A 112,941-nucleotide genomic window follows, 5' to 3' on the forward strand; every position below is an offset into this window, starting at 1 on the left:
CGCCGCACTACCAGCGCCTCCAGGGCCTGCTCGGCGCCGGCCTCACCTGCCGGGACGGCCGCTGGCTGGTCCGGCGGGTCCTGCCCGGCGACGCCTCCGACTCCCGGGCCCGCTCCCCGCTGGCCGGCACCGGCATCCGCGAGGGCGCGGCCCTCACCCACGTCGACGGCCGCCCGGTCGACCCGGTGGCGGGACCGTACCCGCTGCTGGCGGGGGCCGCCGCGACGACGGTGGAGCTGACCTTCGCGCCGCCCGGGGGCACCGGTCCCGCCCGGCGGGTCGCCGTCGTCCCGCTGGTCGACGAACGCCCGCTGCGCTACCAGGACTGGGTGGTCCGGCGCCGGGAGGTGGTGCGGGAGCTGAGCGGCGGGCGGTGCGGCTATCTGCACATCCCGGACATGGGCGGCTCGGGCTGGGCGCAGTTCAACCGCGATCTGCGCAGGGAGGTGTCCCGGCCGGCGCTGATCGTGGACGTGCGCGGCAACGCGGGCGGCCACATCAGCGAACTCGTCATCGAGAAGCTGACCCGCACCATCCTCGGCTGGGACCTGACGCGGAACGCCCAGCCGGTGTCGTACACCTCGAACGCGCCGCGCGGGCCGGTGGTGGCGGTCGCGGACGAGGCGACCTCCTCCGACGGCGACATGATCACGGCGGCGTTCAAGCTGCTGGGGCTGGGCCCGGTCGTCGGGCAGCGCACCTGGGGCGGGGTGGTAGGGATGACCGGCCGGCACCGCCTGGGCGACGGCACGGTGATCACGGTGCCGATGAACGCGGCCTGGTTCGACGCCTACGGCTGGTCGGTGGAGAACCGGGGCGTCGACCCCGACGTGCCGGTGCTGCGCACCCCGCTGGACTGGGCCGAGGGCCGCTATCCGGTGCTCGGCGAGGCGGTGCGGCTGGCTCTGGCGGCGCTGGAGAGCGCCCCGCCGGCCACCCCGCCGGACCTGCGCGACGTACCCGACCGCTCCCGCCCGCCGCTGCCGCCCCGGGGGTGAGCGGGAGCGGCGGGGGGCCACTGCCGCCCGGGGCCGGGCAGCGCGGGAGGGGGCCGCTGCCGCCCTGGGGCCGGGCCTCGCGGAAGAGGGCCGCTGCCGCCCTGGGGCCGGGCAGCGCGGAAGAGGGCCGCCGCCGCCCTGGGGCCGAGCAGCGCGGAAGGGGCGCCCCCCGGTCAGGGAGGGCGCCCCTCGTACCGCGTCGGCGGAACGGCGCGTCAGGCGTCGAAGTCGCGGTCGAAGCGGTCCTCCGCCTCGCGGCGCGCCGGCTGGTCCAGGTCGTCGTCGTCACGCCGGCGACGCTCCTGGACCTGCTCCCTGGCCTGGTCGGCCTTCTGCCGGCCCTGCTCCTGCAACCGCTCGGACTTCTCCTGGAACTGGTCCTTGATCCCCATGTGGGTTCACTCCTGGGTGAGTCGGGTCCGGCCGTTCGGATGGCCGGGCCCGATCAGATTCACATGGTCCGTGACCGTCCGCATGTCGATCAGTCACGCACCGTAGTGCGGTGCTGTTCGTCGGCCGAGCCGCCCGCCCCGACCAGCCCGCCGCGCATCCCGTCCAGCCGGTCCGCGAACCGCCGCATCTCCCGCTGCCCCACGGTGCCTATCAGGGCCGGCAGATAGCCGCGCACGCCCTGCATCCCGCGCAGCCACCACTGCCCGTACACATGCGCCGACCGCCGCTCGATGCCCTCCACCAGCCGGTCCACCGCCGGGCCCAGCGGATACGTCTTGTTCGTCGGCCAGGGCAGCCGCTGCCGCAGCTCCCGCATCACCTCGTCCTGGTCGGCGCCGCGCACCATGTCGGTGTCGGTCCAGGACAGGTAGCCGACGCCGACCCGCACGCCCCGGTGCCCGACCTCGGCGCGCAGGCTGTGCGCGTACGCCTCCACGCCCGACTTGGAGGCGCAGTACGCGCTCATCATCGGCGCGGGCGTGAGCGCCGCGAGGGAGGCGACCTGGAGCAGGTAGCCGCGGGTCTCCAGGAGGGCCGGGAGGAAGGCGCGGGCGGTGACCGCGGAGCCGATCAGATTGACCTCTATCACCCGCCGCCACGCCTCGGGGTCGGAGTCGGCGAAGGGCCCGCCGGTGGCGACCCCCGCGTTGGCGACGACGATGTCGACGCGGCCGAACCGTTCCTTCACCTCGGCGGCGACCCTGGTCATCGCGTCCTGGTCGGTGACGTCGGCGTACCAGTGGTCGCTGTCGCTGTGCAGCCTGGCCGCGACCTGCTTCAGCGCGTCCGGCTCCAGCCCGACCAGCGCCAGCTTCACGCCGCGGGCGGACAGCTTGCGGGCCAGCAGCTCCCCGACGCCGCGCGCCGCCCCGGTGACGACGGCGACCCGGCCCTCCAGGCTCACCCTGCTCATGCGCTCTCCTCGGCTCGTACGGCGGTGGACGTGGGTATGTGGGCGGCGGCGAGCGCCCGTATTCGGCCGGTGACCAGCTCCGGCGCCTCCATCGGCGTCATGTGGCCGATGCCGGGCAGTTCGGTCAGGCCCGCGCAGTGCGGCAGCGCGGCGGCCAGGGAGCGGGCGTGCACCGGCGGGGTCAGCCGGTCGGCGGTGCCCACGACGATCTCGACCGGCATCGTCAGCCGCCGTATGCCGTGGTCGAGGTCGAGCAGGTCGAGCACCCGCGACCAGGCGTGCCGGACGGCGCGCGGGCAGGCGTGCACGATCCGGGCGCACGCCTCGACGGTGCCCGGGGCCGAACCGGGGCCCAGCGTCCCGTACTTGAGGACGCGCAGGGTGACGGGCGTGACCGGTCCGAGGGGCGCGCGGGAGCCGAGGACGCGGCGGGTCAGCCAGGTGCGCACCCGGCCCGGCGGCAGCGGTATCACGGTGGACGAGGCGACCAGGCGGGAGGCTCCGGTGCTGCACAGCAGGACGGCGGCCACGTGCTCGCGCACGGCGGGCCGGCCGGCCGCGGCCAGCACGGTCATGCCGCCCATGGAGTGCCCGGCGACCACCGCCCGCTCCCCGGGGGCGAGGGTGGCCTCCAGCACGGCCTCCAGGTCGTCGGCGAGGGCGTCGGTGCCGCAGGCGGGGCTCGCCGGGCTGCGGCCGTGCCCGCGCTGGTCGTAGGCGATGACCCGGTGGCCGTCGGCCAGGGCGCGGATCTGCGCCGCCCAGAAGGCGGTCGAGCAGGTCCAGCCGTGGGCGAGGACGACCGCGGGCGCCCCCTCGGGGCCGTGCACCTCGACGTGCAGCCGGGCGCCGTCGGCGGAGACGGCGGTCAGCTCCCGGTCGGGGACGGGCGGGGCGTACGGGCTCGCGGCGAAAGCGGCCGGCCGGGTCACGCGCCCACCTCCGCGGGCGCCGTGGGCGCGGTCCGCCGGGTGGAGGGGCGCAGGACCGCGTACTCGGCGAGGTCCACGCGCCGGGTCGCGCGCCGGAACTCGGCGGTGGTGCCGGGCCAGACGGTGGTGTTGCGGCCGCTGGCGTCCAGGTACCAGCTCGTGCAGCCGCCGGTGTTCCACACCGTGCGCTCCATCCGCCGCTGCACCCGCTCGTTCCAGGCGGCGACGGCGGCGGGGCGGGCGTCCAGGGCGACCTTGCCGCCCAGCACGCGGAGCTGGCGCAGGTAGTCGGCCAGGTAGTTCAGTTGGGACTCGATCATGAGGATCATGGAGGAGTTCCCCAGGCCGGTGTTGGGCCCGATGATCGACAGCCAGTTGGGGAAGCCGGCCGCCGAGGCGCCGCGCAGCGCCTCCATGCCGCCCTTCCAGGTCTCGGCGAGGGTGCGGCCGTCCGCGCCGACGACCCGCTCGGCGATGGGCATGTCGGTGACGTGGAAGCCGGTGCCGAAGACGATCACGTCGGCCTCGGCCTCGCTGCCGTCGGCGGCGACCAGGGTGGAGCCGCGCACCTCGCTGAGGCCGGAGGCGACGACGTCCACGTTGGGCTGCGCGAGCGCGGGATAGTAGGAGTTGGACAGCAGGATGCGCTTGCAGCCGATGCGGTAGTCGGGGGTGAGCTTGGCGCGCAGCGCCGGGTCCTTGATCGCGCGGGCCATGTTCCGCTTGGCCAACTGCTCGACGAAGCCCAGCTCGCCGGGGTGCTTGGTGAACGCCTGCACCTGCAGTTCCCGGATTCCCCACAGCATGCCCCGGCGGAGCTTGGAGGTGACCGGCAGCGCCCGGTGCAGCGCCCGCTCGGCGCCGCTGATCTCCCGGTCCACCCGGGGCATCACCCAGGCGGGGGTCCGCTGGAACAGGGTCAGCCGGCCGACCTCCGGCTGGATCGACGGCACGATCTGGATCGCGGAGGCGCCGGTGCCGATCATGGCGACGCGTCGGCCCGCGAGGTCGTGGCCGTGGTCCCAGCGGGCCGAGTGGAAGACCTTCCCGGGGAAGGTGTCCAGGCCGGGTATGTCCGGGATCTTGGGGTCGGAGAGCGGGCCGGTGGCGGAGACGACGACGACGGCGGTGAGGGTGCCCCGGGCGGTCTCGATCTCCCACCGGAACTCCTCGGCGTCCCACACCATCCGCTTCACCTCCGAGTCGAAGCGCAGGTGCGGGCGGAGCCCGAAGGTGTCGGCGACCCGCTCCAGGTAGGCGCGGATGTGGGGCTGCCCGGAGAAGGTGCGCGGCCAGTCCGGGTACGGCGCGAAGGAGAAGGAGTACAGGTGCGAGGGCACGTCGCAGGCGCACCCGGGGTAACTGTTGTCCCGCCACGTGCCGCCCACGCTGCCGGCCCGCTCCAGGACGACGAAGTCGGTGATCCCCTCGCGGCGCAGGCGCACCGCGGCACCCAGCCCGCCGAAGCCGGACCCGACCACCGCCACTTTCACATGCTCGTGCTCGGCCATCCCGACGCCTCCACACATCGCCATCGACTCTGCCAGTGAACACTGGCGCAATGGGGAGAGTAAGCGAGTCGGCTACCGATGGGTAGGGGTCGGGCCAAAGAAAGTTACCGGCGGTACGCCGTAGGGTCGGGGCGTGAGCGACAAGCGTGAGTACCGCATGGAGGAACTGGCCCGGCTGGCCGGCATCACGGTGCGCACCCTGCGCTTCTACCGCGAGCGCAAACTGATCCCGCCGCCCCGCCGCGAGGGCCGCATCGCCTGGTACGACGACCACCACCTGGCCCGGCTGCGCACCATCTCGGCGCTGCTGGAACGCGGCCACACCCTCAACGGCATCGCGGAACTCGCCGACGCCTTCGACCACGGCCGGGACGTCGGCGACCTCCTCGGCCTGGGCGTGCCCACCGAGGAGACCCCGGTCCGGCTCACCCCCGAGGAACTCGCCGACCGCTTCCAGGGCCAGGACACCCCCGAGAACCTGGCCGCCGCCCTGGAACTCGGCTACCTGGGCACCGACGGCGAGAACATCGTCCACATAAGCCGCCGCCTGCTGGACGTCTCCACCGCCCTGGTCCGCGAGGGCATCCCGCTGGCCGGCGTCCTGGACGCCGGGCGCCGCGTGCGCGAACACGCCGAGGCCCTCGCCGAGATCTTCGCCGACCTGGTCCTCGCCCACGCCCGCGAGGAGGACCTCCCCCGCCTGCGCCCCCTGGCCCGCGCGGTCGTCGAGGCGGAACTCTCCCTCGCCCTGGACCGCCGCCTGCGCATGCCCTCCGAGCGGGACTGACTAACGGTCGTAGACCACCGTCACCGGCGCGTGGTCCGACCAGCGCTCGTCATGGGTGGCGGCGCGCTCGACGTACCCCTTGACGGCCCTCGCCGCCAGCCCCGGGGTCGCCACCTGGAGGTCGATCCGCCATCCCGCGTCGTTGTCGAAGGCCCGCCCCCGGTACGACCACCACGAGTACGGGCCCTCGGTGTCCGGGTGCAGGGACCGGATCACGTCCACGTAACCGCCCTCCGCGGGGTCGAGGACCCGGCTCAGCCACTGCCGTTCCTCGGGGAGGAAGCCGGAGCTCTTGCGGTTGGCGCGCCAGTTCTTCAGGTCGGCCTCGCGGTGGGCGATGTTCCAGTCGCCGCAGACGAGGACCTCGCGGCCGTCGGCGGCGGCGCGCTCGCGCAGGTCCTTGAGGTGGGCGAGGAACTCGTCCATGAAGCGGACCTTCTCGTCCTGCCGCTCGGTGCCGACCTCGCCGGACGGCAGGTAGAGGGAGGCGATCGTCACACCGGGCAGGTCGGCCTCGACGTACCGCCCGCTGCCGTCGAACTCCGACGAGCCGAAGCCGATCCGTACCCGGTCGGGCTCCCGGCGGGTGTAGAGCGAGACCCCGGCGCGGCCCTTGGCGGCGGCGGGGGCGTGCGTGACGTGCCAGCCCTCGGGCTCGCGGACCTCCCCGGGAAGCTGCCCCGGCTCGGCGCGCACCTCCTGGAGGCAGAGCACATCGGCGCCGGTGGCGGCGAGCCACGGGACGAAACCCTTTTTCGCGGCGGCCCGCAGTCCGTTTACGTTTGCGGTGGTCACGGTGAGCACCAGGGCACCCTACCGGCACACTGGACCATGTCCCGTTCTGGATGGATTCGACGCACGGAAGGCAGCATGGACATACGCCCGGTCCCCTTCGACCACCCCGACGCCGTGAAGCTGAACGACGAGGTGCAGGCCGAGTACGCCCTGCGCTACGGCGACGGCGGCGACGAGACGTACCTGGAGCCCTCCCACTTCGCACCGCCGAACGGCCTGTACCTGATCGCGTACGACGGGGCCGGCGTCCCGGTCGCCACGGGCGGCTGGCGGGCCCAGGAGGCCAACGAGGAGAACTACCGGGACGGCGACGCCGAGCTGAAGCGGATGTTCGTGATCGAGCAGATGCGGGGCCGGGGGCTGGCCCGCCGCATCCTGGCCGCGCTGGAGGAGGACGCCCGCGCGGCGGGCCGGACCCGGATGGTGCTGGAGACCGGCACCAAGCAGCCGGAGGCCGTGGCGCTGTACGTGTCCAGCGGCTACGAGCCGTGCGACAAGTTCGGCTACTACCGCTTCCACGAGAGCAGCCTCTGCTACGCGAAGAGGCTTTAGGCCCTGAGGAAGGCGAGCACCGCCAGGACGCGGCGGTGGGTGTCGTCGGCCGGTGGCAGGTCCAGCTTGGTGAGGATGGACCCGATGTGCTTGCCGACGGCCGCCTCGGACACCACCAGCGCCCGCGCGATCGCGCCGTTGGACTTGCCCTCGGCGACCAGCGCCAGCACCTCCCGCTCGCGCGGGGTCAGCCGGGCCAGCGGGTCGCGGCGCCGGCGCAGCAGTTGCCGTACCACCTCGGGGTCGACGACCGTGCCGCCGGCGGCGACCTCGGCGAGGGCGGTCACGAACTCCTCGACCTGGCCGATCCGGTCCTTGAGCAGATAGCCGACGCCGGTGCCGTCGCCGGAGTCGAGCAGTTCGGCGGCGTAGGCCCGCTGCACGTACTGGCTGAGCACCAGCACCGGCAGCGCGGGCCGCTCCGCCCGCAGTTCCACGGCGGCCCGCAGCCCCTCGTCGTGCAGCCCCGGCGGCATCCGTACGTCCGTCACCACCACGTCGGGATCGTGCCCGGCGACCGCCTTGACCAGGGCGTCCGCGTCGCCGACCGCGGCCACCACCTGGTGGCCGAAGCGGGTGAGCAGACCGATGAGCCCGTCGCGCAGCAGCACGCTGTCCTCGGCGAGGACTATCCGCAGGGGTCGGTCGGCCGGCAAGGGATCTCCACACGCAGCAGGGTCGGTCCGCCCGGCGGGCTGGACAGGGAGAGTCTGCCATCGAGCACCGACACCCGGTCGGCGAGCCCGGTCAGCCCGCTGCCCCCGGCGGGGTCGGCGCCGCCGTGCCCGTCGTCGCCGATCTCCAGCACCAGCCGTCCGTCCGTGTGGCCGCCGCGCACCTGGGCGCGGCGGGCCCCGCTGTGCTTGGCGACGTTGGCGAGGGCCTCGCAGACCACGAAGTACGCGGCGGTCTCGACGGGCCGCGGCAGCCGCCCGGGGACGTCCAGGGCGAGGTCGACGGGGACCGGGCTGCGGTCGGCGGCGTCGGCGACGGCGTCCTGGAGGCCGTAGTCGGCGAGGACCTTGGGGTGGATGCCGTGCAGGAGTTCGCGGAGTTCGGCCAGGGCCCGGTCGGCCTCGCCGTGCGCCTTGGCCAACTGGTCGGCGAGCGGTCCGGGCGGGACGTCGAGCCGGGCCAGGCCGAGGGTCATGCCGAGCGCGACGAGCCGCTGCTGGGCCCCGTCGTGCAGGTCGCGTTCGATGCGCCGCCGCTCGGCCTCGAAGGCGTCGACCAGGCGGACGCGGGAGCGGACGAGTTCGGTGACCCGGTCTCCGTCGTCCTTGGCACCGAGGAGCGCCCGCGCGAGTTCGGCCCGCGCGCCGGCGTACCCGCCCAGGGCGTACGCCCCGGCGGCGAGCAGCAGCAGCCCGAGCGCGGCGACCGCGCAGGCGGCCGGCCAGGACTGGACGGTCCACAGCTTGACGGCCTTAGCCTCGCCGTCGGCGGCGACCAGCGCCGGCACCGCCAGCAGCGACAGCGGTACCCCGGCCGCGCAGGCCACCGCCAGCGCGTCCAGGGGCCACAGCAGCGTGCCGAGCAGCACGGCGTACGCCAGTTCCCGCCAGGTCGCCGCCTCCCGCAGCCGGGTCGCCAGCCATGCCGGGAGGCCGGGCGCGCCGGGCGTCCGGTGCCGCGCGGGGACGGGGCCGATCCCGGTCAGCCGCAGCCGGCGGCGCTCCACGGCGGCCACGGGTATCCCGGCCAGCGCGGTCAGTGCGAGCACCGGCAGCCCGATCACCAGGACGGCGAGCGCGCCCCCGACGACCAGCCCGCCGAGGACCGCCGCCAGGACGACCGCCCCGAACAGCGCCCCGCTCAGCAGGTAGGCGGCCGCCCGCCAGGGCCACGCCGACCTCAGATATCCGCGCCCGCCGAGCGCCCCCCACACCGTCATGCCGGTCACCGTACGGCCGGGCCGGCGGCCCCCACCACCGGCCTGGCCCCCGCTCGGGGGTATGCCTGGCCCTACCCCGGGTTCTCGCCCCTGCCGCAATGATCGGCGGGCCCCTCCCGGGGTTTCGTGGAGCCCTCGACAGCGAGCTGAGGGGCGGGACATGGGAACCGACGCGATCGAACTGCGGTCCGTGCGCAGACGGTACGGAGCGGGGGACGGCGGGGTGACGGCGCTGGACGGCGTCTCGCTCGCCTTCCCCGCCGGTACGTTCACCGCCGTGATGGGCCCGTCCGGGTCGGGCAAGTCGACGCTGCTGCAGTGCGCGGCGGGCCTGGACCGGCCGACCTCGGGGTCGGTGCGGCTCGGCGGGACGGAGCTGACGGGGCTGGGCGAGCGGCGGCTGACGCTGCTGCGCCGGGAGCGGATCGGGTTCGTGTTCCAGTCGTTCAACCTGCTGCCGTCGCTGACCGCCGAGCAGAACGTCGCCCTGCCGCTCCGCCTGGCCGGCCGCCGCCCCCGCCGGGCCGAGGTGCGCCAGGCGCTGCGCCGGGTCGGCCTCGGCGACCGGGCCCGGCACCGGCCCGCGGAGCTGTCCGGGGGGCAGCAGCAACGGGTGGCGCTGGCTCGGGCGCTGATCACCCGCCCGGAGGTCCTCTTCGCCGACGAGCCGACCGGCGCGCTGGACTCGGTGACCGGCCGCCAGGTGCTGGCGCTGCTGCGGGAGATGGTCGACACCGACGGCCGCACGCTGGTCATGGTCACCCACGACCCGGTGGCCGCCGCGTACGCCGACCGGGTCGTGTTCCTGGTCGACGGCCGGGTGCACGGCGAGGTGACGGGGGCGACGGCGGGCGGCATCGCCGCGCGGATGACGGCCCTGGAGACGTCACGGCCGACACCGGACGCGTGGGGGGCGCCGGGTGGGACGGGGGCACCGGGCATGTCCGAGGCGCCGGGCGCGACGGGCATGCCCGAGTGGCCGGGAACGCCGGGCACGTCCGACGGGCCGGGCACGACGAGAACGTCCGACGGGCCGGGCACGACCGAGGCACCGGACACGACCGGAACACCAGCCGCGACCGAAACACCGGGCGCGACGGGAACCCCGGCCGCGACCGAGGCACCGGACTCGCCGGCCGCACCCGCGGCGAAGGCGGCACCGGGCGCGACGGAGGCCCTGTCGTGCTGATCCTCGCCCTGCGCACCCTGCGTACCCGCTGGACCGCCTTCGTCGGCAGCTTCACCGCCCTGGCCCTGGGGGTCGGCCTGCTCACCGTGATGGGGCTCGCCCTGGCCTCCGTCGCCGACGCGCCCGACCGCGCCCCGGAGCGGTTCGCCGCCGCGCCGGTGGTGGTCCGCGGCGAGGACAGCCTGCGCGTGCCGACCCCCATCGGCGTCCGGACCGCGCCGCTGGCCGTGCCGCGCCCGGTGCCGCCGGACACGGTGGCCGCGCTGCGCGCGCTGGGCCGGGTGACCGAGGACCGCTCCTACCCGGTACGGGTCGAGGGCGGCCCGTCCGGCCTGGTGGGCCACCCCTGGTCGACCGCCGCCTTCGCCCCGTACCGCGTGACCGGGGGCCGGGCGCCGCGGGCGGACGGCGAGGTGGTGGTCGCCGGTGCCTGGGCGGCGGTGGGCGAGACGCTGCGCACCGACCGCGGCACGGTCCGGGTGGTGGGCACGGTGACCGGCCGCGCCGCCGAGCGGGCCGTCTTCCACACCGACGCGCGGGCCGCCGGTCTGGCGCCGGTGAGCACCCAGCTCGTCGTCGACGCCGACCCGGCGGCGGTACGCCGGGTGGTGGGCGGCCGGGCCCGGGTGCTGACCGGGGACGCGCGGCGGCTCGCGGACGCCGGCGCGGACCGGGACGGCGAGGCGGTGACCGCGCTGAACGCCCTGTTCGGGACGGCCGGCGGGGTGGCCGGGTTCGTGTCGGTGTTCGTGGTGGCGTCGACGTTCGCGTTCACGGTGGCCCAGCGGCGCCGGGAGTTCGGGCTGCTGCGGTCGGCGGGCGCGACGCCGGGCCAGGTCCGCCGGACGGTGGTCGCGGAGGCGCTGCTGGTCGGCGTGGCCGCGTCGGCGGCGGGCTGCGCGCTGGGCGGGTACGCCGCCCCGCTGCTCGCCGAGCGGGTGGTGGCGGAGGGCCTCGCGCCGGACTGGTTCGTGATCGGCGCGCACTCCTGGCCGTACCACGCGGCGTTCTGGACGGGCCTGATGGTGGCGCTGTGCGGGGTGGTGGCGGCGTCCTGGCGGGCGGGCCGGACCCGGCCGGCGCAGGCGCTGCGCGAGGCGTCGGTGGACACCGGCACCCTCACCCGGGGCCGTCTGCTGTGCGGGGCCGCGCTGCTGCTGACAGCGGCCGGAACGCTCGCCTGGGCACTGCTTTCCGACCCCTCCGACCTGCTGCACCGCAAGACCTACGTCAGCCGGCCCATGCTGCTGATCACGGCGGTGGCGGTGCTGGCCCCGCCGCTGGTGCGCCCGGCGGTCCGCCTGATCACCTGGCTGCCGTCCCGGTTGCCGGGCGCGGGCGGCACGCTGGTCCGGGAGAACGCCGCCGGGGGCGTCCGCCGGGGCGCGGCGGTGGCGGCGCCGGTGCTGGTGACGGTGGCGCTGGCGGGTTCGCTGCTCGGGGCGACGGCGACGCTGGGCGAGGCGGCGGCGGCCGAGGCGCGGGCCCGTACGGCGGCCGACTTCGTGGTCACGGCGGACGGCGGCCCGCTGGACGCGGCGACGGTACGCAGGCTGCGCGCGGTCCCCGGCACGGCGGCGGTGTCGGCGTCCGCGCCGAGCGCGGTGTTCGCGCTGGAGGAGGGCGTGGCCCTGATCCGCTCCGACGCCCGTGCCGTCGAGCCGCGGGCGCTGGCGGCGACGACCCGGCTGCCGGTGGCGGCCGGCCGGATCGGGGATCTGGACGACGGTTCGATCGTGGTGAACGAGGAGTGGGAGCGGCCCGCGGTCGGCCGGCGGGTCGCGGTCTGGCTGGCCGACGGCACCCGCCGTTCGCTGCGGATCGCGGCGGTCCTGCCGGTCGGCACGGGCGGCAACGGCGTGTACGTCACCCCGGCCAACGCGCCGGGTGCCCGGGTGGACCGGGTGGAGGTGACGGTGGCGCCGGGCGCGGACCGGGCCGCCGTCGCGGCGGGGCTGCGGGCGGCCGCGCGGTCCTCGGGCGGGCGGGTGCTGGCGGCCGGGGCGTGGCCGCGGGCGGACGCGCCGGGCGGCGCCGGCACGACCCGCGCGGGCCTGCTGCTGGTGCTGGGCATCGCCCTGGTCTACGCGGGCATCTCCCTGGCCGGTACGCAGGTGATGGCGACGGCCGGGCGGGCCCGGGAGCTGGCCGCGCTGCGGTTGGCCGGCGCGACCCGCGCCCAGGTGCTGCGCCTGGTCGGGTGCGAGGCGCTGGCGGTGGCGGGGGCGGGGGCGCTGCTGGGCCTGCTGGTGGCGGTGCTGAACCTGCTCGGGATGACCGGCGCCCTGGCCCTGCTGTCGGCGCCGGCCCGGCTCGCCCTGCCCTGGCCGGCCCTGGCGGCGACGGCCGGCGCCTGCGCCCTGGTCGCGGTGGCGGCGGCGGTCCTGGCGGCGGCACGGACCCTGCGCCGCACCTGACCTGACACACCGTCAAGTCGGGCCACGAAAAAAATCCCGCCCGATCGAATCCGATCGGGCGGGATTTCCTCAACTGCTTCGCGAGCAGTTGTTGCGGTGGACCTGAGGGGATTTGAACCCCTGGCCCCCTCGATGCGAACGAGGTGCGCTACCGGACTGCGCCACAGGCCCTTGCAACGAGTGAAACTTTAGCACCCCGATCGGCCTGCTCAAAAATCCGTTCCCGGGGGCGGGCGGCGGGCTACTCGTTGGCGGCCCGCGGCCGGTCGCCGTCCTCGTACTGGTCGAACAGCGGGGTGCGGCCGCGCTCCCGGGCCCGGCGCGCGGACGCGGCCCGGCGGGCGCCGCTGCGGACGGGCTCCTCCGGGCGGTCCTCTGCGCCGGCCGGGCCGGCCGCGGGGCCGGGGCCGGCGGGCGCGTCGCCGGCCGGGGTGTCCTCCTGGCCGGGGGGGACGGTGCTGGAGCGGGCCGAGCTCCAGGCGTCGGGGGCGCCGAGGTCCACGCCGGAGGTGGCGCGGGGGGCGACCGGCGCGGTGACGTACGTCGGCAGGGGCACCGGGACCGGGTCCCAGCTCTCGCCCTGCCCGGGGCGCCGCTGCCGCTCGCGCTGCTGGTCGACCCACTCGGCGTGGTCGGTCTGCTCGACCAGGGCCCGCCGGTCGGCGGCGAGCGCGGACAGGCCGGGGTCGGCCGCCGCCTCGGGGGCCTCGTCGGGCTCCTCGGTGTCGGGCTCGCCGCCGGGTCCGCCGCCGGGGCCGGCCTCGGCGGCGCGGCGGCGGCGCTGGCGGTCGCGCAGTTGCCGGGCCGCGTCCTCGGCCCGGCGGCGGTCCATCTGGTAGGCGAAGCGGTGCCGCTCCTGGGACCGCAGATGGGCGATGTACGCGCTGAGCAGCACGGCGGGCACGCCGGGCGCCCACAGGAACGCCAGTCCGCCGACGGCGGCGACGACCGCGCCGAGCGTGAAGGCGAGGAAGAGCACCACCGTGGTACGGCGCCGGCGGGCGAGCACCTTGGAGCGGCGGGCGCGGGCGGCGGCGGCCTCGGCGGCGGCGTCGCGCCGGGCGGCGGGGACCCGCGTGCGGCCGGATTCGGACCGCTGGGCGGCGGGGCGCTGCTCGGCGGGCCGTTCGGCGGCGGGCGGGGCGGCCTGGGGGCGGAGTTCGCGGCGGGTCTTGGACACGGCGAAGGCCCGGACGTCCACCGAGTCGGTGACGGCGTCCGGGTCGGCGTCGAACTCCGCCTCGTCGGCGGAGCGCGCCCGCAGGTCCTTGGCGTACCGGCGCTCCATGCCCGCTCGTCCGGACAGGAGCCGGATGGCGGTGCTGAAGCGTTCCGTCGGACGGGCCTCGTTCAGCTCGTCCTGCCTACGGAGCCACATCGGCACCAAGTAGGCGGCCCAGGCCCCGACGATGACTGCGTAGATGAGGCCGCTGCTGCTCACGCCTCACACGGTAGAGGGATGTGCCCGAGGCGATCCGCCAATTGGGCCGGTGTGTCGCACGATCCGGCTGATAATTCCAGATTTTTTTGCGATGGATGACAATAGCGAGAGTTCTTTCGAACGTTTATTCAATTCCGGAGGTGTCCTGGGCGCGGGTGCGGCGCCAGCGGCGCAGCAGTCCGTCGGGGACCTCCTCGGCGGTCAGGGCGAAGACCAGGTGATCGCGCCAGGCGCCGTCGATATGGAGATAGCGGGGCCTGAGCCCTTCCTCGCGGAATCCCAGTTTCTCCACCACCCGGCGGCTCGGCCCGTTCTCCGGGCGGATGCAGACCTCGACGCGGTGCAGCCCGACGGTGTGGAAACAGTGGTCGACGACGAGCGCCACGGCGGTCGGCATCACCCCGCGTCCGGCCACCGCCTCGTCCACCCAGTAGCCGATGTGCCCGGAGCACATCGAGCCCCAGGTGATCCCGGCGACCGTCAACTGGCCGACCAGTTGCCCCCGGTACTCGACGACGAAGGGCAGCATCCGGCCCGCGTTCGCCTCGGAGCGCAGGTGGCGGACCATCTGGCGGTAGGTCGGACGGTGCGTCGACGGGCCGCCGGGCGTGGGCGGCGGGATGGTGGCCTCCCAGGGCCGCAGCCAGTCGCGGTTGCGGCGGTTGACCTCGCGCCAGGCCCGCTGGTCGCGCAGCTTTATCGGCCTCAGGACGATGTCGCCGTCCGTCAGTTCGACGGGCCACGAGGGGCTGTTCAGCTCGCACCCCCACTGCCGGAGCCGGGATGGTCGCCGCCGCGGATCTGTTCGACCGCGTGCTGGAGCAGGGGTTCGAGGACCGCGAGCCCGTCCTTCACCCCTCCGGTGGAACCGGGCAGGTTGACGATCAGCGTGCCGCCGGCCACGCCCGCCAGTCCCCGGGAGAGCGCCGCGGTCGGCACCTTGTCCCGGCCGTACGCCCGGATGGCCTCGGCGATGCCCGGCACCTCGTAGGCGATCACCGCGCGGGTCGCCTCGGGGGTGCGGTCGGTCGGGGAGAGGCCGGTGCCGCCGGTGGTGACGATCGCGTCGTAGCCCGCCTCGACGCCGGCCCGCAGGGCGGCCTCGACGGGGTCGCCGTCGGGGACCACCCGGGGGCCGTCGACGCTGAAGCCGAGCCGTCCGAGGGCGTCGGCGATCAGGGGGCCGCCCCGGTCCGCGTAGACCCCGGCGGCGGCCCGGTTGGAGGCGGTGACGACCAGCGCGCGGTACGTCATGACCGGCTCCAGTCGCCCGACTTGCCGCCCGTCTTCTCCTCCACCCGCACGTCCGTGATGACCGCTCCCTTGTCGACCGCCTTCACCATGTCGACCACGGTGAGCGCGGCGACGGTGACCGCGGTGAGGGCCTCCATCTCGACGCCCGTGCGGTCCGTCGTCCGCACGGTCGCCGTGATCTCCACGGCGTCGTCCGCGACCGACAGGTCCAGTGTCACACCGGACACCGACAACGGGTGGCAGAGCGGGATCAGGTCGGGGGTGCGCTTGGCGCCCATGATGCCCGCGATCCGCGCGGTGGCCAGCGCGTCGCCCTTGGGCACCCCGGCGCCGCGCAGCAGCTCGACCACGCGGGGCGCGACGAGGACGCGGCCACTGGCGCGGGCGGTGCGCGCGGTCACGTCCTTCTCCGATACGTCGACCATGCGGGCGGCGCCCGACGCGTCGATGTGGGTCAGTCGATCCTGCGTGCTCATGCTGTGCGGCGCTCCCGGTCCGGCCTGTCGTGCGCGACACGGTACCCCCAACCCGGCGGGGCGGTGGGGCCGGGCGGGCCGCTCAGCCGAGCCGGACCACCTCGACCTCGGTGCCGGGCTCGACGGTCTCGGTGTCCTCGGGGACGACGATCAGCGCGTCCGCGCGGGCGAGGGCGGCCACCAGGTGCGAGGAGGCGCCGCCGACCGGGGTGACCGACCCGTCGGCGTACCGGGCGCGCAGGAACTGCCGGCGGCCCTTGGGGGAGGTCAGCGCCTGTTCGGCGGCCAGGCGGGCGGTGGCGCGGGGGCGGTGGACGTCGGGCAGCCCCATGAGGGTGCGGATCGCGGGCCGCACGAACAGTTCGAAGGAGACGTACGAGGAGACCGGGTTGCCCGGCAGGGCCAGCAGCGGGGTGTGGTCGGGGCCGATGGAGCCGAAGCCCTGCGGCTTGCCGGGCTGCATGGCGAGCTTGCGGAACTCCACGCCGCTGCCCGGCTCGTCGGCGTCGGCGACGTGCGCGAGGGCCTCCTTGACCACGTCGTAGGCGCCGACGCTCACCCCGCCGGTGGTGACCATCAGGTCGGCGCGGACGAGCTGGTCCTCGATGGTGGACCGCAGGGTCTCGGGGTCGTCGGCGACGGCGCCCACGCGGTAGGCGATCGCGCCGGCGTCGCGGGCGGCGGCGGTCAGGGCGAAGCTGTTGGAGTCGTAGATCTGACCGTGCGCCAGTCGCTCGTCGGGCTGGACGAGTTCGCTGCCGGTGGAGAGCACCACCACGCGGGGGCGGGGGCGGACCGTGACCCGGCCGCGGCCGATCGCGGCGAGCAGGCCGATCTGGGGCGGACCGAGGAGGGTGCCCGCGGCCAGGGCGCGGTCGCCGGCCCGTACGTCGCTGCCCGCGGCGCGCACATGGGCGCGCGGGCCGGCCGGCCGGTACACCTGGACCTGGCCCCGGGCGCCCTCGGGGGCCTGGCTGCTCGCGCGCATCCGGTCGACCGGGCCGTGGCCGAGGCCGCCGTCGGTCCACTCGACGGGCACGACCGTCTCGGCGCCGGGCGGCAGCGGGGCGCCGGTCATGATGCGGGCGGCCTGGCCGGGGCCGACGTGCGGCGGCTCGGACGCGCCGGCGGCGACGTCCCCGACGACCTCCAGGGCGGCCGGGAACTCCTCGCCGGCGCCCGCGACGTCCGCGACGCGCACCGCGTACCCGTCCATCGAGCTGTTGTCGAACGGTGGCAGGGAGACCGGCACCGTGATGTCCTCGACCAGGACGCAGCCCTGGGCGTCGAGGAGGTTCAGCTCGATGGGCTCCAGGGGGCGGACGGTGGCGAGGATGTCCTCCAGGTGGTCCTCCACCGACCACAGGCGGTCCTCGCCCTGGTCGTGGCCGGTGGCGCGGGGCGCTGCGCTGCTCAACGTGGTTACATCTCCTCGGCTGTGTAACTGCGAAGCCAGGCCCGGAAGTCCGGGCCCAGGTCCTCACGTTCGCATGCGAGTCTGACAATGGCACGCAGATAGTCGCCGCGGTCGCCGGTGTCATAGCGGCGGCCCTTGAAGACGACGCCGTGCACGGGGCCGCCGACCTTCTCGTCGGAGGCCAACTGCTGGAGGGCGTCGGTGAGCTGGATCTCGCCCCCGCGGCCCGGCTCGGTCCGGCGCAGTATGCCGAAGACGTGCGGGTCCAGGACGTAGCGGCCGATGACGGCGTAGTTGGAGGGCGCGTCGGCCGGGTCGGGCTTCTCGACCAGTGCGCTGACCTTGACGACGTCGCCGTCCTCGGTGGTGTCGACGGCGGCGCAGCCGTAGAGGTGGATCTGCTCGGGGGCCACCTCCATGAGGGCGATGACGCTGCCGCCGTACTGCTCCTGGACCTCGATCATGCGCCGGAGCAGCGGGTCGCGGGGGTCGATCAGGTCGTCGCCGAGGAGGACGGCGAAGGGCTCGTCGCCGACGTGCGGGGCGGCGCACAGGACGGCGTGGCCCAGGCCCCTGGGGTCGCCCTGCCGCACGTAGTGGATCATCGCCAGGTCGCTCGACTCCTGGACCTTGGCCAGCCGCTCGGTGTCGCCCTTCTTCTCCAGGGCGGACTCCAGCTCGTAATTGCGGTCGAAGTGGTCCTCCAGGGGGCGCTTGTTGCGGCCCGTCACCATGAGGACGTCGTCGAGGCCCGCCGCGACGGCCTCCTCGACCACGTACTGGATCGCGGGCTTGTCGACCACCGGCAGCATCTCCTTGGGAGTGGCCTTGGTGGCCGGCAGGAACCGGGTACCGAGGCCCGCTGCGGGGATGACAGCCTTGCTGATCCTGGGGTGCGACTGAGTCATGCGGGCCACCATATCCGGTGCCATTGGGCGGAATCTGTGACTCCAGCCGCTTGACGCTCATATGAGCATATGGGAACCGTACGGGAGTGATCATGACGCACAGTGGGGCCGCGGACGAGTCTGGCAAGCGGACGTTGCGGCGGGAACTCCTCGCGGTGAGGAACAGGTTGACGGCAGATGACCTGCGGGAAACCGCCGACGCGCTGGCCGGGCGGGCGCTCGCGCTGCCGGAGCTGGCGCAGGCGCGCACGGTGGCGGCGTACGTCTCCGTGGGCGCCGAGCCGGGCACACGCGCGCTGCTCGACGCGCTGCGCGCACGGGGGACGCGGGTGCTGCTGCCGGTGCTGCTGCCCGACGACGACCTGGACTGGGGCGGCTACGCCGGGGAGGACTCCCTCACGCGCGTGCGGCACGGCGGGCGGATGGCGCTGTGGGAGCCGGCCGGCCGGCGGCTCGGCCCGGACGCGGTGACCGGCGCGGACGCGGTGCTGCTGCCGGGCCTCGCGGTCGACCCGCGCGGTGTGCGGCTGGGACGCGGCGGCGGCTCCTACGACCGGGTGCTGGCGCGCCTGGAGCGGGCGGGGGCACGCCCGGCGCTGCTGGTGCTGCTCTACGACGGCGAGGTGGTCGGCCACCTCCCGCGCGAGCCGCACGACCGGCCGGTGGACGCGGCGGTGACGCCCTCGGGGGTGCGGCGCTTCCGCCGGGGCTGAACACGACGGCGGCCCCCACGCACGCGTGGGGGCCGCCCTGCTGCCGCGTCGCTCAGGGCTTGAGCACGAGCGTGTCGGTGGTGCTGCCCTGGACCGCCTTGCCGGAGAACGACCAGGGCAGCAGCTCGCCCTTGGCCCATTTGCCGGTCTGGTCGGTGTAGTGGGCGCTGTAGGCGTGTCCCGAGGCGCCGCTGAGGTTGATCCAGCGGGACTTGTCGAGGTCGCCGAGGTTGACCACCATCCGCATCGACGGCACCCAGATGACGCCGTAGCCGCCGGCCGCGTTCCAGCCGGTGGCGTTGACCGCCGCCTCGCCGCCGCTGAGCTTCCACGGGCCGCGGTTGAGCGCGTACTTGAGGAAGCCGGGGCCGGAGGTGCCGAGGGTCTGGTTCTTCAGGAACAGGCGGTGCAGCCGGCCCCAGCTCCAGGTGTCGATGTCCTTGCCGAGCTTGGCGGTCAGTTCCCAGCGGGCGTCGACCATGGCGCGCTTGAACAGGTCGTCGCGGTTGTGGTCGGCGCCCTTGCGGGTGCCGCTCGCGGGTGTGGTCCACCAGTCGCTGTCCTGGTCGTCCACCAGGGTGCGGACCACCTCGAACCAGCGGTCGCCGCCGTCCGGCTGCGCCTCGTCGGCGTCGCGCCGGCCGCACTCGCGGACCTTGCGCTCCTCGTCGGCCGGGCCGGTGGTGTCGACCGGGTCGACCCACAGGCACTGGCCCTCGACGCGCAGTTCCTTGGGCAGCTTGTTGCCGAAGGCGAGCTTGAGCATGTTGCGCCAGACGGCGTTGAAGTACGCGGCGGCGGCCGAGTCGGCGTCCTGGGTGTAGTCCCAGCCCTCCAGGAGTTTCTGCGCCTGGCGGACGTCCTTGTCACCGACGTCGATCTTGAGCAGCGCGGGCACCAGCTTCCGGGCGATCTCGTTGCTGTTGTCGAGCTGCATCTGCCGCATGTCGTCGGTGGAGATCTTGCCGCCGTCCTCGATCTTCTGCTCGATCAGCTCGCCGATCCGCTGGCTGCGGGTGCCGTAGCCCCAGTCGGTGGTGAGCGTGTAGGGGTAGTCGTCCTGGTCGACGACGGCCTGGTTGGCGGTGACGATGTAGCCGCGCTCCGGGTCGTACTCGTAGGGCAGTTCGTCGTCCTCGATGTACTTGCCGGTCCAGCGGTAGTCGGGGTCCCAGCCCGGTGCCGGGAGGGAGCCGTCGTGGTTCTCGGCGCGGATCGGGATCTGCCCGGGGAGGGTGTAGCCGATGTGGTCGTCGGTGTCGGCGTAGACGAGGTTCTGCGAGGGCACGTCGAACAGGGCGGCGCCCTCACGGAACTCCTGCCAGTTCTCGGCGCGGTCGATCGCGAAGACGGCGTCCATGCTGGTGCCGGGCTCCAGGGCGGTCCAGCGCAGGACGACGCCGTAGCCGTCGCCGCGGTCGGGGGCGGCGGCGTCGACAGCGGCCTTCCTGCCGACCTTGACGAGTTCGTCGTCGCGGTCGGACAGCAACGGCCCGTTGTTGGTGGAGCGGACCACGATCTTCTTGGACTTGCCGCCGGCGACCTGGATGGTCTCCTCGCGGGTCTCGAAGGGGACCACCTTGCCGTCGTACTGGTAGCCGTCGGCGGTGAGCTTCTCCAGGTAGAGGTCGGTGACGTCGGCGCCGGAGTTGGTCAGGCCCCAGGCGATCTTCTGGTTGTGGCCGATGACGACGCCTGGCATGCCCGCGAAGGTGTAGCCGGTGACGTCGTACTGGCACTTCGCCGAGACGCTGCGGCAGTGCAGGCCCATCTGGTACCAGACGGAGGGCAGCGACGGGGACAGGTGCGGGTCGTTGGCGAGCAGCGGCTTGCCGGTGATGGTGTGCTTGCCGGACACCACCCAGGAGTTGGAGCCGATCCCGTTGCCGTTCACGCCGACGGCCGTGGGCAGGTCCTCCAGGACGCTCTGCAAGCCCGAGAGCTGGCTCTGGAGGGCGGAGGCGCCGGGCGTCGAGGTGCCGGTGCCGGTGGTGCCGGTGCCCGTGGTGCCGGTGCCCGTCGTGCCCGAGGTGCCCGTCGTGCCGGTGACGCCCGAGGCGCCCGCCGTGCCCGTGCCGGTCGTGCCGCCGTCGCCGCCCTCGAAGGTCCCCGTCAGCTCGTTGTACTGCCCCTCCTGGACGATCGCCTTGTTCCGGTCGTAGGGGTACTCCGGGTAGAGGTCGGCGATCTGCTTGGGGCCCAGGCGGCTGGTCATCAGGGCGCGGTCGATCTCGTCCTGCATGTTGCCGCGCAGGTCCCAGGCCATCGCCTTCAGCCAGGAGACCGAGTCGACCGGCGTCCACTTCCGCGGCGCGTAGTCGTTGGTGAAGCCCAGCGCGGCGTACTCCAGGGAGATGTCCGCGCCGTCCTTGCCCGCGAGGTAGGCGTTGACCCCCTTGGCGTACGCCTGGAGGTACTTCTTCGTGGAGTCGGAGAGCTTCTCGTCGTACTCCTGCTTCGCCACCCGGTCCCAGCCGAGGGTGCGCAGGAACTCGTCGTTCTTGACCTGGCTCTTGCCGAACATCTCCGACAGGCGCCCGGAGGTCATGTGCCGGCGCACGTCCATCTCGTAGAACCGGTCCTGCGCCTGGACGAAGCCCTGCGCCATGAAGAGGTCCTCGTCGGAGGAGGCGTAGATCTGCGGGATGCCGTAGCCGTCGCGCTTGACGTCGACCGGGCCCGACAGGCCGTCCAGGGTGAGGGAGCCCTTGGTCTGCGGGAAGGAGGCGCGGACGGTACTGATCGACCAGTACGCCCCGTAGGCCAGGCCGCCGATGATGGCCAGGACCAGCACGAGGACGATCAGTCGGGCTTTGCGCCCCTTTTTCCTGCGCGACTTGGCGGGCTGCTGACCCGAAGAGGCGGTGTTGGTGGGGGGCATCGCTGTCCTTGCTGTCCTAACACGAGCGGCAGGGGCGGGCTGTGCTTTCTGCTGAGCGTCTCTTGAGCGCTGGAGCAACCATAGGCGCAGGGCCCGGCGCGCCTTGACGCGGAGTCGGGAAGCAGCGGGCACGGGCGTTCGATCTTGCCAAGGGCCGCGTCAAGAAATCGTCAAGAGTTAGGTAAGGTAACGAACTAGTTGTGTCTTTTCCAGCCAACTAGTTGTGTCTCTTCTGTCGGGAAGGAACGGCCGCTGACTGTTCACCACCTCAACCAGCTCCTGCTCGTCTGCTCGCTCGTCCTGCTCGTCGCGGTGGCCGCGGTCCGGATCTCCTCGCGCAGCGGGCTCCCCAGCCTGCTCGTCTACCTCGCCATCGGCGTCGCCATGGGCCAGGACGGCATCGGCGACATCCACTTCGACAGCGCCGAACTCACCCAGGTCATCGGATACGCCGCCCTGGTCGTGATCCTCGCCGAGGGCGGCCTCGGCACGAAGTGGACGGAGATCAGGCCCGTCCTGCCCGCCGCCTCCGCCCTGGCCCTGGCCGGGGTCGCCGTCAGCGTCGGCGTCACCGCGGCAGGCGCCCACTACCTGACCGGACTGGAGTGGCGGCAGGCATTGATCATCGGGGCGGTGGTGTCCTCCACGGACGCGGCGGCCGTCTTCTCCGTGCTGCGCCGCATCCCGCTGCCCGCGCGGATAACGGGCACCCTGGAGGCCGAGTCCGGCTTCAACGACGCCCCCGTCGTCATCCTGGTGGTCGCCTTCTCCACGGCCGGCCCGATGGAGCACTGGTACGTACTGCTGGGCGAGATCCTGCTGGAGCTGGCCATCGGCGCGGCCATCGGCCTCGCGGTGGGCTGGCTGGGCTCCTGGGGCCTCAGGCACGTGGCGCTGCCCGCGTCCGGCCTCTACCCCATCGCCGTCATGGCGATCGCCGTCACGGCCTACGCCGCCGGTGCCATGGCCCACGGCAGCGGCTTCCTCGCCGTCTACCTGGCCGCCATGGTGATGGGCAACGCCCGGCTGCCGCACTGGCCGGCCACCCGCGGGTTCGCCGACGGGCTCGGCTGGATCGCCCAGATCGGCATGTTCGTCCTGCTCGGCCTGCTGGTCACCCCGCACGAACTGGGCGACGACATCCTGCCCGCCCTCCTCATCGGCCTGGTGCTGACCATGGTGGCCCGCCCGCTGAGCGTGGTGCTGTGCCTGCTGCCGTTCCGGGTGCCCTGGCAGGAGCAGGCCCTGATGTCCTGGGCGGGACTGCGCGGCGCGGTCCCCATCATCCTGGCGACCATCCCCATGGTCGAGGGTGTCCAGGGCAGCCAGCGCATCTTCAACATCGTCTTCGTCCTGGTCGTCGTCTACACCCTCGTCCAGGGCCCCACCCTGCCCTGGCTGGGCCGCAAGCTGCGCCTGGGCGACGACTCGGAGGCCGCCGACCTCGGCATCGAGTCCGCCCCCCTGGAACGGCTGCGCGGGCACCTGCTGTCGGTCGCCATCCCCGAGGGCTCCCGGATGCACGGCGTCGAGGTCGCCGAACTGCGGCTGCCCGCCGGGTCCGCCGTCACCCTCGTCGTCCGCGACGGCACCTCCTTCGTACCGGCGCCCACCACCGTGCTGCGGCGCGGCGACGAACTCCTGGTGGTCGCCACCGACCCGGTCCGCGACGCCGCCGAGGAACGGCTGCGCGCGGTCGGCCGCGGCGGCAAGCTCGCGAGCTGGCTGGGCACCGGAGGCACCCACGAACGGCACGGCTCCGCGTGAACGTCCCTGTACGATGAAGGGGTCACCTGATCGAACCAACTCTGCCTGACGCAGAGCTGGCGCGACCGTATGGCGGCCGGATCGCCCCGTGACGCGTCCTTCGTACGCGTCCCCCTTTCCGAGGGCGGGTCCCGGTATCTACCGCAGTCCGCGCAAGAGGACAGCTCTCGGCGCGCGCCCTGACCGGCGACCGCGCTACCAGGCGGCGGAAAGGCACGGACCGTGGCAGCCACGGTCACCCCGGCGAAGAGGACCCGCCCCGGATACGGACAGTTGCTGCGCACCCGCGGCGCCTGGACGTTCCTGCTCCCCGGCTTCGCGGCCCGCCAGCCGTTCGCGATGCTGACGATCTCCATCGTCCTCCTCGTCCAGCACACCACCGGCTCCTACGGCGCGGCCGGCGCCGCCGCCGCCGTCACCGGCGTCTCCATGGCAGTGTTCGCCCCCTACAGCGGACGGCTCGCCGACCGCTACGGGCAGCGCGCCGTCCTGGCCCCCGGCGTCCTGGCGCACGTCCTGTCCGGGCTGGCGCTGACCGGCCTGGCGCTCGCGGACGCGCCCCTGTGGGCGCTGTTCGCGGCGGCCGTACCCACCGGCGCCTCGGTGCCGCAGGTCGGGCCCATGGTGCGCGCCCGCTGGGGCGTGGCGCTCAAGGACTCGCCCCTGATGTCCACCGCGGCGGCCTTCGAGTCCGTCACCGACGAGCTGACCTTCGTCGTCGGCCCGCTGCTGGCCACCGCCCTGTGCACGGCCGTCGACCCCGCCGCCGGACTGGTCACCGAGGCCGCGCTCACCCTGCTGGGCGGCCTGCTGTTCGCCGCGCAGAAACGCACCCAGCCGTCCGTCGGCCGCACCGGCTCCGACGGCGGGCAGGCGCGCGTGCGGCCCGTCCCGGCGCTGCGCGTCCCCGGCGTCCGCGTACTGGTCGTGGCCTTCCTCGGCATCGGCTCGGTCTTCGGCGGCATGCAGGTGTCGCTGGCCGCGTTCACCGAGTCGATCGGCGAGCCCGGCCTGAACGGCGTCCTCTACGGCGTCTTCGCCGCGGGAAACATGCTCTCCGGCGTCGCCTGCGGCGCCATCGCCTGGAAGATCGCCCCGCACCGCCGCCTGCTGGCCGGCTACACCGCCCTGGCGGTCACCGCGTCCGGCCTGTGGGCCGCGCACTCGGTGCTGCTGCTGGCCGGCCTCGGCCTGCTCGTCGGCATGTGCATCGCGCCCGCCCTGGTCACCGGCTACACCCTGGTGGAGACCCTGGTCCCGGCCGGGGCCCGCACCGAGGCGTTCACCTGGCTGACCGGCGCGGTCGCCCTCGGCCAGGCGGTCGCCGTGACGGCCGCGGGCCAGGCGGAGGACCGCCTGTGGGACGGCGCCGGTTTCCTGGTGCCGATGGCGGGCACGGTGCTCGCCCTGGGCACGCTGCTCGCCCTGCGCTCCCACCTGACGGGACGGTCCGGCGGACGGACCGTGGCACGTGGCGTGGATCACCGCTCGCCCGTCGCAGTGGACTGACGCCGAGGAATACGTCACTATGGACCGTCGTTAGCACTCATTGAGTGAGAGTGCCAGGAGGAAGACAGTGCCGACCTACCAGTACCAGTGCACCGAGTGCGGCGAGGGCCTCGAGGCGGTGCAGAAGTTCACCGATGACGCCCTGACCGAGTGCCCCAACTGCGGGGGCCGCCTGAAGAAGGTCTTCTCGGCCGTCGGCATCGTCTTCAAGGGCTCCGGCTTCTACCGCAACGACAGCCGCGGCTCCTCGTCGAGCAGCTCGCCGGCGTCGTCCAAGCCGTCGTCGTCCTCGTCGACGTCCTCGACGTCCTCGTCGTCCTCCTCGGACTCCGGGTCGTCGTCGGGCTCGGCCAGCGCCGCCTGAGCCGACCGCGCGAGCATTCTCTTCCCCGGGACCCTGTCGTCGTCCGACGACGGGGTCTCGGGCGTTCTCCGGTCCGGAGCCGACGGCTAGGGTGCGGGCATGGCGAACAAGGCGAACGCCGAGATCGGCGTGATCGGCGGCTCCGGTTTCTACTCGTTCCTCGACGACGTGACCGAGGTCGCGGTGGACACCCCCTACGGGGCTCCCAGCGACTCCCTCTTCCTCGGCGAGGTCGCCGGCCGGCGGGTCGCCTTCCTGCCCCGGCACGGCCGCGGCCACCATCTGCCGCCGCACCGCATCAACTACCGGGCCAACCTCTGGGCACTCCGGTCGGCCGGCGTCCGCCAGGTCCTCGGCCCGTGCGCGGTCGGCGGGCTGCGCCCCGAGTACGGACCCGGCACGCTGCTGGTGCCCGACCAGTTCGTGGACCGCACCAAGTCCCGCGCCACGACGTACTTCGACGGACTGCCCCGGCCCGACGGCACGGTGCCGAACGTGGTGCACGTGTCGCTGGCCGACCCGTACTGCCCGGCCGGACGGGCCGCCGCGCTGAAGGCGGCGCGGGGCCGGGACTGGGAAGCGGTGGACGGCGGCACCCTGGTCGTGGTCGAGGGGCCGCGCTTCTCCACCCGTGCCGAATCGTTGTGGCACCAGGCGCAGGGCTGGTCCGTGGTGGGCATGACCGGCCACCCGGAAGCGGCCCTCGCCCGGGAACTGGAGCTGTGCTACACGTCACTGACCCTCGTCACCGACCTCGACGCGGGCGCCGAGAGCGGCGAGGGCGTCTCGCACGAGGAAGTGCTGCGGGTGTTCGCGGCGAACGTGGACCGGCTGCGCGGGGTGCTCTTCGACGCGGTGGCCGCACTGCCGGCCGCGACGGAACGCGACTGCGGATGCGCGGCGGCCCTGGGCGGAATGGACCCGGGCTTCCCGCTGCCGTGACGGTCGGTCGCGGGTTTCCGCTGCCGTGACGGTCGATCGCGGGTTTCCGCTGCCGTGACGGCTCCGGCTCCGGCTCCGGACGTGGTCACGAGGGTTCCCAGGTGGTGGACGAGGGCTTCCTGGGTGGGGGACGCAGACGTCCCGGGCGTGGAACGCCCCCTTCGGGTGAGCGGGTTGTCCACAACCGGCCGGTAGCCCACGGGCTCCGGCGGCCGGCGGCGCACGGCCTCATCGTGGTGAGCGCAAGCCGGTCCCTCGTCGCAGGTGGTGGTCACCATGTCCTACGCCCCGCTCCCCCCGCCGTCCCCGCACGCCGCCCTGCCCCGCCCGCTGGGCACCGACGCCCCGCCCACCCGCGAGGTGCCGCACTTCGGGCCGGTACGGGTGCGCGGCGGACGCGACCAGACGCACCGGCTGGCACGGCACCGGCGGCGCGCGGCGGCCGCCGGACTGGCGGTCACCGCGGCGGCACTGCTGGCGCTGGGCCCGCCGACAGGCGCCGACCAGCGGGACGAGCGGCGGGCCAGAGGGCATCCGGCGGCCGGCCGGGCCCCGCAGCGCCCTGCCGCGAAACCGGTGGCGGCACCGGTGCGGATCGCCGACGCGGAGACCGTACGACTGCTCCGGCCCGGGGACCGGGTCGACGTGGTGGCGGCCGAGGCGGGCGGCGGCACCTCCGTGCTGGCGCGAGGGGCGCGGGTCACCGAGGTCCCGGAGACCGCCGACCCGGGTGGGTCTGGCGGGCCTGGCGGGGCGCTGGTGGTGCTGTCGGTGCCGCGCGGCACGGCGGCGAAACTGGTCGGCGCGGGAGCCCTGGCACGGCTGGCGGTGACACTGTGCTGACCCAGGCCCCGGCGTCCGCCCCCTCGGTGCGGGGGCCGGACTGGACAGGGCGGCCCGACACTGACGTAGGTTGCGGAGCGTTTTGTTCCACAAGCTGTTCATGCGAGGAGATCCACCGAGGTGAGCGAGAAGAAGCCGAGCGTCCTGGAGGGCTTCAAGGCCTTCCTGATGCGCGGGAACGTCATCGACCTGGCCGTGGCGGTCGTCATCGGCGCCGCCTTCACCAACATCGTGAACTCGGTGGTGAAGGGGATCATCAACCCCCTGGTCGGAGCCTTCGGCACCAAGAGCCTGGACCACTACAGCTCCTGTCTGAAGGCACCCTGCGAGGTCGCGAAGGACGGCACGGTCACCAAGGGCATCCCCATCATGTGGGGTTCCGTCCTCGGCGCCACGCTCACCTTCCTGATCACGGCGGCCGTCGTCTACTTCCTGATGGTCCTGCCCATGTCGAAGTACCTGGCCCGGCAGGAGGCCCGCCGCAGGGCCAAGGAGGGCACGAAGGAGATCGTGGAGGTGAGCGAGCTGGAGGTGCTCAAGGAGATCCGGGACGCGCTCGTCGCCCAGCGCGGCTCGGGCCACGACCGCCCCTAGCTCAGGGAACCCGTCAGAGGTGGTGCGGCGGCTTCTCGTCGAGGAAGCGCTTGAGATCGGCCGCCGCGCCCCCGTCGCCGCCCGGCCGCTCGCCCCACCCGCGGTCCGTGTCGTCCGAGGACTGCTGGTCCAGCGGATCGTCGAAGATCAACGCGGGCTTGGGCGCACGCGGCTCGGGCTCGGGGACATCGCTCATGCCTCCAGGGTACGGCGGCCCGGACCCGCCGCGTCGGCCCCGGGGGCGCCGGCGCCTGGACGACACTGGCGGCATGACTGCTGACGCGTTGACGGACGTCACCGGGGTGCGGGTCGGCCACGCGACCCGCGCCGGCGGCGGATGGCTCACCGGCACGACGGTCGTGCTGGCCCCGGAAGGCGGTGCGGTCGCCGCGGTGGACGTGCGCGGCGGCGGACCCGGCACCAAGGAGACCGACGCCCTGGACCCGCGCAACGTCGTCCAGAAGGTCGAGGCGATCGTCCTGACCGGCGGCAGCGCCTACGGGCTGGACGCGGCGTCCGGGGTGATGGCCTGGCTGGAGGAACGGGGCCGCGGCGTGCGGGTCGGACCTGACCCGGCCCACGTCGTCCCGGTCGTGCCCGCCGCCTGCGTCTTCGACCTGGGCCGCGGCGGCGACTTCCGGGCCCGCCCGGACGCGGCCACCGGACGGGCCGCCGTCGAGGCCGCCGCCGCGAGCGCCCCGGGAGCCCCCGTGCCCGAGGGATGCGTGGGCGCCGGTACGGGGGCCGTGATCGGCCTGCTGAAAGGCGGCGTGGGCACCGCGAGCACCGTCCTGGACACGGGGGTGACGGTCGCCGCCCTGGTGGTGGCCAACGCGGCGGGATCGGCACTGGATACGGAAACGGGGGTGCTGTACGGGCAGTTGTGGGAGGGACGGCGCCCGGCCTGCCCCGAGGCGGACGTACGGGAGACCGCCCGGCGGCGCCTCGCCGAGGTCGCGGCCCGCAACGCCCCTCCCCCGCTCAACACCACGCTCGCCGTCGTCGCCACCGACGCCGGCCTGACCAGGGCCCAGGCCCAGAAGCTGGCCGGCACGTCCCACGACGGCATCGCCCGAGCCGTCCGCCCGGTCCACCTCCTGAGCGACGGCGACACGGTCTTCGCCCTGGCCACCGGCGCCCGCCCGCTCGACGCCGGCCGGCCGCTGGCCCTGAACGACATCCTGGCGGCCGGCGCCGACATGGTGACCCGCGCGATCACCCGGGCCGTGCTGGCGGCGGAGGGGACGGACGGGCCGGTGGGCGGGGCGGGCGGCGGCTGGCCTTCGTATCGGGAGCTGTACGGGGTGGGGTGAGGGTGAGGGTGAGGGGGAGGGGGAGGGGAGGGGGAGGGGAGGGGGAGGGGAGGGGGCAACGGGCGCGACGGCTGGAACCTGCCGTGGAGCGAGTGGATCGCCTCAAGTGCCGTCTGAGCAGCGGATTTTGAGGGACGGTCGGGCCGCGCGGGAATTCTTTCCGCGGCCCGCGCGTTTTTCCCCCAGACGTTTTCTCGGTTCCGGGGCACGATGTCCGACCGAGGGGCTACGGTATGCACCCACAAGGTGACATGCAGCAACGCCGGGAGAAACCTTGAGCGTTCCGTACGAGACCGCAGCGTACGAACCACCCGAGTCGCCCGAGTCTCCGGAGGAGCATCTCGCGCGGCTGCTCGGCCGCGCCATCAATTCGTTCGAGTTGCCCGACGAGACGCTCCGCCGACTGGACTGCGCGCTGGCGCACGACGGTTCGCTGCACTCCGCGCACCACAGCGCGGGGCTGCACCGGGAGACGTACCGGCACACCTGGCTGCTCGCCGACGGTTCGGCGCTCACGCTGTGGGAGCTGGTGCACAACACCTCGCCGGGCAGTGAGCCGCAGCACGAGGTGTACGTGGACGAGGAGGAGCTGCGGGCCGCCACCGGGAAGCTGCCGCTGCCCGCGGACACGCCGGACTTCGAGCTGCCGGTGCTGGTGCAGTTGTCGCCGATCCCGGCGCCGCGCCACACGTATGTGCCGGACGGTTCGGCGGACCACGCGCGCCGTCTGCTGCGCCGCGCGGAGAACGCGGACCGGCCCGGCGCGGAGACCGCCGCGCTGCTGGCCACGGCGTCCGCGCATCAGATCACGCAGGCGTTCGGCCGTCCGGCACGGGCCGGGCGCGCGGGGTTGTCGTTCTCGCTGTACGAGCACGCGTTCCTGCTGCGGGACGGCGAGGAGGTCTCCCTGTGGGAGGTCGAGCACACGGCGACGCCGGACGGCCGCCACATGTGCGAGGTGTACGTCAGTGAGGACGACGCCCGCCGGGCGATGGAGCGGCGGGCGGCCCAGGTCTCCTGACCCGGCCGTCCATCCGCCCCGCTCCCCTGCCCGACGGCGCCCGGACGGAAGCGCCGGGCCCCCTGCGGGACCCGGCGCGTTCGGCGGCGTCGCACGGCTTGTTGCGGCGCACGGTGGTGGCCAGGGCCGTGGCCACGGCCGGCGGCGGGACCCCGGGTCTTTACCGGCCGCCTCGGACCCGAGCCGCCTCAGGCCACCAGCTCCCGCTCCCGTGCCCCCTCCTCCTCCGGCTCCCCGGCCCCCTCCACATGCTGGGCCGGGCGCTTCGGCAGTGCGGTCATCAGCAGGAAGATGACCCCCATCACCGCGGCCACCCAGCCCATCGCGTACTGGAAGGCGTCGACGTACTCCGGGCCGATCCGGGCCGGGCCCACGTGGTCGTCGATCACACCGAAGAAGACGACGGAGACCAGGGCGAGGCCGAGCGCGTTGCCCATCTGCTGCACGGTGTTGATCAGCCCCGATGCCGCCCCGGCGTGTTCCCGCGGCACCCCGGAGAGCACCGCGTCGGTCAGCGGGGCGACGATCAGGCCCATGCCCGCGCCCATGACGACCAGGGGCGCGGCCATCTGCCAGGGGGTGATGGACAGGCCGTACCGGCCGGCCTCCCAGAGGTAGAGCAGTACGCCGGCCGCCATCACCAGCGCGCCCGCCCGGAGCACCTTGCGGCCGAAGCGCGGGACGAGTTTCTGCACGGACATCCCGGCCGCCGTCGACACCGCGAGCGAGAACGGCACGCCGGTCAGCCCCGCGCGCAGCGCGCTCCAGCCGAGGCCGATCTGCATGTAGAGCGTCCAGATCAGGAAGAACACGCCGAGGGCCACGCCGAAGACGGTCTGGACGGCGATGCCCGCCGCGAAGCTCTTGACCTTGAACAGGGACAGTTCGATCAGCGGTGAGCCGTCCCGGGCCGCCTTGCGCCGCTCGTACGCCACCAGCGCCGCGAAGACGACCAGCGCGCCGCCCATCGATCCGTATCCCCACAGCGGCCAGCCCAGCTCGCGGCCCCGGGTGAGCGGGTAGACCAGCATCAGCAGGCCGGCGGTGACCAGGGCGACGCCGACCAGGTCGAGCCGGAGCGCGCGGGGCGCCCTGGACTCGGTGATGAAGCGGCTGCCGAGGAGCAGGCCGGCGATGCCGACGGGCAGGTTGATGAGGAAGATCGGCCGCCATCCCAGGCCGAACAGGTCGCCCTCGGTGAGCAGCGCGCCCAGCAGGGGTCCGGAGACCGCGCCGAGGCCGACGATCGCGCCGAACAGGCCGAAGACCTTGCCGCGTTCGTGCGCGGGGAAGGTGGCGTGCACGATCGACAGGACCTGCGGGACCATCAGCGCGGCCATCGCGCCCTGGAGGACGCGGGAGGCGACCAGCATCTCCGGGTTCGCGGCGAGTCCGCAGAGCGCGGAGGCGAGGGTGAAGCCGCCGATGCCGATGAGGAAGACCCGTTTGCGGCCGTGGATGTCGCCGAGCCGGCCGCCGGTGATCAGTCCGGCGGCGAAGGCGAGGGCGTAGCCGGCGGTGATCCACTGGATCTGGCTGAAGGTGGCGCCCTCGTCCCGCTGGATCGACGGGATCGCGATGTTGACGATCGTGACGTCTACGAGGTCCATGAAGGCGGCGGTCATCACGATCGCGAGGGCGAACCAGCGGCGGCGGTCGGCCGCGCCGGGCGGTGCGGTGTCCGGGGTCTGCGTGAAGGTCATGTCCGAAAGCTAGATCGGCAGTAGGACGGATCGTGTCCTAGTGGTGAGGCATTCTCGGACGCATGACGACGGACACCCCGGCCCGGCTGCTGACGCTCCTCTCACTCCTCCAGACGCCCCGCGAATGGCCCGGCGGTGAGCTGGCCGAGCGGCTCGGGGTGTCCCGGCGCACGGTCCGGCGGGACATCGACCGGCTGCGCGAACTGGGCTATCCGGTGCGGGCGTCCATGGGTGCCGACGGCGGGTACCGGCTGGTCGCGGGCAAGGCGATGCCGCCGCTGGTGCTGGACGACGAGGAGGCGGTGGCGATCGCGGTGGGGCTGCGGGCCGGGGCCGGGCACGCGGTCGCGGGCGTGGACGAGGCGTCGGTGCGGGCGCTGGCCAAGCTGGAGCAGGTGCTGCCGTCCCGGCTGCGGCACCGCGTCGCCACCCTTCAGGCGGCGACCACCCCGCTGACCAGCGGGGACGGTCCGAGTATCGCCCCCGAGACGCTCACCGTGATGGCCTCGACGGTGGCCGGCCGCGAGCGGCTCCGATTCGCCTACCGGGCCGGCGACGGCACCGGGTCCCGGCGGGTGACCGAGCCGTACCGGCTGGTGTCGACCGGGCGGCGCTGGTACCTCGTCGCCTACGACCTCGGCCGGGACGACTGGCGGACCTTCCGCGTCGACCGGGTCAGCGACCCGTTCCCCACCGGCGCCCGGTTCACGCCCCGCGAGCTGCCCACCGGGAGCGCGGCGGAGTATCTGCGCCGGTCCATGCAGCGGCGCGGCGACTCCTACGAGGCGGTCGTCGTCTTCGCCGCGCCGGCCCCGGTCGTCGCGGCCCGGCTACCGGCCTGGCTCGGTTCCCCGGAGCCCACGGCCGACGGCACCTCGTGCGTGCTGCGGGCGACCGTCACCGACTCGCCGGAGTGGCTGGCGGTCCGCCTGGCGATGCTCGGATTCGACTTCCGCGTCCGGGAACCGGCGGCGCTGGTGGCGTGCGTACGGGAGCTGGGGGCCCGGCTGAGCCGGGCGGCCGGGGACGGACGGTGACCCTGTGACCAGGGCCCTTTCGGGCGGGCACCCGGGTGGGCGGGGGGCGGACAGCACCCCCCGACCAGGCCCCGGCCCCCCTCACCCAGGCACCCGCGTGATCGTCTCCCACGGCAGGGCGTGCAGCGTCGCCAGGTTGGCGAGGGCCACGTCGAGGGGGCCCTGGCCGGCGCGGGCCGGGCGGTCGTCGTCGGCCCAGTGTTCGACGGCGATGCGGACGGCGGCGCCCGCGGTGGCGGCGGCGAAGCGCAGGTACGGGGAGGCCGCGAGGCGCCCGGCAACGTTGTCGTCGCCGTCGGCCGCGCGGGCGGCGAGCACCTCGGTGAGCGTGCGTTCCGAGGCGTGGCACTCCTGCGCCCAGACCTTGCGCAGGGCCGGGCTGGTCCCGGAGAGCCGGACCAGGGTGCGCACCCACTCCCAGGAGGCCGCCGACACCCCGGCGCCGGGCGTCAGGGTGTGCCGTACCGCGTGGGCGAGGGCCTCGGGCGGGGAGAGGGCGGCGGGGGCGTCGCGGACGGCCTCGGCCCAGCGCTGGGCGCCGGCCGCGTAGAGGGGCGCGACGGCCTCCTCCTTGGCGGCGAAGTACCGGTAGAAGGTGCGGGGGGCGATCCCGGCGGCCTGGGCGATGTCCTCGGCGCGGGTGGCCCGCAGGCCCTGGTGGACGAAGAGGCGGGCGGCGGCGCGGGCGATCTCCATCCGCGTCTCGGCCTTGCGCCGCTCGGTCAGGGAGGGCCCGGGAGAGGGCGGGGCGGATCGCGTGGGCCGATCTGGCTGAGAGGTGGTGCTGCTCACCGTCGGCAATCTATGCCCCTGTGGCAGAATCTGCCATCTGGCGGGCCACCCCGGGGTTCAGGTTCGGGGTGCCCCGCCCCCCAAGCCTGGAGATGCCCCGGCGCGTGGAAGCGGGGGGGTGAGCCGGACCCGGCGTCCGGGGGGAGAACGCCGAGTCCGGCTCGGGGAAAGTCCCGGCACCGGGGGGAGTGCGACGGGACGTGGTCTTCGGGGGCCGGGGGTGACCCGAGGCCCGAACACGTGGGCCCTGAATGCTTGTTCCCTGGACCCCGTGGGTTGAAGCAGCGTTCCACGGCCATGTTCGCGCCGACCCGCGCCCGGCGCACGCCGGTTCCCACGGGGGACCGGGCGCCGGCCGCGCGCCGGAGTCCGCATGGACGTACGTTACGCCGCCGCTTCGAAGCCGGTGTCACGGGCCAGCTTCTTCAGCTCCAGCAGCGCGTGCTTCTCGATCTGGCGGATGCGCTCGCGGGTCAGGCCGTGCTCCTTGCCGACCTCGGTCAGCGTACGCTCCCGGCCGTCCTCGATGCCGTACCGCATCTTGATGATGGAGGCCGTGCGCGGGTCGAGGCGGCCGATCAGGTCGTCCAGCTCCTCGCTGCGCAGCAGCGTCATCACGGACTGCTCGGGCGAGACGGCGGAGGAGTCCTCCAGCAGGTCGCCGAACTGGGTCTCGCCCTCGTCGTCCACCGGCATGTTCAGCGAGACCGGGTCGCGGGCCCAGTCGAGCACGTCGGTGACGCGCTCGGGCGTGGAGCCCAGCTCGGCGGCGATCTCGGCGTGCTCCGGGTCGCGGCCGTGCTCGCGGTTGAACTCGCGCTGCACGCGGCGGATGCGGCCCAGTTCCTCCACCAGGTGGACGGGGAGCCGGATGGTGCGGGACTGGTCGGCGATCGACCGGGTGATGGCCTGCCTGATCCACCAGGTCGCGTACGTGGAGAACTTGAAGCCCTTGCGGTAGTCGAACTTCTCGACCGCGCGGACCAGGCCCGCGTTGCCCTCCTGGATCAGGTCCAGCAGGGGCAGGCCGCTGCGGGGGTAGCGGCGGGCGACGGCCACGACGAGGCGGAGGTTGGACCGGATGAAGACGTCCTTGGCGCGCTCGCCCTCGTCGACGAGGGCCTGCAGCTCCTCCCGGCTGGCGTCCGCCCCGGTGTCCTCGTACCCTTCAAGGACCTGCCGTGCGAACACACCCGCCTCGATGATCTGGGACAGCTCGACCTCCTTGGCGGCGTCGAGCAGCGGTGTACGCGCGATCTCGTCGAGGTACATGCCGACCAGATCGCGGTCGGCGAGCTCGCCGCCGTTGGCGCGGACGCTGGTTGCCGCGTCGGCCGTCTCGCCGGTGGCGGACTGACGACGGGCGACGGCACGGGTTGCCATGCGTGCTCCCTTGCGATGGTGGGGTCAGCGGGTGGTGCTGTGGAATCTGGGTGCCTCCCGAGTGCTCCGAACCGATCCGGACTCACCGGGTGCCCTGCATCCGATGGAAACAACGACTGGAATCCGGACAGAATTCCCAACCAGCCCCCCGGATTTTCTGATCATGCAGTACCCTGTGCCGCCACACGAGGAGGCGGGATGCGGTCGGAGCATGCGGAGGTCCAGGTCAGGCCCGGTACCGAGGGAGACCTCGAAGCCCTCACGGACCTCTACAACCACTATGTGAGTGAGACGCCCATCACGTTCGACACCCGTCCCTTCACCCCTCAGGAGCGCCGCCCGTGGCTGCTCTCCCACCCGGAAGACGGACCGCACCGGCTGATGGTTGCCGCGGACGCGGACTCACAGCGGATTCTGGGGTACGCCACCTCCAGCCCGTACCGCCCCAAGCCGGCGTACTCCACCTCCGTGGAGGCGACGGTGTACGTGGCCCCGGACGCGGGGCGCCGCGGGATCGGCACGCTGCTCTACAAGGCGCTCTTCGCGGCCCTGGCGGGCGAGGACGTGCACCGCGCCTACGCGGGGATCGCGCAGCCCAACGAGGCGTCCGTACGGCTGCACGAACGCTTCGGCTTCCGGCACGCCGGTACGTACACGGAGGTGGGCCGCAAGTTCGGCCGGTACTGGGACGTGGCCTGGTACGAGAAGGAGTTGTGACCGCCGCCGTCGCCGCGCCGCCCGGCGGCCTCCCGCCCCTCAGCCGAACTGCACCGAGCGCTTGGCCAGCCCCAGCCAGAACCCGTCGATCACCGACCGCTGGGTGCCCAGCTCACCGGCCGCGTCCGCCGCGCCCAGCGTGACGAAGAGCGGAGCGAAGTGCTCGGTGCGGGGGTGGGCGAGCCGCCCCGCCGGGGACTTGTGGCCGAAGTCGAGCAGGGCGTCCACGTCGCCGGCGGCCAGCGCGCGCCGGCCCCAGTCGTCGAACTCGGCGGACCAGGCGGGGGTGCCGTCCTGCCGCAGCGCGGCGAGGTTGTGGGTGAAGAAGCCGGAGCCGACGATCAGGACGCCCTCGTCGCGCAGGGGCGCCAGCTTCCGGCCGATCTCCATCAGCCGGACCGGGTCGAGGGTCGGCATGGAGACCTGGAGGACGGGGATGCGCGCGTCCGGGTACATCTCGACGAGCGGCACGTAGGCACCGTGGTCGAGGCCGCGGTCCGGGACGTCCTGCACGGGTGTGCCGGGGGCGCGCAGCAGCTTGCGGACGGACTCGGCGAGCGCGGGCGCGCCCGGGGCGTCGTAGCGCACGCGGTAGTAGTGCTCGGGGAAGCCCCAGAAGTCGTGAACGAGCGGGACGGTCCCGGTGGCGCCGAGCGCGAGCGGGGCCTCCTCCCAGTGGGCGGAGACGACGAGGATCGCGGTGGGGCGCGGGAGGGCGGCGGACCAGGCGGCGAGCTGGCCGGGCCAGACGGGGTCGTCGGCCAGCGGCGGGGCGCCGTGGCTGAGGTAGAGCGCGGGCATGCGTTCCTGGGTGGCGGCGGACATGGCGGCGCTCCCTCCTCGACAGGTACTTGAAACATCAAGCTCGTACCGGGAAGGCTACGCCGACTTTGTTTAACCTTCAAGAAGCCAGCTCGTACAGTGGTTACATGAACACGGCACCGACCCCCGCGTCCGGCGACGACGAGCCCCGCTGGCTCACCCCCGAGGAACAGCACGTCTGGCGCTCGTACATCGAGGCCGCCACCCTGCTGGAGGACCACCTCGACCGCCAGCTCCAGCGGGACGCGGGGATGCCGCACGTGTACTACGGCCTGCTGGTCAAGCTGAGCGAGGCGCCCCGGCGGCGGCTGCGGATGACCGAGCTGGCCCGCAGCGCGAAGATCACCCGGTCCCGGCTCTCGCACGCCGTCGCGCGGCTGGAGAAGAACGGCTGGGTGCGGCGCGAGGACTGCCCGTCCGACAAGCGCGGCCAGTTCGCGGTGCTGACCGACGAGGGCCGGGACGTCCTGCGGCGGACCGCGCCGGGCCATGTGGCGGCCGTCCGGCAGGCGGTCTTCGACCGGCTCTCCCCCGGACAGCAGGAGGCCCTCGGCGAGATCATGCGGATCGTCGCCGAGGGCCTCCAGCCCGGTGAAGCGGGCGCGGACCTGCCCTGGCTGCGCTGAGCGCGCGGCCGGAGCAGGTCCGCCGGGACCGTACGTGCGGGGCGTCCCCTCCCCGTACGTACGGGTGGAACAGGGTGGTGCCCGAAGGGGTACGGCGTCAGTGGGCGATGACCGGGATCGGCAGTTCGTCCTCGGCGCCCTCGCCTGCGGCGTCGGTGGCGGGACCGCCCGGACGGCCGACGTTGATCAGCGTCAGCGCGATCGCGGAGGCCGCGACCAGGATGCCGACCGCGAACCAGATGGCGCTGGTGTAGCCCTGCACCTGGCCCTGGATCTGGACCAACTGCTGCTGGGTGCGGCTGTTGGCGCCCCCGATGTGGTCGGTGATGTACGACGCGGTGGCCGAGGCGGCGATGGTGTTCAGCAGCGCCGTGCCGATCGCGCCGCCCACCTGCTGCGAGGTGTTGACCATCGCGGAGGCGACACCGGCGTCCTGCGGACGGACCCCCTGGGTGGCCATGGACATGGCCGGCATGAACGCCGTACCCATGCCGAGGCCGAGCAGCACCATGCCGGGCAGCAGCACGCCCGCGTAGGACGTGTCGATCTCCAACTGGGTCAGCAGCAGCATGCCGACGGCGGCGACCAGGAAGCCGGGGCCCATCAGCAGCCGCGGCGGGACGCGGGTCAGCAGGCGGGTGCCGATCTGGGTGGAGCCGGTGATCATGCCCGCGACCATCGGCAGGAAGGCGAAACCGGTCTTGACCGGCGAGTAGCCCTTCACGATCTGAAGGTAGTAGGTCAGGAAGAGGAACAGGCCGAACATCGCGATGATCGCCAGGCCGAGCGAGAGGTAGACACCGCCGCGGTTGCGGTCGGTGACCACGCGCAGCGGCAGCAGCGGGGCCTTGACCCGGGACTCGACCAGCACGAAGGCGATCAGCAGCACGGCGGAGGCGACGAACATGCCGACCGTCACGCTCTCGCCCCAGCCCTCGGACTCGGCGCGGGTGAAGCCGTAGACCAGCGCGACCAGGCCCAGGGTGGACAGGAAGACACCGGGGACGTCGAGCGCGGAGCGGTTGCGGCTGCCCTCGGGCTCACGGATGACGTACCAGGCACCGGCCGCCGCGATCACGGCGAACGGGATGTTGACGAAGAACGTCCAGCGCCAGTCCAGGTACTCGGTGAGGAAACCGCCGAGGATCAGGCCGACGGCGGCACCGCCACCGGCGATCGCGCCGTAGATGCCGAACGCCTTGGCGCGCTCCTTGGCGTCGGTGAACGTCACCGCCAGCAGCGACAGCGCGGCGGGCGCGAGCATGGCGCCGAACGCGCCCTGGAGGGCACGGGCGCCGAACATCATGGCCTCGTTGGTGGCCGCGCCGCCCAGCGCGGAGGCGAGCGCGAAGCCGGCCAGGCCGACGACGAAGGCGCGCTTGCGGCCCCACAGGTCGGCTATCCGGCCGCCGAACAGCAGCAGGCCGCCGAAGGCGAGGGCGTAGGCCGTGACGACCCACTGCCGGTTGCCGTCGGAGATGCCGAGGTCCTGCTGCGCGGAGGGGAGGGCGATGTTCACGATGGTCGAGTCGAGGACGACCATCAACTGGGCGAGCGCGATGAAGACGAGCGCTTTCCAGCGGCCGGCGTCGGGGACGCCGGGTGCCTTGACGGCGGTTTCGGACATGGGAGTACCCACTTCGGGACGTGACGGAAAAACGAATCGAACTTTTGAACGAATAACTGATCGGACCGCGACCCGGCTACGGCGCTGTAGCGACGAGACGATCCGCAGAAGTACGGAAGACGAAGGTGAGGGAGACGAGAGGGGGTCGGCAGGAAGGAGGTGCGGTGCGTGGAACGGGCGGGCGGTGCCGCTCGGTCGCGGAACAGGCGGGCGGTGCTGGTCAGTCGCAGGGCCGGCGCAAGTCCTCCATGGTCACGGCCGCTCCCGGCAGGACCGAGGGCGCCGGAGCCCGCAGCCCGTCCAGGAACAGTTGCAGATGACGGTGGACGAACCGGTCGCCGCGCAGGCACTCCGTACCGGCCGGGGGCCGGCTGAGCTGGGCGACGGCCACCATCAGGTCGCCGACACCCACGTCGGAACGGAGCTGTCCGGCGGCCCTGGCCCGGTCCATGACCTCGCCGACGAGCCGCTCGACCCGCTCGCGCGCCGCCACCAGGTCCGGGTGGTTCTGGTCGAACGTGACGGACACCATCGGGCACAGCGCGCTGACCCGCTCGTCGGCGGAGACGTGCACGAAGCGCTCCAGCGCCTCGAAGGCGTCCCCGTTCTCCGCGAGCGCGGTCTCGGCCGCCCGTGCCATCCGGTCCATCACCGAGCAGACGACCTCGCGGACGAGGGCGTCGCGGTCGGGGAAGTTGCGGTACACCGTGGCGTTGCCGACGCCGGCCCGGCGGGCGACCTCGTCGAGCGGCACCTCGGGGCCGTGCTCGACGAACATCTCCTGGGCGGCGGTGACGATCCGCTCCCGGTTGCGCAGGGCGTCGGCGCGCGGCCGGGTCACCTTGCGCTGCACGGGGGTCGCGGTCTTCACGGCGTACTCCTGAGGTGGACTGTGTGAACACGAAGCGGGGATCGACTCCCCGTTTCGCTCGGACACAGGTCTAAACGGGGAAACGATCCCCGGTTATTTCCCGCTCCCGGATTTCCTTCCTGTGACCTGGGACACACCACCCGTCCGGCCCCTACTCGCCGGAAACCCACGATCGGTCTTCTCCAGCGGGCGTCCGCGCCCCCCTCGGCACAGGGTGATCGGGAAGGGTGCAGCCGGAGACCGGTGGCTGCCGTGGCCCGGGAGGTCTGCATGCAGCCACAGCGCCGTCGGATACGTCCCCGCCGCGTGGCCGCACTCGGTTCCGTCACCGCGCTGACCCTCGCGGTGAGCACCTCCGCCACCGGCCACCTCACGCCGGGCGCCACCGCGGCCGGCCCCGGCCCCGCCGCCCTGTCCAGCTCCGCCGCGCACGGGCCCTGCATGATCAGCGGCGGCGCCGAGATCCAGATGTCCGAGGGCGTCCCCACCTCCGAGGGCTACGCCCGCTCCACCGGCACCGTCCGCGCCCTCACCCTGATGGTCGACTTCGCCGACGCCCCCGGCGAGGGCGAGGCCCTGGACCGCTACGCCGAGTTCTTCCCGCAGACCCAGCAGTGGTTCCGCACCGCCTCCTACGGCCGGCTCGACTACCGCCCCGAGGCCCCGGTCCGGGACTGGCTGCGGATGCCCAAGCCGTTCCAGGAGTACGGCATAGAACGCGGCGCCCCCTTCGACCCCGCCTACCGCGACCTGGTCGAGGACCTCGTGGCCACCGCCGACCCGAAGGTGGACTTCCGCTCCTACGACCTGCTCAACGTCCTGATCACCCCCAACGCCGGCCCCTCCGCCCTGGACACCGTCCTGTCCGTGACCTTCGCCGGCAACACCGAGGCCCCCGTCGCCGACGGCGTCCCCGTCGCCAACGCCTCCTTCGTCTACTCCCGCCAGGACGACGGCTCCGGCACCTACGACCGCACCGGCTACCGCGTCCTGCCGCACGAGAACGGCCACGTCTTCGGCCTGCCCGACCTCTACACCCAGGAGGGCGGGGGCGCGGCCGGGCACTGGGACATCATGAGCGAGGACTGGGGCGCCAACAACGACCTCCTCGGCTGGCACAAGTGGAAGCTCGGCTGGCTCGACGCCGACCAGGTGCACTGCGCCGCCGCGCCCGGCACCAGGGAGTACACGCTCACCCCGCTGGCCCGCGCGGGCGGCGACAAGGTGGTCGTCATACCCCTGGACGGCCGCTCCGGATACGCCGTCGAACTGCGCACCCGGGCCGGCAACGACGAGACGGTGTGCCGCCCCGGCATCCTCATATACAAGGTCGACGCCGAGGTCGACACCGGAATGGGCCCGGTCACCGTCTACGACTCCCACCGCGACAGCGGCGGCTGCACCCGCAGCCCCAACGTCCACGCCGAACTCTCCGACGCGACGTTCAGACGGGGCGAGGTGTTCAAGGACCCGGGGCGGAGGGTGACGGTGCGGGTGGTGGGGGCGGACGGGGAGGGGGGGTGGCGGGTGCGGGTCCATCGGGGGTAGTGGAGCGGGCGTCTCCGGGGGGAGCGGAACGGGCGCCTTTGGGGATTGCGGCAACCGTGCCCTTGGGGGCTTACGGTGACCGTGCCTTCCGGGGCTTACCGTGACCGCGCCTCCCAGGGCTTACGGCAACCGTGCCTTCCGGGCTTACGGTAACCATGCCGCCACCGCCGTACCGGAGAGCAGATGCCCGCGCCCGACCCCACGATGACCACCGCCGCTGGCGCCTCGGGCACTCCTGGTGCCGCCGATGCCGCCGGCGCCGCCAGTGCTCCCGGTGCACCTGGCGCCCTTGGTGCCCTTGGGGCGAGGGGCGCTGTTGTTGCCCCCGTTGCCGACATACCGGCCGAGGCGGTCGCCCCGCTGCTGCGCGGGATCACCGTGCTGCGGAAGCTGACGGAGGCGGACGGCACGCTCAGCCTCAGCGCCCTGGAGAAGTCGACGGGCCTGGCCCGCTCCACGGTCGACCGCATCACCGCCACCCTCGCCCGCATGGGATACGTCCGCCTGGACGGCCGCGACGTGACCTTGGCACCCCGCCTGATGGAACTGGGCAACGCCTACCTGGCCGCACTGCGCCTGCCGGCGCTGCTGTCCGCGCGGGCCGACGCCCTGGCCGACGAACTGGACGAGTCGGTGTCCCTGGCCGTCGCCGACCGCGACGGCATCCGCTTCATCCACCAGGCCACCCGGCGCCGCGCGATGTCCCTCAGCTTCCGCATCGGCGACCTGCTCCCGGCCGAACGCACCGCGCCGGGCCCGCTGTTCGCGACGGAGTGGACCGACACCGACTGGCACCGCTGGCGCACCCGCCGCGCGGCGGACCCGCGGGACGAGGGGTTCCCCGCCATCCCCCCGAACGACCGCCCCACCCCCGACGAGGACTTCGTCCACCGTACGACCCGGGCGGCGGCGGACGGCTGGTGTCTGGACGACCAGTTGATCGAACCGGGCCTGGTGGCGGTCTCGGCCCCGGTACGCGACCCCCGCACGGGCAGACCGGCCTGCGTGGCCAGCGTCGTCAGCCACACCAGCCGCCACACGGCAGCGCAACTGCGCGACACCCTCCTCCCGCCCCTGCTCAGGACGGTCGCCGCGATGGAGCACGACCTGCGCACCGCCCCGCCCCCCGCCCCCGGCCCGCCCCCCGCGGGCCTGGCCACCTGGACCGGCGCGTCGAAACAGGAACTGGGCCGGGAGTTCGTGGAATCCCTGGCCCGCGGCCTGACCGTACTGACCGCGTTCGGCGAGGGCCGCCCCGCCCTGACCCTGACGGAGGTGGCGAAGGCGACGGGCCTGTCGAGGGCAACGGCCCGCCGCGCCCTGATCACCCACGAGCACGCGGGCCTGCTGGTCCCGTCCCCCGACCGCACCTTCACCCTCATCCCCGAAGTCCTCTCCCTGGGCTTCCCCCCGCTCTCCCGCCTCTCCCTCCCCCAGATCGCCCAGCCCCACCTGGACGCGCTGGCGTCCCGCGTCCACGAGTCGACCTCGCTGGCCGTCCTCTCGGACTCGGGCACGGAGATCCAGTACACGGCCCGAGCGGCGGCCGGCCGCGTGATGAGCGCCGACATCACCGTCGGCACCCGGCACCCGGCCCGGTCGACCTCCCTCGGCCGCGTCCTGCTGGCCGACGCCCCCGAGGGCTACGCCCTGACCGACGAGGAACTCGAAGCGGGCCTGCGCACCCTCGCCGTCCCGGTACGCGACCGCACCGGCACGACGGTCGCCGCCGCCAACATCGCCCTCCACGCCGCCCGCCGCACCCCCGAGTCCTGCGTACGGGACCTCCTGCCACCCCTGCGCACCACCGCCGCCGCCATCGAGGCCGACCTCCGCACAGCGGGCCACTTCCGCAGAGTCCCCCTGACCTGACCCGCTACACTGACGGCGGCAACACGCCACGCCTTCGTAGCTCAGGGGATAGAGCACCGCTCTCCTAAAGCGGGTGTCGCAGGTTCGAATCCTGCCGGGGGCACAGAGAAAGACCAGTTCAGGAGCCTTTCCGTCCAGTGGACGGGGAGGCTCCGGCGCTTTCAGCACACCTATGGCCCCGGGCAGAGAGCGGGGAGCTGTGCGGCGCCCGCACGCTGTCCGCCCCCGCCAAATCCCCCGCCCGAACGTCGCCACTCGCCTTCCGCGTTTCCCGAGCGCCCGGTGAACCGTCCGCAATGGAGCCTCGGCGAGGCAGGGTAGGTGCCACCATGAGCGTAGGTATCAGGAGGTAGGTGGAGGCATGAGTGTCGCGTACGACCATGTGGGCCCGTGGACCCAGGACGATGTCCTCGCCCTCGGTGAAGACACGCATCAGCGGGTCGAACTCGTCGGAGGGGCGCTGCTGATGTCTCCCGCCCCGAGCGTGCCTCATCAGCGGGCCTCACGTCGGCTCGCCGCCCTCCTGGAGCGGGCCGCTGACGAGGCCGGTGCAGACGTCGAGGTACTGGAAGCCGTGAACATCAGCGTGCCCGACGGTCTGCTCATCCCCGACCTCGTCGTCGCGGACGCCGAAGCAGCCGCCGAGGCGGGCGTCGTTCTCGACAACGGGGCCGTACTCCTCGTCGTCGAGATCGCCTCTCCGGCCACACGGCTCACGGACCGTAAGCTCAAACCCGCCCTCTATGCGGCAGCCGGCATCGAGCACTACTGGCGCGTCGACCTGGAGCCTGCCCCCACTCTCCACACCTCCGTCCGCAGCGGCTCCGGCTACCAGGACGCCACAACCGTCCTGCCCGGCCAGACCGTCCAGCTCGACGAGCCGTTCCCCCTCACCATCGACCCCGCCACCCTGGCCCGGTAGCTGGACCGAAGCAGCCGGCCCCCTTATGACAGCTACACGGATTCCGTGGCCGGGCAAGCCGGAGCGTTGCGTGCGTGCCGTGCCTACCGCTAAGTCTTGTTCAACTGGTCGCCGTCACGCAGGTGATCGGGTTCGTTCGCCAGGCCCACCTATACGTCCGTCCATGGGGCAGCGCGGACACGCTCATACCTCGGGCTCCATGTTCAGGAAGTGCTGTGCAGCGGCGATCAACCGGGCGACCGTCAGCGGAGTACACAGCACCACGGCCGGGTCCATCGGCACCGACCAGTACGATGCGAGCGCGTGTTCTCGGCTCACAACATCCACCCGCGGCACTCCTAGGTAGCTGCCGCTGCCGAGGCAGTCCACCTCCAGCGCGCGCCACACTTCGGCCATCTGGTGCAGCGTCGCCGGCATGGTCGCGGGTACCAGCGCGTAGTACCGCGAGGTGCGCGGGTCACAGATGACCGGCCCGCCGTCAAGGGCCTCCGCCAGGAACCCGTCCAAGCAGCGCCCGTCCCCGGTAGTGGCACGCAAGGCGGTCAGCAGGCGCTCTGGAATCCGCACGGCGGAGAAGAGTTCACCGAGCGGCAGGATCGCCACCCGATGCTGCCGCCATTCCCACTGGGCCCGGTCCCGGAGCGCGTCCGGCAGGGTTTCCAGGAGCCAGTGCTCCGTCGCCAGCCGGCGGCCTGTGGTGGGGCGAACGAGCGCCCCTGGATCGTCGGGCTCTTTCTTCGTCGGAAGCAGAACGCTGAGTGCCGCTGAGGTCTCCCTCGGTCGGTTACCTGCTGGCATATCGGCGTCCACGGTTGCACCTTCCCTATACGCTCAGTTGTCGAGTCACTACTCAATGAACGGTAGAAAACGCCGATCACCGCCTGAAGTGACTGGCGGTACAGATACGGATGGGGTCCACACGGGGACAGGGGGTCGAGGTGCCGTCAAGCCCAGGACGAACCCTGACCGGGGGTCGGGGAAGGCACGCCCGACCCCGGATCGGAGTCATCTCCGGATACGTGTTCCGCGTCGTCCGGGAACAGCTCGGCCAGACGCAAGACGATGTGGCCGAACGATTGGAGGTCTCGCCGGACACGATCGCCGGCTGGGAGTCCGGGCGCCGTCCCCTGCCCTCGTTGCCCGTCGGGCAAATGCTCATACACCGGCGCCGGCTCATGCGGATGGGCACCTCTCCCGCCCTGCTACAGATTCTGGAGAGAGCGGTAGAGGCCGACATGCTTCTGGCCGGCGCCCTCGACGAGCAGACACCCGTCGACGAGAGTGCGCTCGGGACGTGGGTCATGCAACGCGACCTGGTCGAGGTCCTCGCCTGGCCGCTCACCCGAGTACCGCCACAGCCGGTTCGCGACCTGCCCGCACCCCGACGACCTCGCCGAGGACCCGTACCGTCAGCACCCGAGCTACCTGACACCGAACGGCGCCGGTTCTTCGCTCGGATGCGGGACACGGCAGAAAAGGCGCGGCGTGCGGATCAGTTCCTGCTGCGCCGTCAGGCGCTGTACCTGTCCGGGTACGACGGTCAGGCCGACACCTCGGAGTGGCTCGCCCATCAGCAGGCCACCGAGCGGCCCGGAGGTTGGCTCACCGACTGGCTGAACGCCCGCTCGGTGGCGGCCGTCGGCGCGCGGCAGGGCGACCGTGAACGAATGGCCCATTTCATCGACACCGTCCTGCTCGATGACGATCGCGGCGAGAACGCGAACCTGAACTACTGGGCGTACTGGGTGGGTGAGAGCCGCCACCTGGAACTGTCCGACGACTTCATCGCTTCCCAGCGGCCCGGACTCTGGCCCGGGGACAAACTGCTCGCCCACCTCGTGAACGGGCTGGTCCCTCACCACGGGTACGTCGAACTGAACGTCCACTCCCTGTGGTCCCTGCTCGCCATCCGGCCGACCTTCGTGACGTCCGGCGCAGCGGCCCGAGCCCTGCGCGACCGACTGCCGGTGATGTTGGATAGCCAGGGGTTGTCGGCTCGCGCTCGCCGAGAGCTGGACAGCATCAGGTATGCGATCCGCCTTGCCGAGGCGTGAGAGGAGACTCCACCGTGAGCGAAGATCTGACCCAAGTGGCGCGGTTCTTGTATGAAGCCGGGACGCTCAAGCAGTCGAAGCGCACCGGGTGGTGGATGGCCGGGGTGCGCGACCCGGAGAGCGTCGCCGAGCACGCCTGGCGTACCTCTTTGATCGCATCGATCATCGCCGAACTCGAAGGGGCCGACCCTGCCCGTGCCGCGTTCCTGGCTGTGTGGCACGACTCGCAGGAGACCAGGACCGGGGACGTCAATCACTTGGCCAAGAAATACGGCACCGGTGAAGTCGACCCGGAGGTGGTTACCGCTGACCAGATGGCAGGCATGCCCGTGGCACTCGCGTCGACTGTGCGCGAATTGATCGGCGAGTACGAGGCCAGGGAGTCCCCCGAGGCGATCTGCGCACGGGACGCGGACAAGCTGGAATGCATGCTGCAGGGCATCGAGTACAAGGCCCAGGGTTACCAGCACGCACAGCGGTGGATCGACAACAGCCGCGGCCGCCTCGTCACGAAGACAGCGAACGAACTGGCCGACCGACTCCTGGCCACCGACCCCCTGGACTGGCTGCGCAGCACACTGGGCGAACTGGGCTGACCCTTCCTGCGACTCGCTCACCGACGACCACTGACCTGCCGCCCGGGGCCTGCTCCAGCCTCCCAGCTATGTCGGCGGCAGGGGAAAGGGGGCAATAGGTACGGTCATGGTCCGGTGTCCGGCCGCTCCGCCGAACCGGTACCCGCACGTGGTGGAGCCCCCGCTACCTGGCGCTGTCGGCTCAGGCCCGCTTGCACCGCGCTCGCCAGCACCCGTGCGGCGACTCCGACGAGCAGCAGTCCTCCCGTCATCTGCGCCATCGTGAGGACCCGCCCGGTGCGGGAGCGTGCCGTGATGTCTCCGAAGCCGACGGTGGTGAACGTGGTCAGCGTGAAGTACAGCGCGTCCGTCCTGTCGAGCGGTTCGCTGAAGGAGCCGGGCGCGGAGCGGTCCAGTACGTAGTAGGAGCTGGCGAAGAGGACCAGGAACAGCACCACCGTGGCGGCCAGGCCCTCGATCGCTCTCAGGCGCGGGTGGGGGGAACGCGCGATGGCCCGCACCTCCCAGCAGAACACGAGGAGGACCGCGAGCAGGCCGCACACCAGCAGCAGCGACGTGCCGGCCGTGAGCCGCTCGTCCAGGGGGAGCAAGGAGTAGGCGGTGACGAGACCGACGGTGAGGAAGAGGGCACGCGCGACAGCGACGAGGGGGGCGCGCCGGCCGGTGGGGAACCGGCTGCGTGATGCCTGTCCGGCAGCGGCCCCGTCCCTGCCGCCTGAGGGCGTATCGCTCATCTCACGTCTCTTCGTCTCGTCCGGTCCCAGTGGGCCGATCGTTCCCGGAACCGGCCGCACCGCCCCGGCGGTAAGACGCGATCACTCCTGACGGGTGACCCCGTCCTCGGTGACGGCTCCGGCCCTGGAACGGATACGCGGGTGCGCTCCGGCGCTCATCGACCGGCCCGGGGCCCCGCCGGGCCCGTCTCGCCGGCCGGCCGGTTCCATCCGCGTCACGCCGGGACGGGCATGGCGCCTCCTCGTCGGGCGGCCCGTCGCGTACGCCGACCCCGTCGACCCCGGTTTGTGATGAAGCCGTCGTGCGGGAGCCGAGCGCGAGGGTGGGTCCTGGGCGCATACTGGGGGCAATGACTAAGCCTGCTGCACTGAAGCGTCATTTGCCCACCAGCCCCTTCAAAGCCCCGGTCGCGCCCGCTCCGAAGCATTTCGCGGTGGGTGACCAAGTGACGCACGACGTGTACGGCCTCGGCCGGGTGGTCGGCGTCGAAAGCGGGGTCGCGGTGCTCGTGGACTTCGGCTCGGCCCAAGAGCGGATCTTGAGCCCTTACTCCAAGATGACCAAGCTTTGAGGGGACCTCTCATCGAACTGACCTCGCTGTTCTCCGCCCCGGAAGGGGCGACCCACAGCACCGCCACCGCATCGCCGCCTCCCGCGACGGACCCCTTCCAGGCCCCGGACTTCGGGGAGGACGAGGCCGCCGGGTTCCACGAGGAGGACGGGACAGGGTTTTTCCCGGTCGGGTGATCGGCCCGGCCAGGGCAGCGGCGCCGGGCGCCGTCATGGCCCGCGTGGGCATCCGGCTCCCGCCCGTATCGTCTTCCCCATGGTGACTGCGGTCGTTCGTGAGTGGAGTGACGAGGAAGGGTGGGGGGTGCTCGACTCGGTGGAGACTCCGGGGGGTTGTTTCGGGCACTTCTCCGACATCCAGATGGCCGGCTTCCGCACGCTGTCGCCCGGCCAGGAGGTCGACCTCATCTGGGAAGCGCCCGGCTTCAAGCAGGACGGGTACGACTACCGCGCGGTGAGCATCGTGCCCCGGGCCGGCTGACGGCTCTCTCCATCAGGCTCCGAATCCGTTCAGGGTTCGGGGCCTTTTTGCTGCTCCGAAAGTTTCGTAAGCGTTCAGGTGGAGGGGATCTCTCCGGGTCGCTTTATTATGTTCGGTAGGTCGTCAGGGGTGGTGGTTGGCCTCTGACGTGCGGATATGCCTGGGTGATCATCCGCTTCAGTCTTCGAATGTTTCGAAGTCGGTGCCGAAAGTATTGACACCTGGCAGGGGCATATCAAAACTGTGTCCTCCCATCGGCCCCCTGAGGACTGAGGACGAGGAGGACGCACGCGCATGAACCTCGCACCCGCATACCGCACCCGCGCAGACCGGAGACACGGCCGGTTCCGGCTGTTTCTCACCAGTGTCTGTACGACCGTGATGGCCGCCGTCGTGGCGCTGACCATGCCCGGCACCGCGCACGCCGACACGGTGATCAACTCGAACCAGACCGGCACCGACAACGGGTACTACTACTCGTTCTGGACGGACTCGCCGGGCACCGTCTCCATGACGCTCGGCTCGGGCGGGAACTACCGCACCTCGTGGAGCAACACCGGCAACTTCGTCGCCGGCAAGGGCTGGGCCAACGGCGGGCGCCGGGCCGTGACGTACTCGGGGTCGTTCAACCCGTCCGGCAACGCCTACCTCGCGCTGTACGGATGGACGTCGAACCCGCTGGTCGAGTACTACATCGTCGACAACTGGGGCACGTTCCGGCCCACGGGCACGTTCATGGGGACGGTCACCAGTGACGGCGGCACGTACGACATCTACAAGACGACGCGGTACAACGCCCCGTCCGTGGAGGGGACCAAGACCTTCGACCAGTACTGGAGCGTCCGCCAGTCGAAGCGGACGGGTGGCACCATCACCACCGGCAACCACTTCGACGCGTGGGCCCGCGCCGGGATGCGGCTGGGCAGCTTCAACTACTACATGATCATGGCGACCGAGGGCTACCAGAGCAGCGGCAGCTCCAACATCACCGTCGGGGACGGCGGTTCCGGCGGTGGCGGCGGTGGCGGCGGCGGTACCGGTGGGTGTTCCGCCACGCTCTCCGCGGGCCAGCAGTGGAGCGACCGGTACAACCTCAACGTCGCCGTCAGCGGGTCCAGCAACTGGACGGTCACGATGAACGTGCCCTCCCCGGCCAAGGTGCTCTCCACCTGGAACGTCAGCGCCAGCTTCCCCAGCGCCCAGACGCTGGTCGGGAAACCCAACGGCAGCGGGAACAACTGGGGCGTCACCATCCAGCACAACGGGAACTACACCTGGCCCTCGGTCTCCTGTACCGCGAGTTGATCCCCGTACCGCCGAGGCTGGAGGAGCACCCCGTATGAGAACAGGAATCCGTCTCCCCACGCGTGCCCTGGTCACCATGTCGGCCGCCGTCTCGCTGGCCGCCGCCGGCACCGCCGTCGCCGACGCCGCGCCGGAGCGGGCCGCCGCCTGCAACGGGTACGTCGGGCTCACCTTCGACGACGGCCCGTCGAGCACCACGTCGACGCTGCTCAACGCCCTGAAGCAGAACGGGCTGCGGGCCACGATGTTCAACCAGGGCCAGAACGCGGCCGCCAACCCGGGCCTGGTCAAGGCCCAGGTCGACGCCGGTATGTGGGTCGCCAACCACAGCTATACGCATCCGCACCTGACGCAGCTCGGTCAGGCGCAGATCGACTCGGAGATCTCCCGGACCCAGCAGGCCATCGCCAACGCGGGCGGCGGCACGCCCAAGCTGTTCCGTCCGCCGTACGGCGAGACCAACTCGACGGTACGGGCGGTCGAGGCCAAGTACGGGCTGACCGAGGTGATCTGGGACGTCGACTCGCAGGACTGGAACAACGCGAGCACCGACGCGATCGTGCAGGCCGCCGGGCGGCTCACCAACGGGCAGGTCATCCTGATGCACGACTGGCCCGCCAACACGATCGCCGCGATCCCGCGGATCGCCCAGGGGCTGGCGAGCCGCGGGCTGTGCGCCGGGATGATCTCGCCCACCACCGGCCGTGCCGTCGCCCCCGACGGTGGCGGCGGGGGTGGCGGGGGCGGTGGCGGTACCGGCGGGTGCACCGCCACGCTCTCCGCGGGTCAGCAGTGGAGCGACCGGTACAACCTCAACGTCGCCGTCACCGGGTCCAGCAACTGGACCGTCACCATGAACATCCCCTCCCCCGCGAAGGTCCTGTCCACCTGGAACGCCAGCACCAGCTATCCGAGTTCCCAGACCCTGGTCGCCAAGCCGAACGGCAGCGGCAACACCTGGGGCGTCACCATCCAGCACAACGGCAACTGGACCTGGCCCACGGTCTCCTGCACCACGGGCTGATCCACGGCCACCGGTGGCGCGACGGTCCCGGCCGTCGCGCCATCGGCGTGCCCGGACCCGTACGGGTGGGGCGGCGGGCGCCGGGGCCGGGCCGGCAGGATCTAGCATCCGTGGCATGACATCTGACGCGACCCAGTCGGCCACGCCCTCCCCGTCCCCCCTCGACATCCCGATCGGCGCCCTCCAGGGCGGCGCCGCGGATCTCGGACAGTACGCCGGGAAGGCCGTGCTCGTCGTGAACGTGGCCTCCAAGTGCGGGCTGACCCCGCAGTACGCCGGCCTGGAGCGCCTCCAGGCGACGTACGCCGAGCGGGGGTTCACCGTGCTCGGCGTGCCGTGCAACCAGTTCATGGGGCAGGAGCCGGGCAGTGCCGAGGAGATCGCCGAGTTCTGCTCGGCCACCTACGGGGTGACCTTCCCGATGACCGAGAAGGTCGAGGTGAACGGGGAAGGCCGGCACCCGCTGTACCAGCGGCTGGTCGGCTTCGCGGACGCCGAGGGGCACAGCGGGGACATCCGCTGGAACTTCGAGAAGTTCCTGATCGGCCGCGACGGCCAGGTCGTGGCCCGGTTCGCGCCGGCGACCGAACCGGAGGCCCCGGAGGTGGTCGCGGCCGTCGAGGGACAGTTGGCGTAGGCCGCGGGAAAGAGCCGAGCCCTCTCGGCTAGGACGGCGGGCTGGTCGAGAGGGCTCGGCGGGCGGTGCCTACTGCCGTGCCGCCGCGGTCAGGACTTGACCGAGGTGACGAACGCGGTCCAGGCGTCGGTCGGGAAGGCCAGGCTGGGGCCCTCGGGGACCTTGGAGTCGCGTACGGACAGCTCCCGCACGGCCGGGGACCTGACCTCGACGCACGCGCCGTTGCCGCCGGAGTAGGAGGACTTGACCCATGCGTCGGTGACGCCCTGGAGAATCGCCATTTCTGTGCTCCTGTCGCGAGTTGCCGAGTGTGCACGCCACTGTCGGTGACCGTTGGCGCGATCGACGCTACTCGCTGCCTGCGCCGTTCGGAGGAGGCATTCACCCGACCGGATGGCATATTCCAGGCGAGTCTTCCAGGATCGTGTGACAGGGGTGTAGCATCCCGCGACCCGTCAGCGGGCGTACTCCTTGGCGACGTCCTCGATGCGCTGCCGCGACTGCTCGACGTTGAGCGCCTGGGCCCGCAGGTGCTCGTACATCACCGTGTACTTCTGCACATCGTGCGCCTTCTCCAGGTACAGGTCGCTGGTCACGCCCTCGATGTAGACCACGCTGGAGTCGGCCGTGTCGGAGAACTCCAGGATCGAGTACTGGCCGTTGATCCCGGGGTGCGCCCCGACGTCGAACGGCAGCACCTGCACGGTGATGTGCGGGAGCTGCGACATCTCGGCGACGTACTCCAACTGCTCGCGCATGATCTGCTTGTTGCCCACGATCCGGCGCAGCGCGGCCTCGTCCAGCACCACCCACAGCCGCAGGGGGTTGTGCTCGGCGGTGACCCGTTCCTGTCGCCGTATCCGGACCTGGACCCGCTTCTCGATGTCGGCGACCGAGGTCTCCGGCAGCGCACCCTGGATCAGGGCCTCGGCGTACCGGCGGGTCTGGAGCAGGCCGGTGATGATCTGCGGTTCGTACGTGCGCAGCGACTCCGCGTCGGTCTCCAGGCCGATGTAGACGCTGTACGGGATGTCCCCGAACGCGTGCCACCAGCCCTGCTGGCGGGAGTCCTTGGCCATTTGCATCAGCGAGTCGACGATCCGCTGGTCCTCGACCTCGTACACCCCGCACAGGTCGCGGACGTCACGCTGGCTGATGCTGCGCCGGCCGTTCTCCAGGCGGCTGATCTTCGACTGGGACACCAGGAGTCGCTCCGCCACCTCCTCGGCCGTCATGCCCTTGAGCTCGCGGAGCCGGCGCAGCTCCTGGCCCAGTCGGCGCCGCCGGACGGTGGGATTGACATTGGACGCCACGGGACGTGCACCTCCGGCTGCGTGCCTCGAACTGCTTGCAACTATGCGTATCTGCTGTTGAGCAGACTGCCATCAAGGTGCTTTCTACCGCTGGGGAATGGTCGATATGCGCCGCGTACGCGCCAGTTCGGGGCGCCGCCCCCGGACATGAAGATGCGGCCGCGCGGGGCGGCGGACCGTGTCGTCGTCCGGACGGACGGTCCTGTCGCCCCGCGCGGCCGGCGGCTCCCGTACCGGGTCTCGGGGGACTGTGCGGTGCGGCGGCGGTGCGGGTGTGCTGGGCGGTCCCGGTCTCAGTGGGCCGGGACGCGCGCCATGGTTCCGTGGCGCGGTTGTGACGGGACACCGCGAGCGGGTTCCGGCACCGGCCTGGAACCGGCGGTGGCCTGGCGGCCTGCCGGGGCCGGGGCCGGGTTGCGGCGCGGCTGGGCCGCCACGCCGTTCTGGACGTCCATCACGGCGTGCGCCACGAGGCCGCCCATGGGGTCGTGCCTGATCAGATCCCGGAGGCGGGAGCGGGAGGACCGCCCCTCGTTCCCCGGGTAGAGGTGCTTGCCGAGACCGACCGCGTGGGCCAGCGCGGCGAGCGCGGCGGTCCGCGGGTCCGGCGGTACGCCGGTGCGGATCGCCGAATCCAGCCGGGACCTGATCTCCCGGCTGATCGCCGTGTCCGTCGCCTGGTAGCGAGTCGTCGGCAGCACCCCGCACATCTGGCCGGCCACGGCATGCACCATGCCGCACCGCTCCAGATGCGAGAGGTAGGTCTGGCGGAGCCCCAGCCGGGGTCCGCCGATCCAGTGGACGGCCCGTACCGGGGCGCCGCGCCTTCGCAGCAGCTCCAACGCGCAGTCCAGTGTCGGATCTCCAGTCGGCCGTGGCACCACCACGGCGATACGATCCCCGTCTGGGGCTATCCGTCCGGCCAACGCCAGCTCGACGAGCTGCGCTCCGGCCAGGCCGAGGTCGAGCGACTGCGGCTGCGCGGTGGTACCCGTGGTCGGGTCCAACGCCAGCAGCAGAAGCTCCTCCGGAAGTGTTCTGCGGCTCCTGCCCATCCATGCCTCCCCGCGTGGATGAATGACAGGGTGACCCCTCTCACATTGGTCTGTCGAGGGTGCGTGACCTGTTTGTAAGGGAACCGGCAGGTATGTCGTTCTCGTCTACCGCATAGGTCCAGGCCGTACACAGGACACTGGTACATGGTTCGGACAACGCCGCGAGCGGTGTCCCGGGCGGCGGTTCACGGTTCGGTAATCGAGGAGGCATCGGTGGCGGGCGAGTCCCCCGACAGGTCGAAGCAGCGCGAGTCGTCGGCAGAACCGACGTCGGGGAGTGCGGGTCCGGTTCCCGAGGCCCGGACGGAGTCGGAGTCCGGGCCGGGCGGACAGCGCGATCCGCGGCTGGCGGTGGCACGGGAGTCCACGGGCCGCCCGGCCCGCTCGGCGGGCGGGGCGGTGGATACGGCGACGCGGGTGTTGTCGGTGTCCGGCTCCGGTACGTCCGGGAAGTCTGCGACGTCCGGTGAATCCGGTACGTCCGACTCCGGTACGTCCGACTCCGGTACGTCCGACTCCGGTACGTCCGACTCCGGTACGTCCGGGGCGGCGGAGGACGCCGATGAGGCCGGTGAGTCCCGCGAGGCCGGTGATACGCGGCTGAAGGCTGCGGTGGCGGCTTGGGTGCGGCCCGGAGACGGCGACGGTGGCGCCGTCGGCGCGAAGAGTGCGGGCGGGGCCGGGGACGAGGGCTCCGAGGGGCCGAGGGACGCCCAGAAGGCCGCACAGGGGGCTTCCGGGGCCGCCGGCGGCGTGGAGGTGCCCGAGGGGGCCTCCGGCGCGCAGAAGGGCGCCCAGGGGCGCGAGGGCGCCCCGGACGCGCCCGCCGACGGTGCGGACGGCGACACGGACGCCGGTGCGGACGCGGATGCGGGCGGCGATGCGGCTGCGGACGGCGCTGCGGACGCGGACGCCGATGCGCGCGCCGATGTGGGCGCCGCTGCGGACGCGGATGCGGATGCGGGCGGCGCTGCGGACGGCGACGCGGACGCGGACGGCGACGCGGGTGACGCTCCCGCCGCCGGCCGGAGCGGCGACGAGGACGACGCCGAGGACGAGGCTCCCGCCGTCGCCGACGCCACCGACGCCACCGACGCCGAGAAGCCCGACGTCGAGGTCGACAAGACCGACGCGGCTGGCAAGGTCGACAAGGGCGGTGCGGCCGTCAAGGGAGACAAGGGTGGCGAGTCCGGCAAGGCGGACGAGGCCGACGCCGAGTCCGACAAGCCCACCCCCGGCGCAGACGCAGACGCGGACGCGGACGACAAGCCCACCCCCCGGACCACCCAGCCCCTCGATCAGCCCACCACCGCCTTCCGGGCCGTGCGCCCCACCGCCCCCGCCGTCGACCAGCCGACGACCATGCTCAAGCTCGGGGACGCCAAGCCCCCGGCAGAGGACGAGTCCCCCGCCGAGCGCACCAGCAAGTTCGTCGCGCTGAAGCCGCTGGACGACTCCCCGTCCCGCAAGCCGCCGGCGGCGGAAGGCACCGCCGTCGTACCGCAGGTGGGGCCGGAGCGGACCACCCAGCAGCCGCTGCCGCCGAAGCCGCCGCTGGATCTGCTGGCGGAGCTGACCAACACCCCGCCGCCCCCGCCGACGCCGCTGCGCACGCTGGCCCGCCGGGTGAAGATCTGGACGCCGCTGGCCATCCTGCTGGTGATCGTCTTTGCGGTCGTACAGGCCGTGCGGCCGCTGCCGACGCCCACCCTGCGGCTCACCGCGCAGGAGACCGTGTCGTTCGAGGGCGGCAAGCCCTCCGTGCCCTGGCCCGGTCAGGGCCAGGCGGCGATGGACGTCAACGGCGTCGGCACGTTCGGCACGTCCGGTACGCAGAAGCCGGTGCCGATCGCGAGTATCGCCAAGGTCATGACGGTGTACGTGATCCTGCGCGACCACCCGCTGAAGCCGGGCGACAAGGGCCCGAAGATCAAGGTCGACGCGGCGGCGCAGAAGCACTACGAGACCGGCAAGGCCGAGAACGAGTCGGTGGTGAAGGTCACCGAGGGCCAGCAGATCACCGAGTACGAGGCGCTCCAGGCGGTCATGCTGCCGTCCGCCAACAACGTCGCCAAGCTGCTGGCCCGCTGGGACTCCGGCAGCGGCTCCGAGGACGCGTTCGTCGAGAAGATGAACAAGACCGCCGAGGAGCTGGGGATGAAGAACACCACGTACACGGACCCCAGCGGGCTGGACAAGACGACCGTCTCCACCGCCGACGACCTGGTGAAGCTGGGCCGTGCCGCGATGGAGAACCCGGTGTTCGAGGAGATCTCCAAGCAGCCCAGCTACATCGACCTCAACGGCGACCAGCAGAACAACTTCTTCGGGCTGGTGCCGACCGTGGCCATCGGCATCAAGACCGGCACCACCACCGCGGCCGGCGGCAACATCCTGTTCGCCGCGGAGAAGACCGTCGGCGGCAAGACCCAGACGATCATCGGCGCCGCCCTCGGCCAGTACGGGCGCGACGGCACCGCCAACATCGACGAGGTCACCGCCGTCGTGCGGAGGCTGATCGAGGCCGGGCAGGACGCGCTCACCGCGAAGACGGTCGTGAAGAAGGGCGACGTCGTCGGGCAGGTCGACGACGGCCTGGGCGGCACCACCCCGGTCGTCGCCACGAAGAACGTCACCGCCGTCGGCTGGTCGGGCCTGACCGTGAAGCTGGAACTGGACGGGCCGGGCGACGGCTCGATCCCGCACACCGCGAAGGCCGGCACGGAGGTCGGCACGCTCAGCGTCGGCGACGGTTCCGGCGGCAGCACGATCGAGGTGCCGGTGGCCCTCGGACGGGAGCTGGCCGAGCCCGGCTTCACGGAGAAGCTGACCCGCGTGGCCTGACCGTCCGCGCGTCCCCGTCCGTCACGCACCCCGCCCGGCAGTGGCCCGGCGGGGTGCGTGCTAGCGTCACGAAACGGGCAAGGTGGCCGGTCGCGACGGCGCGGGCGTGGACCGCACGGGTCGGGACGCGGCCGAGAGCGAGAACTGGGACACGGGGAGTGCCTTCAGGTGGCCACTGCGGAGCCGACACGGGCCGACGACGCCGATCCCGGGCCGGGCAGCGGCCCCCGGGAGCCGGGCGGCGGCCTTCGAATACCCGCCTCCACGGCCGGGGCGTCCGGTGCGCCGGAGCGGTCCGCCGGACGGTTCGGCGGGCTGCGTGAGCGGGTCCGGCGGCATCCGGTGCTCTTCGTCACGGTCCTGTCCGGGGTGCTGCACGTCGTCTGGTTCTTCACCTTCGCGAACAGTGGCGGGGATCTCGCCGCGCAGGACGCGTGGGCCGAGTTCGTCGGCCGGCACCCGGCCTCGGCGTACAACCTCGCCTGGTACGGCGGGATGCACCCGGTGTCGTACAGCGTGGTGTCGCCGTATCTGATGTCGGTGCTCGGGGTGCGGACCACGATGATGATCGCGGGGACCGTGTCGGCCGGGCTGCTGACCCTGGTCCTGCTGCGCAGCCGGGCGGTGCCGAACGCGCTGTGGGCGGCGCTCGCGGGGCTGTTCGGGCTGCTGTGCAACGCGGCGTCGGGGCGGGTGACGTTCGGGCTCGGCACGATGTTCGCGCTGGGCGCGGTGGCCGTGGTGTTCTGCTGGCCGCGCCGGTGGCGGTTCAAGCGCTGGGCGAAGGCGCTGTGCGCGGCGCCGCTGGCCGCGCTGGCGACCATGGCCTCGCCGGTGGCGGGGCTGTTCGTGGGCCTGGTCGCGGTGGCGCTGTTCCTCCAGAAGCGGCGGCCGGGCGCGTGGGCGCTGGGGCTCGCGCCGGCCGTGGTGGTGGCGCTGTCGGCGTGGCTGTTCCCGTTCTCGGGGACGCAGCCGATGTCGTTCGGGTCGGCGAGTCTGCCGATGCTGTACGCGGTGTTCGTGTTCCTGGCGGTGCCGCGCGGGTGGGTCACCGTGCGGATCACGGCGGCGGTGTACTTCCTGGCCGTGCTGCTGGTGTGGCTGATCAGCTCGCAGATCGGCTCGAACATCACGCGGCTGGCGATGCTGTTCGCGGGGGTGGCGCTGGTGGCGGCGCTGCCGTTCGCGGTGCCGAGGTCGCGCAAGTGGTACGCCCTCGTGATCGCCGTCTCAGGGTTCGCGGTGTGGATCGGCTACAAGTCGGTGGACGACGTGGTGCACACCACGCCCGCCGCGTCCTGGGCGCGGGAGCTGGCGCCGCTGGTCAACGAGTTGCAGGAGGTCGGCGCCGAGCGGGGCCGGGTGGAGGTCGTGCCGGCCCGCTCGCACCGGGAGGCGTCGGCGCTGGCGCCGTACGTGAATCTGGCGCGGGGCTGGAACCGGCAGGCCGACATGGAGCGCAACCCGCTGTTCTACGACGACACGCTGAACTCGGCGAACTACCACGAGTGGCTCGGGCGCTGGGCCGTGCACTTCGTGGTGGTGCCGAAGGACGAGCCGGACGGGGACGGCGGTGAGCGGGAGCGGGAGCTGGTGCAGCGGGGGCTGCCGTATCTGAAGCAGGTGTGGGGGGACGCCAACTGGCAGTTGTTCGAGGTGGTCGAGCCGACGCCGCTGGCCGAGCCGAACGCGGTGGTGGAGCGGGCCGAGCAGGGCGAGTGGACGCTCCAGGTTCGGCGGGCGGGCCGGGTGCTGGTCCGCATCCCGTACTCGCCGTGGCTGAGCATCGTGGACGCCGAGGGCCGGAGTCTGGAGCCGCCGCGGGAGACGGAAGCCTCGAAGAACCGGCCGGAGGGCGAGGCGAAGTCGTACGAGAACGTGAACGGCTGCCTGATGGAGACGGCCCAGGACGCGGACGGCGACCGGTGGACGGTGCTGCTGGCGCCGAAGCCGGGTACGTACCGGCTGGCGGCGCCGTACCAGTTCCCGCGGGGGACGCCGTGTCCGGAGGAGTGGCGCGAGGAGCGCTGACACCCCCGCGTCAGCGTTCACGTAGCTGAACCGCGATCAGCACACCGAACTTTTTTACTTCCTCTTGACCTCCCCCTTCCTTGTCGTGCCTGTGTCACCGCACTCACGATGAGCGGGCCGTTCACAAGGCGGACCCTGGAAGGGGGCACATGAACAGTCTCGACTGGGCCGTGCTCATCGGCTACTTCGCCGTGATGGTCGCCATCGGCGTCTGGTCGCACAAGCGAGTGGACAACGTCAGCGACTTCTTCACGGCCGGCGGCAAGATGCCCTGGTGGCTCTCCGGCATCTCGCACCACATGTCGGGCTACAGCGCGGTGATGTTCACCGGATACGCGGGCATCGCCTACACATATGGCGTCACATCCTTCGTGACGTGGTCTTTCCCCATCGCGCTCGGCATCGCCATCGGGTCGAAGCTGTTCGCGCCCCGGATCAACCGGCTGCGGTCGAGGCTGCACGTGGCCTCGCCGCTGGAGTATCTGAAGAACCGGTACAACCTCCCGACCCAGCAGGCCCTGGCCTGGTCGGGCATGCTGCTGAAGATCGTGGACGTCGGCGCGAAGTGGGCGGCCATCGCCACGCTGCTGTCGGTGTTCACCGGGATCTCGCTCAATCAGGGCATCCTGATCACCGGTGTGATCACCGGTGTCTACTGCACGATCGGCGGCCTCTGGGCGGACGCGCTGACCGAACTCGGCCAGTTCATCATCCAGTTGCTCGCCGGGGTCGCGATGTTCGTGGCCGTGCTGGCCGAACTCGGCGACTACGGCGGCTTCTTCGGCGTCTGGGACGAGCCGGCCCTCCAAGGCCACGGGAAACCGCTGGTCGGGCCGTACGGCACGGTGTTCCTGCTGGCGTTCTTGTTCATCAAGCTGTTCGAGTACAACGGCGGGATGCTCAACCAGGCCCAGCGGTACATGGCCACCTCCTCGCCGAAGCAGGCCGAGCGGTCGGCCCGGCTGTCGGCGGTGCTGTGGCTGGTGTGGCCGCTGGTGCTGTTCTTCCCGATGTGGATGTCGCCGCTGCTGGTGGACGCCCAGAAGCCGGACGGCTCCGACTCCTACGGCCTGATGACCGAGCAGCTTCTGCCGCACGGTCTGCTGGGCCTGGTCATCGTCGGCTTCTTCTCGCACACCATGGCCATGTGCTCCTCGGACGCCAACGCGATCGCGGCGGTGTTCACCCGGGACGTGGCGCCGGTGCTGTCGGCGCGGGCGCGGGCGTGGAACGAGCGCAGCGGGCTGGTCGCGGCCCGGCTGACCACGGTGATCTTCCTCGCCCTGTCGATGGCGGTGGCCACCCAGGTCAACTCGCCGACGTTCAAGGACATCATCACCGTGGTGATCAAGTGGGTGGCGGGGCTGATGGGACCGATCGCCATCCCGATGATGCTCGGTCTGCTGCGGCCCTTCCGCCGCTCGGGGCCGACGGCGGCGCTCACCAGTTGGGCGACCGGTCTGCTCGCCTTCTGGCTGGTCAACTACCCGATCAACTGGAGCGTGGACGGCGGTGTGCCGCTGGAGTACCAGGTGTCCATCCCGCTGGCCGTCTCCCTCGTCCTCTACATCCTGATCGGCTTCCTCAAGCCGGAGGACACCCCGGAGCGGCTCGCGGTCATCGAGCGGGTGAACACGGACGGGGACGGTGCCGCCGGTGCCGCCGCGGCGGTCCCGCGGCCGGTGGACGGGACGGAGGACCCGGTCGTGACGCGGGTCAAGGACTGAGCCGTCCGCGTACGTACGGCGAGGGCCCCGCTGCCCCGGTCTCCGGGGTAGCGGGGCCCTCGCCGTGGCCGCCGTGGCCGGGCGGGTCAGCCGCGCAGCACGCGGCCCTGCTTGTCGGTGCGGTCCTTGCTGGTGAGGAAGAGGATGCCGTCGACCAGCGCCCAGATGCCGAGGCCGCCGCAGGTGAGAAGCTGGGCGATGCCCACGCCGACGGAACCGACGTAGAAACGCCCGATGCCGAGGCCGCCGAGGAAGATCTGGAGAAGCCCCGCCACGATCTTGGACTTGTCCGAGTACGGGCGGCCGAGCGGGTCGACGCCGTAAGGGGCCTCGGGGGTGGGGACGGTCATGAGTACTGCTCCTGATGGTTTTACGTGAAACACCGGAACGGGATGTCCAGGTGGCAGGTGGCAGGAGGTACGTACGTCATGCGTCGACGCCTGGGCACGCCTGAAGCGCGGCACCCGGCTGTTCCCCCCTGTGAGGGGTGAGCATAGGGAGGCCAGGGGGGCCGGAGGGATACCGGTGGAGAGATCGTGCCAGTACCGTGATCAAACCCCTCGGCTCAGGGGCCGACGAGATTGCGGGCCACCGTCCAGAGGACGGCGGTCGTGAGGATCGCGAGCTGGGTACGGCGGCCGAACCGGGGGCTCCAGCGGCGCCCGCGCAGCCCCTCCCAGCTCCAGCGGGCCAGCAGCGCGAGGGCGAACGGGGCGGCGAGCAGCAGGAGTCGGTTGTCCGCCCACGCCTGGGCGAGGTGACCGTGCATCAGGTCGTACACCATGCGGGTGCCGCCGCAGGCCGGGCAGAGCAGGCCCGTCACGAAGTGGAACGGGCACGCGGGCAGGAGGTGTCCGGGCTCGTGCGGGTCGGTGGTGTAGAGGTACGCGGCGCCGGCCGCCCCCGCCGTGAGCACGGCGAGGGGTGCGGCCGCCGTCGCGTCAGCCACCGCGCAGCACCCGGCCGTTGGAGTCGGTGGTCTCGTTGCCGGTGACCAGGATGATGCCGTCGATCAGGGCCCAGATGCCGAGGCCGCCGCAGGTGAACAACTGGGCGAGGCCGATGCCGACGTGGCCTATGTAGAAGCGTCCGACGCCGAAGGTGCCGAGCACGAACTGGAGGACACCGGCGACGATCTTGGACTTCTCGGAGTAGGGGCGGCCGAGGGGGTCGTAGCCGTAGGGCGCGTAGGGGTCGCCGGTGTACGTGCCGGGCGGGACGGCGCCCGGGTATCCGCCGCCGGGGTAGCCGCCGGGCGGCGGGGGCGGGTAGCCCTGGTATCCGTAGCCGGGCTGCTGGTAGCCGCCGCCCGGCTGCTGGTAGCCGCCCGGCTGGGGTCCGGGCGGGGGCCCGCCCTGGGGACCGCCCGGGTACGGGCCGCCCGGGTGGGGCCCGCCGGGGTAGCCGTATCCGGGCTGGGGCGGCTGCTGGGGCTGGTGGGGCGGTTGCTGCGGCTGGTCCTGCTCGGACACCTGGTTCTCCCCCGGTGGGACGCGTGCGTGATCAGGTCATCTTGGAGCAGACGCCGAGCCGGTGGAAAGCCGGTCAGGCCCTCGGGTACCGCGCCAGCCAGCCCGGGGCGGAACCGGTCGGGCCGTGCAGGGCCGGGCCCTGGGTCATCTCCATGGCGAAGTCGTCGGCCAGCTCCAGGATCGTGGGGCGGCCCTCCAGTTCCGTCAGCCAGGCCGGCGGCAGGGCCGTCTCGCCGTGCAGCGCGCCGAGCAGTCCGCCGGTCAGGGCGCCGGTCGCGGCGGCGGGCCCGCCGTGGTTGACGGCCAGGCGCAGCCCGTGCCGGACGTCCTCGCCGACCAGGGCGCAGTACACGGCGGCGGCGACCAGGCCCTCGGCGGTGCCCTGCCCGGCCAGTTCGGCGACCCGCTCCGGGGTGGGCAGGCCCTGGCGCACGGCGCCGAGGGCGCGCTGGAGGGCGTCGGTGACCGGGGGGTGGCCGGGGCGGGCGGCGAGCAGGCCGAGCGCCCGCCGCACGGCGGCGTCCAGGCCCTCGCCGCGGGCGAGTCCGTGCACGGCGAGGGCGTACGCGCCCGCCGCGAGGCAGGCGGTGGGGTGGCCGTGGGTCTGCGCCGCGCACTCGACGGCCAACTGGGCGACGAGCTGCGGCTCCCAGCCGACGAGCAGGCCGAACGGGGCGGACCGGGCGGCGGCCTCGGGGCCCCGCTCCCCCGGGTTCTTCGGCGCCTCGGGCGTGCCCATGGTGTCGTCGCCGAGCCCGAGCAGCAGGGCGCGGGTCGGAGCGCGCCGCGCGTAGAGCCACTCCTCCCGCGCCAGCCAGCCGTCCTCCTTGCGGCGCTCGTCCGGGCCCCAGTCGCGCTGGGTCGCCGCCCACCGCAGATACGCCCGGTGCAGATCGGTCGGCGGATGCCAGGCGCCGGTGTCCCGGCGGACCTGGGCGCGGATCAGCCCGTCGACGGAGAACAGGGTGAGCTGGGTGAAGTGGGTGACGGCACCGCGCCGGCCGTACGCGACGGCCAGGTCGACGACGCCGTCCGCGCCGTGCGCCGCGCGGATCTCCTCCGGTGCCATGCCGTCGACGGGGGCGCCGAGCGCGTCCCCGACGGCCACGCCGAGGAGGGTGCCGCGCACCCGGCTGCGGAAGTCCTGCTGCTCGGCACGGCCCCAGACGGCACCGGCAGTCGCACCCACCTCGACCTCCCCGGCCACCGTCCGTACGTATGCCGTCCAGCACTGTAATCGAACGGGGTCGGTCGGTTCAGGACAAGCCGGATGCCGGTGGCGTGAGGAAGGGGTGTGGATCTACGGCGGTCCGTTCACGTTCCGGGGAGAACGGTCAGCCGTACCAGGTCACGTTGCAGACGTAGACGCATTCGTGGCGTGGCACGGGCAGGAAGCTGAGAAATCCGCGACCCCCGAAGATGTCGAACTCCCGCAGCCCGCCCTCGCGGTCGAAGGGTCTGCCGACCCGCACCGAGTCGTGACCGAGGACGGCCAGCTCGGCAGCGAGCCGCTCCACTTCGGCCACCACCTCGGGTGGCAGGCCGTCGGTGATGTAGTCCGCACTCGGGTTGTAGTCCCAGGACCAGTCCGTCACAGTCCTGCCTCTGCCTCCGCGGCCTCCCGGATCGCCTGGATCTCGGTGATGGCTGCGGACGGGTCCGCTTCCCCGGCGTCCACGATGCGTTCCAGTTCTCGCAGGCGGTCGGCGCGGGCCGGATGGCGTTCGATGGCGACGAAGACGGCCCAGGAGTGCACGAACGCGCGCAGCGGGGCCAGGCTCCGGGTCTGCTGGGCGTTGGTCGTGGCTTCGAAGAGATGCTGGGTGAGTGCCGGGAGACGGCTCGGAGCGATGCGCGCGACCGCCCGCCGCAGGGCCTCGGGAGTCAGCTCAGGCATCGGGATCAGCGGTCCGTACGGGCCGTCGCTCTGAGCGCTCATCGTGACCTCCGGTGCTGGTGGTTCGCTCCTCGTACGGTACCGGCGGAGGTGTCGGTACGCGGCCTGGATCGGTTCTCTGGTCTTCGGCGTCGTACCCACCGGCTCACAGGCTCGCACGGTCCGGTACCACCTCCGCCCACACCGTCTTCACCGGGCCCACGCGCTCCACGCCCCAGCGGTCCGCGTACGCGTCCACGATCAGCAGGCCCCGGCCGCCCTCCGCCAACGTCGGGTCCTTCAGGCACGGGACGCGGTCGCCCCGGGCGTCGGTCACCTCGATACGGACCGTCCCGGTGTCGATCCACCGCAGCGACAGCCGGAAGTCGCGGCCCGGCACGCGGCCGTGCAGGACGGCGTTGGACGCCAGCTCGGCCGCGATGTGCGCGGCCTCGGCCGACGGCACCTTCCAGTCGTTGAGCTGCCGTTCCGTCAGCAGACGGGCGAGTCGCGCGCCCCTTCGGGTCGCGGACAACAGGATCGTCATTTCGGGGGCGGAATCACCGGTCATGTCACCCAGCGTGGCGTCCCTTCCCTACCGTGAACACCCTTGGCCACAGTACCCAGCGTCACTGTCCGGGTGCTGTTCGTGGCCGTACGGTTCGTACAGCGGGAGGTCAGAGGTGGAAGACGAAGAGGCGGCGGCCGTCCTCAAGGCGGTCGGCCGGCAGATCAAGCTCTGGCGCGAGGCGGCGGGGATGCTGCAGGCCGAACTCGGCGTGGCCATCGGCTACAGCGAGGAAATGGTCTCCTCGGTGGAACGCGGCCGCCGCGTCCCCAAGCCGGATTTCCTCGACAAGACGGACGAGGTCCTCGGCGCGAACGGCAAGATCTCCGGCATGAAGGAGGACGTGGAACGGGCTCGGTACCCCAAGAACGTACGGGACTTGGCGAAGCTGGAGGCGGAGGCCGTCGACCTCGGGGCGTATGCGGGGCTGCACATTCACGGACTGTTGCAGACGGCCGAGTATGCCCGCGCGCTGTACGCGATGCGGCGGCCCGCGTTCACGGAGGAGGAGATCGAGCGGTACGTCGAGGCGCGCATGGCCCGCAAGTCCGTCTTCGAGCGCATCCCCCGGCCCATGCTCACCTTCGTCCAGGAGGAGGCGACTCTGCGCAGGCCGCTCGGGGGCAAAATGGTGTTGCGGCAACAGCTAGAACACCTGCTGGAGATCGGGAAGTTGCGGCACGTCGTCATCCAGGTGATGCCGACGGACCGGGACGATCACGCGGGTATGGCCGGTTCGCTGCGGCTGCTGAAGCTTCCGGACGGCAAGACCCTCGGTCACTCGGAAGGGCAGTTGCACAGTCGCCTCATCAGTGATCCACGAAACGTCCAGATCCTCGAAATGCGCTATGGAATGATCCGGGCGCAGGCTCTCACGCCCCGTGAGTCGCTGGCGTTCATCGAAAAAGTCATGGGAGAAGAGACATGACCCCCGAGCTGGATTGGTTCAAGAGCAGCTACAGCAGCAACGACGGTCCTGACTGCGTCGAAGTCGCCATAACCGCCCCCACCGTGTACGTCCGTGACTCCAAGGACACCGCCCTCCCCCACCTCACCTTCGACGCCGACCCCTGGGCGGAGTTCCTCGCGTTCGCCGGTCGGGGCTGAGGGGCAAGGAGAGGGCATGGTCACTTCAACTCAGGCTCGTGCCCTCGGACTTGCCGCCACCCTGCTCACCGGGACCGTCGCGCTGTACATGACGCTCGTCGCCTTCGGGAACATCACCGACTTCGGGACGAACCAGCAGTTCGTGCGGCATGTGCTCGCCATGGACACCACGTTCAAGGACGACGATCTGATGTGGCGGGCGATCACCACCGAGTGGATACAGGACGCCGCGTACGTACTGATCATCGTCTGGGAGACGGTCTCCGCGCTGGTGCTGCTGTACGGGACCTGGCTGTGGGCCCGGCGGGACCACGCCGGGGCCCGGCGGATCTCCACGTACGGGCTGCTGATGGTGATGCTGCTGTTCGGGGCCGGGTTCATCGGGATCGGCGGTGAGTGGTTCGCCATGTGGCAGTCCGGGGACTGGAACGGGCTGGACGCCGCCACCCGGATATTCCTGCTCAGCGGTGTCGTCCTGATCGTCGACCACCTGGCGGACGGCGACGCTACCCGATCACGCTGACCGTCGTACCCGCCGTCGCGAACGCCCAGAGCGCCTCGCCGTCCGCCTTGTGCAGGCGGATGCCGCCCGTCTTCACGCCGGAGGCGGGCGGTGGCGGCGAGGAGCCGTCGACCGCGTTGGAGAAGCCCACCGAGATGCCGTCGGCCAGGGCGAAGTACACGATGTGCTCGACCGCGACCCCGTCCGACCCGGTCGTCGCCTCGGTGCGGGTGCCGACCGTGTAGCTGCCGGGGTCGGGGCCGACCGTGCCCGGCCACACCGTGAAACTGCGCCGCGTGGCGTCACTGGCGTCGACCAGCCAGACCCGCTTGTCCCGGAGCGCGTACACGATCCGCCGCCCGGTGCCGGAGCCGTCCGGCACCGCGGGCGTCGCGGACTGCCTGGGCGTGGGCTTGGCGTCGGCCGTCGCCGAGACGGAGGGCCGGGGCGACACCGCGGCCGTGGGTTGCGGGCCCTGGTCCGCCTGCACGGCCAGCGCGGTCACCACCACGACCGCGCCCGCGGTCAGACCGGTGACCCAGGCCCACGAAGGAAGTCGGGCAGGCACGGGCACGCATCTCCTCAGCTACGACAATCCTCCGATCATCGTACTGTGAGTGGCCTGAGCGGCGTCACGGCCCGCGGTCGGCGGACCGGCCAGGTCCGGCAGCCGCAGCCCCCGGTGCACGACGGAGAAGGAGAGGTCGGTGACCACGTCGTCGCCCGCCGGTACCGGGGCCGGGCCTCAGTCCAGTACCGGCAGCAGCTCGGGCAGGTGCCCGTCGGAGGCCGCCGCCGCGCGCCGCCGCTCCTCGGGGACCTCGCCGTACAGGGTGGTACGGGGCTTCGCGGGCCGCCCGGCCGCGTCCGCGACCGCGACCAGGTCCTGCACCGACTTGTACGAACCGTAGGACGAGCCCGCCATCCGGGAGATGGTCTCCTCCATCAGCGTGCCGCCCAGGTCGTTCGCCCCGGACCGCAGCATCTCGGCCGCGCCCTCCGTGCCCAGCTTGACCCAGCTCGTCTGGATGTTGGGGATGTACGGGTGCAGCAGCAGCCGGGCCATCGCCGTGACCGCCCGGTTGTCCCGCGTAGACGGCCCCGGGCGGGCGATGCCGGCCAGATAGACCGGCGCGTTGGTGTGGATGAACGGCAGCGTCACGAACTCCGTGAAGCCGCCCGTGCGCTGCTGGATGCCGGCCAGCGTGCGCAGGTGCCCGAGCCAGTGCCGGGGCTGGTCGACATGGCCGTACATCATGGTGGACGAGGAGCGGATGCCCAGCTCGTGGGCGATCTCGACGACCTCGATCCAGGTGGCCGCGGGGAGTTTGCCCTTGGTGAGAACCCAGCGGACCTCGTCGTCGAGGATCTCCGCGGCCGTGCCCGGGATCGAGTCCAGGCCGGCCTCCTTCGCCGCCGTCAGCCACTCGCGGATCGACAGGCCGGTCCGGGTGGCACCGTTGACGACCTCCATCGGCGAGAAGGCGTGCACATGCATGCCGGGGACGCGCGCCTTGACCGCCCTGGCGATGTCGAAGTACGCCGTGCCGGGCAGGTCGGGGTGGATGCCGCCCTGCATGCAGACCTCGACCGCGCCGACCTCCCACGCCTGCTGGGCGCGGTCGGCGACCTGGTCCAGGGAGAGGGTGTAGGCGTCGGCGTCGGTGCGGCGCTGGGCGAAGGCGCAGAACCGGCAGCCGGTGTAGCAGACGTTGGTGAAGTTGATGTTCCGGGTGACGATGTACGTCACCTCGTCGCCGACGGCCGACCTGCGCACGTCGTCGGCCACCTTGCACAGGGCGTCCAGGGCGGGCCCGTCGGCGTGCAGCAGGGCGAGGGCCTCGGCGTCGGTCAGCTTCGTCGGGTCGTCGGCGGCGGTGGCGAGGGCGGCGCGGACGTCGGTGTCGATGCGCTCGGGGGCCATGCCGGGGGCGGCGGCCTCGCGCAGGGCGGCCCAGTCGCCGTACACCTCGTCGAAGTCGTCGCGGCGGTCGGATGTGCGGCCCTCGGTGTCGATGGTGGCGTGCAGGTCGGTGCGGCCCGAGGCGGTGAACACCTCGTCCGGCTCCTGCCACGGGCGGCCCTCCACCACGGCGTCCTCGCGGGCGAGGCCGGTGGCCGGGTCGGCGAGCGCGGCGACGTGCGGACGGAGCCGGGGGTCGAGCCAGGGCTCGCCGCGCCGCACGAACTCCGGGTAGACACACAGGCGTTCGCGCAGTTCGAAACCGGCGGCGCGGGACTTCTCGGCCAGTTCCTCGATCTTCGGCCAGGGACGCTCGGGGTTGACGTGGTCGATGGTGAGCGGGGAGACGCCGCCCCAGTCGTCGACGCCGGCGCCGATGAGCCGTCCGTACTCGCTGTCCACCAGGTTGGGCGGGGCCTGGATGTTGGCGGCCGGGCCCATGATGTGCCGGGCGACGGCGACGGTGGCGACCAGCTCGTCCAGTTCCGCGTCGGGCATGCCGCGCATCGCTGTGTCCGGCTTGGCGCGGAAGTTCTGGATGATCAGTTCCTGGATGCCGTGGTAGGCGCGGGCGGTCCTGCGCAGCGCGAACAGGGACTCGGCGCGCTCCTCGTAGGTCTCGCCGATGCCGATGAGCAGGCCGGAGGTGAAGGGGACGGAGGAACGCCCGGCGTCCTCCAGGACCCGCAGCCGGACGGCCGGTTCCTTGTCCGGGGAGCCGTAGTGCGGGCCGCCGGGCTCGGACCACAGCCGGGTCGCGGTCGTCTCCAGCATCATGCCCATGCTGGGCGCGACCGGCTTCAGCCGCTGGAAGTCGGTCCAGGTGAGCACGCCCGGGTTGAGGTGCGGGAGCAGGCCCGTCTCCTCCAGGACGCGGATCGAGATGGCGCGGACGTAGGCGATCGTGTCGTCGTACCCGTGCGCGTCGAGCCACTCGCGCGCCTCGGGCCAGCGGTCCTCGGGCTTGTCGCCGAGGGTGATCAGGGCTTCCTTGCAGCCGAGGGCGGCGCCCTTGCGGGCGATGTCCAGCACCTCGTCCGGGGACATGAACATGCCGTGGCCGTCGCGGCGGAGCCTGCCGGGGACGGTGACGAAGGTGCAGTAGTGGCACTTGTCGCGGCACAGCCTGGTCAGGGGGATGAAGACGCTCTTGGAATACGTGATGACACCGGGCCGGCCCGCCGCGTCGAGGCCGGCGTCGCGGACGCGGGCGGCGGAGGCGGTGAGGTCGGCCAGGTGCTCGCCGCGGGCCTGGAGGAGGACCGCGGCCTCGGAGACGTCCAGGGTGACGCCGTCTCGGGCGCGTTTGAGGGCGCGACGCAGGGAGTTCTCGGTGGGGCCGGGTCCGGGGGTCGCGGAGGTCGTCATCCTTCGAGGATACGAGCGGCGTGATCAAGGGGGCGGGCGTGATCTGCCGGGTGCGGGTGCGTCATGGCTTGTCGCGCAGCTCCCCGCGCCCCTAGGTTGGCTTGCTCTCCGGCGATCGATCGCCTTGCCGTTCCGCTCGGTTCACGAGCGGGGAGGAGCGTTGGGCCCATGGGTGAAGACATCGGCAGACGTGCCATGGTCGTGACGGGGGCCGCCGCCGCGCTTACGTTGGGAAGCGTGAGCTTCGCTTCGGGCGCCGAGGGGCCGCAGAGCAGGACGATCCGGGGGACCCTGCCCACCGGGTCGCCGGACTTCGTGTACGTGCCGGTCGAGGTGCCGCCGGGGGTGCGCGAGCTGCGGGTCTCCTACGGCTACGACCGGCCGGCCGTGCCCGCCGGGACCGCGGGCAACGCGCTGGACATCGGCGTGTTCGACGAGCGCGGCACCGACCTGGGCGGCCGGGGGTTCCGGGGCTGGTCGGGCGGGGCCCGCACCGAGTTCTTCATCCGCGCCGACGAGGCCACGCCGGGCTACCTGCCGGGGCCGGTGCGCGCGGGGACCTGGCACCTCGTGCTCGGCCCGTACACGGTGGCCCCGCAGGGGCTGTCGTACGAGATCACGGTGACGCTGACGTACGGCGAACCGGGCGAGAGCGTGCGGCCGGTGTATCCGCCGGAGCGGGCCGGGGGGCGGGGGCGGGCCTGGTACCGGGGGGACTGCCATCTGCACTCCTGGCACTCCGACGGACGCCGCACCCCCGCCGAGATCGGGGCGCTGGCGCGGGCGGCGGGGCTGGACTTCATCAACTCCTCCGAGCACAACACGCACTCCGCGCACGCCCACTGGGCCGAGGTGGCCGGGGACGACCTGCTGGTGATGGTCGGCGAGGAGGTGACGACCCGCAACGGGCACGTGGTGGCGCTCGGCACCGACCCGGGGACCTTCGTGGACTGGCGCTACCGGGCGCGGGACAACCGCTTCGGGCGGTTCGCCCGGCAGATCCGCCGGGCCGGCGGACTGGTCGTGCCCGCCCATCCGCACGCCACCTGCATCGGCTGCAACTGGAAGTTCGGGTTCGGCGAGGCGGACGCCGTCGAGGTGTGGAACGGGCCGTACACGCCCGACGACGAGGTGGCGCTCGCCGACTGGGACTCGATGCTGGTGGCGTCCGTGCGCGAGGGCCGGGAGTGGCTTCCGGCGATGGGCAGCAGCGACTCCCACCGCGACCCGGACGTGATCGGGCTGCCGCAGACGGTGGTCCTCGCCGACGACCTGACCCGGCGGGCCATCCAGGACGGCATCCGGGCCGGACGGTCGTACATCGCCGAGTCGGCCGGGCTGACGCTGGCGTTCACCGCGTCCGGCGGGCGCGGGGAGCACGCCGGGATCGGGGAGCGGCTGCGGGTGGACCCGGAGACGCCGGTCACCGTGCGCCTGGCGGTGACCGGCGCCCCGCGCTGCACGGTCCGGTTCGTCACCGACCAGGGGGTGCTGCACACCAGCGCGCCGCTGCCGGTGTCCGGCGAGGGCGCCGTGGAGTGGCGGACCACCGCCGCGTACGCCGCCTACGTACGGGCCGAGGTGCGGCACGAGGCCGCGGCGGGGCCGGTGCCGGGGGCGCTCGCCGCGTTCACCAACCCGGTGTTCCTGGGCCGCCGCTGAGGTCGGCGACGACCGCCGCGTGGTCGGAGGGCCAGACGCCGTCCACGGGGCCGTCGCCCGCCCGCCGGACCGCCCGGACGGCGGTGCCGGGGCCGGGCGGGCCGACGTGGATGTGGTCGACGCGGGCCGCCTCCTCGCCGGTGATGTACGGGTTGGCGGGGTCCCAGGTGGCGGACGGGGCGTCCGGGCCGGCGTACTCCCACAGGTCCCGGAAGCCGTGCGCGGCCAGCGGGCGGACCTCGGCGGAGTCCGGTTCGGCGTTGAAGTCGCCGGTGAGGACGGGCGGGTGGCCGGCGCCCCGGCTGTGCTCGGCGACGAAGCCGGCCAGGGCGGTGACCTGTTCGGCGCGGACCGCCGAGGCGTGCGAGGCGGAGGTCAGGTGGACGGTGCAGAACGGGAGCCGCCCGCCGGGGGTGTCCAGCCCGGCGTACAGGGCGAGCCGTCCGTCGTCCAGGTCCTCGGGGGCGGGCAGCCTCAGCACCGCCCGGTCCGCCACCGGCCAGCGGCTGAGCACCGCGTTGCCGACGCCGACCTCGTCCGCCCCGTCGTCGAGGAGCCGCCGCTGCCAGCGCTCCGGCGCGTCGGAGGGCGCCCACGCCCAGTGCAGGCCGAGTTCGGCGGCCAGCCACCCGGCGAGGTTCTCGCCGTCGGCCTCCCACACCTCCTGGAGGCCCACCACGTCCGGGCGCAGCTCCCGCAGGACGGCGAGGATCGCCTTCTGCCGTTCGGCCCAGGGCCCGAACCGCCACCACAGGTTCCAGGTCACGATCCGCACGTCCGCACCGCCCGTCTCTCGCCGTTCTCCCGTCCCCTTGAGCTTTTCCGGGGACCATCGAAGAACACGGGACCACCGTGGGACGGTCACGAGACGGGAAACCGAAGGACAGATGACATCCGACCCCGCGAAGAAGTACCGGGCCGTGCGGCCCGTCCAGCGCCGGCTCAACGCGCTGCTGCGCAGGCTGCCGTCGCAGACCCTGCTGGAGACCACCGGCCGGGTCTCCGGCCTGCCGCGCCGCACCCCGGTCGGCGGGCGCCGGGTGGGCGGCTCCTTCTGGCTGGTGTCGGAGTTCGGCGACCGCTCGCAGTACGTCCGCAACATCCGGGCCGACCCGCGGGTCCGCGTCCGGCTGCGCGGCCGCTGGTACCCGGCCACCGCGCATCTGCTGCCCGACGACGACCCGGTGGCCCGGCTGCGCGCGCTGCCCCGGTTCAACAGCGCGGCCGTGCGCGCCTTCGGCGCCGAGCTGCTGACCATCAGGGTGGACCTGGACGAGCGGCCGTGGTCCCGGGAGTGGTGAAGAGGTGGTGACGGTACCGCGCGAACGCCTGTGATCGGCGTCTCCCCCGGCTGACGAGGTCGGCACGCACAAGGCAGACTGGCAGGGTTGCTCAGGACGTCTAGGGGGACGACATGGACGGTGTGCCGCGCGTGCCGAAGCCTCGGCGGTCCGGTTCCGCGGCGGAACCGGCGCCCCTGCGCTTCGCCGTGCTCGGTCCGGTGCGCGCCTGGCGCGGCGAGGAACCGCTGGCCACCGGCTCCCCCCAGCAACGCGCCCTGCTCGCCGCCCTGCTGCTGCGCGAGGGCCGCACCGCCGTCCCGGCCGAGCTGATCGACGCCCTGTGGGGCGAGGACCCGCCCTCCCAGGCGCTGGCGGCGATACGGACGTACGCGTCCCGGCTGCGCAAGGTCCTCGGCGCCGGAGTGCTGGTCAGCGAGTCCGGCGGCTACGCCGTGCGGGGTCTGGCCGACGGGGCGCTGGACCTCGCCGACGCCCGGCGGCTGGCCGGGGAGGCGGACCGGGCGCGGGCCGGCGGGCACCTGGGCCGGGCCGGGGACCTGCTGCGGCGGGCGCTGGCCCGGTGGGACGGCGAGGTGCTGGCCGGGGTGCCGGGGCCGTACGCGCAGGCCCAGCGGGCCCGCCTGGAGGAGTGGCGGCTGCAACTCCTGGAGTGCCGCCTAGATCTGGACCTGGAGCAGGGCCGGCACGCCGAGGCGGTCTCCGAACTGACCGCGCTCACCGCCGCCCACCCGCTGCGCGAGAGGCTGCGCGAGCTGCTGATGCTCGCCCTGTACCGCGGCGGACGGCAGGCCGAGGCCCTCGCCGTGTACGCCGACACCCGGCGGCTGCTGGCCGAGGAACTCGGCGTGGACCCGCGCCCCGGCCTGGGCGAGCTGCAGCAGCGCATCCTGCGCGCGGACCCGGCCCTCGCCGAACCGTCCGCGCCCCCGGCGGAACCGGCGCCGGTGCCGGTGCGCCCCGCCCAGCTCCCGGCCACCGTGCCCGACTTCACCGGGCGGGCCGGGTTCGTGCGGGAGCTGAGCGCCGCCCTGGCGCAGGCGGACGGCCGGGTGATGGCCGTCTCCGCGCTGGCCGGCATCGGGGGCGTCGGCAAGACCACCCTCGCCGTGCACCTCGCCCACCAGGCCCGCGCCGCCTTCCCCGACGGCCAGCTCTACGTCGACCTCCAGGGCGCCGGGCCCCGGGCGGCCGAACCGGAGGCGGTGCTCGGGTCCTTCCTGCGCGCCCTGGGCACCGACGAGGCGGCCGTGCCGGACACCCTGGAGGAGCGGGCCGCGCTGTACCGGTCCGTGCTGGACGGCCGCCGGGTCCTGGTGCTGCTGGACAACGCCCGCGACGCCGCCCAGGTACGGCCGCTGCTGCCGGGCACGGCGGGCTGCGCGGCGCTGGTGACCTCCCGGGTGCGGATGGTGGGCCTGGCCGGGGCCCGTCTCGTCGACCTGGACGTGATGTCCCCGGAGGAGGCCCTCGCCCTGTTCACCCGGATCGTCGGCGCCGAACGGGTCGCCGCGGAACGGGAGGCCACCCTCGACGTCGTCGCCGCCTGCGGGTTCCTGCCGCTGGCGATCAGGATCGCGGCGTCCCGGCTGGCGGCCCGCCGCACCTGGACCGTGTCGGTGCTGGCGGCCAAGCTCGCCGACGAAAGACGCCGGCTGGACGAGCTCCAGGCCGGGGACCTGGCGGTGGCGGCCACCTTCGAGCTGGGGTACGGGCAACTGGAGCCCGCCCAGGCACGGGCGTTCCGGCTGCTGGGCCTCGCGGACGGCCCGGACGTCTCCCTGTCGGCGGCGGCGGCGGTGCTGGACCTGACGGCGGAGGCGACCGAGGACCTGCTGGAGTCGCTGGTCGACACGTCCCTGCTGGAGTCGGCGGCGCCCGGCCGCTACCGCTTCCACGACCTGGTACGGCTCTACGCGCGTGCCTGCGCGGAACGCGACGAGCCGGCCGGGGAGCGGTCGGCCGCGCTCTCCCGGGTGCTGGACTTCTACCTCGCCACCGCCGCCGGGGTCTACGCGCTGGAGCGGCCCGGGGACCGGCTGGTGGACCACCTGGAGGCCACCGTCCACCCGGGGCTGCGGTTCACCGAGGGCACGGCCGCGCTGGACTGGCTGTACTCGGAGGCCGCCGCGCTGCTGGCCTGCGTACGGCAGGCGGCCGGCACCGACCGGCTGCGCCGGGCCGTCGACCTGCTGTGGGCGGCCAAGGACCTGACGGAGTCGGGGGCCAACTCCCGCGAGTACGAGACCACCGCCCGCGCGCTGTGCGACGCCACCCGGGACGCGGGGGACGTCCGCGCCGAGGGCCGGGCGCGCACCACCCTCACCAACGTCCTGCTGGTCTCGGGGCGTATCAAGCACGCCGCCGAACAGGCCCGGCTCGCCATGGACCTGGCCGCCCTGGCCGGGGACGCCATGGCGGTGAGCTGGGCCGCCAACGACCGGGGGCTGACCTGTCTGCACCAGGGCCGCTCCGCCGAGGGCAAGACCTTCTTCGAGCGGTCCATCGAGGGGTACGGGGCGATCGGCAACCGCCCGCTGGAGGCGCTCAGCCTGTGCAACCTCTCCCGGGCCCACCTGGGCCTGGGCAATGTCACCGAGGCGGTGGAGATCGCCCAGCGGGCGCTGCTCGCCTACCGGGCGATCGGGCGGACCCTGCGCCTGGGCAACGGCCACTTCACGCTGGGCATCGCGCTGACCCACGCGGGCCGGTACGGCGAGGCGCTCGCGGAGTTCACCGAGGCGCTGGAGGTGTTCGGCGCCCACCGGCAGCGGCTGTGGGAGGGGACGACCCACTTCCGGATGGCCGAGGCGCATCTCGCGGCGGGCCGGCCGGCGCAGGCCGCGTGCTCCGCCGAACAGGCCCTGGCGCTGGGCTGCATCGGCGGGGACCGGATGCGGGGGACCGTGCTCACCCTGCTCGGCCGGGCGCTGGTGCTGCTCGGCCAGGTGGACCGGGCCACCGCCTGCTGGCAGGAGGCGCTCGGCCTGCTGGAGGAGAACGGCAGCCTGCCCGAGGCGGAGCAGGTCCGGGCGCTGCTCTCGCCGGCCACCAGCGCGGCCTGAGGCGGGCGGCCGGGGCGGCGTTCAGCGTTTGTTTATCGGCACCCGGCACTCTCTGTCCCACGGACCGTCGCGTCGGGGGGCAGGCGGTCCGCCCAGGAGCCCGACCGGCTAAGGTGCGGCTCCGAACGCCCGTCCGGCAGCCCTCGGGGGAGCTACCGGACGGGCGTTCCTCACTCGGCACCTCGCCACCACAGCTAAGGACGCAGCGCATGAGCGACGAGAAGATCGTGGACGCCACCACCCAGGACAACGGCATGCCCACCCCGGCCGCCAAGGAGCCCGAGGCCGCCACGCAGGACAACGGCATGCCCAGCGAGCCCGTGAACACCTCCGGCATCACCACCATGGACAACGGGATGCCCGCGCCGCCCGCCCTGGACCTGGACGGGCGCAAGTAGCCATCTCCTGACGGGGACCGGCCGCGGCGGCGCGGAGGGGGGCCGCCGCGGCCGAGGCATGTCCGGGCACGGGCGGGCGGCCCCGGGCCGGGCCGTCAGGCCGTGCGGGCCGGGCCGTCAGGCCGTGCGGGCCGTGCCGGTGCCCTTCTCCGCGTCCAGCGCGTACACGCAGCGGTCCTTGCTGCACGCGTACACGATGCCGTCCCGCACCACCGGCGACCCGGTGATCTCGCCGCCGGTCGCCAGCTTCCAGCGCAGCCGGCCGTCGTCGGCCTTGAGCGTGTAGAGCAGGTGGTCGGTGGAGCCGAAGTGCACCCGGCCCTCGGCGACCGCGGGCGCGCCCACGATGTCCCCGCCCGCCTGGAAACGCCACTTGGGCGTACCGGTGACCGCGTCCAGCGTGTAGAGGCCCTTGCCGCTGCCGACGTGCACGTGGCCCCCGGCGACCAGCACCGGGTCGGTGGCGGCGCGGGCCTCGGTGGCGATCCGCCAGCGGTCGCGGCCGTCGGCGGCGTCGAGGGCGTAGACCGTGCCCAGGTAGTCGGCGAGGTAGACACCGCCGCCGGTGACGGCCGGGCCGGGCACGAAGACCGGCGGGCACAGGAAGACCGCCGGGGCCTCGAAGTGCCAGCGCACGTGCCCGCTCGCCACGTCCAGCGCCAGGACGCGGGTACCGGCGCTGACGTACACGTAACCGTCCGGCGCCTGGGCCACCCGGACCGGCACGCCGCCGCAGGAGGCCGCGTCGCCGATCGGGTACGACCAGCGCTCGTCGCCGCTGCGGGCGTCCAGGGCGCGCAGCCGGGCGTCCTGCCAGACGTACACCGTGCCGTCGTGCAGGACGGCGCCCGCCTCGGGGGACTCGAAGTCGGTCTGGCAGCCCGTGATCTCCCACAGCTTCCGGCCGCCGCCCGCCTCCCACGCCTGGACGCCGCCGCCCCGGGTGCCGGTGACGACCGTGCCCCGGTCGGCCTGGAGCGAGTACACCCAGGCGTCCGTCGGGGACCGCCACAGGTCGGCGCCCGACCGGGCGTCCAGGGCGAACAGGGTCGGCCCGTCGGAGGCGTGGATACGGCCGTCCGCGACCGCCATCGACCAGGCCACGTCCCGGGTCTTGAAGCGGCGCCGCCCGGTGGCCACGTCCAGGGCGTGCACCTCGAAGGAGGTGACGTAGACCAGGTCGCCGGCGACGGAGGGGGTGCCCCACAGGTCGTTGGACATCCGGAACCGCCAGGGCCGCCAGGTGCCCGGCGCGGCGTCCGGGGGCGCGGCGGGGGCGGGCGGCACGGCGGGCACGGCGGGGTCGGCGCCGTTGACGCCGGGGCGGGGCTTGGACCAGGAGGCGGCGAGGGCGGCCTCCGGGGGCGGCGCCTTGACGGCGGTGGCCCGGGTGTCGGCGACCCGGGGGCCGGGGCCGATGGGCACCGCCGCGCCGGCCAGCCTGACCGGCCCGGTGCCGGGGGCGCCGGCCTGCGCGGGCACCGGCGGGGCGGTGGCGGGCGGCGGCGGGACGACGGGGTCGTGCGCGGGCGGCGGCGGCACGGCCGGGGCGCGGCCGGCGCTGCGGCCGGCGGCGGGTCCCGGCTTGGCCGGGGGACGGCCGCCCCGGCGGGACTCGATCAGGCTCACCGCCCGCTCGGGCAGCCACGCCGACGCCGTACCGCTGTCGTCGGAGCCGGAGCCGAACAGGTGCGGGGCGAGCTGCGCCTGGAGGTCGGCGGGGCTCGGGCGGGCCGCGGCCTCCATCTGCATGCAGGACTCGATCAGCGGGCGCAGCTCCTCGGGCAGCCCGTCCAGGTCGGGGCCCTCGCGCAGCAGCATGAACACCGTCTCGACCGGGTTGGCGCCGTGGAAGGGGGCGTGCCCGGTGGCGGCGAAGACCAGGGTCGAGCCGAGGGAGAAGACGTCGCTGGCGCCGGTGACGCTGCGGGAGTCCTTGGCCTGCTCCGGGGACATGTAGGCGGGGGTGCCGACGGCGACGTTGGTCATCGTCAGACGGGTGTTCGACACGCCGGAGGCGATGCCGAAGTCGATCACCCGGGGGCCGTCCTCGACGACGAGGACGTTGGACGGCTTGAGGTCGCGGTGGACCAGCCCGGCGCCGTGGATGGACTGGAGCGCCTCGGCGACGCCCGCCGCCAGCCAGCGCACCGCCTGGGCCGGCAGCGGCCCGCACTCGTTCACTATCTCTTCCAGCGAGGGAGCGGGCACATAGGCGGTGGCCAGCCACGGCACGGCCGCGCGGGGGTCGGCGTCGACCACGGCCGCCGTGTAGAAGCCGGAGACCGCGCGGGCCGCCTCGACCTCGCGGGTGAACCGGACGCGGAAGAGCTGGTCCTCCGCCAGTTCCGTGCGCACCGTCTTGATCGCCACCCGCCGCCCGGACGCCGAGCGCGCGAGGTAGACCAGCCCCATGCCGCCGGCCCCGAGCCGCCCCAGCACCTCGAACGGCCCGATCCGTCGCGGATCGTGCTGCGTAAGCTGATCCACTTGCCTGCCACCTCCCCGTACGAGCCGCGCCACCCACATATGTCCGCGGCCGAAGTGCAGCGTCTCACCACCGCTACGCCGTGGCGGCACGCACCCCGATTCTTCCTGTCCGGACCGCCGGTTGCGAACCTGGTGACAATCAGGGTGTCTCGTGTCATTAGCGGTCGAAGGCGTTCATAGGTCAACGTTGCAGCAGCCCGAACGAGGCGCCCTGGTCGTCCGTGACCACCGCGATCCGCCCGTACGACGCCTCGAAGGGCGGCACCTGGACCCGCCCGCCGAGCCGCGCCACCCGCTCCAGCGCCGCCGCGCAGTCGGCGACCCGGAAGTGGACCAGGAAGTGCGGCGGCATCTCGGCGGGGAAGACCTCGGTGACCGCCGCCCGGCCGAAGTCGGGCCGGGCGCCGGGGCCGAACAGGGCGGCGTGGAACAGGTCGCCGTAGAACGCGTCGGCGGCCTCGGTGTCCCGGGTGTACAGCTCCGCCCACGCGAACCCGCCCGGCTCCCGCCGCCCGCCGAACCCGGCCCCGTCCGCCGACTGCCGGAGCCCGAAGACGGCACCCTGCGGATCGGCGGCCAGCGCGGCCAGGCCGGAGCCCGCGGCGGGGTGCGGGGCCATGACGAGCTGTCCGCCCCGCGCCTCGATCCGCGCGGCCAGCGCCCCGGCGTCGGCGGTGGCGAAGTACACCGTCCACACCGTCGGCATCCGGCCGTCCGTCTTGGGGACGAGCGCGGCGACCGGCTCCCCGCCGAGGCGGGCCAGGACCGCGCCCGAGGGGTCCGCCGGGGCGTCGAAGGCCCACCCGAAGAGGCCGCCGTAGAAGCGTCGGCCCGCCGCCACGTCGGGGAGTTGCGCGTCCACCCAGCAGGGGACGCCCTCTGCATCCGCGGATGCCCTGTTTTCGGCCATGCCGTCAACGTAACCGGCTCCCGCGCACCGCGCAGACCAGGCACAGCGGCCTCTTCGCACCCTCGCGACCCATTTGCAGTCGGCCGAATAGCGCTCCCCTCACCCGTCGGTAAGCTGACGGCATGACAGGACAAGTGCGCACCGTCGACGGCCGCGTGGCCGGCCGGCGAGGGCAGGCGACCCGGCAGAAACTGCTCGACTGCCTCAGCGAGATGCTCAGCTCCTCCCCGTACCGCGACGTCAAGGTCATCGATGTCGCCCGCCGGGCGGGCACCTCACCCGCGACCTTCTACCAGTACTTTCCGGACGTGGAGGGCGCCGTCCTGGAGATCGCCGAGCGCATGGCCGCCGACGGCGCCGGACTGGCCGCGCTGGTCGAGGGCCGCTCCTGGGCGGGCAAGGCCGGCTGGCAGACCGCGCAGGAACTGGTCGAGGGCTTCCTGGAGTTCTACAAGCGCAACGAAGCGATCCTGCGGGTCGTCGACCTCGGCGCCGCCGAGGGCGACAAGCGGTTCGCCAAGATCCGCGCGAAGATCCTCAACTCGGTGAACGGCTCCCTGGCGGACTCCGTGGCCGAACTCCAGTCCAAGGGACGGGTCGACAAGGACCTCAACCCGGCGGCCGTCGCCGGTTCCCTGGTCGCGATGCTCGCGGCCGTGGCCTCGCACCAGAAGGGCGTCTCGTCCTGGGGCGTCAAGCAGGCCGAACTCAGGCCCAGTCTCGCCGTGCTGGTGCACCTCGGCATCACCGGGAGGAAGCCCACGAGGTAACTCCCCGGAGGGCGCGCGGCCCTCGCTTTCCTCCGCGCCAAGTCCTGTCTGGCAGGCGGCGGTTCACCCGGGTGGACCGCCGCCTGTCGCGTTCGCGCGGGAACACTTCACCGACCGTCCCCGTTGCGCCCGATGACGTGACGCCCGTACCGCAGGAGGAGACCACGATGGCCCTGACCCGCGAAGAGCGTGAACAGTTCCTGGCCGAGCCCCATGTAGCCGCCCTCGCGGTGGACGCCGGCGCCGGCCGCGCCCCGCTGACCGTGCCGATCTGGTACCAGTACACGGCCGGCGAGGACACCCTGTGGCTCATGACCGGGGCCACCTCGCGCAAGTACGAGCTGATCAAGGCGGCGGGCCGGTTCTCGCTGCTGGTCGACCGGCTGGAGCCCACGATCCGGTACGTGTCCGTGGAGGGCCCCGTCGTCGAGACCGTCCCCGCCACCCGGGAGCGGCTCCACGAGGTCTCCGCCCGGTACCTCCCGCCCGAGAAGGTCGACGGCTACGTCGACTTCGCCTGGCAGAACCACGGCGACCAGGTGGTCGTCCGGATGCGGCCCGAACGGTGGGTCTCCTCCGACCTCGGGACGGTGTGAGCGGCCCCCGTCACCGACAATCGGGGCATGGAACCCGGTCTTGACGCACTGCTGAGATCGCTGCGGGTCTGGGACCCGGAGACGACCGAACTGCCGCCCTTCGACCCGGCCGCCGCGCCCGCCGAGCCGCTGGAGCTGTTCACGCGCTGGTTCGGCGAGGTGGTGGCGGCCGGGCAGCGCGAGCCGCACACCGTCTCGCTGGCCACGGCCGGCGCCGACGGGCTGCCGGACGCCCGGATCGTGATGCTGCACGGCGCGGACGCCGACGGCTGGTCCTTCGCCACCCACGCGGGCAGCCGCAAGGGCCGCCACCTCGCCGCCCGCCCGTACGCGGCCCTGGTCTTCCACTGGCCGGTCCTCGGCCGCCAGGTGCGGGTGCGCGGGCCGGTCGCCGCCGCCCCGCCCGAGGCGGCGCGGGCCGACCTGCGGGCGCGCTCGACGGGGGCGCTGGCCGCCGCGCTCACCGGCCGGCAGAGCGAGCCCCTCGGCTCCCCGGCGGAGCTGGCCCGCGCCTCGGCGGCGGCCTGGGACCGCGCCGCCGCCGACCCGGACGCCCCGGCGCCGACCTGGACGCTGTACCGGCTGCGCCCGGACGAGGTGGAGTTCTTCCAGGGCGAGCCCCGGCGCCGGCACGTCCGCCTGGTCTACCGGCGGTCCGGGGACGGCGGGTGGCGCACGGGGCTGCTGTGGCCGTGAGCGGTCAGTGCGCGGGCTCCGCGTCCGTCGCCAGCCGGGCGTGGAGGTGGACGTCGCGGAACCGGTCCCGGCGGCCCGCCTCGAACATCGCGCCGCGCAGGGTGCCCTCATAGGCGAAGCCGCAGCGCTCGGCGACGCGGCAGGAGGCACCGTGGCCGAGGGCGTGGCCCAGCTCCACGCGGTGCAGGCGCAGTTCGTCGAAGGCCCAGCGCGCGGCGAGCAGCAGGGCGCGGCGGGCGACGCCCCGGCCACGGGCCTCGGGGAGCACCCAGTAGCCGACGCGGGCCAGCCCGAGCGACTGGTTGATCTCGTGGAACCCGATGTGCCCCAGCGTCGTGCCCGTCTCCGCGTCGGTGATCCGGAAGGACACGGTCCGGCCCGCCGCCTCGTCCCGGGCCCGGACCCGCAGCGCCTCCTTGACGCCGTCCAGGTCGGTGACCGGCTTCAGCGGGGTGTTCCAGCGCCGGAAGTCCGGGTCGAGGACCCCGCGCAGCCAGATCCCGGCGTGGGCGTCGGACCCGGCGTCCCAGGAACACAGGCGCAGCCCGTGGCCGTACGGGCGGGAGGGGCCGGCGGGGAGGTGCTCACTGGTGTGGGACATGGGCCCATTGAAACCCGTGTACGAACCATCGGGTCCCGGTGGGCCACCCGTGGACCCCCGCACCCCCCGTGACCGGCACCTGATGCCGGGTCAGCGGCGCCGCCGGGGCCCCCTGAGCGGGCCTCCGGGGCCGCGGAACCCCGCGCGTGACCGATCCGCAACCGATTCCGGTCGCGACCGAGACCCACCGGCGGCAGGCGTGATTACGCTCGCCGCATGGCCGACTCCCCCACGCCCGCCGGCACGTCCGGCACCCTGCCCGTGTACGTCGTCGGCGGCGGTCCGGGCGGGCTCTCCGTCGCGTACGCCCTGCGCGCCAAGGGCATCCGCGCCGTCGTCCTGGAGCGCTCCGACCGGGTCGGCGCGTCCTGGCGGCGGCACTACGACCGGCTGCGGCTGCACACCACCCGCAAGCTGTCCGCGCTGCCCGGCCTGCCGATGCCGCGCCGCTTCGGCCGCTGGCCGGCCCGGGACGACGTGGTGCGGTACCTGGAGAAGTACGCCGAGCACCACCGTCTGGAGGTGGTCACCGGCGTCGAGGTCTTCCGGATCGAGCGCGCCCCGGACGGCGTCAACTGGCTGCTGCGGGCCTCCGGGGGGCGGGAGCTGACCGGCGCCGCGGTGGTGGTCGCCACCGGCCACAACCACACCCCGCGCGTCCCGGACTGGCCCGGCCGGGACACCTACACCGGCGAGTTCCTGCACGCCTCGGCGTACCGGCACGCCGGGCCGTTCGCCGGCCGGGACGTCCTGGTCGTCGGCGTCGGCAACACGGGCGCGGAGATCGCCGTGGACCTGGTGGCGGGCGGGGCCGCCCGGGTCCGGCTCTCGGTGCGGACGCCGCCGCACATCGTGCGCCGCTCCACGGCCGGGTGGGCCGCCCAGTACACCGGCGTCCTGGTCCGCAGGCTGCCGGTGCGGCTCGTGGACCGGCTGGCCCGGCCGGTGGCCCGGCTCAGCGTGCCCGACCTGTCCGCCCACGGGCTGCCCCGGCCGGGCACGGGCCTCTACAGCCGGGTCGGCGAGGGCGCCATACCGGTGCAGGACGTGGGCCTGATCGACGCGGTGCGCGGGGGGCGGGTCGAGGTCGTCGCCGCCGTGGACGGCTTCGAGGACGGCAAGGTGGTCCTCGCCGACGGCGACCGGATCGCCCCGGACGCGGTGATCGCGGCCACCGGGTACGTCCGCCACCTTGAGTGCCTCGTCGGCCACCTCGGCGTGCTGGACGCACGCGGCCGGCCGGCGGTGCACGGCCCCCGGACCGCCCCGGGCGCGCCCGGACTGTACTTCACCGGCTTCACCAACCCCATCAGCGGCATGCTCCGCGAACTCGCCCGGGACGCGCCCCGGATCGCCGGGGCCGTCGCCCGGTGGGGCCGGGGGCGGGTGTCCCGGGTCGTCAACTGACCGGGCGGGGCGCCCGGTTCGGTTCTCAGGCGAGGGCCGCCGCGGCGGGGGCGGGGCGCCGGCGGATCACCAGGGCCATCAGGGCCGCCGCCGCGCACAGGGCGCCGGAGGCGTACCAGACGACGTCGTAGCTGCCGAAGGCGTCGCGGGCCAGGCCGCCGAGGAAGGCGATGAGCGCGGCGCCGACCTGGTGGGAGGCGAGCACCCAGCCGAAGACGATCGCGCTGTCCTCGCCGTAGTGCTCGCGGCACAGGGCGAGGGTGGGCGGGACGGTGGCGACCCAGTCCAGGCCGTAGAAGACGATGAAGAAGATCATCGGCGGGTGGACGGCGGGCGCCAGGAGCAGCGGGAGGAAGAGGAGCGAGACGCCGCGCAGGGCGTAGTAGACGGCGAGCAGCCGGCGGGCCTCGAAGCGGTCGGTGAACCAGCCGGAGGCGACCGTGCCGACCACGTCGAACACGCCGATGACGGCGAGCAGCGAGGCGGCGGCCGTGATCGGCATGCCGTGGTCGTGGGCGGCGGGCACGAAGTGGGTCTGGACCAGGCCGTTGGTGGAGGCGCCGCAGATGGCGAAGGTGCCGGCCAGCAGCCAGAACGGGCCGGTGCGCGCGGCGGAGAACAGCACGCCCAGGGTCCGCCTGGCGGCGCCGCGCACGGGGGCCGGCTTGGGGACGAACTCCTCGGCGCCGTACGGCTTCTGGCCGAGGTCGGCCGGGTGGTCGTGGAGCAGCAGCCAGACGAAGGGGACGACCGCGAGGGCGGCGAGGGCGACGGTGACGGCGGCCGGACGCCAGTCGTGGTGCTCGACGATCCAGGACAGCACCGGCAGGAAGATCAGTTGCCCGGACGCGGAGGCGGCCGTGAGGATGCCGCTGACCAGGCCGCGCCGGGTGGTGAACCAGCGGTTGGTGACGGTGGCGGCGAAGGCCAGGGCCATCGAGCCGGAGCCGAGGCCGACCAGCAGGCCCCAGCAGAGCAGCAGTTGCCAGGCGGAGTCCATCCACACCGTCAGGCCCGAGCCGAGCGCGATCACGGTCAGGGCGACGGCGACCACCCGCCGGATGCCGAAGCGGTCCATCAGGGCCGCGGCGAAGGGCGCGGTGAGCCCGTACAGCGCGAGGTTGACGGAGACCGCGGCGCCGATCGTGCCGCGCGACCAGCCGAACTCCTGGTGCAGCGGGTCGATGAGGAGGCCGGGCACGGAACGGAAGGCGGCGGCGCCGATGATCGTCACGAAGGTGACGGCGGCGACGAACCAGGCGCGGTGCACCTTGCGGCGGGACCGGCCGGGCGCGGGCTGCTGTACGGCGGCTGCGGCGTCGGTTGTCTGGGTCACGTCATGAATCCTCGGTGACCGGGTTCCCGCGAACGAGTGGCCCGAAGGACATGGTTCACTAGGATCGGGCCATGACGCCCGACCGGAGACACCGTGTCGTCGTACTCGCCCTCGACGGCCTGCTCCCTTTCGAACTGGGCATCCCCCAGCGCATCTTCGGCCTCGCCCGCACCCCCGAGCGCCGCCGCCTGTACGAGGTGGTGACCTGCTCGGTCCGGCCGCCCGGCCCGGTCCGCGCGGACGCCGACTTCGACATCCTGGTGCCGCACGGCCCCGAGGCCCTCGCCACCGCCGACACCGTCGTCGTGCCCGCCTCCTACGAACTCGGGCCCGTCTACGACCAGGGCGTCCTGACCGAGGAGTTGAAGGCCGCCTTCGCGCTGATCCGGCCCGGCACCCGGCTGGTCGCCATCTGCACCGGCGCCTACGTCCTCGCCGCCGCCGGGCGCCTGGACGGCCGCCCGGCGACCACGCACTGGGCGCACGCCGAGCACTTCCAACGGCTGTTCCCACAGGTCGCGTTGGACCCGGACGTGCTCTTCGTCGACGACGGCGACGTGCTGACCTCGGCCGGGGTGGCGGCCGGGATCGACCTGTGCGTCCACCTGGTGCGCCGGGACCACGGCACGGCGGTCGCCAACGAGGTGGCCCGGCTGACCGTGGTGCCGCCGCACCGGGACGGCGGGCAGGCGCAGTACATCGAGCGTCCGGTGCCCGACCCGCAGCAGGCGTCGACCGGCCGGGCCCGCGCGTGGGCGCTGGACCATCTGCACGAGCCGCTCCGACTGCGGGACATGGCCGAGCGGGAGGCGATGTCGGTGCGCACCTTCACCCGGCGGTTCCGCGAGGAGGTCGGCGTCAGCCCCGGGCAGTGGCTCACCCGGCAGCGGGTGGAGCGGGCCCGGCACCTGCTGGAGTCCAGCGACCTGAGCATCGACCGGGTGGCCCGCGACGCGGGTTTCGGCACCGCCCAGTCGATGCGGCAGCACCTCCAGGCGACGCTCGGGGTGACGCCCACGGCGTACCGGCGGACGTTCCGCGACGGCGGGGCGGGGGCCGGGCGACGCCTCAGCCGTTTTCCGGATCTCTGTCCACAGCCTGTGGACAGAGAATCGGCCGGCTGAGGACATCGCCGCCGTGCCGCGACCCGCGCTCGCCGAGGACCCCGAACCGGACCCCTCGCCGTCCCCTCACGGCGAATCGCAGAATCTCAGCGTGATCAACTGAACACGCTGGGTCAACACGCTTCGAGTGAATTGCCCGGATATGGCCGATTGGCCGGAGAAGCGCATGGAGGCACGGACCGGCGCATGCGCCCCTTTCCCGCCGCACGGCCGGTCCTTGGCGCCCCGCCCGGCCGCTGCCCTACACCACCTCGTAGGCGAGCCCGCCGAAGGCCGGCGTCCGGTCGCACGGTGGCCCGGCCGCGTCCGGGGCACGGCGGTCGAGTTCGCACCAGACGCTCTTGCCGGTGCCCTCCCGGCTCCAGCCCCAGCGGTCGGCGAGCCCGTCCACCAGGGTCAGGCCGCGCCCGTCCGTGGCGTCGGCCGCCGCGCAGCGGGGTACTGGGGCCCGGCCCCCGGCGTCGGCCACCTCCAGCCGGACGGTGGTCTCCGGGGCCGGCGCACCGGGCAGCGAGAGCCGGACCACGGCGGAACGGCCGGTGTGCAGCACGGCGTTGGTGACCAGCTCGGAGACGAGCAGGACCAGCGTCTGGGCGAGCGGCTCGTCGGCCGCCATGCCGGAGCCGGCGAGCACCGAACGGGCCCATCTCCGGGCCCGCCCCACCTCGGCGGGGTCCGGCCGGATCTCCAACTGCACCTGAAGCACCTGCACCGCTCACACCATCCGAACCGGCGGACACATAGGCTCGCGCCTCACGAGGGCCACGACCGGGGACATCCGCTGCCCCCTGGTGGGACAGCATGATTGACGTACAGTCACGCCAACAAGCGCTTCGGGCATATTCCCGCGCGAAGGAGTACCGGTGCGGCATACTGTGCGACCCCCGCCGGAACGGGTCGAACAGGCGGCGGCGCGCACGCCGGTTCTCGGCCGCCGGGGGGACGGCACCGGCCGGTTCCACGCCCGTGACCACGCGCGTCCCGCCCACGGTACCGGCGCCGGGCGGCGCCTCCCGGGCCCGCCGGGTGGGCCCGGGGCGCCGCCCGGCGCCGACTCCGCGTGACCGGGGACGCCACGCTCCGCGCCACGGACGGGCCGACCGCCCGGTCACCGTGCGTGCCCGCCGGCCGCTCCGGCACCGGCCAACTCCGGCACCGGCCGCTCGGGCTCCGGTTACTCCGGCACCGTGAAGTAGCGGGCGAAGGCCGGGACGACGTCGCCCTCCTGGACCGTGCCGTCGCCGTCCGCGTCGAGCAGCGCGGCGGCTTCGCCGGCGGCCCCGGCGGGCACGCCGAGGGCGGTGAGCGCGCGCTCGGTGTCCTCGACCGTCACCGCCCCGTCGTCGTCGGTGTCGGCGACGGCCAGGGCGGCGTGCAGGAACGGCCGGGCGATCTCGGCGAACCGGTCCGGGTTGTCCCGCAGGCGCTTGAGCGCGCCGGTGACGAACTCCGCACGCGTGATCCGCTGGTCGCCGTCGCGGTCCGCGATGCCGGCCATGCCCTGCCAGAACGCCTCGGCACCGCCGTACAGCGCCTGTCCCTTGTCGGACCGGGCCGCGATGCCGAACTCCGCGAGCAGCGCCTTGGCCGCCCCGCTGAAGTCCAGCCGGTCGATGTAGCCGTTGCCGTCCTGGTCGAAGGTGGCGAACCGGGCCGCGATCCTGCGCTCGTACTCGCTGCTGACCATGTCTTTCAGGCCGCCTTACGTCGGATGGGGGGGTACGTGTCGCACGGAGCGTACGTCGCCGGGCGCGCCCATGAGGCCGGAAGGCCACGCCCGCGCCAATACCAGGAGAATTCCGGGACGGCCTTGTGACACGGCCGCCCTCACGCGGACAGCGGGCGGGGCTCGTCCCCGGTCGCCGAGGCCACGTCGGGATGGCAGTCGAACAGCCGGCGCACCCCCAGCGCCGCGAGGACCCGGTTGACGTGCGAGCCGTCGACCGCGCCCCGGGCCGGCAGGATCAGCCGCAGCGTGCCCTGGCAGGAGCGGATCAGACGCCGGGCGCCGACCAGCACGCCGACGCCGCTGGAATCGCAGAACAGCACGTCGGAGAGGTCCAGGACGATGCTGTGCCGTCCCTCCGCGATCGCGTCGTGCACCCGCTGGCGCAGTACCGGCGACGTCACCAGATCCAGCTCGCCCGTCACCTGGAGCACGGCCCACGCCCCCCGCTGGTCCCCGGCCACGTTGAACGCCACCACCATGCCCCTCACTCGCCGGGCCGCCCGCGAAGAAACGGACGGCATCCTTACGTTTCCTGGGCGCGCGCCTGCCCACCGGCCATGCCCGCAAACTCCCCGCCGGAAACGGATCGCGGGCGGCGACCCCACACGGGCCCCTACCACCAAGGGCCCATCGGGGGCGCGCAAAGGCACAAAGGGGCGTACGCCGTCATAGGTGCCGACTACATTCGAGGAGACGAGGACCACAGGCCGGGCAGGGCAGGAGGTGGGACCGCATGGCGACGAAGGACGCGCCGCTGCGCCGGGACCGCACGACACAGCAGCGACTGGCCCGGGGCGAGGCCGCCGCCCTCGGCGAGGTGTACGACCGGTACGCCTCGCTGGTGCACGGCCTGGCGTACCGGGTCCTCGGCGACGAGCAGGCCGCGGACACCGTCACCCGCGAGGTGTTCGCCCAGGTCTGGGAGCAGCCGGAGCGCTACGACCCGAAGCGGGGCCCGCTGCGCACCTGGATCGCCGAGCTGACCCGTCATCTGGCCGTGCGGACGCTGCGCGAGACCGGGACGGCCGCCCTCACCGGCGGCGGTCCCGGCAGCGCGGAGGAACTGGAGCACCAGGTGCGCCGCGCCTCGGTCGCCGCCCGCGCCGACTACATCGCGCAGTCCATGCCCGTCCCGCTGCGGCTCGCCCTGGAGCGGGCGTACTTCCAGCGCCGCGACTACCGCCGTACCGCCGCCGACCTCGGCATCACCGAGGACGAGGCCCGCCGCCGGCTCCGCCTGGGCCTCCAGCTCCTCGCCACCGCCCAGGACGCGGCCGGCCCCGGCGCACCGCCGGGACACGGGGGCACGGCATGAACGACATGAGCGGCCCCGAGGCCGCCGCGCCCCGGACTCCGCCGCCGCGCGTCCCGGCGCCGCGGATCTCCGCCGAGGACGGGGAACCGCCGCCCGCCGCGGGGACGGCGGCCCGGGAGATACCCCTCGTGCCGACGCACCGGGTGCTGAAGTCGCTGCTCGGGGCCTGGGCGCTGGCCGCCTGCTCGCCCGGGGAGGCGGCGGTGGTCGACGCCCACCTCGGCCGGTGCCGGGCCTGCGCCGAGGAGGCGCTGACGCTGCGGGAGGCGGTCGGGCTGCTCCAGCGCCCGGACAGCCTCGACCTGAAACCGTCGCTGCGCACCCGGGTGCTGGCGGGCTGCCTCCAGCGGCGCCCGCCGCGCGTCCCGGTGCCCGACTGGGCCACCCCGTACGACGCGGAGACCGCCCGGCTGGACGCCCTGCTCCAGGACATCCAGGACGCGGAGTGGCACGCGCCGGTGCGGTTGCGGTGGTTCTCGGCCGAGGGGACGGCGAGCCGGCGGACCACCGTCGCCGGGGTCATCGCCCACCTGATGGCGGTGGACGGGCTGGTCGCGGTGGCCCTCGGCCTGCCCGACCCGCTCGGCGGGATCGCGGCGCCCGCGCCGGCCCCGGCCAGCCGCACCGAGGCGTACTGGCGGGCCGCGCACCCGCCGCCCACCCGGGAGGTGCGGGCGCCCTGGCGGACGCAGGGCCACGAGATCGTCCGCACGGTGTCCTTCACCGGCGGCGCGGGCGGAATGCCGGTCGGGTACGGCGACTTCGAGCTGCCGCTGCGCGACGCGATGCTCGACCGGGCCTTCGAGTGCTGGGTGCACGCGGAGGACATAGCCGAGGCGGTGAGCTATCCGTACCGGCCGCCGGCGCCGGACCATCTGCACCGCATGATCGACCTGGCGGCCCGGCTGCTGCCGGCGGCGTTGGCGCGGCGGCGCCGGGCGGGAGTGCCGGCCGGGGGTGCCCGGCGGCATCTGGCGGCGGCCGGGGCGCCGGGGCGGAGCCTGAAGCTGGAGATCGAGGGGTCGGGCGGCGGGGAGTGGCTGATTCCGCTGGACTCCCCGGCGGCGGTGGGGTCCGCGGAGCACGAGGTGGCGCACGTGGTGCTGGACGGGGTGGAGTTCTGCCGTCTGGCCGCGGGGCGGGTCCTTCCGCGGGACGCGGCGGCCGGGCAGGTCGGGGACCGGGAGGCGATCAGGGACGTCCTGCTCGCGGCGGCGAGTCTGAGCCGGATGTGAGGGGCGGCGCGGCAGTTCCCCGCGCGACCAGCCCCCACGCATCCGCACCCGCACCCGACCACGACCACGAACCGATCCGAACCGATCCGAACCGGTCCGCTACGCGAACACCACCGTCCGGCGCCCGTTGAGGAGAATCCTCCGCTCCGCGTGCCACTTCACCGCCCGCGCCAGCGCCTGGCACTCCACGTCCCGGCCGACCGCCACGAGCTGGTCCGGCGTCACGTCGTGGCCGACGCGCTCGACCTCCTGCTCGATGATCGGCCCCTCGTCCAGGTCGGCCGTCACATAGTGGGCCGTCGCGCCGATCAGCTTCACGCCCCGCGCGTGCGCCTGGTGGTACGGCTTCGCGCCCTTGAAGCTCGGCAGGAACGAGTGGTGGATGTTGATGATCCGGCCGCTGAGCCGCTTGCACAGGTCGTCGGAGAGGACCTGCATGTACCGGGCCAGCACGACCAGTTCGACGCCCGCCTCGCGGACGATCTCCAGCAGTCGCGCCTCCGCCTGGGCCTTCGTCTCCTTCGTCACCGGAATGTGGTGGAAGGGAATGTCGTAAGACCCCACCAGTTCCGCGAAGTCGGTGTGATTGGACACCACCGCGGCGATCTCCACCGGCAGCGCGCCGATCCGGGCCCGGAACAGCAGGTCGTTCAGGCAGTGCCCGAACTTGCTGACCATCAGCACGATCCGCATCTTCTCGTCGGCCCGGTGGATCTGCCAGTCCATGTGGAAGGAGTCGCCGATCGCGGCGAAACTGGCCCGGAGCTTGTCCACCGTCACCGGCACCTCGGCCGAGAAGTGGACCCGCATGAAGAACAGTCCGGTGTCCTGGTCGCCGAACTGCTGGCTGTCCACGATGTTGCAACCGGTCATGAACAGATAGCTCGACACGGCGTGCACGATGCCCTGCTTGTCCGGGCAGGACAGGATCAGGACGTACTGGTCGGCCGGGGCGGCGGCGGGGCTGGACTGCTCGTTCATGCAGCACAGGGTCCCATATCCGGCCCGCCGCGCGACGGCTCGTCCCGCTACGCGGACCGGGTCAGGATGCTCAGCACCTCAAGGCTGCGCGGCGCCGTGTCCGGGTCCTCGCCGTCGCTGGCGGCCAGCCGGACGTGCGCGTCCCGGGCCGCCCGCACCGCCTCCGGCCAGGCCGGGTGCTCCAGGTAGGCGCTGACCGGCGCGTCCGGGCCCACCTGGTGCATGATCCGCAGGACGCGCAGCACGGCGGTGTCGACGAGCGCCGCCTCCTGGGAGTCCCGGAAGATCGTGCCGACGTACTTCTCGGCCGACCAGTGGTCCAGCCAGGTGTCCTCGACCAGCCGGTACACCGCGTCGGTGACGTCGCCGTAGCCGTCCACGCCGGCCAGCCAGACGTCCCGCTGGAACGCGGGATCGGAGAGCATGTGCAGCGCCGATCGCACGTTGGTGCGCCAGCGCCACCACGGCATGTCGTTCAATGGCATGCCGCCCATGGTGGAGGAGCGACGGCCGCGACGGGAAGGGTTCTCCGAACGTTGCACGGTCACCGATCGTACGTTCCCCTCCGCGTCCGCTTCGCCGGCCCCCGTAATTCACCCCCGCGCCACCACGCGTTGACCGCGGGTCACTCCCTGGTTGGTCCTGTGAGGGAATCGTGCGGACCCATGACCGGCAGGCGACGCACCAGCAGCTCCCTCCTCCCCGGCCTCCCGCGGACCGCCGGGAGACGCGCCCTGACGGCGGCGGCGCTGACGGCGTGCGCGTCGCTCGCCGTCGGCTGCGGGGTCGTCCCCGGGGTCACGGGGGACTCCGGGGACGACACGATCACCGTGATGACCTGGGCACCGCAGGACACCGGCGCCACCAACAAGCCCGGCATGCCCGCCCTCGCGCTGGCCTACGCCCGCTGGGTCAACGAGCGCGGCGGCCTCGACGGCCACCGGCTCAAGGTCCTGACCTGCAACGACCACAACGACGGCATCGCCGCCGCCCGGTGCGCCCGCCGCGCGGTCAAGGAGGACGTGGTCGCGGTCGTCGGCTCCTACAGCCAGCATGCCGACTCCTTCTTCCCGGTACTGGAGGGCGCCGGCATCCCGTACATCGGCGGGTACGGCATCACCACCAAGGAGTTCACCAGCCCGCTGTCCTACCCGGTCAACGGCGGGCAGCCGGCGCTACTGGCCGGCCTCGGCAGCGCCCTCGCCGAGCACTGCGGGCCGGTCACCCTGGTCCGGCCGGACACCATCGCGGGCGACCAGTTGCCCACGCTGCTGGACGCCGGGCTGACGGAGGGCGGGCATGCCCCGTCCGGGGACCAGCGGGCCCCGGAGGACGCCACCGAGTACGGTGGCCAGGCCGACCGGGCGCTGCGGACGGCGACCGCCGACCCGGCCCGCGAGGGATGTGTGGTGCCCGCCCTCGGCGACCGCACCGGCACCTTCATGGACTCCTTCCGGCGGGCCCGCGAGAGCTACCCGGACGTACGCACCGCCACCGTCCTCGGCAGCGTCGACCAGACCACGGTCAACGCCACCGGCGGGGCGTCCAGCCCGTACGAGGGCTCCTACGTCACCAGTTGGTACCCGGTGGCGACCGACAGGCGGTGGGACCCGATGGAGGAGGTCGTCCGGGAGAAGGCGTTCGGCGACAACCGCGTCGACACCGCCGACGCCGGGGTGCAGACCACCTGGATCGCGTACACCGTGCTCAAGGAGGTCGTCGAGTCACTGGACGGCGGCGAGGTGAGCGCCGGCACCGTCACCCGGGCCCTGGACGACGGCCTGAAGCTCTCCACCGGCGGCCTCACCCCGGCCCTGCGCTGGTCCTTCCAGGACAAGCTGGCCTCGGTCGGCCTGCCCCGCCTGGTCAACACCGACGTGACCCTCCAGGTGGTCCGGGAGGGCAGGCTGGTGTCGGCCAGGAAGGGCTTCCTGGACACCACCCGGACGCTGCGGGGCACCCAGGCGTCCTGATCGGAGGACTGCCCCTCAGAGCTGGACGGGCTGGCGCCGGGTCAGCCCGTAGGTGTCGGCGATCGTGTTCCACAGCGCGGCGGCCTTGGCCTTCTCGCTGCTGGCGGTACCGCTGGCCCGGTTGGCGGCCTGCACCTCGCCGGTGCTGCGGGCCTGCCCCTTGTGGCAGCCCTTCTTCCCGGCCACCTGGTCGGCCCAGGCCGCGTAGTGGTTGTCGGCCGCCGCCGACGCCTGCCACGCCTTGGTCAGGGCGGTGGTCAGCTCGGCGTGGCCCGGGAGCTTGTCCACGGACAACCGCGAGAGCCGGGTGACCAGTCCGGTGCGCTGCCCGGCGGCGTCGCGGAGGTCCCCGGCCGCCTGGGCGAGGTTGTCGCAGGACTTCACGTCGGCCACCGCGTTGATCACCGTCGTACGGCTGCTGCCGCTGTCGGCGAGCAGCTTGTCCAGCTCGACGGCCTGCTGCCGGGCCGGGTCCACGCTCGGCGACGCCGAGGCCGACGCGTCGGTCGCGGGGGCGGTGGCGGACACCGTCCGGTTGCCGTCGTCCTTCTCCTCGCCGTCCCCGCCGGCCATCAGCGCGCCCGCGCCGATGCCGACCACGACGATGCCGATGCCGACGGCCGCCAGCAGCGGGACGCGGGAGCCGGTCCGGCCGCCGCCGCGCCCGCCGCCGTCCTGCCCGGCCCGGCGCCGGCCGCCACCGCCGCCGCCCGGACCCTGCGGCACGTAAGCGGGCCGGGGGGCCGGCGGCTCGTCCACGACGGGCAACTGCTGGGTGGAGCCGGCGGGCCCGTCGGCGGCCGGGGCGCCCCGGAAGAGGTTGTCGAACTCGGCGGGCGGCTGCCGGTCCGCGTCCCCGGTGACCGGCGGGATGTACTGGGTGGCCTGCGCGTCGGGGCCGACGGCGGGCGGCGGCATCGGCCCGGCCCCGGCCGGACCGGCGGGCCGCGCCCGGCCCAGGTACCGGGTGTCCTCCGACCCCCGCTCGGGCGGCAGCGCCCCGGGGGCCACGGGCGGTATGTACTGCGTCGCCCCCTCGTCGGCGGCGGGGACCGGAGGTATGTACTGGGTGGCGCCCTCGTCGGCGGGGGCCGTGCGCACCGGCGGCAGGTACTGCGTGGCGCCCTCGTAGGCCGCCGGAGGCTGCTGGAACGGGGCCGAGCCCTCCGCGACCGGCGGCAGGTACTGGGTCGCGCCCTCCTCGGCCGGGGGCTGGGGGTACGACGGCTGCCCGTACGCCTGCTGCGGGGCGCCGTACTGCTGCGGGGTGCCGTAGGTCGCCGCGCCCTCGGGCGGCAGCGGGCCGGGGCCCGGCGCGGGCCAGGCGTCCGGCGCGGGGGAGTCCCAGGCGGACCCGCCCCGCGGGCGGTCGGGCCCCCACGGCTGGTCCCACGCCTGGCCGCCGGCCGGGGCCGCGGGGGGCGCCGGCCGGGCGGGCGGCGGGGCGGCGGGCTCGCCCGGCAGCAGCGGCTCGCCACCGTCCGAGGGCAGCACGATGCCTTCTCGCGCGGGGCGCCGCGAGGGCTCCTCGCCCTGTCCACTCTGCGTCACCGGGACTCCTACGGATGGGGGACCTTCGTCAATCGTCGGCTCACGCTACCGGGTTCCCCGAGCCCGCTGCCACGCCGCACGGGACGTGACCTTCTCCCCTGTGACCGCAGTAACAAGACCGGGCGCCTCAGCGGCCGTTCACGCGGCGGCCTGCAGATCCAGCTTCGCCCCGAACTCCCGCACCACCGGCTCCTCCCGGAACGGCTCCAGGCGCTGCTGGAAGTCCTCCAGGTACTCGGCGCCCCGGTTGGAGCGCAGGGTGCCGAGGAGTTCGACCGCCTTCAGACCGGTGTGGCACGCCTCCTCGATCTCGCGCCGCTGCACCAGCGCGGTGGCCAGCAGCACGTAGCCGATGGCCCGCCGGCGCGCCCGGGTCTCGGGATGACCGGCCAGGGACTCCCGCGCGTACCGCGCCGCCTCGTCCGCCTGCCCCAGGTCGCGGTGGCAGTGCGCCAACTCGTCGGCGAGGTACGCCCCGTCGAAGTGCCCGATCCACGCCGGGTCGTCCCCCGAGGCGGCCTCGACCGCCTCCATCGCGGCGACCGCCCGCCCGGCCGCCGTCTGGGCCGCCCGCGCGTCACCGAGCAGCGCGTGGCCGCGCGCCTCGGCGGCGTGGAACATCGACTCCGCCCGCGGGGTGACGCGCCCCCGTGCGCCCTCCTGCGCCGCCCGCGCCAACTGCGCGATCTCGCGCGGGTTTCCCAACTGGGCGGCCAGGTGGCTCATGGACGCGGCGAGCACGTATCCGCCGTACCCGCGGTCCCCGGCCGCCTGCGCCAGCCGCAGCGCCTGGATGTAGTACCGCTGCGCCAGTCCGGGCTGGCCGGTGTCGACGGCCATGTACCCGGCCAGCTCGGTCAGCCGGGCGACCGCGGCGAACAGTTCGCGCCCCACCGCCTCCCGGTAGGAGCCGGCCAGCAGCCCGGAGACGACGCTGTTGAGGTAGTGCACGACGACCGGGCGTACGTGCCCGCTGCCGTACTGGTGGTCGAGGTCGACCAGCGCCTGCGTCATCGCCTTGACGGCCGCCACGTCGGACGGGCCCACCCGGGGCCCGTCCGAGCGGGAGACCTGCGAGTCGGGCGCGGAGATCAGCCAGTCCCGGCTGGGCTCGACCAGCGCGGAGGCGGCGACGGTCGAACCGGAGAGGAAGTCCCGCCGCCCCACGTCGCTGCGCCACAGCTCGCAGACCTGCTCGATGGCCCCCAGGACCGTCGGGGAGAACTGCAGGCCGACGCCCGAGGCGAGGTTCTTGCCGTTGGCCATCCCGATCTCGTCGATCGTGACCGTACGGCCGAGCTTGCGGCCGAGCGCCTCGGCGATGATCGCCGGTGCCCGGCCCCGCGGCTGCTGGCCGCGCAGCCAGCGCGCCACGGACGTCTTGTCGTACCGCAGGTCGAGACCGTGCTCGGCGCCGCACATGTTGACCCGGCGGGCCAGGCCCGCGTTGGAGCAGCCCGCTTCCTGGATGAGCGCCTGCAACCGTTCGTTCGGCTGCCGCGCGACGAGAGGCCTTGCGGCCATGGCGTACCCCCTGCTTCATGGCTCGGGTGCCTGCCCGTGCACCGAGGTGGACGTGTCTTCCGCGGCCGGGCGCCGCGGCGGTCCGGCCGGGCGGCCCGCCGATCGTTCCCGGTCGTGAAGATCGATGCCCCGACGGCGTGCCGACAATGCGAGACTTGTGAGGATTGCCGGGTAACGGTTGTCGCCGTGCCCCACACGTGGTTACCCACCCCCGGCCCCGGTTCCACTGCGCGCCCCCGCACGTGCAACCATGCGCCCCGCCTGGGGAATCGATGCCCCTCCCCGCGCGTGCGGGGGCCGTAACCCGGGCTGGGCAAGGGAGTTGAGCGGCACGTGGAAGAGACCGTCCCGGCAATCGAAGCCGCTCACATTCCCCGGCAGCGCGGCGCATCGCTGCTGGAGGCCGCCGTCCGCTACACCGAGGAGCGCCACTGGGAGGTGCTCGCGGGCACCTGGCTGGAGGCCGTGCACGGGGTGCAGCGCTGTTCCTGCGGCGACCCGGCGTGCGCCGCCCCCGGCGCGCACCCGGCGCACGCCGACTGGACGGGCCGGGCCACGGGCAGCGCGACCGCCGTCCGGCAACTGTGGCAGCAGCGGCCGACGGCATCGGTCCTGCTGCCGACCGGGCGTACGTTCGACGCGATCGAGGTGCCGGAGACGGCCGGTTTCCTGGCGCTGGCCAAGCTGGAGCGGCTGGGGACGGCGCTCGGGCCGGTGACGCTGGCGCCGGACCGGCGGATGCGGTTCTTCGTGCTGCCGGGGGCGGGGGCGCGGGTGCCGGAGCTGGTGCGGGGGCTGGGGTGGTCGCCGTCGGCGCTGGACCTGCGGGCCCTCGGGGAGGGGGCGTACGTGGCGGCGCCGCCGACGCGGTTCGGGTCGCAGGGGGCGGTGCAGTGGGCCTGCCGGCCCACGGTGGCGAACCGGTGGCTGCCGGACGCGGAGGAACTGATCTCGGCACTCGCCTACGCGTGCGGGCGGGACCGGTAGCGGGGGCGCGTCCGCCGGGTGGCGTCCGCCGGGCCGGGTCGGGTTCCGGGGGCGGGTTCGTCGTGGTCGGTCGTGCGGGTGCCCGCGTGCTCTGCGGGGCCGTGGCCGCGGGGGCCGGGCGGTTTTCTCAGGTGTCGCGGAGGCTGTCGAGGAACGGCTCGACGGCCGCCCGCCATGCCTCCGGCTGGTCGTAGTGGACGAGGTGGCCGGCGTCGGCGACCTCCGCGTACTGGCCGCGGGGCAGCACCCGGACCATCTCCTGGGCCTCCGCCCGGCCCAGTTGCCCGTCCAGACCGCGGACCACCAGGGTCGGGCACCGGACCTGGGCCAGTTCCTCCCAGTGCGCGTCGTACACCCAGGTCTCGCGGGAACTGAGCATCTGCTCGGGGTCGAAGACCGGCCGCCAGCCGTCCGGGGCCTCGGCCATCACCTCGGCGTAGAACTCGCCGCGGGCCGGGTTGGGGCGCTCCACCCAGGGGTCGTCCTCGCCGAACCACTTGCGGACGTCGGCGAGGGTGGCGAACGGCACCGGCCAGGCCCGGAACCACTCCGTCCACTCGCGCTGCGAGGCGGCGCCGAGCGCGGAGGCCCGCATGTCGCAGATGACCAGGCCACGAACGAGGTCCGGGCGTCTGGCGGCGAGCTGCCAGGCGGTCAGCGCGCCCATCGCGTGGCCGATCAGGACGGCCGGGGCGAGGCCGAGCCGGTCGAGGGCGGCCTCCGCGTCCTCGACGTAGGACTCGCGGGTGAAGGACGCCTTCGGGGGTTTCTCGCTGCGGCCGTGGCCGCGCTGGTCCAGGGCGATCGCCCGGTGGCGCTCGGAGAGCCAGCGGGCCGTGGCCGCCCAGTGGGAGGCGCGGCCCATCAGGCCGTGCAATAAGAGCACCCCCGGAGCGGAGGCGTCCCCGGCGGCCGTCCCGGGCGCCGGATCGGTCTTGGGAGGGTCGCCGAACTCCCAGGCCGCGAGGCGTACGCCGCCCGCGCCGGTCACGTCGATGCGCCGCGCCATAGGTTGTGACACCCCCAAGCTCCGCTCGGACCGCCCGCTCCCGCTGGGACCGGCCGGTCCCCTGTGAACCGTGCTCTGCCTGCCGTCTGTTCCGTCCGGTGTGGAGCCGGTGTCCGCGGCCGACCGACCGCCGCAGACTATCGAAAGTTCTTTCGAAATAGGCGGTCTGCCGGACAACACCCCTCAATCGAGTGACACCTGGCCGGGATTGATCGTCGCTGCCGGGGGGAGATCTCCAGCGGGGGGCGGACCGCTCGGGGAAAGCCGGTCCGAGGGATTGACCCTGAGAGCTCGGGGCTCCGGGTCAGCACAGGGGAGGACAGGCCCCGGCGCCGCGAGGTGCCGGGGCCCTCTCCGTCTTCGCGGCACATCCTCCCCCTCCTCCGGCAGGCGGCCTCGCCGCGGGGCGACCGGGGCCGCGCGTCATATGCCTCCTGCGCCAGCCTGGCACGGGAAACCGGCGGGCGCTGCGGTTCGACCGACCGAATCCGGGGATTCGACGGATCGCCCGGTGGCCGGTGTCCGGCGTCCGGCCCGCGGGCGTCAGCCCTTGGCGACGAAGACGTGGGAGGCGACGTCCGACTGCAGCTCGGCCGCCTCGCCGCCGCTGCCCACCAGCACCCCGCCCGGGGACTCGGTCACGCTCACCACCGAGCCGGGCTGCACACCCGCCCGGCGCAGCGTGTACATGAGCTGCGCGTCCGTCTGGATCGGCTCGCCGATGCGGCGCACCACGACGGTCTTGCCCTCCAGGCCCGGGTCCAGGTCGGCGAGGGAGACCATGCCCTCGTGCAGGAACGGATCGGCGCCGTCCGCCTCGCCCAGCTCCTCCAGGCCCGGGATCGGGTTGCCGTACGGCGACTCGGTGGGGTGGCGCAGCAGCTCCAGGACGCGGCGCTCCACGGCCTCGCTCATCACGTGCTCCCAGCGGCACGCCTCGGCGTGCACCTGCTCCCACTCCAGGCCGATCACGTCGACGAGCAGACACTCCGCGAGCCGGTGCTTGCGCATCACGCGCGTGGCCAGCTTGCGGCCCTCCTCGGTCAGCTCCAGGTGCCGGTCGCTGGCGACGGAGACCAGGCCGTCGCGCTCCATCCGCGCCACGGTCTGGCTGACCGTCGGGCCGCTCTGGTCGAGCCGCTCGGCGATCCGGGCACGCATGGGGACCACACCTTCCTCCTCCAGCTCGAGGATGGTGCGGAGATACATCTCCGTGGTGTCGATCAGTCCGGACATACGTGCCCCTTGTGAGTCTGCCGGAGCCTCTCCGGCGCGTGCGCTGGCCCTGTACCAATTCTGACGCATCGCGCTGACAACCGTGCCGTGCCGGGACGACCACGGCCTCGGACGGGCCCCGCGGGGCCTTCCGGCGGGCCCGTACGCCGTGTTGACACCGCGCTGGTCCAGACCGCACCGTGAGGCGCGACACCGCCACAGACGAAGGGGCACCGCATGAGCGACCGCAAGCCGGCCGGCCAGTTCCTCGACGCGGCGATCGACCTGCTGCACCGGGTCCGCGAGGAGGAGGCCGGCAGCGTCGAGGCGGCCGGCACCCTGCTCGCCGACACCGTGGAGCGGGGCGGCCGGCTGTTCGCCTTCGGCGCCGGCCACTCCTCGCTCGCCGCCCAGGACGTGGTGTACCGGGCGGGCGGGCTGGCCCTGATGAACCTCCTGGTGGTGCCCGGCGTCGTCGGCGTCGACGTCATGCCGGCCACCCTCGGCTCCGCCCTGGAGCGCGTCGACGGTCTGGCGAGCGCCGTGCTGGACTCCTCGCCGCTGCGCGCGGGCGACGCCCTGGTGATCGTCTCCCTGTCCGGGCGCAACGCGCTGCCGGTGGAGATGGCGCTGAACGCACGCGCCCTCGGGGTGAAGGTCATCGGCGTGACCTCGCTGGCCTACGCGGAGCAGACCCGGTCGCGGCACGCCTCGGGGACGTTCCTGAAGGACCACTGCGACATCGTCCTCGACTCCAAGATCGCGGTCGGGGACGCGGAACTCACCCTCGACACCGTGCCCGCCCCCTTCGCCCCGGCCTCCACGGTCGTCACCACCGCGCTGCTCCAGGCGGTGCTGGCCGCCACCGCGGGCGCCCTGGCCGACCGCGGCATCGAGCCGCCGCTGCTGCGCTCCGGCAACGTCGACGGCGGCCACGAGTGGAACGGCCGGGTCCTGGAGCAGTACCGGGACCGGATCTTCTACCGGCACTGAGCACCCGCCGCCCGGCTCGTGCCGCGGACGCGGCCGGACGCCGGACCCCAGCCGCCGCAAGACGGACCCAGCCGCCGGACGCCAGGGACCTAGGAGGGCCGCTCCCCCGCCTTCAGGGTCCCGGCCAGGTCCAGGGCCGTCGCGATGCGTACCGCCACGTCCTCGGCGTACATCGCGTCGGCCCGCTCGAAGGCGCTGCGGCCGGACCCGCGCAGAAACGTCACGACGCCGAGCGTGCGGCCCCGGCTGCGCAGCACCGCGCACAGGGCGTGCACGGTGTCCTCGGGCCACAGCCGCGCCGCCGCCCAGGCCCGCGCCCGCTCGGGCGCCATCGCCCCGGCGCCGGCCCGCACCGACCCGGCGCGCTCGGCGCACTGCACCGCGGGGTGCCCCTCGCCGTAGCGCACCGGCAGCCCGGCCGTGCCCGGCGGCAGGCTGGGCCCCGGCGCCCCGGACGGCGTGGCCGCGACCCGGACCAGCCGGACCGGCTCCGCGTCCTCCCCGTCGGCGAGCGGGCCGCCCGCCACCCGGTCGATCAGCGCGTGGTCGGCGAACCCGGCCAGCGCGAAGTCCAGATGGACGGTGGCCGCCTCCGCCGGGTCCTCGCACTCGGCGGCGGCCCGTGCCGCGCGGTGCAACTGGTTGCAGCGGAAGCGCAGCAGCGACGCCTCCTGCTCGGTCTGCTTGGCCTCGGTGACGTCCTGGAACAGCCAGCCGACGCCGAGCGGCACCGGCTCCTCCGTCAGCGGGGAGGCCAGCCGCAGGAACCCGCTGCTCCAGCAGCGGCGCCGCTCGCCCTCCTCGGTGCGCACGCTCACCCAGATCTCGGCGGGCGCGGGCGGGGCGCCCTCCGCGAGGACGTGCGTGAGGGCGCTCTCCAGTTCCTCCACGCCCTGCGAGAGCAGCTCCCCCAGGGGCCGGCCCAGTACGGACGTACGGCCGGTGCCCAGCGCCCGCGCGGCGTGCGCGTTGACGACGGCCGGGCGCAGGTCGGCGTCGACCAGGACCACGCCCCAGCTCGCGTCCTCGAACAGGGCCTCGCTCAGCGCGATCGACCGCTCCAGGTCGATCTGCGCGTGCACCTCGCTGAAGGCGCAGTACAGTCCCGCCGGTTCGCCGTCGGGGCCGCGGACGGCCGCGGACTGGGTGCGCACCAGCACCCGCCCGCCGTCCTTGGTCAGCAGCGCGAACTCGTGCACCTGCCGGCCGGCCGCCCGCATCGCGGCCATCAGCCGGCCCTCGATCTCCTCGGCGTCGGCCTCGCGCACGGCCCACCCGGCGAAGCCCTGCCGCCCCACGGCCTCGGCCGCCGTCCAGCCGAGGATGCGCTCCGCCTCGCGGTTCCAGTGGGTGACCACCCCGGCCGCGTCGAAGGCGCACAGCGCCGCGTCCATCCCGTCGAGCAGTGCGGCCAGCAGATCCGCGCCCTCCCGCTCGGGATGGGCGGGCTCGTCCGGTCCCAGCTCGTCGGTGGTTCCACTACGCCGGGAAGCACTCACCTGAACCCCCCTGCACACTGCGTCCGCCGTACGGCAACGTCGGTTCCCACACTCGCCTTCATTCAACTCGAACGTGACCCAGCGCACATCTGGTTCCCGCAAGTTCGCGGAAATCGTTGTACGCCGGAAATCCGGTTGATCGGCCGCGCGGACCTTCCTAAGGTTGCTGGTACTTCGGAAAGGAGGTGGTTCGGCAGATGTATGGATACCGGACGGAAGAGGTGGCTGCGGGCTAGCGGCCCGTCACCACATCGAGTGCGGTGCCGGACCAGCGTGTGCGTGATGCACGCGGCCGGCCAATCCCACGCAGTCACCCGACCCGCGAGTCGCCGGTACGTCCGGCCGGCTTCTCCCTTCCGGGGAGAGACCTGACTCGCGGGTCGCCTGCGTGTACGGGCCCGGTCAGCCGGCGATGGTGCCGTAGCCGGGGATCTCTCGCGGGTCGCGGGCGGACGGGCCGGTGTAGCGGGCGGAGGGCCGCACCAGGCGGCCGGTGCGCTTCTGCTCCAGGATGTGCGCGGACCAGCCGGCGGTGCGGGCGCAGGTGAACATGGACGTGAACATGTGGGCGGGGACCTCGGCGAAGTCCAGGACGATGGCCGCCCAGAACTCCACGTTGGTGGCCAGCACCCGGTCGGGCCGGCGGGCGTGCAGCTCCGCCAGGGCCGCCTTCTCCAGGGCCTCGGCGATCTCGAAGCGCGGGGCGCCGAGTTCGCGGGCGGTGCGGCGCAGGACGCGGGCGCGGGGGTCCTCCGCGCGGTAGACGCGGTGCCCGAAGCCCATCAGGCGCTCGCCCCGGTCCAGGGCCTTCTTGACGTACGCCTCGGCGTCGCCGGTGCGCTCGATCTCCTCGATCATGCCCAGCACTCGGGAGGGCGCGCCGCCGTGCAGCGGGCCGGACATGGCGCCGACCGCCCCGGAGAGGGCGGCGGCCACGTCGGCGCCGGTGGAGGCGATGACCCGGGCGGTGAACGTGGAGGCGTTCATGCCGTGTTCGGCGGCCGAGGTCCAGTAGGCGTCGACGGCCTTGACGTGCTTGGGGTCGGGCTCGCCGCGCCAGCGGATCATGAAGCGTTCGACGACGGACCCGGCCTTGTCGATCTCGCGCTGCGGAACCATGGGCAGGCCCTGGCCGCGGGCGGACTGGGCGACGTAGGACAGGGCCATCACGGCGGCGCGGGCGAGGTCGTCGCGGGCCTGCCCGGCGTCGATGTCCAGCAGCGGCCTGAGGCCCCAGACCGGCGCCAGCATGGCGAGGGCGGACTGCACGTCGACCCGGATGTCACCGGAGTGCACCGGGATCGGGAACGGCTCGGCGGGCGGCAGGCCCGGGTTGAAGGCGCCGTCGACCAGCAGCCCCCAGACGCTGCCGAAGGAGACGTGCCCGACCAGGTCCTCGATGTCGACGCCGCGGTAGCGCAGCGCGCCGCCCTCCTTGTCGGGTTCGGCGATCTCCGTCTCGAACGCGACGACTCCTTCGAGCCCGGGTACGAAGTCGGACATCAGGCGGCTCCTCGTGATCGTGGTCGTGGGTCATGGGTCGGCTCCCCCGCGGCCCTTTCGGTGGTGCCCCGTTGGCCGCACGATATCCCCGAGTGCCACCGCCGGGGAGGGGTCGCGGCACTGGGTGCCAGCACGTGACGAAGGACACCGTGCGCGGGTGCGCGATACGGCAAGATGACCGCGTGACCGACGCAGACGCCGTCCCCTTCGACCTCGCCTCGATGCGCAAGCAGTACCGGGCCGAGGGGCTTTCCGAGTCCGAGCTGGCCGCCACCCCCGTCGAGCAGTTCGCCCGCTGGTTCAAGCAGGCGGCGACGGACGGCGGCCTCTTCGAGCCGAACGCCATGGTCGTCTCGACCGCCGACGCCGAGGGCCGGCCCAGCTCCCGTACGGTGCTGCTGAAGCACTTCGACGAGCGGGGCTTCGTCTTCTACACCAACTACGGCTCCCGCAAGGCCCGCGACCTCGCCGCCAACGCGCACGTCTCGCTGCTGTTCCCCTGGCACCCGATGGCCCGCCAGGTGATCGTCACGGGTACGGCGGCCCGGACCGGGCGGGACGAGACGGCGGCGTACTTCCGCACCCGGCCGCACGGTTCGCAGTTGGGGGCGTGGGCCAGCACCCAGTCCTCGGTGGTGGGCTCCCGCGCGGACCTCGACGCCGCCTACGCGGAGCTGGCGGCCCGCTATCCGCAGGGCGAGCAGGTGCCGGTGCCGCCGCACTGGGGCGGGTTCCGGGTGGTCCCGCAGACGGTGGAGTTCTGGCAGGGCCGGGAGAACCGGCTGCACGACCGGCTGCGGTACGTCGCCCGGCCGGACGGCGACTGGCGGGTGGAGCGGCTCAGTCCCTGACCGGCTCAGTCCCCGTCCGGCCCGGGGTCCAGGACGGCGGCCAGCAGGTCCGCCCACTGGGCGACCACCCGCTCCCGGCGCGGCGCGTCGTCGGTGAGGAGGTTGGCCAGGCCCAGGCCGCGGGCCATGTCGAGCAGCCCCTGCACGCTCTCGCGGACGCCGGGGCGGCTCTCGTCGGCGCCGAGCAGGTCGACGGCGATGCGGTGGGTCTCCCGGCCGACCCGGGCCTCCAGTTCGGTGACCCGGCCGCGGAGCTGCTCCTCGTTCGAGGCGGCCACCCACAGGTGCAGGGCGGCGCGGAAGAGGGGGCCGGTGTAGAGGTCGACGAGGGCGGCGACCACCGCGCGGCGGTCGGCGGCGCCCTCGGGGAAGAGGGCGCGCAGGGCGAGGGAGCGTTCCTCGGCGACGTACTCGACGGCGGCCGTGAACAGGTCCTCGCGGGTCGGGAAGTGGTGCTGGGCCGCGCCCCGGGAGACGCCCGCGCGCATCGCGACGACGGCGACCGTGGAGCCCGCCCAGCCGTGTTCGGCGAGGCAGGCCACGGCGGCGGCCAGCAGCTTCCGCCGGGTGGCGCGGCTGCGGTCCTGCTTGGGGACGCGCTCGCGTTCGGCGCGGTCGGTCGTGCTCACACCGCCCATTGCGGGTCCCGTCGTTCGAGGAAGGCCGTCATCCCCTCGCGGGCCCGCGGGGAGGCGAACAGCTCGGCCGAGAGCGCGGTCAGGGCGGCCGCGTCCCGGTCGAAGGCCGACAGCACCTTAGCCGTGAGCAACCGCTTGGTCTCGGCCAGGGCCCGGGGCTCGGCCCGCCGCAGCCCCGCCAGGACGGGCGCGAGGACGGCGTCCACGTCCTCGCCCGCCGCGGTGAGCAGCCCGATCCGGGCGGCCTCGGCGGCGTCGAAGCGCTCCCCGGTGAGGTAGTAGCGGGCGAGGGCGCGCGGGTCGGTGCGGGGCAGCAGCGGCAGCGAGACGACGGCGGGGGCCACGCCGATGCGGACCTCGGTGAAGGCGTAGCTGGAGGCCGTGGCCCCGGCGGCGATGTCGCAGGCGGCGAGCAGTCCGAGGCCGCCCGCGCGGACGTGGCCGGTGACCCGGGCGACGACCGGTTTGGGCAGGGCGACGAGCTGCCGCAGCAGGGCGACCAGCGCGTCCGGGTCCGGCGGGTCGCGCAGGTCGGCGCCGGCGCTGAAGGTGGTGCCGGTGTGGGTGAGGACGACCGCGCGGACGCGGTCGTCCGCCCCGGCCTGCGCGAGGGCGCCGGCCAGCTCGGTCACCAGGGCGGCCGAGAGGGCGTTGCGGTTGCCCGGGGAGTCCAGGGTGAGGGTGGTGACGGCACGCGCGTGGGTGCGGGCGACGAGCGTGCTCACGCGCCCTCCCGGAGCCGGCGGCGCAGGATCTTGCCGGACGCGGCCCTCGGCACCTCGCCGGTGAAGGTCACCCGCCGGACGCGTTTGTAGGGGGCGACGCGCTCGGCGACGTACATCATGACCTCGCTCTCGGTGAGACCGGCGGCGGTCGGCTGGCGGACGACGTACGCCTGCGGGATCTCGGTGCCGTCCTCGTCGTAGACGCCGATCACGGCGGCGTCGGCGATGCCGGGATGGGTGAGCAGCAGGGCCTCCAGTTCGGCGGGGGCCACCTGGAAGCCCTTGTACTTGATGAGTTCCTTCACCCGGTCGACGATGAACAGCCAGCCCTCCGCGTCGACGTGTCCGACGTCCCCGGTGTGCAGCCACCTGTCGGCGTCGATCATCGCGGCGGTGGCTTCGGGGCGGCCCAGGTAGCCCTTCATCACCTGCGGGCCCCGGATCAGGATCTCGCCGGACTCGCCGGTGCCCAGGTCCTCGCCGGGGTCGTCCAGGGAGACGATCCGCATCTCGGTCCCGGCGATCAGCTTGCCGACGGTGCCGGGGGGCGCGGCGGCCATCGCGTCCCGGGGGACGACGTGGGTGCCCGGGGACAGCTCGGTCATGCCGTACGCCTGGCCGACCGGCGGCAGGCCCAACCGCCGGGAGCAGGCGGCGGCGAGCCGCGCGTCCAGCGGCGCGGCGGCGCTGACGATCCGCCTCAGCGACGACAGGTCGTACTGGGCGACCAGCGGGTGCTTGGCGAGGGCGAGGACGATCGGCGGGGCGACGTACAGGTCGGTGATGCGGTGGTGCTGGATCGCCGCGAGGAACGGCTCCAGGTCGAAGCGCGGCAGCACCACCACGGTGGCGCCCTGCCGCAGCGGGGCGTTCATGAGCGCGGTCAGCCCATAAATGTGGAAGAACGGCAATACCGCCAGAACCCGGTCACCGGGTTCGGCCGGCATCGCCGGGTGGAGCTGGGCCAGGTTGGTGGCGATCTGCCGGTGGGTGAGCATCACGCCCTTGGGCGTGCCAGTGGTGCCCGAGGAGTACGGCAGGACGGCCACGTCCGTCACGGGGTCGATGGCGACGGACGGCTCGGGCGCGGTGGCGGCGAGCATGTCGGCCAGGGAGCGGTGGCCGGGCGCGCTGTCGCAGACGAAGATCTCCCGGACGCCGCCCGCCAGTCCGGCGGCCCGCCGCGCCGAGTCCAGCAGCGGCGAGACGGTCACGATCCAGCGGGCCGCCGAGTCCGTGAGCTGCCCCGCGAACTCCTCCGCCGTGGCCAGCGGATGCACCGTGGTCACCGAGGCGCCCGCGCGGGTGGCGGCGTAGAAGGCCAGCGGGAAGGCGACCGTGTTGGGGCTGTGCAGGGCGAGGACGTCGCCCTTGCGCACCCCGGCCGCCGCGAGGCCCGCGGCGACGCGCCGGTGGAACCGGTCCACCTGCTGGTACGTGAGGGTGGTGCCGTCGGTGCCGTCGATCAGCGCGGGCGCGTCCCCGAACTCGGCGGCGCGGCCGAGGACGGCCTGGTGGATGGGCAGGTCGACGGGCGGGACGTCCGCGTACTCGCTGTGGAACATGGTTCCTCCGGTACGGGTTAGGACCTGTCGTTCGGATCATGCCGCAGACGCGGGGACGTGCAGCCGATCCCCTGCGACCTGATCCGAACGACAGGCCCTAGTACGACTTGGGCAGGCCCAGGGACTGGTGGGAGACGTAGTTGAGGATCATCTCCCGGCTCACCGGGGCGATCCGGGACACCCGCGCGGCCGTGATCAGCGAGGCCAGCCCGAACTCGCGGGTCAGGCCGTTGCCGCCGAGGGTGTGCACGGCCTGGTCGACGGCCTTCACACACGCCTCCCCGGCCGCGTACTTGGCCATGTTGGCGGCCTCCCCCGCGCCCGCGTCGTCCCCCGCGTCGTACAGGTGGGCCGCCTTCTGCATCATCAGACGGGCCAGTTCCAGGTCGATGTGGGCCTGGGCGAGCGGGTGGGCGATGGCCTGGTGGGCGCCGATGGGCGTGTCCCACACCGTGCGCTCACGGGCGTAATCGACCGCCCTGGCGAGGGCGTAGCGGCCCATGCCGATCGCGAAGGCGGCGGTCATCACGCGTTCGGGGTTGAGGCCGGCGAAGAGCTGGAGCAGGCCGGCGTCCTCGTCGCCGACCAGGGCCTCGGCGGGGAGCCGCACGTCGTCCAGGGTCAGCTCGAACTGCTTCTCGGCGGCCCGCAGTTCCATGTCGATGCGGCGGCGCCCGAAGCCGGGGGTGTCGCGGGGGACGATGAACAGGCAGGGCTTGAGCCGGCCGGTGCGGGCGTCCTCGGTGCGGCCGACGATCAGGGTGGCGTCGGCTATGTCGACGCCGCTGACGAACACCTTGCGGCCGGTGAGGACCCAGCCGCCGGTGTCCGGGTCGCGGCGGGCGGTGGTGGTGATGCGGTGGCTGTTGGAACCGGCGTCGGGTTCGGTGATGCCGAAGGCCATCAGGCGGGTGCCGTCGGCGAGGCCGGGCAGCCAGCGCTGCTTCTGGGCGTCGGTGCCGAAGCGGGCGATCACCGTGCCGCAGATCGCCGGGGAGACGATGAGCATGAGCAGGGGGCAGCCGGCGGCGCCCAGTTCTTCCAGGACGATGGAGAGTTCGGTGACGCCCCCGCCGCCCCCTCCGTGGGCTTCGGGGAGGTTGACGCCGAGGTAGCCGAGTTTGCCGGCCTCGGACCAGAGGGCGGTGTGGTCGTGGTCGCGGCCGTGGCGGGTGCCGAGGGCGGCCACGGCCTCGCGCAGGGCCTTGTGTTCTTCGGTTTCGAGCACGGGGGGCATGAGGCTGCTCCTTCGGGTGCGGGATGCGTCGTGGCTTGTCGCGCTCACACGGCGGAGCCGCGTGTCCAATACGGCCTCGCGCCCCTTCAGGCGGGTTCCACGACCGCCAACAGCGAGGCGACCGTCACCTGCTGGCCCGGCTCGACGTGCAGGGACGTCAGGATTCCCGTCGTCGGGGCCGTGATGCGGTGCTCCATCTTCATGGCCTCCAGCCAGATCAGGGGCTGGCCCGCCTCGACGGCGGTGCCTTCCGTCAGGTTCTCCGCCACGCGGACGACCGTGCCCGGCATGGGGGCGAGGAGGGAGCCGGGGGCCGACTGGGCCGTCGGGTCGGGGAAGCGGGGCAGGGCGGTCAGGCGGGTGGCGCCGACGTGGACCTGGTCGCCGTAGCGGGCGACCTCGTAGCGGCGCCGTACCCCGTCCGTTTCGAGGACGACCAGGTCCGGGCCGGCGTGGACGACACGGACGCCGTCCGCCCGCGGGCCCGAGCGGCCGTGCCGGTAGCGGACCTCGTGTTCCTCGCCCGCCATGACGTACCGCTTGACCTGCGGCTGCGACGGTACGTTGCGCCAGGCGCCGAAGCGGGAACGGCCGGCGGCGTCGGCCAGGGCGGCGGCCAGCGGGGCGAGGGGGTCGGCCGCGGGGGCGGTGAGGCCGGGCAGGTGGCGGTCGTAGAAGGCGGTGTCCATGCGGGCGGACGTGAACTCGGGGTGGCGCAGCGAGCGGACGAGGAGGTCCCGGTTGGTGACCGGGCCGTGGACCGCGGCCCGCTCCAGCGCGTCGGCGAGCCGGCGGACCGCCTCCGCGCGGGTGGGCGCGTGGGCGGCCACCTTGGCGATCATCGGGTCGTAGTGGACGCCGATGTCGTCGCCGTCCGTGTAGCCGGTGTCCAGGCGGATGCCGTCCGGGACGGCGAGGCGGTGCAGGCGGCCGGTGCGCGGGGCCCAGTCGTGCGCCGGGTCCTCGGCGTACAGGCGGGCCTCGACGGCGTGGCCACGCGAGCGCGGCGGCTCCTCGTCCAGGGCGTGGCCCTCGGCGATCCGGATCTGGAGGGCGACCAGGTCGATGCCGAACACGGCCTCGGTGACCGGGTGTTCGACCTGGAGGCGGGTGTTCATCTCCAGGAAGTGCGCCCGGCCGTCGGCGACCAGGAACTCGACCGTGCCGGCGCCCACGTAGTCGACGGCACGGGCGGCGCGGACCGCCTGGGCGCGCAGTTCCTCCTCCAGTTCCGGGCCGAGGCCGGGGGCGGGGGCCTCCTCGACGACCTTCTGGTGGCGGCGCTGCAGGGAGCAGTCGCGGGTGCCGAGCGTCCACACCGTGCCGTGCGTGTCGGCGAGGACCTGCACCTCCACGTGCCGCCCGTGCTCGACGTACGGCTCCACGAACACCTCGCCGTCCCCGAAGGCGCTCGCCGCCTCCGCGCGGGCGGCCGTCAGCGCGGCGTCGAGGCCGGCGAGGTCCCGGACGACCCTCATGCCGCGCCCGCCGCCGCCCGCCGCCGCCTTCACCAGCACCGGCAGATCGGCCTCGGTGACGGTACGCAGGGGCGCGATGCCCATCAGTTCCTTGGCGCGGGTCTTGGACGCCATCGCCTCGATGGCCTCCGGCGGCGGCCCGATCCAGGTCAGCCCGGCGTCGGTGACGGCCCGCGCGAAGCCGGCGTTCTCCGACAGGAAGCCGTACCCGGGGTGCACCGCGTCGGCGCCGGCGGCGACGGCGGCCTTCACGATCAGGTCGCCGCGCAGATACGTGTCGGCGGACGCCGTCCCCGGCAGCCGCACCGCCGCGTCGGCCACGCGCGTGTGCAGGGCGCCGTCGTCGGCGTCCGAGTGCACCGCGACCGTCCGGATGCCCGACGCGCGGCAGGTCCGGAAGACCCGGCAGGCGATCTCGCCCCGGTTCGCCACCAGCACGGAAGTAATCACGGAACCCCTCACATCCGGAAGACGCCGAAGCCACCCCGCGCGCCCTGGTAGGGGGCGGTGTGGATCGCGGACAGGCACAGGCCGAGGACGGTCCGGGTGTCGCGCGGGTCGATGACCCCGTCGTCGTACAACCGCCCGGACAGGAACATCGGCAGGGACTCGGACTCGATCTGCTGCTCCACCATGGCGCGCAGCGCGGCGTCGCCCTCGTCGTCGTACGGGCGGCCCTTGGCGGCGGCCGACTGGCGGGCGACGATCGACAGCACCCCGGCGAGCTGCTGCGGGCCCATGACGGCGGACTTGGCGCTGGGCCAGGCGAAGAGGAAGCGGGGGTCGTAGGCGCGTCCGCACATGCCGTAGTGGCCGGCGCCGTAGGAGGCGCCGAGCAGGACGGACAGGTGCGGGACGCGGGAGTTGGCGACCGCGTTGATCATCATGGCGCCGTGCTTGATGATGCCGCCCTGCTCGTACTCCTTGCCGACCATGTAGCCGGTGGTGTTGTGCAGGAACAGCAGCGGGATGTCGCGCTGGTCGGCGAGCTGGATGAACTGGGCGGCCTTCTGCGACTCCTCGGAGAACAGGACGCCCCGGGCGTTGGCGAGGATGCCTAGGGGATAGCCGTGCAGGCGCGCCCAGCCGGTCGTCAGGCTCGTCCCGTACAGCGGCTTGAACTCGTCGAAGTCGGAGGCGTCGACGATCCGGGCGATCACCTCGCGCGGGTCGAAGGGCGTCCGCAGGTCCTCGGGGACGATGCCGAGCAGGTCCTCCGGGTCGTACTCCGGCGGCTCGGCCGGTCCCGGATCGGGGTACGCCTTGCGGTGGCCGAGACGGGCGACGACCCGGCGGGCCTGGCGCAGCGCGTCCGGTTCGTCCACGGCGAAGTGGTCGGCGAGGCCGGAGGTGCGGGCGTGCATCTCGGCGCCGCCGAGGGACTCGTCGTCGCTCTCCTCGCCGGTGGCCATCTTCACCAGCGGCGGGCCGCCGAGGAACACCTTCGCCCGCTCCTTGACCATGATCACGTGGTCGGACAGGCCGGGGACGTACGCGCCCCCGGCCGTGGAGTTGCCGAAGACCACGGCGATGGTGGGGATGCCCGCCGCCGACAGCCGGGTGAGGTCGCGGAAGATCGCCCCGCCGGGGATGAAGATCTCCTTCTGGGAGGGCAGGTCCGCGCCCCCCGACTCCACCAGGCTGACGCAGGGCAGCCGGTTGGCGAGGGCGATGTCGTTGGCGCGCAGGGCCTTCTTCAGCGACCACGGGTTGCTGGCGCCGCCGCGCACGGTCGGGTCGTTGGCGGTGATCAGGCACTCCACGCCCTCGACCACGCCGATCCCGGTGACCAGGGAGGCGCCGACGGTGTACTCGCTCCCCCACCCGGCCAGTGGCGACAGCTCCAGGAAGGGCGTGTCCGGGTCGAGGAGGAGTTCGACGCGCTCCCGGGCGAGCAGCTTGCCGCGCTCGCGGTGCCGTCGCACGTACTTCTCGCCGCCGCCCGCGAGGGCCTTGGCGTGTTCGGCGTCCAGGTCGGCGAGCCTGGCCAGCATCGCCTCGCGGTTCGCCCGGTGGCCGGGGGCGGCCGGGTCCAGGGCGGAGGACAGGACCGTCACAGGAGTACCTCCGGTATGTCCAGGTGGCGGGCGCGCAGCCATTCGCCGAGCGCCTTGGCCTGCGGGTCGAAGCGGGCCTGCGCGGCGACGCCCTCGCCGAGGAGCGAGGCGACGACGAAGTTCAGGGCGCGCAGTCGGGGCAGCACGTGCCGGGTGACGGGCAGGTCGCGGGTCTCGGGGAGCAGTTCCCGGAACCGGTCGACGGTCAGCTCGTGCGCCAGCCACCGCCAGGCGTCCTCGGTGCGGGCCCACACCCCGACGTTGGCGTCGCCGCCCTTGTCCCCGCTGCGGGCCCCGGCGACCAGCCCGAGGGGCGCCCGGCGCCGGGGACCGGGCGGCAGCGGCAGCGGCGGCGGCGGCGGGGGTTCGGGTACGTCGGTGAGGGCGGCGGTGTGCTGGGGCGGCGGTACGGCGATGCGGGTGCCGTCGTGGAGGACGGCCACATGGTCGACGGCGCCATGGGGGATGTACACATCCTCGAAGACCCCATAGGGGGCGCCCTTTCCAGGTGGTGCGAGCACATGGAAGCCCGGGAAGCTGGCGAGGGCGAGTTCGACGGCCGCGCCGCTCAGCGCCCGGCCGACGGGCCGCTGGTCGGGGTCCCGCACGACCAGGCGGAGCAGGGCGCTGGCCGTCTCCTCGGTCGGGGCGTCCGGCCGGTCGGTGCGGACCAGTTCCCAGCGCGCCTCGGCGACCTTGCCGACGACGGACGCGAGCTGCTCGCGCACCAGCGCGGCCTTGGCCTCGATGTCCAGCCCGGTGAGCACGAAGACGACCTCGTTGCGGAAGCCGCCGAGCCGGTTCAGGCCGACCTTGAGGGTGGGCGGCGGGGCCTCGCCGCGCACGCCCTCGATCCGTACCCGGTCGGGGCCGTCGGGGGTGAGCGTCACCGTGTCCAGCCGGGCGGTGACGTCCGGCCCCGGGTAGCGGGCGCCGCCCGTCTCGTACAGCAGTTGGGCCGTCACCGTCCCGGCGTCCACGAAGCCGCCGGTCCCCTCGTGCTTGGTGACCACGCAGGTGCCGTCGGCGGCCAGCTCGGCGAGCGGGAAGCCCGGACGCCGTACGTCACCGTCCCGGAAGAAGGCGTAGTTCCCGCCGGTGGCCTGCGCCCCGCACTCCAGGACGTGCCCGGCGACGACCGCGCCCGCGAGCCGGTCGTACTCCGTCGGCGCCCAGCCGAAGTGCGCGGCGGCCGGCCCGGTGACCAGGGCGGCGTCGGTGACCCGCCCGGTGACCACGATGTCGGCGCCGGCCCGCAGGCAGGCGGCGATCCCGAAGCCGCCGAGGTAGGCGTGGGCGGCGAGCGTGCCGGGGTGCGCGGCGGTGAGGTCGTCGCCCTCGACGTGGGCGACGCGGACCGGGATGCCGAGCCGGCCGGCGAGGGCGCGTACCGCGTCGGCGAGCCCGGCGGGGTTGAGCCCGCCGGCGTTGGTGACGATCTTGACGCCCCGGTCGTGGGCGAGACCGAGGCACTCCTCCAGTTGCCGG

105 protein-coding genes, 2 tRNA genes and 1 pseudogene (2 of these 108 cut by a window edge) are annotated in these 112,941 nt (G+C 73.5%); 49 read left to right on the plus strand and 59 right to left on the minus strand.

The features are described 5' to 3' along the window. Positions 1-998 carry the end of a S41 family peptidase gene (locus ACFY32_RS03185; protein ID WP_359195639.1) on the plus strand. 2,266 nt of this gene lie to the left of the window's left edge, so only the last 998 of its 3,264 coding nucleotides appear in the window; its start codon lies off the left edge, out of view; its stop codon occupies positions 996-998. Between the two features lie 215 nt (positions 999-1,213). Here ACFY32_RS03185 and ACFY32_RS03190 read toward each other — a convergent pair whose 3' ends face one another. From ACFY32_RS03190 to ACFY32_RS03205, 4 genes are all read right to left on the minus strand, one after another. Beyond that, positions 1,214-1,390, minus strand: a complete 177-nt coding sequence (locus ACFY32_RS03190; RefSeq protein WP_359195641.1) for a hypothetical protein — start codon at positions 1,388-1,390, stop codon at positions 1,214-1,216. Positions 1,391-1,479: 89 nt separating this feature from the next. Next, positions 1,480-2,364, minus strand: coding sequence for an SDR family oxidoreductase (locus ACFY32_RS03195; protein ID WP_359195644.1), 885 nt, complete (start codon positions 2,362-2,364; stop codon positions 1,480-1,482). Further along, positions 2,361-3,296, minus strand: a complete 936-nt coding sequence (locus tag ACFY32_RS03200) for an alpha/beta fold hydrolase (RefSeq protein WP_390673296.1) — start codon at positions 3,294-3,296, stop codon at positions 2,361-2,363. The genes ACFY32_RS03195 and ACFY32_RS03200 overlap by 4 nt, the downstream gene beginning before the upstream one ends. Next, positions 3,293-4,807 (minus strand): flavin-containing monooxygenase, encoded by a 1,515-nt coding sequence (locus tag ACFY32_RS03205; RefSeq protein ID WP_390673297.1) that lies wholly within the window; start codon positions 4,805-4,807, stop codon positions 3,293-3,295. The genes ACFY32_RS03200 and ACFY32_RS03205 overlap by 4 nt, the downstream gene beginning before the upstream one ends. Before the next feature lie 133 nt (positions 4,808-4,940). On the opposite strand from ACFY32_RS03205, the gene ACFY32_RS03210 reads away from it, so the two are divergent. Then, positions 4,941-5,594 (plus strand): MerR family transcriptional regulator, encoded by a 654-nt coding sequence (locus tag ACFY32_RS03210; RefSeq protein WP_359195653.1) that lies wholly within the window; start codon positions 4,941-4,943, stop codon positions 5,592-5,594. Here ACFY32_RS03210 and ACFY32_RS03215 read toward each other — a convergent pair whose 3' ends face one another. Further along, on the minus strand, positions 5,595-6,398 hold the full coding sequence (locus ACFY32_RS03215; RefSeq protein ID WP_359195656.1) for an exodeoxyribonuclease III: 804 nt from the start codon (positions 6,396-6,398) through the stop codon (positions 5,595-5,597). It lies immediately after the preceding gene. Between the two features lie 66 nt (positions 6,399-6,464). On the opposite strand from ACFY32_RS03215, the gene ACFY32_RS03220 reads away from it, so the two are divergent. Further along, on the plus strand, positions 6,465-6,941 hold the full coding sequence (locus ACFY32_RS03220; protein ID WP_359195659.1) for a GNAT family N-acetyltransferase: 477 nt from the start codon (positions 6,465-6,467) through the stop codon (positions 6,939-6,941). On the opposite strand, the gene ACFY32_RS03225 is transcribed toward ACFY32_RS03220, so the two are convergent. Both ACFY32_RS03225 and ACFY32_RS03230 read right to left on the minus strand, forming a co-directional pair. Beyond that, positions 6,938-7,597 carry a response regulator gene (locus ACFY32_RS03225; RefSeq protein WP_390673298.1) on the minus strand — a complete coding sequence of 220 codons (660 nt, stop codon included), beginning with the start codon at positions 7,595-7,597 and terminating at the stop codon, positions 6,938-6,940. The two genes, ACFY32_RS03220 and ACFY32_RS03225, sit on opposite strands and share 4 nt — an antisense overlap. After that, on the minus strand, positions 7,570-8,835 hold the full coding sequence (locus ACFY32_RS03230; protein WP_390673299.1) for a sensor histidine kinase: 1,266 nt from the start codon (positions 8,833-8,835) through the stop codon (positions 7,570-7,572). The genes ACFY32_RS03225 and ACFY32_RS03230 overlap by 28 nt, the downstream gene beginning before the upstream one ends. A 160-nt stretch (positions 8,836-8,995) precedes the next feature. Here ACFY32_RS03230 and ACFY32_RS03235 point away from each other — a divergent pair. Continuing rightward, a pseudogene (locus ACFY32_RS03235) lies at positions 8,996-9,724 on the plus strand (ABC transporter ATP-binding protein); the annotation flags it as partial. Positions 9,725-10,017: 293 nt separating this feature from the next. Next, a complete protein-coding gene (locus tag ACFY32_RS03240; RefSeq protein WP_390673300.1) occupies positions 10,018-12,441 on the plus strand; it encodes an FtsX-like permease family protein in 2,424 nt (807 codons plus the stop codon). 97 nt (positions 12,442-12,538) lie between these two features. Here the strand turns inward: ACFY32_RS03240 and ACFY32_RS03245 are convergent. The 7 genes from ACFY32_RS03245 to galU all read right to left on the minus strand — a co-directional run bounded on the left by ACFY32_RS03245 (position 12,539) and on the right by galU (position 17,937). Further along, positions 12,539-12,612: transfer RNA gene (locus tag ACFY32_RS03245), tRNA-Ala, on the minus strand. Between the two features lie 70 nt (positions 12,613-12,682). After that, complete coding sequence (gene glpR / locus ACFY32_RS03250) at positions 12,683-13,882, minus strand: gephyrin-like molybdotransferase receptor GlpR (RefSeq protein WP_359195674.1); 1,200 nt, start codon at positions 13,880-13,882, stop codon at positions 12,683-12,685. A 124-nt stretch (positions 13,883-14,006) separates the two neighbouring features. Beyond that, positions 14,007-14,639, minus strand: coding sequence for a GNAT family protein (locus ACFY32_RS03255; RefSeq protein WP_359195974.1), 633 nt, complete (start codon positions 14,637-14,639; stop codon positions 14,007-14,009). After that, positions 14,636-15,136, minus strand: a complete 501-nt coding sequence (locus ACFY32_RS03260) for a molybdenum cofactor biosynthesis protein B (RefSeq protein WP_390673301.1) — start codon at positions 15,134-15,136, stop codon at positions 14,636-14,638. Before ACFY32_RS03260 ends, ACFY32_RS03255 begins: the two co-directional genes overlap by 4 nt. Next, the gene (gene moaC, locus ACFY32_RS03265; RefSeq protein WP_359195680.1) at positions 15,133-15,612 is read right to left on the minus strand and encodes a cyclic pyranopterin monophosphate synthase MoaC; all 480 of its coding nucleotides are present in this window, start codon (positions 15,610-15,612) and stop codon (positions 15,133-15,135) included. Before moaC ends, ACFY32_RS03260 begins: the two co-directional genes overlap by 4 nt. Positions 15,613-15,694: 82 nt before the next feature. Beyond that, positions 15,695-17,029 (minus strand): gephyrin-like molybdotransferase Glp, encoded by a 1,335-nt coding sequence (glp, locus tag ACFY32_RS03270; RefSeq protein ID WP_390673302.1) that lies wholly within the window; start codon positions 17,027-17,029, stop codon positions 15,695-15,697. Positions 17,030-17,034: 5 nt separating this feature from the next. Beyond that, positions 17,035-17,937, minus strand: a complete 903-nt coding sequence (gene galU, locus ACFY32_RS03275) for a UTP--glucose-1-phosphate uridylyltransferase GalU (protein WP_359195684.1) — start codon at positions 17,935-17,937, stop codon at positions 17,035-17,037. A gap of 92 nt (positions 17,938-18,029) precedes the next feature. On the opposite strand from galU, the gene ACFY32_RS03280 reads away from it, so the two are divergent. Next, complete coding sequence (locus tag ACFY32_RS03280; RefSeq protein ID WP_359195687.1) at positions 18,030-18,650, plus strand: 5-formyltetrahydrofolate cyclo-ligase; 621 nt, start codon at positions 18,030-18,032, stop codon at positions 18,648-18,650. A gap of 52 nt (positions 18,651-18,702) precedes the next feature. On the opposite strand, the gene ACFY32_RS03285 is transcribed toward ACFY32_RS03280, so the two are convergent. Next, positions 18,703-21,531, minus strand: a complete 2,829-nt coding sequence (locus ACFY32_RS03285; protein ID WP_390673303.1) for a penicillin acylase family protein — start codon at positions 21,529-21,531, stop codon at positions 18,703-18,705. A gap of 198 nt (positions 21,532-21,729) precedes the next feature. Here ACFY32_RS03285 and ACFY32_RS03290 point away from each other — a divergent pair, with 198 nt between their 5' ends. The 6 genes from ACFY32_RS03290 to ACFY32_RS03315 all read left to right on the plus strand — a co-directional run bounded on the left by ACFY32_RS03290 (position 21,730) and on the right by ACFY32_RS03315 (position 27,550). After that, positions 21,730-23,298: a potassium/proton antiporter gene (locus tag ACFY32_RS03290; protein WP_359195692.1), complete on the plus strand. Its 1,569-nt coding sequence runs from the start codon at positions 21,730-21,732 to the stop codon at positions 23,296-23,298. Between the two features lie 222 nt (positions 23,299-23,520). Further along, on the plus strand, positions 23,521-24,807 hold the full coding sequence (locus ACFY32_RS03295) for an MFS transporter (RefSeq protein WP_390673304.1): 1,287 nt from the start codon (positions 23,521-23,523) through the stop codon (positions 24,805-24,807). 67 nt (positions 24,808-24,874) lie between these two features. After that, the gene (locus tag ACFY32_RS03300) at positions 24,875-25,171 is read left to right on the plus strand and encodes an FmdB family zinc ribbon protein (protein WP_390673305.1); all 297 of its coding nucleotides are present in this window, start codon (positions 24,875-24,877) and stop codon (positions 25,169-25,171) included. Positions 25,172-25,270: 99 nt separating this feature from the next. Then, positions 25,271-26,113 (plus strand): S-methyl-5'-thioadenosine phosphorylase, encoded by an 843-nt coding sequence (locus tag ACFY32_RS03305; protein WP_359195700.1) that lies wholly within the window; start codon positions 25,271-25,273, stop codon positions 26,111-26,113. A gap of 276 nt (positions 26,114-26,389) precedes the next feature. Continuing rightward, positions 26,390-26,956, plus strand: coding sequence for a hypothetical protein (locus tag ACFY32_RS03310; protein ID WP_359195703.1), 567 nt, complete (start codon positions 26,390-26,392; stop codon positions 26,954-26,956). 120 nt (positions 26,957-27,076) lie between these two features. Beyond that, a complete protein-coding gene (locus ACFY32_RS03315; RefSeq protein ID WP_359195706.1) occupies positions 27,077-27,550 on the plus strand; it encodes an MscL family protein in 474 nt (157 codons plus the stop codon). Between the two features lie 13 nt (positions 27,551-27,563). Here the strand turns inward: ACFY32_RS03315 and ACFY32_RS03320 are convergent, their stop codons facing one another. Beyond that, a complete protein-coding gene (locus ACFY32_RS03320; protein ID WP_359195709.1) occupies positions 27,564-27,746 on the minus strand; it encodes a hypothetical protein in 183 nt (60 codons plus the stop codon). A 73-nt stretch (positions 27,747-27,819) separates the two neighbouring features. On the opposite strand from ACFY32_RS03320, the gene ACFY32_RS03325 reads away from it, so the two are divergent. Further along, complete coding sequence (locus ACFY32_RS03325; RefSeq protein WP_390673306.1) at positions 27,820-28,863, plus strand: P1 family peptidase; 1,044 nt, start codon at positions 27,820-27,822, stop codon at positions 28,861-28,863. A gap of 274 nt (positions 28,864-29,137) precedes the next feature. Then, positions 29,138-29,884: a DUF6227 family protein gene (locus tag ACFY32_RS03330; protein WP_359195715.1), complete on the plus strand. Its 747-nt coding sequence runs from the start codon at positions 29,138-29,140 to the stop codon at positions 29,882-29,884. A gap of 188 nt (positions 29,885-30,072) precedes the next feature. Here ACFY32_RS03330 and ACFY32_RS03335 read toward each other — a convergent pair whose 3' ends face one another. Continuing rightward, positions 30,073-31,587, minus strand: coding sequence for an MFS transporter (locus tag ACFY32_RS03335; protein ID WP_359195717.1), 1,515 nt, complete (start codon positions 31,585-31,587; stop codon positions 30,073-30,075). Between the two features lie 62 nt (positions 31,588-31,649). Between ACFY32_RS03335 and ACFY32_RS03340 the strand changes: the two genes are divergently transcribed. Beyond that, on the plus strand, positions 31,650-32,624 hold the full coding sequence (locus ACFY32_RS03340) for a helix-turn-helix transcriptional regulator (protein ID WP_390673307.1): 975 nt from the start codon (positions 31,650-31,652) through the stop codon (positions 32,622-32,624). An 81-nt stretch (positions 32,625-32,705) separates the two neighbouring features. Here ACFY32_RS03340 and ACFY32_RS03345 read toward each other — a convergent pair whose 3' ends face one another. Beyond that, positions 32,706-33,416, minus strand: a complete 711-nt coding sequence (locus tag ACFY32_RS03345) for a TetR/AcrR family transcriptional regulator (RefSeq protein ID WP_390673308.1) — start codon at positions 33,414-33,416, stop codon at positions 32,706-32,708. Between the two features lie 384 nt (positions 33,417-33,800). Then, the gene (locus ACFY32_RS03350; RefSeq protein WP_359195723.1) at positions 33,801-34,799 is read right to left on the minus strand and encodes a sigma-70 family RNA polymerase sigma factor; all 999 of its coding nucleotides are present in this window, start codon (positions 34,797-34,799) and stop codon (positions 33,801-33,803) included. 198 nt (positions 34,800-34,997) lie between these two features. On the opposite strand from ACFY32_RS03350, the gene ACFY32_RS03355 reads away from it, so the two are divergent. After that, the gene (locus ACFY32_RS03355; RefSeq protein WP_359195726.1) at positions 34,998-35,516 is read left to right on the plus strand and encodes an N-acetyltransferase family protein; all 519 of its coding nucleotides are present in this window, start codon (positions 34,998-35,000) and stop codon (positions 35,514-35,516) included. Between the two features lie 39 nt (positions 35,517-35,555). On the opposite strand, the gene ACFY32_RS03360 is transcribed toward ACFY32_RS03355, so the two are convergent. Next, positions 35,556-36,341 (minus strand): class III extradiol ring-cleavage dioxygenase, encoded by a 786-nt coding sequence (locus ACFY32_RS03360; protein WP_359195729.1) that lies wholly within the window; start codon positions 36,339-36,341, stop codon positions 35,556-35,558. 104 nt (positions 36,342-36,445) lie between these two features. On the opposite strand from ACFY32_RS03360, the gene ACFY32_RS03365 reads away from it, so the two are divergent. Beyond that, positions 36,446-36,964, plus strand: coding sequence for a MarR family transcriptional regulator (locus tag ACFY32_RS03365; protein ID WP_359195732.1), 519 nt, complete (start codon positions 36,446-36,448; stop codon positions 36,962-36,964). A gap of 97 nt (positions 36,965-37,061) precedes the next feature. Here the strand turns inward: ACFY32_RS03365 and ACFY32_RS03370 are convergent, their stop codons facing one another. Together ACFY32_RS03370 and ACFY32_RS03375 are read right to left on the minus strand one after the other, a co-directional pair. Next, a complete protein-coding gene (locus ACFY32_RS03370; protein WP_359195735.1) occupies positions 37,062-38,591 on the minus strand; it encodes an MFS transporter in 1,530 nt (509 codons plus the stop codon). A gap of 220 nt (positions 38,592-38,811) precedes the next feature. Then, positions 38,812-39,462 carry a TetR/AcrR family transcriptional regulator gene (locus ACFY32_RS03375; protein WP_359195738.1) on the minus strand — a complete coding sequence of 217 codons (651 nt, stop codon included), beginning with the start codon at positions 39,460-39,462 and terminating at the stop codon, positions 38,812-38,814. A 270-nt stretch (positions 39,463-39,732) separates the two neighbouring features. Here ACFY32_RS03375 and ACFY32_RS03380 point away from each other — a divergent pair, with 270 nt between their 5' ends. The 4 genes from ACFY32_RS03380 to ACFY32_RS03395 all read left to right on the plus strand — a co-directional run bounded on the left by ACFY32_RS03380 (position 39,733) and on the right by ACFY32_RS03395 (position 43,804). Beyond that, positions 39,733-41,010 carry a M6 family metalloprotease domain-containing protein gene (locus tag ACFY32_RS03380; RefSeq protein WP_359195741.1) on the plus strand — a complete coding sequence of 426 codons (1,278 nt, stop codon included), beginning with the start codon at positions 39,733-39,735 and terminating at the stop codon, positions 41,008-41,010. 204 nt (positions 41,011-41,214) lie between these two features. Then, positions 41,215-42,882: a helix-turn-helix domain-containing protein gene (locus ACFY32_RS03385; RefSeq protein WP_390673420.1), complete on the plus strand. Its 1,668-nt coding sequence runs from the start codon at positions 41,215-41,217 to the stop codon at positions 42,880-42,882. Positions 42,883-42,912: 30 nt separating this feature from the next. Further along, positions 42,913-42,985 (plus strand) — tRNA-Arg (locus ACFY32_RS03390). A 258-nt stretch (positions 42,986-43,243) separates the two neighbouring features. Further along, positions 43,244-43,804, plus strand: coding sequence for a Uma2 family endonuclease (locus tag ACFY32_RS03395; protein WP_390673309.1), 561 nt, complete (start codon positions 43,244-43,246; stop codon positions 43,802-43,804). Positions 43,805-43,987: 183 nt separating this feature from the next. On the opposite strand, the gene ACFY32_RS03400 is transcribed toward ACFY32_RS03395, so the two are convergent. Then, on the minus strand, positions 43,988-44,614 hold the full coding sequence (locus ACFY32_RS03400) for a hypothetical protein (RefSeq protein WP_390673310.1): 627 nt from the start codon (positions 44,612-44,614) through the stop codon (positions 43,988-43,990). A gap of 98 nt (positions 44,615-44,712) precedes the next feature. Between ACFY32_RS03400 and ACFY32_RS03405 the strand changes: the two genes are divergently transcribed. Further along, positions 44,713-45,858 carry a helix-turn-helix transcriptional regulator gene (locus ACFY32_RS03405; protein ID WP_390673311.1) on the plus strand — a complete coding sequence of 382 codons (1,146 nt, stop codon included), beginning with the start codon at positions 44,713-44,715 and terminating at the stop codon, positions 45,856-45,858. A 14-nt stretch (positions 45,859-45,872) separates the two neighbouring features. Then, a complete protein-coding gene (locus ACFY32_RS03410) occupies positions 45,873-46,454 on the plus strand; it encodes an HD family hydrolase (RefSeq protein WP_390673312.1) in 582 nt (193 codons plus the stop codon). A 104-nt stretch (positions 46,455-46,558) separates the two neighbouring features. On the opposite strand, the gene ACFY32_RS03415 is transcribed toward ACFY32_RS03410, so the two are convergent. Beyond that, entirely contained in the window at positions 46,559-47,188 is a 630-nt protein-coding gene (locus ACFY32_RS03415) for a potassium channel family protein (RefSeq protein ID WP_390673313.1), read from the minus strand. Between the two features lie 350 nt (positions 47,189-47,538). Here ACFY32_RS03415 and ACFY32_RS03420 point away from each other — a divergent pair, with 350 nt between their 5' ends. The 5 genes from ACFY32_RS03420 to ACFY32_RS03440 all read left to right on the plus strand — a co-directional run bounded on the left by ACFY32_RS03420 (position 47,539) and on the right by ACFY32_RS03440 (position 51,206). Continuing rightward, positions 47,539-47,760: a hypothetical protein gene (locus ACFY32_RS03420; protein ID WP_359195805.1), complete on the plus strand. Its 222-nt coding sequence runs from the start codon at positions 47,539-47,541 to the stop codon at positions 47,758-47,760. Between the two features lie 255 nt (positions 47,761-48,015). After that, the gene (locus ACFY32_RS03425; protein WP_390673314.1) at positions 48,016-48,240 is read left to right on the plus strand and encodes a cold-shock protein; all 225 of its coding nucleotides are present in this window, start codon (positions 48,016-48,018) and stop codon (positions 48,238-48,240) included. A 294-nt stretch (positions 48,241-48,534) separates the two neighbouring features. Further along, the gene (locus tag ACFY32_RS03430) at positions 48,535-49,545 is read left to right on the plus strand and encodes a glycoside hydrolase family 11 protein (protein WP_390673315.1); all 1,011 of its coding nucleotides are present in this window, start codon (positions 48,535-48,537) and stop codon (positions 49,543-49,545) included. A 34-nt stretch (positions 49,546-49,579) separates the two neighbouring features. Further along, positions 49,580-50,569, plus strand: a complete 990-nt coding sequence (locus ACFY32_RS03435; protein ID WP_390673316.1) for a polysaccharide deacetylase family protein — start codon at positions 49,580-49,582, stop codon at positions 50,567-50,569. A gap of 115 nt (positions 50,570-50,684) precedes the next feature. Continuing rightward, positions 50,685-51,206, plus strand: coding sequence for a glutathione peroxidase (locus ACFY32_RS03440; RefSeq protein ID WP_390673317.1), 522 nt, complete (start codon positions 50,685-50,687; stop codon positions 51,204-51,206). Positions 51,207-51,295: 89 nt separating this feature from the next. On the opposite strand, the gene ACFY32_RS03445 is transcribed toward ACFY32_RS03440, so the two are convergent. From ACFY32_RS03445 to ACFY32_RS03455, 3 genes are all read right to left on the minus strand, one after another. Then, positions 51,296-51,487, minus strand: a complete 192-nt coding sequence (locus ACFY32_RS03445) for a DUF397 domain-containing protein (protein WP_359195816.1) — start codon at positions 51,485-51,487, stop codon at positions 51,296-51,298. A gap of 174 nt (positions 51,488-51,661) precedes the next feature. Beyond that, on the minus strand, positions 51,662-52,519 hold the full coding sequence (locus tag ACFY32_RS03450; RefSeq protein WP_359195819.1) for a helix-turn-helix transcriptional regulator: 858 nt from the start codon (positions 52,517-52,519) through the stop codon (positions 51,662-51,664). Between the two features lie 293 nt (positions 52,520-52,812). Further along, complete coding sequence (locus ACFY32_RS03455) at positions 52,813-53,574, minus strand: GPP34 family phosphoprotein (protein ID WP_390673318.1); 762 nt, start codon at positions 53,572-53,574, stop codon at positions 52,813-52,815. A 417-nt stretch (positions 53,575-53,991) separates the two neighbouring features. Between ACFY32_RS03455 and ACFY32_RS03460 the strand changes: the two genes are divergently transcribed. The 3 genes from ACFY32_RS03460 to ACFY32_RS03470 all read left to right on the plus strand — a co-directional run bounded on the left by ACFY32_RS03460 (position 53,992) and on the right by ACFY32_RS03470 (position 60,176). Further along, the gene (locus tag ACFY32_RS03460; protein WP_390673319.1) at positions 53,992-56,418 is read left to right on the plus strand and encodes a D-alanyl-D-alanine carboxypeptidase; all 2,427 of its coding nucleotides are present in this window, start codon (positions 53,992-53,994) and stop codon (positions 56,416-56,418) included. Positions 56,419-56,586: 168 nt separating this feature from the next. Next, a complete protein-coding gene (locus ACFY32_RS03465) occupies positions 56,587-58,449 on the plus strand; it encodes an MFS transporter (RefSeq protein ID WP_359195828.1) in 1,863 nt (620 codons plus the stop codon). Between the two features lie 149 nt (positions 58,450-58,598). Beyond that, the gene (locus ACFY32_RS03470) at positions 58,599-60,176 is read left to right on the plus strand and encodes a sodium:solute symporter family protein (protein ID WP_359195831.1); all 1,578 of its coding nucleotides are present in this window, start codon (positions 58,599-58,601) and stop codon (positions 60,174-60,176) included. 86 nt (positions 60,177-60,262) lie between these two features. Here the strand turns inward: ACFY32_RS03470 and ACFY32_RS03475 are convergent, their stop codons facing one another. The 7 genes from ACFY32_RS03475 to ACFY32_RS03505 form a co-directional block, all read right to left on the minus strand. Beyond that, positions 60,263-60,526 (minus strand): TM2 domain-containing protein, encoded by a 264-nt coding sequence (locus ACFY32_RS03475; RefSeq protein WP_359195834.1) that lies wholly within the window; start codon positions 60,524-60,526, stop codon positions 60,263-60,265. A gap of 215 nt (positions 60,527-60,741) precedes the next feature. Next, the gene (locus tag ACFY32_RS03480; RefSeq protein WP_359195836.1) at positions 60,742-61,125 is read right to left on the minus strand and encodes a DUF2752 domain-containing protein; all 384 of its coding nucleotides are present in this window, start codon (positions 61,123-61,125) and stop codon (positions 60,742-60,744) included. Continuing rightward, positions 61,118-61,648 carry a TM2 domain-containing protein gene (locus ACFY32_RS03485; protein WP_390673320.1) on the minus strand — a complete coding sequence of 177 codons (531 nt, stop codon included), beginning with the start codon at positions 61,646-61,648 and terminating at the stop codon, positions 61,118-61,120. Before ACFY32_RS03485 ends, ACFY32_RS03480 begins: the two co-directional genes overlap by 8 nt. Positions 61,649-61,721: 73 nt before the next feature. After that, positions 61,722-62,837 (minus strand): ADP-ribosylglycohydrolase family protein, encoded by a 1,116-nt coding sequence (locus ACFY32_RS03490; RefSeq protein ID WP_390673321.1) that lies wholly within the window; start codon positions 62,835-62,837, stop codon positions 61,722-61,724. 145 nt (positions 62,838-62,982) lie between these two features. Beyond that, positions 62,983-63,243 (minus strand): hypothetical protein, encoded by a 261-nt coding sequence (locus ACFY32_RS03495; RefSeq protein ID WP_359195843.1) that lies wholly within the window; start codon positions 63,241-63,243, stop codon positions 62,983-62,985. Beyond that, positions 63,240-63,587, minus strand: a complete 348-nt coding sequence (locus ACFY32_RS03500; protein WP_359195846.1) for a hypothetical protein — start codon at positions 63,585-63,587, stop codon at positions 63,240-63,242. Before ACFY32_RS03500 ends, ACFY32_RS03495 begins: the two co-directional genes overlap by 4 nt. A gap of 103 nt (positions 63,588-63,690) precedes the next feature. Continuing rightward, complete coding sequence (locus tag ACFY32_RS03505; RefSeq protein ID WP_359195848.1) at positions 63,691-64,095, minus strand: ATP-binding protein; 405 nt, start codon at positions 64,093-64,095, stop codon at positions 63,691-63,693. A 112-nt stretch (positions 64,096-64,207) separates the two neighbouring features. Between ACFY32_RS03505 and ACFY32_RS03510 the strand changes: the two genes are divergently transcribed. Genes ACFY32_RS03510 through ACFY32_RS03520 form a run of 3 tightly spaced genes read left to right on the plus strand, consistent with a single transcriptional unit; the run spans position 64,208 to position 65,722 of the window. Next, complete coding sequence (locus tag ACFY32_RS03510) at positions 64,208-65,020, plus strand: Scr1 family TA system antitoxin-like transcriptional regulator (protein WP_390673322.1); 813 nt, start codon at positions 64,208-64,210, stop codon at positions 65,018-65,020. Further along, positions 65,017-65,199: a DUF397 domain-containing protein gene (locus tag ACFY32_RS03515; protein WP_390673323.1), complete on the plus strand. Its 183-nt coding sequence runs from the start codon at positions 65,017-65,019 to the stop codon at positions 65,197-65,199. Before ACFY32_RS03510 ends, ACFY32_RS03515 begins: the two co-directional genes overlap by 4 nt. A 16-nt stretch (positions 65,200-65,215) precedes the next feature. Then, positions 65,216-65,722 (plus strand): DUF2165 domain-containing protein, encoded by a 507-nt coding sequence (locus ACFY32_RS03520; RefSeq protein ID WP_359195855.1) that lies wholly within the window; start codon positions 65,216-65,218, stop codon positions 65,720-65,722. Here ACFY32_RS03520 and ACFY32_RS03525 read toward each other — a convergent pair. Together ACFY32_RS03525 and ACFY32_RS03530 are read right to left on the minus strand one after the other, a co-directional pair. Further along, on the minus strand, positions 65,706-66,269 hold the full coding sequence (locus ACFY32_RS03525; RefSeq protein ID WP_359195857.1) for a hypothetical protein: 564 nt from the start codon (positions 66,267-66,269) through the stop codon (positions 65,706-65,708). The two genes, ACFY32_RS03520 and ACFY32_RS03525, sit on opposite strands and share 17 nt — an antisense overlap. Before the next feature lie 177 nt (positions 66,270-66,446). After that, complete coding sequence (locus ACFY32_RS03530) at positions 66,447-69,032, minus strand: bifunctional FO biosynthesis protein CofGH (protein ID WP_390673324.1); 2,586 nt, start codon at positions 69,030-69,032, stop codon at positions 66,447-66,449. A gap of 168 nt (positions 69,033-69,200) precedes the next feature. Here ACFY32_RS03530 and ACFY32_RS03535 point away from each other — a divergent pair, with 168 nt between their 5' ends. Next, positions 69,201-70,694, plus strand: coding sequence for a CehA/McbA family metallohydrolase (locus ACFY32_RS03535; protein ID WP_390673325.1), 1,494 nt, complete (start codon positions 69,201-69,203; stop codon positions 70,692-70,694). Here the strand turns inward: ACFY32_RS03535 and ACFY32_RS03540 are convergent. Further along, positions 70,663-71,469, minus strand: coding sequence for an endonuclease/exonuclease/phosphatase family protein (locus ACFY32_RS03540; RefSeq protein WP_390673326.1), 807 nt, complete (start codon positions 71,467-71,469; stop codon positions 70,663-70,665). The two genes, ACFY32_RS03535 and ACFY32_RS03540, sit on opposite strands and share 32 nt — an antisense overlap. A gap of 112 nt (positions 71,470-71,581) precedes the next feature. Here ACFY32_RS03540 and ACFY32_RS03545 point away from each other — a divergent pair, with 112 nt between their 5' ends. The 3 genes from ACFY32_RS03545 (at position 71,582) to ACFY32_RS03555 (ending at position 75,458) form a co-directional block, all read left to right on the plus strand. After that, entirely contained in the window at positions 71,582-71,995 is a 414-nt protein-coding gene (locus ACFY32_RS03545; RefSeq protein WP_359195868.1) for a nitroreductase/quinone reductase family protein, read from the plus strand. A gap of 113 nt (positions 71,996-72,108) precedes the next feature. Further along, positions 72,109-75,060, plus strand: coding sequence for a BTAD domain-containing putative transcriptional regulator (locus tag ACFY32_RS03550; RefSeq protein WP_390673327.1), 2,952 nt, complete (start codon positions 72,109-72,111; stop codon positions 75,058-75,060). A 209-nt stretch (positions 75,061-75,269) separates the two neighbouring features. Beyond that, a complete protein-coding gene (locus tag ACFY32_RS03555; protein WP_359195874.1) occupies positions 75,270-75,458 on the plus strand; it encodes a hypothetical protein in 189 nt (62 codons plus the stop codon). Positions 75,459-75,575: 117 nt separating this feature from the next. Here ACFY32_RS03555 and ACFY32_RS03560 read toward each other — a convergent pair whose 3' ends face one another. Together ACFY32_RS03560 and ACFY32_RS03565 are read right to left on the minus strand one after the other, a co-directional pair. Next, positions 75,576-77,987 carry a PQQ-binding-like beta-propeller repeat protein gene (locus tag ACFY32_RS03560; protein WP_390673421.1) on the minus strand — a complete coding sequence of 804 codons (2,412 nt, stop codon included), beginning with the start codon at positions 77,985-77,987 and terminating at the stop codon, positions 75,576-75,578. Positions 77,988-78,129: 142 nt separating this feature from the next. Next, complete coding sequence (locus ACFY32_RS03565) at positions 78,130-78,858, minus strand: VOC family protein (protein WP_390673328.1); 729 nt, start codon at positions 78,856-78,858, stop codon at positions 78,130-78,132. Between the two features lie 122 nt (positions 78,859-78,980). Here ACFY32_RS03565 and ACFY32_RS03570 point away from each other — a divergent pair, with 122 nt between their 5' ends. From ACFY32_RS03570 to ACFY32_RS03580, 3 genes are all read left to right on the plus strand, one after another. Next, positions 78,981-79,628 (plus strand): TetR family transcriptional regulator, encoded by a 648-nt coding sequence (locus ACFY32_RS03570; RefSeq protein WP_359195882.1) that lies wholly within the window; start codon positions 78,981-78,983, stop codon positions 79,626-79,628. A gap of 167 nt (positions 79,629-79,795) precedes the next feature. Then, positions 79,796-80,224, plus strand: a complete 429-nt coding sequence (locus ACFY32_RS03575) for a pyridoxamine 5'-phosphate oxidase family protein (protein ID WP_359195885.1) — start codon at positions 79,796-79,798, stop codon at positions 80,222-80,224. A gap of 27 nt (positions 80,225-80,251) precedes the next feature. Further along, positions 80,252-80,920 (plus strand): pyridoxal 5'-phosphate synthase, encoded by a 669-nt coding sequence (locus ACFY32_RS03580; RefSeq protein ID WP_359195888.1) that lies wholly within the window; start codon positions 80,252-80,254, stop codon positions 80,918-80,920. A gap of 4 nt (positions 80,921-80,924) precedes the next feature. Here ACFY32_RS03580 and ACFY32_RS03585 read toward each other — a convergent pair whose 3' ends face one another. Then, positions 80,925-81,521, minus strand: a complete 597-nt coding sequence (locus ACFY32_RS03585; protein WP_390673329.1) for a GNAT family N-acetyltransferase — start codon at positions 81,519-81,521, stop codon at positions 80,925-80,927. Between the two features lie 216 nt (positions 81,522-81,737). Here ACFY32_RS03585 and ACFY32_RS03590 point away from each other — a divergent pair, with 216 nt between their 5' ends. Further along, positions 81,738-82,928: a flavin-containing monooxygenase gene (locus ACFY32_RS03590; protein ID WP_390673330.1), complete on the plus strand. Its 1,191-nt coding sequence runs from the start codon at positions 81,738-81,740 to the stop codon at positions 82,926-82,928. Positions 82,929-82,953: 25 nt separating this feature from the next. Here ACFY32_RS03590 and ACFY32_RS03595 read toward each other — a convergent pair whose 3' ends face one another. Beyond that, on the minus strand, positions 82,954-84,264 hold the full coding sequence (locus ACFY32_RS03595) for an MFS transporter (RefSeq protein ID WP_390673331.1): 1,311 nt from the start codon (positions 84,262-84,264) through the stop codon (positions 82,954-82,956). Between the two features lie 71 nt (positions 84,265-84,335). On the opposite strand from ACFY32_RS03595, the gene ACFY32_RS03600 reads away from it, so the two are divergent. Beyond that, the gene (locus tag ACFY32_RS03600) at positions 84,336-85,388 is read left to right on the plus strand and encodes a GlxA family transcriptional regulator (protein ID WP_390673332.1); all 1,053 of its coding nucleotides are present in this window, start codon (positions 84,336-84,338) and stop codon (positions 85,386-85,388) included. Between the two features lie 241 nt (positions 85,389-85,629). Here the strand turns inward: ACFY32_RS03600 and ACFY32_RS03605 are convergent, their stop codons facing one another. The 3 genes from ACFY32_RS03605 to ACFY32_RS03615 form a co-directional block, all read right to left on the minus strand. Beyond that, positions 85,630-86,085, minus strand: a complete 456-nt coding sequence (locus tag ACFY32_RS03605) for an ATP-binding protein (protein WP_390673422.1) — start codon at positions 86,083-86,085, stop codon at positions 85,630-85,632. A gap of 477 nt (positions 86,086-86,562) precedes the next feature. After that, on the minus strand, positions 86,563-87,075 hold the full coding sequence (locus ACFY32_RS03610) for an EF-hand domain-containing protein (protein WP_359195903.1): 513 nt from the start codon (positions 87,073-87,075) through the stop codon (positions 86,563-86,565). Positions 87,076-87,215: 140 nt separating this feature from the next. Further along, the gene (locus ACFY32_RS03615; protein WP_359195906.1) at positions 87,216-87,596 is read right to left on the minus strand and encodes an STAS domain-containing protein; all 381 of its coding nucleotides are present in this window, start codon (positions 87,594-87,596) and stop codon (positions 87,216-87,218) included. Positions 87,597-87,850: 254 nt separating this feature from the next. Here ACFY32_RS03615 and ACFY32_RS03620 point away from each other — a divergent pair, with 254 nt between their 5' ends. Both ACFY32_RS03620 and ACFY32_RS03625 read left to right on the plus strand, forming a co-directional pair. Continuing rightward, the gene (locus ACFY32_RS03620) at positions 87,851-88,432 is read left to right on the plus strand and encodes a sigma-70 family RNA polymerase sigma factor (protein WP_390673333.1); all 582 of its coding nucleotides are present in this window, start codon (positions 87,851-87,853) and stop codon (positions 88,430-88,432) included. After that, complete coding sequence (locus tag ACFY32_RS03625) at positions 88,429-89,667, plus strand: maleylpyruvate isomerase N-terminal domain-containing protein (RefSeq protein ID WP_390673334.1); 1,239 nt, start codon at positions 88,429-88,431, stop codon at positions 89,665-89,667. Before ACFY32_RS03620 ends, ACFY32_RS03625 begins: the two co-directional genes overlap by 4 nt. A 99-nt stretch (positions 89,668-89,766) precedes the next feature. Here ACFY32_RS03625 and purU read toward each other — a convergent pair whose 3' ends face one another. After that, complete coding sequence (gene purU / locus ACFY32_RS03630; protein ID WP_359195915.1) at positions 89,767-90,648, minus strand: formyltetrahydrofolate deformylase; 882 nt, start codon at positions 90,646-90,648, stop codon at positions 89,767-89,769. Positions 90,649-90,695: 47 nt separating this feature from the next. Continuing rightward, a complete protein-coding gene (locus ACFY32_RS03635; protein ID WP_390673335.1) occupies positions 90,696-91,196 on the minus strand; it encodes a hypothetical protein in 501 nt (166 codons plus the stop codon). Between the two features lie 117 nt (positions 91,197-91,313). Here ACFY32_RS03635 and ACFY32_RS03640 point away from each other — a divergent pair, with 117 nt between their 5' ends. Beyond that, the gene (locus tag ACFY32_RS03640; RefSeq protein WP_390673336.1) at positions 91,314-92,621 is read left to right on the plus strand and encodes an ABC transporter substrate-binding protein; all 1,308 of its coding nucleotides are present in this window, start codon (positions 91,314-91,316) and stop codon (positions 92,619-92,621) included. 15 nt (positions 92,622-92,636) lie between these two features. On the opposite strand, the gene ACFY32_RS03645 is transcribed toward ACFY32_RS03640, so the two are convergent. Beyond that, positions 92,637-94,172: a hypothetical protein gene (locus ACFY32_RS03645; protein WP_390673337.1), complete on the minus strand. Its 1,536-nt coding sequence runs from the start codon at positions 94,170-94,172 to the stop codon at positions 92,637-92,639. A 138-nt stretch (positions 94,173-94,310) separates the two neighbouring features. Further along, positions 94,311-95,696, minus strand: coding sequence for a transcriptional regulator (locus tag ACFY32_RS03650; protein ID WP_359195924.1), 1,386 nt, complete (start codon positions 95,694-95,696; stop codon positions 94,311-94,313). Between the two features lie 333 nt (positions 95,697-96,029). On the opposite strand from ACFY32_RS03650, the gene ACFY32_RS03655 reads away from it, so the two are divergent. Continuing rightward, positions 96,030-96,683 (plus strand): bifunctional DNA primase/polymerase, encoded by a 654-nt coding sequence (locus ACFY32_RS03655; RefSeq protein WP_390673338.1) that lies wholly within the window; start codon positions 96,030-96,032, stop codon positions 96,681-96,683. A gap of 127 nt (positions 96,684-96,810) precedes the next feature. Here ACFY32_RS03655 and ACFY32_RS03660 read toward each other — a convergent pair whose 3' ends face one another. Both ACFY32_RS03660 and ACFY32_RS03665 read right to left on the minus strand, forming a co-directional pair. Then, entirely contained in the window at positions 96,811-97,692 is an 882-nt protein-coding gene (locus ACFY32_RS03660; RefSeq protein ID WP_359195930.1) for an alpha/beta hydrolase, read from the minus strand. A 543-nt stretch (positions 97,693-98,235) separates the two neighbouring features. After that, entirely contained in the window at positions 98,236-98,928 is a 693-nt protein-coding gene (locus tag ACFY32_RS03665) for a metal-dependent transcriptional regulator (protein ID WP_359195933.1), read from the minus strand. A 216-nt stretch (positions 98,929-99,144) separates the two neighbouring features. Here ACFY32_RS03665 and ACFY32_RS03670 point away from each other — a divergent pair, with 216 nt between their 5' ends. Further along, positions 99,145-99,900: an SIS domain-containing protein gene (locus ACFY32_RS03670; RefSeq protein ID WP_359195936.1), complete on the plus strand. Its 756-nt coding sequence runs from the start codon at positions 99,145-99,147 to the stop codon at positions 99,898-99,900. A gap of 89 nt (positions 99,901-99,989) precedes the next feature. Here ACFY32_RS03670 and ACFY32_RS03675 read toward each other — a convergent pair whose 3' ends face one another. Together ACFY32_RS03675 and ACFY32_RS03680 are read right to left on the minus strand one after the other, a co-directional pair. Continuing rightward, positions 99,990-101,399: a PAS domain-containing protein gene (locus ACFY32_RS03675; RefSeq protein ID WP_390673339.1), complete on the minus strand. Its 1,410-nt coding sequence runs from the start codon at positions 101,397-101,399 to the stop codon at positions 99,990-99,992. 402 nt (positions 101,400-101,801) lie between these two features. Further along, on the minus strand, positions 101,802-102,902 hold the full coding sequence (locus ACFY32_RS03680) for a citrate synthase 2 (protein WP_359195942.1): 1,101 nt from the start codon (positions 102,900-102,902) through the stop codon (positions 101,802-101,804). A 182-nt stretch (positions 102,903-103,084) separates the two neighbouring features. On the opposite strand from ACFY32_RS03680, the gene pdxH reads away from it, so the two are divergent. Next, positions 103,085-103,753: a pyridoxamine 5'-phosphate oxidase gene (pdxH, locus tag ACFY32_RS03685; protein WP_359195945.1), complete on the plus strand. Its 669-nt coding sequence runs from the start codon at positions 103,085-103,087 to the stop codon at positions 103,751-103,753. Positions 103,754-103,758: 5 nt separating this feature from the next. On the opposite strand, the gene ACFY32_RS03690 is transcribed toward pdxH, so the two are convergent. The 7 genes from ACFY32_RS03690 to ACFY32_RS03720 form a co-directional block, all read right to left on the minus strand. Then, the gene (locus ACFY32_RS03690) at positions 103,759-104,391 is read right to left on the minus strand and encodes a TetR/AcrR family transcriptional regulator (RefSeq protein ID WP_359195948.1); all 633 of its coding nucleotides are present in this window, start codon (positions 104,389-104,391) and stop codon (positions 103,759-103,761) included. Continuing rightward, on the minus strand, positions 104,379-105,116 hold the full coding sequence (locus ACFY32_RS03695) for an enoyl-CoA hydratase family protein (RefSeq protein WP_390673340.1): 738 nt from the start codon (positions 105,114-105,116) through the stop codon (positions 104,379-104,381). Before ACFY32_RS03695 ends, ACFY32_RS03690 begins: the two co-directional genes overlap by 13 nt. Next, positions 105,113-106,681: a 4-coumarate--CoA ligase family protein gene (locus ACFY32_RS03700; protein WP_390673341.1), complete on the minus strand. Its 1,569-nt coding sequence runs from the start codon at positions 106,679-106,681 to the stop codon at positions 105,113-105,115. Before ACFY32_RS03700 ends, ACFY32_RS03695 begins: the two co-directional genes overlap by 4 nt. 97 nt (positions 106,682-106,778) lie before the next feature. Further along, entirely contained in the window at positions 106,779-107,918 is a 1,140-nt protein-coding gene (locus tag ACFY32_RS03705; protein WP_359194980.1) for an acyl-CoA dehydrogenase family protein, read from the minus strand. An 86-nt stretch (positions 107,919-108,004) separates the two neighbouring features. Further along, entirely contained in the window at positions 108,005-109,846 is a 1,842-nt protein-coding gene (locus tag ACFY32_RS03710; protein WP_390673342.1) for a biotin carboxylase N-terminal domain-containing protein, read from the minus strand. A gap of 8 nt (positions 109,847-109,854) precedes the next feature. Further along, positions 109,855-111,453 carry an acyl-CoA carboxylase subunit beta gene (locus ACFY32_RS03715; RefSeq protein WP_390673343.1) on the minus strand — a complete coding sequence of 533 codons (1,599 nt, stop codon included), beginning with the start codon at positions 111,451-111,453 and terminating at the stop codon, positions 109,855-109,857. Continuing rightward, positions 111,450-112,941, minus strand: partial view of an acyclic terpene utilization AtuA family protein gene (locus tag ACFY32_RS03720; RefSeq protein WP_390673344.1) — the 3' portion only. Its footprint extends 185 nt past the window's final position; only the last 1,492 of its 1,677 coding nucleotides appear in the window; its start codon lies off the right edge, out of view; it ends in the stop codon at positions 111,450-111,452. The genes ACFY32_RS03715 and ACFY32_RS03720 overlap by 4 nt, the downstream gene beginning before the upstream one ends.

This window comes from Streptomyces sp. NPDC000134 (genome assembly GCF_042899225.1).
Lineage (GTDB): Bacteria > Actinomycetota > Actinomycetes > Streptomycetales > Streptomycetaceae > Streptomyces.

Coding starts and splice junctions, on each gene's coding strand:
- ACFY32_RS03260 (WP_390673301.1), bottom strand. CDS start 15,136: ATGACGTACCGCGCGCTGGTCGTCACCGCCTCCAACCGGGCCGCCGCC.
- ACFY32_RS03395 (WP_390673309.1), top strand. CDS start 43,244: ATGAGTGTCGCGTACGACCATGTGGGCCCGTGGACCCAGGACGATGTC.
- ACFY32_RS03455 (WP_390673318.1), bottom strand. CDS start 53,574: ATGGGCAGGAGCCGCAGAACACTTCCGGAGGAGCTTCTGCTGCTGGCG.
- ACFY32_RS03280 (WP_359195687.1), top strand. CDS start 18,030: ATGACGCACAGTGGGGCCGCGGACGAGTCTGGCAAGCGGACGTTGCGG.
- ACFY32_RS03560 (WP_390673421.1), bottom strand. CDS start 77,987: ATGTGGGTGGCGCGGCTCGTACGGGGAGGTGGCAGGCAAGTGGATCAG.
- ACFY32_RS03435 (WP_390673316.1), top strand. CDS start 49,580: ATGAGAACAGGAATCCGTCTCCCCACGCGTGCCCTGGTCACCATGTCG.
- ACFY32_RS03700 (WP_390673341.1), bottom strand. CDS start 106,681: ATGTTCCACAGCGAGTACGCGGACGTCCCGCCCGTCGACCTGCCCATC.
- ACFY32_RS03285 (WP_390673303.1), bottom strand. CDS start 21,531: ATGCCCCCCACCAACACCGCCTCTTCGGGTCAGCAGCCCGCCAAGTCG.
- ACFY32_RS03195 (WP_359195644.1), bottom strand. CDS start 2,364: ATGAGCAGGGTGAGCCTGGAGGGCCGGGTCGCCGTCGTCACCGGGGCG.
- ACFY32_RS03475 (WP_359195834.1), bottom strand. CDS start 60,526: ATGACCGTCCCCACCCCCGAGGCCCCTTACGGCGTCGACCCGCTCGGC.
- ACFY32_RS03360 (WP_359195729.1), bottom strand. CDS start 36,341: ATGTCCGCCGCCACCCAGGAACGCATGCCCGCGCTCTACCTCAGCCAC.
- ACFY32_RS03670 (WP_359195936.1), top strand. CDS start 99,145: ATGAGCGACCGCAAGCCGGCCGGCCAGTTCCTCGACGCGGCGATCGAC.
- ACFY32_RS03575 (WP_359195885.1), top strand. CDS start 79,796: ATGGCCCTGACCCGCGAAGAGCGTGAACAGTTCCTGGCCGAGCCCCAT.
- ACFY32_RS03220 (WP_359195659.1), top strand. CDS start 6,465: ATGGACATACGCCCGGTCCCCTTCGACCACCCCGACGCCGTGAAGCTG.
- ACFY32_RS03205 (WP_390673297.1), bottom strand. CDS start 4,807: ATGGCCGAGCACGAGCATGTGAAAGTGGCGGTGGTCGGGTCCGGCTTC.
- ACFY32_RS03425 (WP_390673314.1), top strand. CDS start 48,016: ATGGTGACTGCGGTCGTTCGTGAGTGGAGTGACGAGGAAGGGTGGGGG.
- ACFY32_RS03545 (WP_359195868.1), top strand. CDS start 71,582: ATGACATCCGACCCCGCGAAGAAGTACCGGGCCGTGCGGCCCGTCCAG.
- ACFY32_RS03355 (WP_359195726.1), top strand. CDS start 34,998: ATGCGGTCGGAGCATGCGGAGGTCCAGGTCAGGCCCGGTACCGAGGGA.
- ACFY32_RS03705 (WP_359194980.1), bottom strand. CDS start 107,918: ATGCCCCCCGTGCTCGAAACCGAAGAACACAAGGCCCTGCGCGAGGCC.
- ACFY32_RS03340 (WP_390673307.1), top strand. CDS start 31,650: ATGACGACGGACACCCCGGCCCGGCTGCTGACGCTCCTCTCACTCCTC.
- ACFY32_RS03385 (WP_390673420.1), top strand. CDS start 41,215: ATGACCACCGCCGCTGGCGCCTCGGGCACTCCTGGTGCCGCCGATGCC.
- ACFY32_RS03470 (WP_359195831.1), top strand. CDS start 58,599: ATGAACAGTCTCGACTGGGCCGTGCTCATCGGCTACTTCGCCGTGATG.
- ACFY32_RS03365 (WP_359195732.1), top strand. CDS start 36,446: ATGAACACGGCACCGACCCCCGCGTCCGGCGACGACGAGCCCCGCTGG.
- ACFY32_RS03440 (WP_390673317.1), top strand. CDS start 50,685: ATGACATCTGACGCGACCCAGTCGGCCACGCCCTCCCCGTCCCCCCTC.
- ACFY32_RS03430 (WP_390673315.1), top strand. CDS start 48,535: ATGAACCTCGCACCCGCATACCGCACCCGCGCAGACCGGAGACACGGC.
- ACFY32_RS03370 (WP_359195735.1), bottom strand. CDS start 38,591: ATGTCCGAAACCGCCGTCAAGGCACCCGGCGTCCCCGACGCCGGCCGC.
- ACFY32_RS03305 (WP_359195700.1), top strand. CDS start 25,271: ATGGCGAACAAGGCGAACGCCGAGATCGGCGTGATCGGCGGCTCCGGT.
- ACFY32_RS03515 (WP_390673323.1), top strand. CDS start 65,017: ATGACCCCCGAGCTGGATTGGTTCAAGAGCAGCTACAGCAGCAACGAC.
- ACFY32_RS03620 (WP_390673333.1), top strand. CDS start 87,851: ATGGCGACGAAGGACGCGCCGCTGCGCCGGGACCGCACGACACAGCAG.
- ACFY32_RS03530 (WP_390673324.1), bottom strand. CDS start 69,032: ATGACGACCTCCGCGACCCCCGGACCCGGCCCCACCGAGAACTCCCTG.
- ACFY32_RS03550 (WP_390673327.1), top strand. CDS start 72,109: ATGGACGGTGTGCCGCGCGTGCCGAAGCCTCGGCGGTCCGGTTCCGCG.
- ACFY32_RS03405 (WP_390673311.1), top strand. CDS start 44,713: ATGGGGTCCACACGGGGACAGGGGGTCGAGGTGCCGTCAAGCCCAGGA.
- ACFY32_RS03310 (WP_359195703.1), top strand. CDS start 26,390: ATGTCCTACGCCCCGCTCCCCCCGCCGTCCCCGCACGCCGCCCTGCCC.
- ACFY32_RS03320 (WP_359195709.1), bottom strand. CDS start 27,746: ATGAGCGATGTCCCCGAGCCCGAGCCGCGTGCGCCCAAGCCCGCGTTG.
- ACFY32_RS03350 (WP_359195723.1), bottom strand. CDS start 34,799: ATGGCAACCCGTGCCGTCGCCCGTCGTCAGTCCGCCACCGGCGAGACG.
- ACFY32_RS03505 (WP_359195848.1), bottom strand. CDS start 64,095: ATGACCGGTGATTCCGCCCCCGAAATGACGATCCTGTTGTCCGCGACC.
- ACFY32_RS03555 (WP_359195874.1), top strand. CDS start 75,270: ATGAGCGACGAGAAGATCGTGGACGCCACCACCCAGGACAACGGCATG.
- ACFY32_RS03590 (WP_390673330.1), top strand. CDS start 81,738: ATGGCCGACTCCCCCACGCCCGCCGGCACGTCCGGCACCCTGCCCGTG.
- ACFY32_RS03325 (WP_390673306.1), top strand. CDS start 27,820: ATGACTGCTGACGCGTTGACGGACGTCACCGGGGTGCGGGTCGGCCAC.
- ACFY32_RS03600 (WP_390673332.1), top strand. CDS start 84,336: ATGACGCCCGACCGGAGACACCGTGTCGTCGTACTCGCCCTCGACGGC.
- ACFY32_RS03610 (WP_359195903.1), bottom strand. CDS start 87,075: ATGGTCAGCAGCGAGTACGAGCGCAGGATCGCGGCCCGGTTCGCCACC.
- ACFY32_RS03535 (WP_390673325.1), top strand. CDS start 69,201: ATGGGTGAAGACATCGGCAGACGTGCCATGGTCGTGACGGGGGCCGCC.
- ACFY32_RS03690 (WP_359195948.1), bottom strand. CDS start 104,391: ATGGGCGGTGTGAGCACGACCGACCGCGCCGAACGCGAGCGCGTCCCC.
- ACFY32_RS03335 (WP_359195717.1), bottom strand. CDS start 31,587: ATGACCTTCACGCAGACCCCGGACACCGCACCGCCCGGCGCGGCCGAC.
- galU (WP_359195684.1), bottom strand. CDS start 17,937: ATGACTCAGTCGCACCCCAGGATCAGCAAGGCTGTCATCCCCGCAGCG.
- ACFY32_RS03500 (WP_359195846.1), bottom strand. CDS start 63,587: ATGAGCGCTCAGAGCGACGGCCCGTACGGACCGCTGATCCCGATGCCT.
- ACFY32_RS03420 (WP_359195805.1), top strand. CDS start 47,539: ATGACTAAGCCTGCTGCACTGAAGCGTCATTTGCCCACCAGCCCCTTC.
- ACFY32_RS03570 (WP_359195882.1), top strand. CDS start 78,981: ATGACAGGACAAGTGCGCACCGTCGACGGCCGCGTGGCCGGCCGGCGA.
- ACFY32_RS03415 (WP_390673313.1), bottom strand. CDS start 47,188: ATGAGCGATACGCCCTCAGGCGGCAGGGACGGGGCCGCTGCCGGACAG.
- ACFY32_RS03585 (WP_390673329.1), bottom strand. CDS start 81,521: ATGTCCCACACCAGTGAGCACCTCCCCGCCGGCCCCTCCCGCCCGTAC.
- ACFY32_RS03380 (WP_359195741.1), top strand. CDS start 39,733: ATGCAGCCACAGCGCCGTCGGATACGTCCCCGCCGCGTGGCCGCACTC.
- ACFY32_RS03565 (WP_390673328.1), bottom strand. CDS start 78,858: ATGGCCGAAAACAGGGCATCCGCGGATGCAGAGGGCGTCCCCTGCTGG.
- ACFY32_RS03580 (WP_359195888.1), top strand. CDS start 80,252: ATGGAACCCGGTCTTGACGCACTGCTGAGATCGCTGCGGGTCTGGGAC.
- ACFY32_RS03615 (WP_359195906.1), bottom strand. CDS start 87,596: ATGGTGGTGGCGTTCAACGTGGCCGGGGACCAGCGGGGGGCGTGGGCC.
- ACFY32_RS03190 (WP_359195641.1), bottom strand. CDS start 1,390: ATGGGGATCAAGGACCAGTTCCAGGAGAAGTCCGAGCGGTTGCAGGAG.
- moaC (WP_359195680.1), bottom strand. CDS start 15,612: ATGAGCACGCAGGATCGACTGACCCACATCGACGCGTCGGGCGCCGCC.
- ACFY32_RS03650 (WP_359195924.1), bottom strand. CDS start 95,696: ATGGCCGCAAGGCCTCTCGTCGCGCGGCAGCCGAACGAACGGTTGCAG.
- ACFY32_RS03665 (WP_359195933.1), bottom strand. CDS start 98,928: ATGTCCGGACTGATCGACACCACGGAGATGTATCTCCGCACCATCCTC.
- ACFY32_RS03680 (WP_359195942.1), bottom strand. CDS start 102,902: ATGTCCGACTTCGTACCCGGGCTCGAAGGAGTCGTCGCGTTCGAGACG.
- ACFY32_RS03660 (WP_359195930.1), bottom strand. CDS start 97,692: ATGGCGCGGCGCATCGACGTGACCGGCGCGGGCGGCGTACGCCTCGCG.
- ACFY32_RS03230 (WP_390673299.1), bottom strand. CDS start 8,835: ATGACGGTGTGGGGGGCGCTCGGCGGGCGCGGATATCTGAGGTCGGCG.
- ACFY32_RS03625 (WP_390673334.1), top strand. CDS start 88,429: ATGAACGACATGAGCGGCCCCGAGGCCGCCGCGCCCCGGACTCCGCCG.
- ACFY32_RS03640 (WP_390673336.1), top strand. CDS start 91,314: ATGACCGGCAGGCGACGCACCAGCAGCTCCCTCCTCCCCGGCCTCCCG.
- ACFY32_RS03520 (WP_359195855.1), top strand. CDS start 65,216: ATGGTCACTTCAACTCAGGCTCGTGCCCTCGGACTTGCCGCCACCCTG.
- purU (WP_359195915.1), bottom strand. CDS start 90,648: ATGAACGAGCAGTCCAGCCCCGCCGCCGCCCCGGCCGACCAGTACGTC.
- ACFY32_RS03445 (WP_359195816.1), bottom strand. CDS start 51,487: ATGGCGATTCTCCAGGGCGTCACCGACGCATGGGTCAAGTCCTCCTAC.